Source organism: Bradyrhizobium sp. MOS001, assembly GCF_004634465.1.
GTDB lineage: Bacteria > Pseudomonadota > Alphaproteobacteria > Rhizobiales > Xanthobacteraceae > Bradyrhizobium > Bradyrhizobium barranii.
Genome location: NZ_SPVJ01000001.1, coordinates 1 through 112,125 on the forward strand (window position 1 = coordinate 1; position 112,125 = coordinate 112,125).

Consider the following 112,125-nt stretch of genomic DNA (forward strand, 5'->3'; position numbering starts at 1 on the left):
ATGGTCAGCCCTCCAAGAGCCGACCACCCATGAATCATTGAAAAATTGATTCGGGAATCCTATAAAACGCGACAAAATCAAAAATCTGCCAAAGTAGTGTTAGGCCCCATCACCGATTATGGCCGCGAGGCGACGATGTCGAGCGCGCGCGCGCCCGGGATCGCGTCACCGGCTGACAGCCTCAGGAAATCGCCGGGGTCGCCGGCGAGGGCCTTGTCGAGCAGTGCGGTGTAGCGCCGACGCGAAATCTCGACCGCGCCAAAACTCTTCAAATGATCAGTGACGTATTGCGTGTCGAGCAGCTCGAAGCCGCCATGGATCAGCCGCGCGACCAGGTGCACCAGCGCGACCTTCGAGGCATCGCGCGCGGTGTGAAACATGCTCTCGCCGAAGAAGGCGCGTCCCAGGCTGACGCCGTAGAGCCCGCCGACGAGGTCGTCGCCCTGCCAGGCCTCGACGCTGTGGCAATGGCCGAGCTCGTAGAGGCCGCCATAGAGGTCGCGGATGCGCTTGTTGATCCAGGTGTCCTCGCGCCCCGCCTGCGGCGCGGCGCAGCCGGCGATCGTTGCCTTGAACGCGGTGTTGACGGTGACGCGAAAGGCGTCCGTACGGACGGTGCGCGCGAGCCGCGAGGCCACACGAAATCCCTCGAGCGGGATCACGCCGCGCAATTCCGGCTCGACCCAGAACAGGGTCGGATCGTCGGCGCTCTCGGCCATCGGAAAGATGCCGCAGGCATAGGCACGCAACAGCACGGCCGGCGTGATTTCAGACGAAGCGGAGTCGCGCGAAGTCATGGCGCAACAATAGCAGGATCGTGGAGGTGTTGCGAAGGGGGGCGAGGGTCAGCCTGCGGCGGCGTTGTTGGTCTTGTCGGGGGCCGCGGGCGTGCGGCGGAACCTCAGCATGACGCGAGTTCCGGAATGGGCGGGGTCGCGCTCGACGGTGGCGTCGAGCTTGGTGGCCATCGCCGCGACGATGCGCTGGCCCATGCCGGTCGAGCGTGGATCCGCCTTGACCTTGTCGCCGACGCCGTCGTCGGTGATCGCCAGCAGCAGATCCTCGCCCTGCGAGGTCAGCTCGACATGGATGGGGCCGGCGCCGTCGGGATAGGCGTATTTCACCGCGTTCATCACCAGCTCGTTGACGATGATGCCGACGGCGACGGCGCGGTCCGGATCGATCTCGATCGGCTCGGCCTTCACCGTCAGGCGCGACATCCGGTTGCCTTCGGCCGAGCGGCGGAGATCCTCGAGCAGCGAATCCAGATACTGGTTCAGCACCACGCTCTTCAGGTCCTGCGAGGTGTAGAGCCGGCGGTGCACCTGCGCGACCGCGGCGACGCGGCCCATCGCGTTGGTCAGCGCCGCCTTGACCTCTTCCTGGCCTGCGGAGTTCGCCTGGAGATGCAGCAGCGAGGCGATGATCTGGAGCGAGTTGCCGACGCGGTGATTGACCTCGCGGAGCAGCAGCTCACGTTCGGCAGCGAGCGCGGCGTAGCGGTCGCGCGATGCGTGGATCTCGGCCTCGGCTTCCTCGCGCGCCTTCTGCAATTCGGCCTGGCGCAGCGCGCCGTCGGCGGCGACGTGGAGCAGAGGGATGAAGTCGCCCTTGACGTCCTTGACGAGATAATCGGCCGCGCCAGCCTTCAGCGCGGTGACCGCGATGCTGGAATCCTGCGACGCTGTGACGAACACCACCGGCGGCGCGCCTGCGATCGCCATGATCTGCTCGAGCGTCTCCAGCCCGTCGAGGCCGGGCATGTACTGGTCGAGCGCCACGACGTCGATGCAGCTGTCGGCGCTGTTTTGGGTCCCCGCGCGACGGATACGCTCCAGGCCTTCCTCGCCGCTTGCGGCATGAATGACCTTGTAGCCGCGCCGCGTCAGGCCGCGCTCGACCAGGCGGGCCAGCGCCGCGTCGTCGTCGATGTAGAGCAGTGTAGGCGGGTGCTGGTTCATGAGGCGGCGGGCGGGACCTGGATGACCGAGAAGAACAGGCCGAGCTGCCGGATGGCATTGGCGAAATTCTCGTAGTTCACGGGCTTGGTGATGTAGACGTTGCAGCCAAGCTCGTAGCAGCGCTTGATTTCCTGGCTGTCGTCGGTGGTGGTCAGCACCACCACGGGCGAGGCCTTCAGATATTTGTTCTCCTTGATCTGTTTCAGGATGTCGATCCCGGTCATGTCGGGGAGGTTGAGATCGAGCAGGATCAGGAGCGCATTGCCCTTCTGCACGAGCCCGCTGCCGTCGGCGCCGAACAGGTGCTTCACCGCGTCCGTGCCGTTGGCGAAGGGGATGATCTCGTTGTTGACGCCGGATCGGCGGATGTTGCGCTCGATCAGCCGGGCGTGGCCCTCGTCGTCCTCGATCATGATGATAGTGACGGGTTGAGTCATTGGTCGGCGTTCCGGTTGCTTGCGTTCCAGGTGATGGGCAGCGTGATGGTGAAGGTGCTGCCCGTATTCAGTTCCGATGATACCGACATGGTACCGCCGAGGCGGCGCACAAGTGCGCGCACATGCGCAAGACCAATGCCCTGACCAGGCTTGTCCTGGGTTCCCGCCCGGCGAAACAGGTCGAAAATCCGCTGGTGATCTTTCGGATCGATCCCGCGGCCATTATCGCTGATCTCGAAGATAGCGTAGCCAAGCTTGGTGCGCCCGCGGATTCTGATCTCGCCGGGGGCGCCGGCCTTGAGATATTTGATGGCGTTGTCGATCAGATTGGAGAAGATCTGCTCCAGCGCAAGGCGGTCGCTGACGAGATCCGGCAGCGGCGCGACATGGATCTCGGCCTGCGCTTCGGCGGACTGATGCGCCAGCGTCGAGACGATGGCTTCGATCAGCTCGCGGGTGTCGATCTTCTCGGGCACGAATTCGCGCCGGCCCTCGCGGGTGAGGTTGAGGATCGCCGAGATCAGGCGGTCCATCTTGGCGATCGACGACTTGATGAAGCCGAGCGCTTCGGAAAAATCCGTTGAAAGCTGCTTGTCGGGGCCTTCGAGCGTGACCTCGCCGTCAGCTAGCGGCGGGCCATCGGCCGGGACATGGGTGAGGCCGCCGATACGGCGGAAAATGTCGCCGCTGAGCTCTTCGAGTTCGCTGGTGAAGCCCATGATGTTGACGAGTGGCGAGCGAAGATCGTGGCTGACGATATAGGCAAAGCGCTGAATCTCGTTGTTGGCCTCGCGCAGGTCTGCCGTGCGTTCGTCGACGACGGTCTCGAGATTCGCGTAGGCGTCGCGCAGGCGCGTCTCGGCCTCGTCGCGGGCCAGCACCGAGCGCCGCACCAGCCAGATCGAGATCAGGGTCAGCAGCACCACGAGGCCCGAACCGATGCCGGTCATCGAGGCCGCCAGCGTCTGGCTGCGGTCGGAATTGGCCGATCGGAGCCGGAACAGACGCTCCTCCTCCTGGATCATGGAGACGGCGACTTTGCTGATCTCGGCCGTGGTGTCGGTGGAGGCGGCCTCGCGGACCTGCGCTATGGCCTTGTCCGGCCGATTCTGGCCGATGAAGTCCAACTCCTGCTTGAATTGCCCCAGCCGGATTTCGATAGCCGCGCTCAGCTTCTCGATGTTGCCGCGTTGGTCCGGATTATCGCGGGTCAGGCGCGTGAGCTTGTCGAGGGCAGGTATGATCGCTGCCACGGCTTTCTCATGGTCGGCCTTGAAATCCGCCCCTTGGGTCAGGAGATAGCCGCGGGCGGCGCTCTCGGCACGCCGGATTTCCAGCAGCAGGGCGTTGATCTGGTTCTCCGCCTCGATGGTGTGGATCACCCATTTGCTATCGTCTCTGGCCTTGTTGACCAGGTAGACGGAGCCGGCGCTGATCACGGTCAACACCAGAAGACCCGCCGAGAACAGCAGGATCTGCCACATGGAGCGCCGTCGTTGCGCTTCAGTCGTCACGACGGTCTCGCTTCGTCACGTCAACGGAACTCAAAAGGCCCCCTCGGAACTGTCCCCGTCCAGAACGCGATGGGGGCCAAAGGGTTCCACGGGAGGAGAGGGGTCACCCCGCGACCGGTTCCTTGCCCGCGAGGTACTGTTCCAGCCAGTGGATATGATAGTCGCCGTTGATGATGTCGTCCTGGCGCACCAGGTCGCGGAACAGCGGCAGCGTCGTCTCGATACCCTCGACCACCATCTCGTCCAGCGCCCGGCGCAGCCGCATCAGGCATTCGGCGCGGGTCTTGCCGTGGACGATGAGCTTGCCGACGAGGGAGTCGTAATAGGGCGGGATGGTGTAGCCCTGATAGACCGCGGAATCGATGCGCACGCCGAGCCCGCCGGGCTGGTGATATTGCGTGATGCGGCCCGGCGAGGGACGGAAGCTCTGCGGGTTCTCGGCGTTGATACGGCACTCGATCGCATGGCCGATGATCTGAATCTCGCTTTGCTTGGCCGGCAGATCGCCGCCGGCAGCGATGCGGATCTGCTCCAGCACGAGGTCGATGTCGGTGATGCTCTCGGTGACGGGATGCTCGACCTGGATGCGGGTGTTCATCTCGATGAAGTAGAACTCGCCGTCCTCGAACAGGAATTCGATTGTGCCGACGCCGAGATATTTCATCTCGCGCATCGCCTTAGCGCAGGTTTCGCCGATCTTGGCGCGTGCAGCGGCGGCAAGGACCGGCGAGGGGCCTTCCTCCCAGACCTTCTGGTGGCGGCGCTGCAGCGAGCAGTCGCGCTCGCCGAGATGGATCGCGCCGCCGCGACCGTCACCGAGGATCTGGATCTCGATGTGACGCGGCTTCTGGAGGTATTTTTCGAGATAGACGGACGCGTCACCGAAGGCGGACTTGGCCTCGTTGGCTGCCGTCGACAGCGCCACCTGGAGGTCGGCCTCGCTCTGCGCGACCTTCATGCCGCGGCCGCCGCCGCCGGCGGCTGCCTTGACCAGCACGGGGAAGCCGATCTTCCTGGCGATCGCCATCGCGTCGTCCTCGGGGCCGACCGCGCCGTCCGAGCCGGGCACCACGGGAATGCCGAGCTTCCTGGCCGTCTTCTTGGCCTCGATCTTGTCGCCCATCAGGCGGATGTGCTCGGCCTTGGGGCCGATGAAATGCAGATTGTGCTCGGAAAGGATTTCGGCGAAGCGCGCGTTCTCGGAGAGGAAGCCGTAGCCGGGATGCACGGCATCCGCGCCGGTGATCTCGCAGGCCGCGAGCAGCGCGGGCACGTTGAGATAGCTGTCCTTGGACGGCGGCGGCCCGATGCAGACGCTCTCGTCCGACAGGCGCACATGCATGGCGTCGGCGTCGGCAGTGGAGTGCACGGCGACGGTCGCGATCCCGAGCTCCTTGCAGGCGCGCAGGATGCGAAGGGCGATCTCGCCGCGATTGGCTATGAGGATCTTGTCGAACATGGTGTCCTTAAGGGACTGGCGCGCGGGAGGCGGCTAGGGCGGCTGACCGCCCACGACCATTACTCTATGATGACGAGCGGCTCGCCGTACTCGACCGGCTGGCCGTCTTCGACCAGAATCTGCGTCACCGTGCCGGCGCGCGGCGAGGGGATCTGGTTCATGGTCTTCATGGCTTCGATGATCAGCAGCGTCTGGCCGACCGAGACCTTGCTGCCGACCTCGATGAACGGCTTGGCGCCGGGCTCCGGCGCCCAATAGGCGGTGCCGACCATCGGCGAGATCACCGCGCCCGGATGCTTCGACAGGTCGGCCGCGGCTGGCGCGGCGGCAGCTGCGGCCGCCGGCAGGACGGCGGGACCGGCCGCCATCTGCATCGGCATGGTGGCGGCTACGCTGATGTTGCGGGCGACGCGCAGGCGAAGGCCGGCCCGTTCGATCTCGATCTCGGTGAGGCTGGTCTCATCGAGCAGAAGTGCGAGCTCGCGGACGAGCGCGGAATCCTCGCTGGAAAACTTTACGGCTGCTTTGTCGTCTGGCTGGCGCGCCATGTTCTGATCCGAATGTTCTGTGTGAAGAGGGAGCGTCAGGCTTTGGGCTTGATGCCGAGCTTGGCGGCAAGGCCCTGGATCGCGAGGCGGTAGCCCTCGATGCCGAAACCGCAGAGCGAGGCGAAGGCCGCGCGCGCGGTGTAGGAATGGTGACGGAAGCTCTCGCGGGCGTGGATGTTGGTCACGTGCACTTCGACGGTCGGGATCTGCACCGCGAGCAGCGCGTCGTGCAGCGCGATCGAGGTGTGCGAATAGCCGCCGGCATTGATGATGATGCCCTTCATCTTGCGGGCATGCGCCTCGTGGATGAAGTCGATCAACTCGCCTTCGCGGTTGGACTGCCGGCAGTCGGCCTTGAGGCCGTACGCCGCCGCCGCTTCGCGACACAGCGTTTCGACGTCGGCCAGCGTCGCGTGGCCATACTTCTCGGGCTCGCGCGTCCCCAACATGTTGAGGTTCGGCCCGTTGAGAACGAGGATCGTGTCGGTTGCTGGTTCGGCCATTCCAATCCCGCAAGAGGTGCTTCGGCGTGGCGGGGGTTATAGGTAACAAAGCGCCCTAGGGGAAGCCTTGAAGGACCTCCCAGGGGGCTTCAAACAGCTCATCCGGGGTGCAAAAACCTGTGCGGAAGCTACGGAAATTGCTTGTTAACCAGTTCTAATCGTGGCTGCCGGGCGGGATAGGCAGGGGAGGCCGCCCAATAGGCCAAAAGCCCCTGCCGATCTCTCGGCAAGGGCTTATCGGGCGTCAGCCAAGCGGCTTAGCCTTCGATGATGTACACGATCTCGCGCGTCTGCGGACGGACGATGATGTACTGTCCGCGGACGTAGATCACGTCATAGCCGCGCCACTCCGGATAGATTTCCACGATCCGGGGCGGCAGCGGATGGAAGCGAACGGATGCCGGGATCGCGGCGCCGACCGAGATGTTGAAGTTGACGTTCGTGGTCTCTTCGATCTTGGTCGACTTGATCGCCGTTGAGATCTCGGTCCGCTTCTCGGCAGGCGGTGCCGCAGCGGTCGCAGGCGCGGCGCCGGTCGTGGTCTGAGACTTGGTGTCGGCAGCCTTGCTGTCCGCGCCCTTGGTCTGGGCGTTCATGTTGCCGCTCTTGGTGTCAGTCTCGGTGCTCTTGGACTTGTCCATCTGGGACTTGTCCATCGTGCTCTTGGACTTGTCCTGCGCGCCCTGGGCGTGCTCACCCTTCGTCGCGCCGGCCTTCTCGTCAGCCGCGTTCTTGTTCATCGTGCCGGATTTTTCCATCCCGCCTGACTTTTCCATCGCACCGGATTTCTCCGTCGCGCCAGACGACTTCTCCTCGGCTGCTCCGCCGGGCTTCATGGCGCCGCCAGCCTGGCCGACGGTGCCCCTCTCGGGAGCGGCTTCCTTGCCCATCGCGCCACGTTCAGCTGCGCCACCGGCGGGTTGCGAATGTTGCGTCGGCTGCGCGCCGGCCCCGCCACCGCTATCGCGGTTCATGGTGCCCTGTGCGTTCGCCAGCCCGGTGCCTGCGACGAGCGCGAGCGCGGCGACCGAGATCATAAAGCGGTTAGACATCAAATTTCTCCTCACGTGTTTCTTTGCGTCATTGCCCGCGCCACCAACGAAAGGAGATTTGAGTTGTTCCGGAACATCGGCGGTTCCGGGGTATTTGTTTCTTAAACGCGAGATGAATGCGCGCGCCGGATTCGCGCCAGAATTCGCGCAAAGCTGCGGTCAACGAAAAAGGCCGGCTGTTCAGCCGGCCTCGTCGCATGCGCAGATTGTGAAATGCGGGATCAGCAGGTCGCCTTGTTAGCAAGTCGCCTTGCCGCAACGGGCAACGCCGATCTTTTCCTTCAGGCCTTCGAGGCCGACGGCGCCGATCACGATCTGCTTGCCGATCACGTAGCTCGGCGTGCCGTTCATACCCATCGCTTCGGCGAGCTTGAAATTCTCCTCGATGGTGGCGCGCACCTCGGGGCTGCCGATGTCCTTCTCGATCTTGGCGGTGTCGAGGCCGGCTTCCTTGGCCGCCTGCAGCGCGCGCGCCTTGTCGGCGGCGCCACGGCCGCCGAGCAGCTTCTGGTGGAAGTCGAGGTACTTCTTGCCGGTGGGATCCTGCATGCGCACGGCGACCGCGACCTGCGCCGCTTCGACCGAGCCCTGGCTCAGCACCGGAAACTCCTTCAGCACGACCTTCAGCTTCGGATCGGCCTTCATGAGGTCGAGCATGTCGCCCATCGCGCGCTTGCAGTAGCCGCAATTGTAATCGAAGAACTCGACGAAGGTGACGTCGCCGTCCTTGTTGCCGAGCACGACCTGGCGCGGCGAGTTGAAGATCGCATCGGAGTTCTGCGCGATGCTGGCTTCGTGCTTCTGCGTTTCGGCCGCGGCCTGGCGCTTGGTGAGCTCGGTCATCGCTTCCTCGAGCACCTCGGGATGGGTGACGAGATAATTCTTGATGATCGCCTCGATGTCGGTGCGCTGGGCATCCGAGAAGCTGTCGGCCGACGCGGGAACGGCTGCGCCGAACATGGCGAGCGCGAACAGCGCGGGAGCAAGCAGGCGCAGCGAAGGCATAGGCAAATCCTCTTATCGAAAGCTGGTTTCGGAAAACGTCCCGGCGGACTTAAGCTCGGTGTCGTGACGTCGTGGTGTCAGGCGTCGTCTTGGTCGCGTTAGTTGCGCGGCGGCTTGGCCGCCACGATGTCGTCGGCCTTGACCCATCCGGGCGTGCCGACGGCGAAACGGGTTTTCGCGCGCGTGGCGAGCTCGCGGGCGGTCTTGTTGTCGCCGCGCAGATAAGCGGCCTGCGCCGACGCCAGATCCGCCTCGGCATAGTCGCCCTTCCGGCCATAGGCCATCGCGAGCTGCATATAGCCGAGCGCAGCCTCCGGTTCCCGTGCCACCGCGGCCCGGAGAATCCGAACGGCATCATCGGTGTAGGCCTTATTATCCGATCCAACCAGAGCCTGCCCAAGTAACATCTCGATGAGGGGGGCGTTGTTGGACAGCTGCACCGCCTTGCGCAGGGCAGGGATCGCTTCGGCCGGCTTGCCGCCCTCCAGCAGGGCCTGGCCGCGCACCTCGTAGAAATACGGGTTGTTCGGCTGGACCTGGATCAGCGCGTCGATCTGGGCCAGGGCGCTGCGTAAATCGCCGTGCAGATAGGTGCTGATGGCGCGGGCATAGCGCGCCGGCATGCTGTCGTTCGTCTGGGGATAGCGGCGGTAGACCGTCTCCGGCCGCTCCATGAACGCGGAGATCTTGGCGCGCGCCATGTCGTGGCGGAGCTGGAGCGCGGGATCGTCCTTTTTGTCCCAATAGGGGCTGGAACTGGCGAATTCCTGAAGCGACGCGACGCGCTCGGCGGGCATCGGATGCGACTGGAGATAGGGATCGGCGCCGCGGGACGCGAACAGGCTCTCGCTGGTGAAGCGCTTGAAGGTCTCGTACATGCCCTTCGGCGACTGCTGGGTCGCGGTCAGGAATTTCACGCCGGCGCGGTCGGCGTTCTCCTCCTGCTGGCGCTGATAGGACAGCAGCGTGCGGCGGATCATCTCCTGCGGTCCGGCGATGGCGGCGGCACCGGCATTGGCGAGGCCGTTGTTGCCGGCGCTGTTGCTGCCTCGGGTGCTACCCACGGCAATCGCTCCGGCCCCGAGCAGCATGGCGATGATCATCTGGGTCTGTGCGTTGGCGAGCTGTTCGCGCAGCTTGGACAGATGGCCGCCGGCCAGATGCCCGGTCTCGTGCGCGAGCACGCCGATGATCTGGTTCGGCGTCTCCGACTGCATGATCGCGCCGTAATTGACGAAGATGCGGCGGCCGTCCGCGACGAACGCGTTGAACGAGCTTTCGTTGATGATCACCATCTGGATGTTCTGCTTTTCCAGACCGGCAACGCGCAGGATCGGGCGCGTGTATTCGCGCAGCAGCTGCTCGGTCTCGGTGTCGCGCAGGATCGGCGGTCCCTTGGCCTGCGCATGCGCGGCCGGCATCGGCAACAGCGCGATCGCCGCGGCAGTGACGAGGGCGGTGAGGGCGGAGGCCTTCTTGCGCAATGCGATCTGGAGCAACATCAGGCGGTCTGGGTCAAACGGTCTTGATCAAGCAGTTTCGTGATTGGTTTTTGGCGATTGGCGGCGGACCGGATACGAGATATGCCCTTATGAGCCGTACAATGCGGCCAGTCTGGGGCGCAAGCGCCCCGTTTCCGGGACCGAACCGACCGGTTCGCCAGCGAATAGCAGAATTCGATGCACGATGCGACATTGAGGAACCGGGTGGGGCAGTGGCTCGAGCCCTCCCGCCGCAGCGATGTTCCCCCGTTCATGGTGATGGACGTGATGGCCGCCGCGGCCCGAATCGAGGCGGCAGGCGGCCATGTCATCCACATGGAGGTCGGCCAGCCCGCAACCGGCGCCCCACAGACCGCGATCGCGGCCGCCCATGCGGCGCTCGAGGCGGGGCGGATCGATTACACCTCCGCGCTCGGCATCCCCTCATTGCGCGAACGCATCGCGCGCCACTATCGCGATGCCTATGGCTGTGATGTCAGCCCCGAGCGGATCGTGGTGACGACAGGCTCCTCCGGCGGTTTCATCCTGGCTTTCCTGTCGATGTTCGCGCCCGGCGACCGCGTCGCCGTGACGGTGCCGGGCTATCCGCCCTACCGCCACATCCTCACCGCGCTCGGTTGCGAGCCGGTGCTGATCGAGACCACCAATGACACGCGCCACGCGCTGACCGGCGAGGCGCTGCTGGCGGCGCATCGCAAGGCGCCGCTCAAGGGCGTGCTGGTCGGTAGCCCCGCCAATCCGACCGGGACGATGATGTCCCGCGAGGCGCTCGCCGGCCTGATCGCTGCGGCGGAAGACGCCGGCATCCGCTTCATCTCGGACGAAATCTATCACGGGCTCGACTACGCGTTTCCGGCGGCAACGGCGGCGGCGCTGTCGGAGCACGCACTCGTGATCAACTCGTTCTCGAAATATTTTTGCATGACGGGCTGGCGCGTCGGCTGGATGGTCGTGCCCGAGATCCTGGTGCGGCCGATCGAGCGGCTGCAGCAGAACCTGTCGATCTCGGTGCCGTCATTGTCGCAAATCGCGGCCGAAGCGGCCTTCGACGGCGCGGCCGAGATGGAGGAGATCAAGCACGGCTATCAGGAAAACCGGCGCATCCTGATCGAGGGATTGCCCAATGCGGGCCTCAGCAAGTTCCTGCCTGCCGACGGCGCCTTCTATCTCTATGCCGACGTCTCGGACTTCACCTCGGACAGTTTCGAGTTTGCCAAGCAGATGCTGGAGCAGGCGCACGTTGCGGCCACGCCGGGTCTCGATTTCGATCCGATCCATGGTCGTTCGTTCATACGGCTCTCCTATGCGCGTTCGGCAGCGGAGATGCGGGAGGCAGTTGACCGGATCGCTCACTGGCTTAAATAGCCGCGAGTTTTCGACAGCCGTTTCGACACCAGCCCTGCGGAGTTCAACTTTGTCTGACCGTTCCCTCGCGTCCGTCGCCACGCCGCATTCTCCTCTCGCCGCATTGATGTGGCCGACCCGTCCGGGTGAAACCGTCGGCGCACTTCGCGCCGTCGTGCTGATTGCGCTCGGCACCGCCTTGATGGCGCTATCAGCCAAGGTGAATCTGCCACTGCCTTACGTGCCCATGACCCTGCAGACGCTGGTCGTGCTGATGATCGGCGCCGCCTATGGCTGGCGCCTTGGCAGCGCAACCATGATCGCCTACCTCGCCGAAGGCGCGATGGGGCTGCCGGTGTTCGCCGGCCCGGTCGGTGGAATTGCACCGCTGGTCGGCCCGACTGCCGGCTACCTGTATGGCTTCGTGCTGGCTGCCTTCATCACCGGCTGGCTGGCCGAGCGCGGCTGGGATCGCAACGTCGTGTTCCTGTTTGGAGCAATGGCGCTCGCCCATGTCGTCATCTTCATCGCCGGCTTCGGCTGGCTGGCCTACGTCATCGGCCTTGGCGCAACCAAGGCTTGGGCGGTCGGCGTCGCGCCGTTCATTGCGGCATCGGTGGTCAAGAACGCGCTGGGCGCCGCGCTGATGCCGGCGGCCCGCCGGATCGTCGATCGACGCGGGTAAAGCGCACCATTCCGAGCAGTTCCGATTGACAGAGCCGGCCAAGTTGATCTTGGCTGGCTCTGAGTTTGAGGGGGAGTGAAACAATGACGACGACAACGATGGCGGGGGCGCCGGTCGCGCCGGCCGCCGCCAAGCCTTGGTACAAGGTTCTCTACGTCCAGGTGCTGATCGCCATCGTGCTCGGCGCCCTGGTCGGCTGGCTGTGGCCGTCGCTCGCCACCAACGAGTGGATCAAGGCGATGGGCGACGGCTTCATCAAGCTGATCAAGATGGTGATTGCGCCGATCATCTTCTGCACCGTGGTCTCCGGCATCGCGCATATCCAGGACGCAAAGAAGGTCGGCCGCATCGGCGTCAAGGCGCTGGTCTATTTCGAGGTCGTCTCGACCTTCGCGCTGGTGATCGGACTCATCATCGGCAACCTGGTGAAGCCGGGTGCGGGCTTCGGCAGCGCCGCCGCCAACGCGCAGGCCGTCGCCAACTACGCCAAGCAGGCCGAGGGCCAGAGGTCGGTCGACTTCATCCTGCACATCATCCCCGACACCGTGGTCGGCGCCTTCGCGCAAGGCGAGATCCTGCAGGTGTTGCTGTTCTCGGTGCTGTTCGGCTTCGCCATCATGGGCCTCGGCGAGCGCGGCCATACCATCCGCAGCTTCATCGATGACGCCGCGCATGCGGTGTTCGGAGTCATCTCCATCGTGATGCGCGCGGCGCCGATCGGCGCCTTCGGCGCAATGGCCTACACCATCGGCAAGTTCGGCACCGGGGCGATCCTCAACCTGGTCGGCCTGATCGCGACGTTCTACGTCACCGCGGCGCTGTTCGTATTCGTCGTGCTCGGAACCATCGCGCGCCTCGCCGGCTTCTCCATCTTCAAGTTCCTCGCCTACATCAAGGACGAGCTGCTGATCGTGCTCGGCACCTCGTCCTCGGAAAGCGCGCTGCCTTCCTTGATGGAGAAACTCGAGCGCCTCGGTTGCTCGAAGTCGGTGGTCGGCCTCGTGGTGCCCACGGGCTATTCGTTCAATCTCGACGGCACCAACATCTACATGACGCTGGCGACGCTGTTCATCGCGCAGGCGCTTGGCTTCGATCTCACCTTCGGCCAGCAGCTCACCATCCTGGTGGTGGCGATGCTGACCTCGAAGGGTGCCTCCGGCATCACCGGCGCGGGCTTCATCACGTTGGCCGCGACGCTCGCCGTGGTCGATCCGCGCCTCGTGCCGGGCATGGCGATCGTGCTCGGAATCGACAAGTTCATGAGCGAGTGCCGCGCGCTGACCAACCTCTGTGGCAACGGCGTGGCCTGCGTGATCGTCGCCTGGTGGGAAGGTGAGCTCGACCGCGACAAGCTCAACGCCAACCTCGCCAGGCAGATCGATCCGACCGACCTGGAAACGGCCGTCACGACGGACTGATCTGCCGGTGGCGGCGCCGCGCGCCGTCAGACCTTGAAGTAGTAGGGCTGGTCGAGATCCTCGATCAGCCCTTTTTCTTTCGGCGCCCAGCCGAGCAAAGCGCGCGTCCTGGCGCTTGAGGTCGGAACGTCGATGCCGGCGAACTGTGCGAACCAGCCGAAATGCGCGGCTGCTTCCTCAGGCGATTTGGACACGACGGGGACGCCGAGCCTTCGGCCGATCAACTCGGCAATCGCCTTGAACGGCACGCCTTCCTCGGCGATCGCATGATAGCGCCGCGCGGTCGCACCTTGCTCCAGCGCGAGACGATAGACGCGCGCGGCGTCGAGGCGGTGCGCGGCCGGCCAGCGGTTTTGGCCTTCACCGATATAGGCGGCGGCGCCTTTCTCCCGGGCGAGCGCGATCAGGCGCGGCACGAAGCCGTGGTCGCCCTCGCCATGGGTCGTGGGCGGCAGCCGCACGATGCCGGTGCGGACGCCGCGCTCTGCGAGGTCTTCGGCGGTGGCTTCCGAGACGCGCGGAAAGTGGCGGGCCGCCGCATCGTCTTCGGTCGCGAGCCGTCCGGGCGCCAGCAGCGCCACACCTGATGTGACGATGAGAGGGCGGTCGGAGCCTTTGAGTTCCTCGCCGAGCGCCAGGATCGCGCGACGGTCGAGCTCGCAATTGTCGGCGAATTTCGAGAAGTCGTGGTTGAAGCCGAGATGCAGGACACCGTCCGAAGCGGCGGCGCCGCTGCGTAAGGACGCATGATCCTCCAGCGACCCACGATGGATCTCGGCGCCCATCGTGGTGAGCGCTGCGACGCCGGCATCGGAGCGGGCGAGGCCGAGCACGCTATGGCCGGCGGCCATCAGGTCTCGAACGACGGCGGAGCCGACGAAGCCGGTGGCACCGGTAACGAAAACACGCATGCGAATTCTCCTGGGGTTGGTGGAGAGAACCATCTGCGTTAGAGTTATCCGGGTAAAGTAGTGACGTTATCAGGGTATAATCGCTAACAGGATGAGCGAGAGCACTGCCGCCGAGAACCTGCTTGGGGTCTATCTGAAGGACCGTCGCACCCGGCTCGATGCAGCCGCGTTCGGCTTCTCCGGCAGCCGCAGGCGCACGCCGGGTCTGCGCCGGGAGGAAGTGGCCCAGCGCGCCAATATCAGCTCGACCTGGTACACTTGGCTGGAGCAGGGCCGCGGCGGGGCGCCGTCGGCCGACGTGCTCGACCGGATCGCGCGCGCGTTGATGCTGACCGATGTCGAGCGCGAGCACCTGTTCCTGATCGGCCTCGGCCGCCAGCCCGAGGTGCGCTACCAGGCGAGCGAAGGCGTCTCACCGCGGCTGCAACGCGTGCTCGATGCGCTCTCATTCAGCCCGGCGCTGGTACGCACCGCGACCTGGGACGTCGTCGCCTGGAATCGCGCCGCAAGCGTCGTGCTGACCGACTACGGCGCGATCCCGCCGGGACAGCGCAACATCCTGCGCTTCATCTTCTGCGATCCGCGCGTGCGCGCCGCGCAATATGACTGGGACAGTGTGGCACGCTTCGTGGTGGCCGCATTCAGGGCAGACGCGGCGCGAGCAGGTGCCGTCTCGCATGTCGCCGATTTCGTCGACGAGCTCTGTCGGACAAGTCCGGAATTCGCGGCGCTCTGGCGCGACAATGACGTGCGCCATCATGGCGACGGCACCAAGCGGCTGCGGCATCCCGTTCACGGCACGATGTCGTTCGAATATTCGAGCTTCAATGTCGAGGGCCGCTCCGATCTCAGCATGATCGTCTACAATCCGGCGACGCCTGAAGACGCCGACCGCATCAGGAAGATGCTGGCCGAGCGCGCCGACAGCTAAAAGCGCTCAGGCCGGTATGGCGTCGGATCGATCGCCGGCGTCTCGCCGCTCATCATCTCGGCGAGCAGGCGGCCGGTCGCGGGCCCGAGCGTAAAGCCCTGGTGGCCGTGGCCGAAATTCATCCAGAGGCCCGGGTGACGCGGCGCTTGCCCGAGCACCGGCAGCATGTCGGGCGTGCAGGGGCGGGTGCCGAACCACGGGTCGGGCTCGACCCGCTTGCCGAGGTCGATCAGCTCTCGCGCGGAAGCTTCGGCACTGGCGAGCTGCACGGGCGTTGCGAGCGCGTCCATGCCGGTCAATTCCGCACCCGTGGTGATGCGGATGCCCTTCGCCATCGGACCCATGGCGTAGCCGCCGGCCTTGTCGACCAGCGGCAGATCGAGTGATGCGCCGCCGCTGTAATGCATGTGGTAGCCGCGCTTGCGCACCAGCGGAATGCGGTATCCGAATTTGTGCAGCAGATTGGGCGACCAGGGCCCCAGCGTCACGACGGCGGCCGCAGCGTCTATGGTTCCCTGGTCCGTATCGACCGACCAGTCGGTCGCGGTCTGCCGCAAGGTCTGGGCATCGCCGAGCACGATGGTGCCGCCGAGGCGCTCGAACAGCTCGGCATACGCCGTGACCAGTGCGCCGGGATCGGACACGGTCCAGGTGTCGAGCCAATGGATCGCGCCGGGCAGGTCGTCGCGCAGAATCGGTTCGGCCTTGGCGAGCTCGGCCCCCGAGAGCGCGCGAAACCTCACGCCGAATTCGCGCTGGTCTTGTTCCGCCGCCTTGACGGCGAGATCGAAGGAGGCTGCGTCGCGATGCAGATGCCGGTAGCCCGCGCGGCGGATCAGATTGTCGGCATGGGCTTCGCGAATGAGGATGTCGTGCTCCGCCGTCGCGTAGGCGATCAGCCGCGCCCAGGCGTCGATCGCCTCGCGATGCCGCTTCGGCGCCGAATGCCACCAGTAGCGGAGCAGGGGCTCGATATGGAGATGAAGCGACGACAGGCTGTAGCGCACGTCGTTGGTGCGGCCGGTCGCGATCTTCAGGAGCGAAGCGAGGTCGCGCGGCATCGGATAGGGGCGCACGGCTTCGGCCTGGATCATCCCGGCATTGCCATAGCTGGTCTCGCGGCCCGGCTCCCTGCGGTCGACGAGCGTGACCGACCAGCCGCGCTGCCGGAGGTGCAGCGCCGCGCTCACGCCGATCATGCCGCCGCCGAGAACAATTGCGCTTTGCATCGAAACTGACCTCGCTAAATCAAAACCGCCCGGTTTGGCCGGGCGGTTTCAACTGCTTTGTTCGCTCTACTCGCCGCCGCCGAACCGGCGAGACCACCAGCCGGCGCGACGCGGCGCGGCCGGAGTTTCGGTTGCCGCTTCCGGCGCGGGTTCAGCGGCTGGTGCGGGCGGGGCAACCGGCTCTGGCGCTGCCGCAACCGGTGTTGCCGGCTCGCTCGCGCTGCTCGACAGGAAGCTCACCTTTTCCCGGACCGTGGAGCGGCGACGCGCAGCCTTGTCGTCGGCCGGCTCTTCGTCCGCGGCGGCAGGAGCGGGCTCAGGCTGGGCCGGCGCCTCAATCTGCACCTCGGCGCGCGGCTCGGGCTGGCTGACCTCAGGCTCGGCGGTGGTGTGTTCGGCCTGCGCGATCGAGGGCGCAGCCTCGCCGCCAAAGCTGTCGAAATCGGCGACGGCATCGGTCGCTTCCGACGGCGCATTGGCTGCGAGCTCGTCGCCGATGGAGCCGGCGAGACCTTCCTCGTTGCCACCGCGACGGCGGCGTCCACCGCGACGACCACGCCGGCGACGGCGATCGCCGTTGCCCTGCTGCTCGCTGCGGGCCGCCTGGTCCTCACCTTCCTCGCCGTCCTGTTCGGACTCGGAATCCTCTTCACCTTCGCTGGCCGCCACGGCCGCTTCGGAAGACGCCGGAGCGCCATCCTCGCGCAACTCGCCGTCGCGCGGGGCACCGCGGCCGCGCCGACGCCGGCGGCGCTTGCGGCGCTGGCCATCCTGGTCGGAAGCCGCTTCGCCGCCAGCCTGCTCCTCGGCGAGGCCTTCGGTTTCTTCGGTCTCGACCTCGGATTCCAGCTCCGGATCGAATTCCTCGTCGTCATAGACTTCTTCGGCTACGGGCGGCGGGCTTGCGGCGGCCTGTGCCGCCAGCAGCGCCTTCGCCGCTTCCAGCGTATGCACCTGCTCGCCGCGGTCGATGAGATAGGCCTGCGGTCCGCTGACGCTGGGGTCGGCGATGACGGCCAGCGTGACCTTGAAGCCGTTCTCGAGGTCGCGCAGATGGCCGCGCTTGTGGTTCAGCACATAGAGCGCGACGTCGGTGCGGGTGCGGACCACGAGATTGTGGGTCGCGCCCTTCATCAGGATCTCTTCGAGGCCGCGCAAAAGCTGGAGCGCAACCGAGGAGACCGAGCGGACATGGCCGGTGCCGCCGCAATGCGGGCAGGGATCGGTCGAGGATTCCAGCACGCTGGCGCGGATGCGCTGGCGCGACATCTCGAGCAGGCCGAAATGCGAGATGCGGCCGACCTGGATGCGCGCGCGGTCCTGCCGCAGGCAATCGGACAGCTTGCGCTCGACCGCGCGGTTGTTGCGCTTCTCGTCCATGTCGATGAAGTCGATGACGATCAGGCCGGCGAGGTCGCGCAGACGGAGCTGGCGGGCGACCTCTTCGGCCGCTTCCAGATTGGTCTTGAGCGCGGTGTCCTCGATATGGTGCTCGCGGGTCGATCGTCCGGAGTTGACGTCGATCGAGACCAGCGCCTCGGTCTGGTTGATCACGATGTAGCCGCCGGAGCGCAACTGCACGGTCGGAGAGAACATCGCGTCCAGTTGGCTCTCGACGCCCATGCGCGAGAACAGCGGCTGGCCGTCGCGATATTGCTTCACCGCGCTGACATTGGCGGGCATCAGCATCTTCATGAAGTCGCGCGCTTCGCGGTAGCCGGACTCACCGGCAACCGAGATCTCGTCGATCTCCTTGTTGTAGAGGTCGCGCAGCGAGCGCTTGATCAGCGAGCCTTCCTCGTAGACCAGGGTCGGGGCCTGCGACTTCAGCGTCAGGTCGCGCACCGTCTCCCACATCCGGATCAAATATTCGAAGTCGCGCTTGATCTCGGGCTTGGTGCGGGCGGCGCCGGCGGTGCGCAGGATGATGCCCATGCCCTCGGGCACGTCGAGATCCTGCACAACTTCCTTCAGGCGGGAACGATCCTGCGCGCTGGTGATCTTGCGGCTGATGCCGCCGCCGCGCGCGGTGTTCGGCATCAACACGGCATAGCGGCCGGCGAGCGAGAGATAGGTGGTCAGCGCCGCGCCCTTGTTGCCGCGCTCTTCCTTGACGACCTGCACCAGCATCACCTGGCGGCGCTTGATGACTTCCTGGATCTTGTACTGGCGGCGCGGGCGGAAGGTGCGCTCCGGCACTTCCTCCATCACGTCGTCGCCGCCGACGGATTCGACGTGTTCCTCTTCGGCTTCCTCGCCGTCCTCGTCCTCGTCGTCTTCCTCATCGGACTCCTGATGACGAGCATCAGTGCTTTCGCCATCAGCGTAGACGGCATCGGCCGGTTCGGTGGAGGCGGTCACGGCTTCGGCGAGAGCCTCGGCATGGGCTTCGGAGGCGACAGCCTCCTGCGGTTCGGAAGCGGTCTCGGTCGCGACCACGGGCTCGGCGCCGAAGGCTGCGACAGGCGCGGGCGTTTCGTCGGCATGATCATGGTCGTGATGATCGTGCTGGCTGTCGTGGCCGTGGTCATGATCGTGATGATGGTCGTCGTGCCCATGATCGTGATGATCATGGCCTTCGTGGTCATGATCGTGGTGATCATGATCGCCATGTTCGTGGTCTTGATGCTCGTGGCCTTCGTGCTCGCCGTGATGCTCCGTCTCGGCGTGCAGGTGCTCGCCCTCGTGCGGCGCGCCCTCGGTGTGCAGGACCTCGCCCTCGACCGGCTGGGCCGCTGGATCGGCGCCGGCCTCGAGGCCCTCAACGATGTCGCTGCGGACGCGTTCGCCCTGACTGCGGCGGCGGGAATTGCGGTGGCGCGACCGGCGGCGGCCGTGGGAGCGGTTCTCGCTCTCTTCCTCGGCTTCGCGATGGGCCTGTTCCTCGGCCTCGATCAGTGCCTGCCGGTCGGCGACCGGGATCTGGTAGTAGTCGGGATGGATTTCGCTGAAGGCGAGGAAGCCGTGGCGGTTGCCGCCATATTCGACGAAGGCGGCCTGGAGCGAGGGTTCGACCCTCGTGACCTTGGCGAGGTAGATATTCCCGCGCAGTTGCTTGCGTTGCGCGGTCTCGAAATCAAACTCTTCGACGCGATTGCCGCGGACCACGACGACCCGGGTCTCCTCCGGGTGGGTAGCATCGATCAACATCTTGTTGGGCATGTCTTAACTCTTGGCGGCGGCGGGCGCGATTCACCGTGGGCGCGATTAGCGCTGCCGGGTGCCGCGACGGTCCACCTGATTCGGGGGTGAGGGGAAGGCCGAAACGCCGTCTCTCGCGCCTTGCCGAAACGGAAGCTGGAGGGCCGAAGCGGCGCGCGGGATTGTCACTCCGCAGCGTCGCGAACGGTCCTTCAGAATTCGTCGGCACAGTCTGGCGCATCAAGCGTCGGCCCGTATGAAACATTGGGCGGCGGGGCCGCCCCTCAATCAGTTGCTGCTGGCCAGGCATGGCGCGAGCGCGCTCGCCTTGGGGATTACGAACCGCTCCCTTGGGATTAAGGGACCGGGTAACGAGTCACGTCGCTGTCAAAACCGTCCCGGAAACGCGGTGGTAACCAGGGACCGTCCGCCACCGGGGCTTGACCCGCTCCACCTCGCTGCCGCGCACCGCGCTGGTCTTTGAGGGGAACGGAAAAACGCTGGAATTCCCAAACCTTGAGAGTTCCGGCGCTGCACCGGGAGGCTGAACGCGACACAACCGGAAATATCGGCCGTCAGCACTCCGTACATACGTGGAATGGACCAACCGTGCAAGGGAGCGTCGCACGGCGGTCACAGTCGGGGAGTTTCGTATATCTGTCATTAAGCGGCGATTAACCCTGTGGTTCTATTGCGTTAGAAGGGCCGCTCGGAGGCACTGAATCGGTGACGAGCCGCACAAATCAAAGGGTTTTGCTGGGATGCGCGCTTCTGTGCGCCGCAGCATTCGTATGCGCTGATTCCTGGCGCCTGAGCGCGGCGGAAAGCCAGCCGCAACCCTCTGTTGCGGTAGCGAATTTTCCGACCGCCTCCGCCGCCCGGCTGGCCGGCGATGGCAAGCAGACCCGTTTCATCCTCGACATCGATCAGGCCGTCACCTTCCGCGCCGTGACGCTCGCCGACCCGTACCGGGTGGTGGTCGATGTGCCCCAAGTCAATTTTCAACTGCCTGCGGGCACCGGGGTCGAGGGGCGGGGACTGGTCAAGGCCTTCCGCTACGGGCTGGTCATGCCCGGCGGCTCGCGAATCGTGTTCGACCTGACAGGCCCGGCCAAGATCGCCAAGTCCTACGTGCTGGAGGCCGCCAATGGCCAGCCGGCCCGGTTCGTGCTTGAGCTGGAGGAGGTCGACCGGACCGCCTTCGTGCAGTCGCTCGTCCCCGAGAAACGCCCCGAACTGCGGCCCGCAATCGCCGACGCGCCGCCGGCAACGGTTCCGGCCGCCGCCGCTCCGGAAGCCGGGCAGCAAAAGGTCGACGGGCGCCCGATCGTCGTGATCGATCCCGGCCATGGCGGCATCGACAACGGCACGCAGTCGAGCGGCGAGAGCGAGAAGAACCTGGTGCTGGCCTTCGGCCTGGCGCTGCGTGACCGGCTGGACAAGACCGGCAAATTCCGCGTGGTGATGACACGGGACGACGACACCTTCATTCCGCTCAACGACCGGGTCAAAGTCGCCCGCGGGCTCAAGGCCGCCTTGTTCGTCTCGATCCACGCCGACGCGCTGCCGAAGGCCGAGGGCGATGCGCAGGGCGCGACCATCTACACGCTGTCCGACAAGGCCTCCGACGCCGAGGCGCAGCGACTGGCGGACGCGGAAAACCGGGCGGACGCGATCGCCGGTTTCAACCTCGCGGAGGAGCCGACCGACGTCGCGGACATCCTGATCGACCTCACCCAGCGGGAAACTCGTACCTTTTCAAGCCGTTTTGCCCGCCTGTTGATGGGCGAAATGAAGTCGTCCGTGCGGATGCACAAGCATCCCCTGAAGTCGGCCGGCTTCCGGGTCCTCAAGGCGCCGGACGTGCCGTCGGTGCTGGTCGAGATCGGCTATGTCTCCAACAAGGGCGACCTCGAGCATCTGGTCTCCGAGGGCTGGCGGTCCAAGGCCGTGAGCTCGATGGCGCAGGCGATCGACGGGTTCCTGACCAAGCGGATGGCCACGGCCGGATCGTCAAATTGACGACCGGGGGATCGTCGAATTGACGACCGGGGGACGTCGAATTGAGAGGGATTTTCCGTCCCGTTGCAAAAGCCCTAGTTTGGCCACAGCGGGCGCTTTATAAAAATGCCGCAGGGGGTTCCGGAATCGGCGAGAATCCCGTTCGGCAAGCGTCTTGGGTCCGGCACTGATGTAATTGAGTAGGCCGGTGAATTCGCGACGTGGAGTTGGCGCCTGTTTTGGGTGCCTTGAGCTGATCCAGAGTTTGAACGGATAAACATATAATGCGCTTGCTGGTGCGGTTCATGGGCTTCCTGTTCGCCGCGGGAACGGTGGTGTTCCTTGTCGGTGTCGGGGCCGTGGCAGGCCTGATCTGGCATTTCTCCAAGGACTTGCCGGACTACTCTCAGCTTCAGGATTACGAGCCGCCGGTGATGACCCGCGTGCACGCGGTCGACGGCTCGCTGCTCGGCGAATACGCCAAGGAGCGCCGGCTGTACCTGCCGATCCAGGCGGTGCCGAAGCTCGTGATCAACGCCTTCCTCGCGGCCGAGGACAAGAATTTCTACGAGCATGGCGGCATCGACTACACCGGCATGGCGCGCGCCGGCGTGCTCTTCATCCAGAACTACGGCTCGAACCGGCGTCCGCAGGGCGCCTCCACGATCACCCAGCAGGTCGCCAAGAACTTCCTTCTGACCAACGAGGTCTCCTTCGCCCGCAAGATCAAGGAAGCCTTGCTGGCGATGCGCATCGAGAAGACCTACTCGAAGGACAAGATCCTCGAGCTGTACCTGAACGAGATCTATCTCGGCCTCGGCGCCTACGGCATCGCGGCCGCTTCGCTGGTGTATTTCGACAAGTCGGTGAACGAGCTGACGGTCGCTGAAGCGTCCTATCTGGCCGCGTTGCCGAAGATGCCCGCGACGCTGCATCCGGTGCGCAACCGCGACCGCGCCATCGAGCGCCGCAACTACGTCATCGACCGTCTGCTGGAGAACGGCTGGATCAAGCAGGCCGACGCCGACAAGGCGCGCAAGGAGCCGCTGGCCGTCACCAACCGTTCCAACGGTGCCCACACCTTCGCCGGCGAATATTTCGCCGAGGAAGTCCGCCGCGACATCTTCGAGCGCTACGGCGAGAAGAAGCTCTACGAAGGCGGTCTGTCCGTCCGCACCACGCTCGATCCGAAGATCCAGGTCATGGCGCGCAAGGCCATGGTCGCCGGCCTCGTGAACTATGATGAGCAGCAGGGCTATCGCGGTGCGATGAGCAAGCTCGATATTTCGGGCGATTGGGGCGTGAAGCTCGCCGAGATCAAGTCGCTTTCCGACATCTCGCCATGGCGCATGGCGGTGGTGCTGGAGACCAGCGACCAGTCGGCGCGCATCGGCTTCCAGCCGAACCGCGAGCTCGGCGGCGCCATCAGCAAGCAGCGCGAGACCGGCATCGTCACGGTCGACGGCGTGCGCTGGGCGAGGGCGGCCCAGGGCAATGCCAAGGGCAAGACCCCGACGTCGGTGGCGCAGGTGTTGCAGCCCGGCGACGTAATCTATGCCGATCCGCTCTACACCAAGGAGGGACAGCCGGTCGAAGGCCAGTACCGCCTGCGCCAGATCCCCGAAGTGTCCGGTGCGATGGTGGCGATGGATCCCTGGACCGGCCGCGTGCTCGCGATGGTCGGCGGCTTCTCGTTCGACCAGAGCCAGTTCAACCGCGCCACGCAGGCCTACCGGCAGCCGGGCTCGTCGTTCAAGCCGATCGTCTATTCGGCCGCGCTCGACAACGGTTATACGCCCTCGACCGTGGTGCTCGACGCGCCCATCGAAATCGACCAGGGCCAGGGCGCCGGCGTGTGGCGGCCCGAAAACTTCTCGTCCGGCAAATTCCAGGGACCCGTCACGCTGCGCAACGCGCTGCGGCAGTCGCTGAACACCGTGACGGTGCGCCTCGCGCAGGACATCGGCATGCCCCTGATCGGCGAATATGCGCGCCGCTTCGGCGTCTATGACGAACTGCCGAACTATCTGTCCTACGCGCTCGGCGCCGGCGAGACCACGGCGATGCGCATGGTCACGGCCTATTCGATGCTCGCCAATGGCGGTCGCCGGGTGAAGCCGACCTTGATCGACCGCATCCAGGACCGTTACGGCCGCACCATCTTCAAGCACGACCAGCGTGAATGCCGCGGCTGCGACGCGCCGGGCGGCTGGAAGAATCAGGTCGAGCCGCAGCTGATCGACCGCCGCGAGCAGGTGCTGGATTCCATGACCGCCTATCAGATCACCGAGCTGATGGAAGGCGTGGTCCAGGCCGGTACCGCAACCGTGGTCAAGGAGGTCGGCAAGCCGATCGCCGGCAAGACCGGCACCACCAACGAGGCCAAGGACGCCTGGTTCGTCGGCTTCTCGCCCGACGTCGCCGTCGCGATCTATATGGGCTACGACAAGCCGCGCGCGCTCGGTAGGGGCAACGCCGCGACCGGCGGCCATCTGGCCGCACCCATCGCGCGCGACTTCCTCAAGCTTGCGCTCGCCGACAAGCCCGCCGTTCCGTTCAAGGTGCCGGCCGGCATCAAGCTCGTGCGCGTCGTCTCCAAGACCGGCATGCGCGCCGGTCCCGGCGAGACCGGCGGAACCATTTTGGAAGCCTTCAAGCCGGGCACGGCGCCGCCGGACAACTATTCGGTGATCGGCGTTGCTGATGCCGACGGGCGCGGCGGCGTGCCGGCGTCGCAGCAGCAGCAGCCGGATTCCGGCTTCTTCATGCGGCCGGGCACCGGCGGGCTGTACTAGCGGATAAGACGGACGATCGCGGTTCCGGCGGTTGCGCTTTGCAGCCGCCGCCGCTACATCCCGATCTGAATTGCACGCGGGATTCCGCGAGATCAGAGAACAACATGCGCGCCGAAATCGAACGGTTGGTAGAAGAGATCAAGCAGTCAGTCGGGCTGCTGAGGAGGCATCTTTGACGTCGAGAAATCGACGGCGCGCCTCGCTGAGCTGAACAAGCTCGCAGAAGATCCCAACCTCTGGAACGATCCCCAGAAAGCCCAGAAGCTGATGCAGGAGCGCACCTCGCTTGAGGATTCGCTCTCGGGCATCGGCAAGGTCGAGCAGGAGCTCGAAGACGACATCGGCATGATCGAGCTCGGCGAGGCCGAGGGCGATGCGGGTGTCGTTGCTGAGGCCGAAGCCGCGCTGAAGAACCTCAAGAAGGAAGTCGCACGGCGCGAGCTCGAGGCGCTGCTGTCAGGCGAGGCCGATCGTTTCGATTCCTATCTCGAAGTCCATGCCGGCGCCGGCGGCACGGAGAGCCAGGACTGGGCGCAGATGCTGCTGCGCATGTACACGCGCTGGGCCGAGACGCACGGCTTCAAGGTCGAATTCCTCGAAGAGTCCGAGGGCGAAGAGGCCGGCATCAAGTCCGCGACGATCCAGGTCTCGGGCCACAACGCCTATGGTTGGCTGAAGACGGAGGCGGGCGTGCACCGGTTGGTGCGCATCTCGCCGTTCGATTCCAACGCGCGGCGGCACACCTCGTTTTCGAGCGTGCAGGTGTTCCCCGTCATCGACGACAGCATCAAGATCGACATCAAGGAAGCCGACGTCCGCGTCGACACCATGCGCTCGGGCGGCGCCGGCGGCCAGCACGTCAACAAGACCGAATCCGCGGTGCGCCTGACGCATATTCCGACCGGCGTTGCCGTGGTCTGCCAGGCCGGCCGCTCCCAGCACAAGAACCGGGCGCAGGCCTGGGACATGCTGCGCGCGCGGCTTTACGAGATCGAGCTGAAGAAGCGCGAGGAGAAGGCCGCCGCCGACCAGGCCGCCAAGACCGATATCGGCTGGGGCCACCAGATCCGCTCCTACGTGCTGCAGCCCTACCAGATGGTGAAGGACCTGCGCACCGGCGTGCAGACGTCCGACACATCGGGCGTGCTGAACGGCGAGCTCGACGACTTCATGGCCGCAACCCTGGCGCAGCGCGCCTTCGGCACCACCGGCGCCGACATCGAGGACGTCGACTGATGTCCCGCGTCGCCTTCATCGGGTTGGGGCGGATGGGCCACGGCATGGCCGGCCGCTATCTCGATGCCGGATTCACGGTGACGCTGTGGAATCGCAGCAAGGCAAAAGCGGACGACCTGATCGCGCGCGGTGCGCATTGGGCGACGTCGCCTGAGGATGCCGCGATCGATGCCGATGCGGTCGTGACCATGGTCGCCGATGACGACGCCTCGCGCGCGGTCTGGCTCGGGCCTGAGGGCGCGGCCAAGACGGCAAAGGCCGGCACCATTGCGATCGAGTGCTCCACCGTCTCCTATGACCACGCCCGCGAGATGGGCCGCGAACTGAACGCGCGCGGGCTGATCTACATCGACTGCCCCGTGACGGGATTGCCGGATGCGGCCGCGGCCGGAAAGCTGACGCTGCTCGCCGGCGCCGACGCAGCTGATCTCGAACGTGCGCGGCCGTTCCTCGAACCGATCGGCTCGACCGTCCGCCATTTCGGCGCGGTCGGCTCCGGCACGGTCTACAAGCTCATCAACAATCTCCTGGGTGCGATCCAGATCGCGGGCCTTGCCGAAGGCCTCGCCATCGCCGAACAGGCCGGGCTCGACATGAACCTGGTGCTGGAATCGATCCAGGCCGGCGTCGCCGCCAGCCCGCAGGTGCAGCGTCATTCCAAGCGCATGGTCGCCCGCGATTTCAGCGGCGCGACCTTTACGGCGGCGCTGCGGCACAAGGATGCCGCCTATGCGGTAAAGCTCGCCGAAAGCCTGCTCGCCGACAAGCCGCTGGTCTCGCGCGCCGCGGTCGAGTCCTACGCGCAGGCCAAGGCCGCAATGCCCGACGACGATGAAGGCAAGATGATCGAGCTGGTGTCGCGGCCGAAGAAGCCGACCTAGCTGGGCGCATCAACATGGGGCAGCCTCGTTCGGATCGCGGTCTCGGCATTGCCCTCGTCATCGCTGCCGCAGTTGCCTGGAGCACGGCGCCGTTCTTCACGCGCCTCTTGCCGTTCGATCCCTGGACCATCCTGTTCTGGCGCGGCCTGTTCGCGGGCAGCCTGATCAGCGTGTTTCTTGTCGTGATGCAGGGCCGCGCTGCGCTGTGGCAATTGGTCGTGCCGGGGAAGGGCGGCCTGCTCGTCGCGTCCTTGTCCGCGGTCGGCATGGTCTCGTTCATTCCCGCGCTTCAGATGACCAAGGTCATGAATGTGGCGGTGCTGATCGCCACCCAGCCCTTCGTTGCGGCTGCGCTGGCGTGGCTGTGGCTCGGCGAAGCCGCGACGTGGCGTACGCTGACCGCGAGCCTGATTGCCTTTGCCGGCGTGGTGATCACGGTCGGCGGCGTTCAGGCCGGCGCCGATCTCGGCGGCGTGGCGTTAAGCTGCCTGATGGTGCTCGCCATCTCCGCCATGACGGTCGTGGTCCGGCGCCATCGCGAGACGTCGATGGTGGCGGCAGCGGCGCTGTCGAACTTCTTGGGGAGCCTGGTCAGCCTTCCCTTCGCCCACGACATCGCTCATGTCGGCGGCAACGGCCTTGCCATCCTCGCGATGTTCGGCTGCCTTCAGGTCGCGCTCGGCCTGACCTTCTACATGCTCGGCTCGCGCTTGCTGCCATCAGGGCAGGCCTCGCTGATCGCGACGCTGGAAACGCCGCTGATGCCGTTCTGGATCTGGGTCGCTTTTCGCGAACTGCCCGCCGTTCACGCGCTCATTGGCGGCGCGCTGGTGATTGGAGCGGTGATCGCCGATATTGCCGGTGAAGCTCGCTCGCGGCGCCCCTCCTGAGCAAATTTGTCGGAAATCGGGTGGCGGACTGTCTCGCGCCGTCCTAGGCGGCAGGCTCGGCCGTCGAGGTGAAACACATGTCCCTGAACGACAACAGGATCGACGCGCGAGACTGGTCGCTGCTCGCGGTGCTCTCGGTTCTCTGGGGCGGATCGTTCTTCTTCAATGGCGCGGCGCTGCGGGAATTGCCGCCGCTGACGCTCGTGTTCCTGCGCGTCGCACTAGGCGCGGCCATTCTCCTGCCATTGCTCCGGATGCAGGGCATCGGGCTTCCCAAGGGAGTGACGGGCTGGAAGCCGTTCGTCGCCATCGGGCTGCTCAACAACGTCATCCCGTTCTCGCTGATCGTGCTCGGCCAGACCTTCATTCCGAGCGGACTGGCCTCGATCCTGAACGCGACCACGCCGCTCTTCACGGTGATGGTGATGGCGGCGGCCGGCGAAGAGGCCCTGCAGATCCGTCGGGTGGCCGGCGTGGCGCTCGGCCTCGCCGGCGTGATCATCCTGCGGGGATGGGGCATCGAGACCAGGCCGGGGCAGGGGTTCGGCATCCTGCTCTGCCTGGGCGGCGCGTTCAGCTATGGCTTTGCGGCGCTGGCCGCGCGGCGGCTGCTGAAGGACACGCCTCCGCTGGGAACGGCCACGTTTCAACTGATGGCGTCGACGGTGATGATGGCGGTCGTCGCCGGCGCAGTGGAGCAGCCGTGGTACCTTTCGATGCCGGGCCTGACGACCTGGCTCGCGGTGCTTGGCCTTGCCGCCCTCTCGACGGCGCTCGCCTATATCGTCTTCTTTCAGATCCTGCGGCGCTCGGGCGCGACCAATGTGATGCTCGTGACGCTGCTCATTCCCGTCACCGCCATCCTTCTGGGATGGCTGGTGCTCGGTGAGCCGATCTCCGCGCGCGAGATCGCGGGCGCCATCGTCATCGGCAGCGCACTGCTCGTGATCGACGGGCGCGCGCTGACACTGCTGCGGCGCATCGCGTAGGTTCCGGGTCCGTCGTTTCACGGCGCGGAAAATCGCGGCGCTTGCCAGCGGCGAACGGCCTTGCGACACTCTCCGCAAAACAAGACTACAAAACATAGGGGAGAGAACGATGCCGGGTCGTCGCGAAAGCCCTGCTGCCCTCGCCATTCTTGCTGCCGGCGTGCTCGTCACGGCACCGGCCTTGGCGCAGAAGAAATACGATCCCGGCGCCACCGATACCGAAGTCAAGATCGGCAACATCATGCCCTATAGCGGGCCGGCGTCGTCCTATGGCGTGATCGGCAAGACCGAGGCCGCCTATTTCAGGATGATCAACGACCAGGGCGGAATCAACGGCCGCAAGATCAACTTCATCAGCTATGACGACGCTTACTCACCGCCGAAGGCGATCGAGCAGGCGCGCAAGCTGGTCGAGAGCGACGAGGTGCTGCTGATCTTCCAGCCGCTCGGCACGCCCTCGAACTCCGCGATCATGAAATACATGAACGCCAAGAAGGTGCCGCAGCTGTTCGTCGCCTCCGGCGGCACCAAGTTCGGGGACCCCAAGAATTTCCCGTGGACCATGGGTTTCCAGCCGAACTACCAGAGCGAGGGGCGGATCTACGCAAAATACATTCGCGATCATTTCCCCAACAGCAAGGTCGCCGTGTTCTGGCAGAACGACGACGCCGGCAAGGACCAGTTCAAGGGCCTGAAGGACGGGCTCGGCGACAAGGCCGGCATGATCATCGCCGACAAGTCCTATGAGGTCAGCGATCCCTCGATCGACTCGCAGATCGTGGCGCTGCATGACTCGGGTGCCGACATTTTCTTCTCATGGGCCGCCCCGAAGGGCTCGGCGCAGGCAATCCGGAAGGTCGGCGAGCTCGGCTGGAAACCAAAGTTCTTCCTCGCCAATACCGCGACCTCGGTCGCCTCGGTGCTCAAGCCCGCCGGGCTCGACTATTCCAAAGACATCATCTCGACCGTCTATCTGAAGGATCCGACCGACCCGACCTGGGACAAGGACCCGGCGGTGGTGAAGTGGCGCGAATTCATGGACAAATATTATCCCGATGGCGACAAGGCCAACGCCAACAACATCTACGGCTATGTGCAGGCCGAGGCGATGGCGCAGGTGTTGAAGCAGTGCGGTGACAATCTCACCCGTGAGAACGTGATGAAGCAGGCCACTAGCCTGAAGAATTTCCACACCGACCTGATGCTGCCCGGGATCATGGTCAACACCTCCACCGACGACTACTTTCCGATCGAGCAGATGCAGTTGATGCGCTTCAACGGGCAGGCCTGGGAGCTGTTCGGCGACGTCATCACCGGCGAGGTCGGCCACGAGCGGAGTCCGTAGTTCGGTTGTATGTGACCAACAGCGGTCGCGGTGTCCAACTCCGCTAAAGAAATGTCCTCCCGGGTGTGTTCTACTTCACATTGCAGCCGGGTCGGCCCAGCGTAGTCTTCCCTATTGTTCGGGCACCTGTGTCGACGCGCGCTGCGTCTCCACGATGTCCCTGATCTGAATTGTGCCCTGCCTCGGCGAGGGCAGAGCCATTCATGCAAGCGTCGCCTGCTATGTGGGAGCGCGTAACATGGACATCATTGAAGCGATCGTTACGAAGAGCCAATGGATTATTGCGATCTTGGCACTCTTTGTCGTTGCCTGGGCTCGCTTCAACTCTCCGCCCACCAATCGGTCCGGTACGACCTTCGCGCTGTTCTTCTGGGGGGTGATATTCTACTACGCCCTGATGATACCGCTCTGGCTGGTCGTCATGATCGGACTCGTCCAGGGCAGCATCGGGTTCGACTTCATCGTCGGCCAGGTGAAGGCGGTAGATCCAAAGGCGCAGGCGCAACTGGCTCAATATGCTCCGATCGTGGCCGTGCTCATCATCGTCGTCGCTTCGCAATTCCGGCAGGTGGCACGGATCGACCGGGCCGCGCGCGCATTTTGTGTCAGATTGGCCGCGATTCCGCGTGAAGCCGACCGACTCGCATTTGAACTCGCGCAAACCACGGGTTTCGTCCCGCGCGACGACCTTCGAAGCAAGGTGACCAAAATCGTTTCGGAGAATATCGGTCCGCAAGCGTTGAGTTTCAGCAGGGACGGTACTCTTCCCGACCGCTTCACAAGAGCCATCGGCCTTTACAACCTGTTCGTCGGACCCCGGCAGAATGCCGCGGCACTCGACTTCACCGGAAATGGCTATGGCCGATCCGCCTACGCCATGATCATACAATTGGGCGACGCGGTGGCGGCTCGTGCGGATGCCCGTTACGAAGAGATGATGCACGCCGGTCTTGCCTTTTTCACGTCGCCGCTTCCAACCCCGGAATTGAAGGACGCTTTGAACCGCAACATTGCTGAGGTCACCAACCTCACTTGCGGTCTCGTGTCTCGCTATGTCCTGTTTTGCGAAAGGACCCATAGCGGCCGATTGCAGCGGCTAGCGAGGATGGGCTTCGCCTACAGTCCGGGGCCGACCTTTGGGCTGGATCAATGGGCGACAACGATCTTCCTCGTCACGGCCTGGAGCATTGGCATGATGGTGTTCATGCCGGGAACACTTCCGATCGACGTCGACAAGGTGCTGACGATTGCGGTCACGTTCGGCGCTTCGATCGGCTTCGCAGTCCTGGGCGCAATCGTCGTGGCGCAACGCTTCATCGGACGCAAGGAAGGCAACACACCTGGATATCCGCCTATCGCCGAGTTGGTTGTCGCCGGTCTCGTCGTCGTGGGGCTGTCGATTGCGCTCCGGATCGGCATTCCACTAGTGTCCGCCCTGATGCAGGGAGGAGGATATCAGGACGTTCTTAGGCAGTTCATCGAGCGGCTATACGGCGTCATCACGCCTTTCATCTGTACGATTTCCCTCGGGCTCATTTGTTCCTACATGGGATGTTCGCGGATGAGCTGGTACCGCGTGGCGGCCCTCGGGGCTCTCGCGAACGGCGCCGCGCTGACCTGTGCGGGGTGGCTGGTCGCGCATATGATCGGCCAGCAAGTACTGGCTCTGTTCTATGTACATCCGCAGGATGCGATCCAACTGGTGGCGTTAAGCACTGGCTTAACCGGCTTCATCGTCGGCGGCATGGTCCTCGCGGTCTTCAATGAGTCCGAGCGCATACGCAACGTCACGGCTGAGCGGATAGCCACCAGTCCGCACAAGGAGTTTCCATTGCACGATGCGCCGTCGATTGCCGGCGGACTCGAACCTCCGCCAGTGACGTCTAGGTTCGACGTCGCCGATGATCTTGGCTACCGCGATCGCGCAGGAGTCGAGACCTTCGAGGGGGATTACGTCTGCTTCAGGCCCGCGTTCTCCAACCCCGAGATCATCAGTGCCTACATCATCGGCATTCATTGGGACGAAACCGAGTCCTGTCTCATGTTCGAGGAACGCGAACGTGTTGATGCTGGGCACACGCAGAGGGGCCGTGTCTACATCCCGGATGGACGCCCGTTCCTGAACTTCGTCACCCTCGAGAAGGGAGCGATACGTCTGATCATGGTGTCACGTCCCGATAAGAGAAACGAGCCCGCACGCGGTCTGATCACGACGCTGTCCAATCCCGGTGGCGCCCAGTTTACGCCGGCGAGCGCTCCGATCGTTCTCAGGCGTGTGGTCGATCACACGCTTCAACTCGGCTTCATTCGGCCGGGAGCGCTCAGCTACGAAAGCTATCGCCGCGAACTCGAAATGGTGGTGCCCGATTTTGGCGTCTTTGCGCTGGCTTCCCCCCAGGCGGCTTGCGTGGCGGCGGAGTAAAAGGCCTAGTCGGCGCTGAGCCGCACGCCGGCGCGCAGAAATTTCTGCGGACCGACCGCTTCACCCTCGATGCTGGCCTCATAGTGCAGATGCGGTCCGGCTCTTGCCTTCAGCACCATGCCGCCGGCGACGCCGACGCCGAGCACATACATCCAGCCTTCGTGGAAATCGAACAAATGCGAGTTCAGAAGTGAGCTCGCGATGTTCTGCACCACGGCGACGAGCCCGATCCAGGCGGCAAGGCCTTCGTCCAGGAACAGGCGAAGGTGGGCGATCCACATGGCGTAGAGCAGGACGACGCCGAGTACGCCCCATTGCATCGCGACATTGAGGGTCTGGTTGTGGGGATTGCTGACGATCTCCGCATCGAGGCGGCTTCCACCGGTGGCGGCGCGCTCGAACTGGCGCTTGATCGACCCGGTGCCGTGACCGGTCAGGGGCGCCTCGGCAAAGGCGTGAAGCGCCTTGCGCCAATAGGTCAGGCGTTGGGCGGTCGAGGCTCGGCTGATGTCCTCATGGCCGTGGCGGTATTCGACGGCGATGTCCGCAATGCGGTGGCGCAGATAGGGCGAGGTCGTCCAGGCCAGCGCGCTCGCGGCTATCGTGCCCGCGAGCAGGACCAGCGCCGCGCGCCGGCTCAAATGCCTCCAGGCGAACAGTCCGAGCAGCACCGCGATGCACAGCAGCGCCGTGCGGGCGGAGGCGACGAACACCATGTTGGTGACGAACAGCAGGGTCAAGGCCAAACAGACGGCTGTCGTGACCACGTTTCCGCGGTGCCAGAAGGTCAACGCCGGCAGTGCGAGCGCAAAGGCGCACAGCGTGAATTCCTGACTCTGGTCGATGTAGTTCTTGACGGGAACGCCGGCCGACGCGGTCGCGGTGAGTTTCCAGGCGGGATCGTGCAGCACGATCCAGGAATAGACGGCAAGCAGCGCGCAGGACGCGAGAAAGCCAAGGAAAACCCAGAAACCGCGTTTGGATCGGCTGAAGTGATAGAGCAGTGCTGGAGTGAGCACGAGCTTTGCGACCGGCTTGATCGCATGCAACCGGTCGGCCCACGCGCCGTCCGACCAGAGCGTGCCGAGAAGCGCGAGCAGCAGGAAGGCAAAGGGCAGGGCGAACGCAGGCCGTGCGAGCTGGCGTCCATAGTCGCGCCAGTCGATGGTCGGCGTCACCACCAGCAGCCAGAGCCCGACGAAGATCGAAGGCGCTGTGGTCGACCAGGGCAGCGACGCCGCGATCAGCACAGCGAGCCCATCGGCGACCCCGATCAGAGCTGGCGATTTGCCCACGGCTTGCCATCGGGCGCGCAACGCTTGTCGACCGACCGGGCCGGACCATACCGCGGTTTCAGCAGTCATGTGCAACGACGCTTATTGCGCGGCGGCCAGGCTTTCCCTGGGCATCTCATGCCCGAGGAAGTCGCGCGCCTGGGTCTCGTAGCCGAAGCGCTCGGCGAGCTCGTGTCGCCTCGCGCGGATGCGGCCGCGGCATTCCTCCTGCCGCGTCAGCACGCGGGTGATTGAAGCTGCGATCGCATCGGTCGAGAACGGATCGAAATAGTCGGCGAGCTCGCCCGCGACTTCGCGGAACACCGCGATATCGGAGCAAAGCACCGGCGTGTTCGCGGCCAGTGCTTCGATGATCGGTATGCCGAAGCCTTCGGCCAGGCTCGGCATGATCAGCCCGTGCGCCTCCGCGATCATGGCGGCCTTTTCATGCTCGTCGACATAGCCGGCGAAGCGGACATTTGGCGGCAGGTTGCGCATCCGGCTGATCTGGCCCGCATGACCGATCACCACGAGATCGGCCTGGGGGACGTTGCGGAAGGCACGAATGACGGTGGCGACGTTCTTGCGCGGCTCGTTCGACACGATGATGACGAAGTTCGGCCGCCCCGGACGCCCCGACAGGGCTGGGAGGTGGAGGACATCCGGGGCGTCGAACCGGGTGCGGGGATACACGACCCGCGCCGGCAGGTGCGCAAATTGCGGCAACAGTTCCCTGAACCGCATCATGCTATAGTTTGAAACGAAGGCGAGCTCGTCAGCCTGGCGCAGGCTGGTGCCGATCCGCGCCAGGAACTGGCGCGTGGCGATGTCGCTGAGTTTGAGGTCGGTGAGCGGCAGCAAATCGTGGACGACGCAGATCACCTTGGCGTTAGGCTTGCGCCTGATCGCGACCCGCGTCGGGGTGTCAACGACGATGAGATCATAGTCGCGCGCGTCGATCCGCGGCGGCGGCAGCAGGAAGAAGGCCGAGGAGTCCTGATAGTTGAAGAATCCGGGCTCGAGCTGGAATTCGCTGAACAGTTCGAGATGGCGCATATCCGGCGGAATGTATTCGAGCGCGGCGGTCCGGTTCTCGATCAGCCGGGCCTGCAGACCAAGCAGGCCGATCGCGCGCAGGAGGCAGAGGATATTGTCCCGCGACAGCAGCATGGTGGCCTTGTGGCGGAGCCAGTCGAACCTGCGACGCGCGCCGCTGAGCATCACCGGCCCGCTCACGTTGACCTCGTCGAGGAAGCGATAAAGAGCGAGCAGCTCGATGTTGCGCGACTGCGCCGGAAACAGCTTCGTGCGTCGCTCGCGCCGACATAGCTTGCGGTAACGCTTCGAGGTTTCCACCAGCAGGGTGAGTTCGTGGCCTTCCGACGCGAGCGACCGTACCAATTCCCGGGTGAAGTGGAAGATGCCGCGCTTGTGATTGGGCTGTCCGAGCGACTCGGACACGACCAGGATGTTCTGTTTCATGCGCGTTTCTCTCGGAGCTCAAAGGCGTGCGTGGCTGATGGCTCGACCGCGATGGTCGAGGCGATGCGGCCGTGATCGAGGTTGATGATGCTGGAGCAGGTGCGGCGCAGCAGCGGCAGGTCGTGCGAGGCGATGATCACGATCGCCGCCTGCGAGACCAGGTTTTGCAGCCGCCTCTCGGCCTTCTCCGCAAAATGCTCGTCGACAACGCTGAGCCATTCGTCGAGCAGCAGGATGTCGGCCGGGAAAGCGGTGGCGGTCGCGAACAACACCCGCATCAGCATGCCCGAGGAGAACATCCGCAAGGGCAGGCGCTGCATGCGCGCTTCGAGCTCGGTGAAGGCCCAGATCTCGTCGATCACGCTGCGTGTGGGCTTGCGACCGCTGATCCGCAGCAGCAGTGCGATGTTGTCCTCCGCCACGAAGTCCAGATTGACCCCGGCGTTCAGGCCGAGCAGGGGCACGACGTTGCCCCGGACCGTGACGCGGCCACTGCTCGGCGGATAGACACCGGCGATCAGGCGCAGCAGCGTCGACTTGCCGGAGCCGTTGGGCCCGGCAAGCCCGATACGGGCGCCGGCTTCGGCCTCGATCGAGACGTTGTCGACGGCGCGGATGATCCGCATCTCGCCCGGTTCGCGGATGAGGTGGCCGAGTAGCCGTCGCTTCAGCGAGAAGTCGTAGGCGCCGTAGAGTGGATAGTCGAGACAGACGTTGTGCAGGCTGATCGAGACCATGGGTCAAATCCAGAATGCGGCTTTGCGCAGGTGGACCAGCGTCAGCACGCTCGCAAAGATCAGCAGCGCCAGCGTGATGAGGACGTAGACGATGCTGGCGGGATCGATGTGGCCGCCTGCAAGCGGCTCGCGCCACACCGCGAACAGATGCGTCAGCGGATTGAGCCGCATTACCGTCGAGCGGTGATTGATCATCTCGGCGGACCAGATCACGGGCGAGGCGAGGAAGGCGAGCATCAGCGTGGATTCGACGATCGGCTTGAGGTCGCGATAGCGCGTTGCCGTCGCGCCGAGGACGAGGCTCAAGGCGAAGGTACAGGCTATGAACAGCAGCAGGCCGGGCAGCGCCGCCAGCGCGTGAGAGAGGTCGTGGGGCGAGAGAAGCAGCCACAGCACCAGCGGCACGCAGGCGTTATGCAGCGCGAACAGCGCCTGGCGGAAGGTGCATTGCAGCAGGAAGATCACCGGCGGCAGCGCCCGGTCGCGGATCAGGCTCGCGGAATTCTGAAGCGCCGTGGTCGCATCGAGCACGACGCTGTTGAGGAAGGTCCAGGCCGTCATCGACAGCGCCAGCATCGGTAGGCGCGCCAGCATGTCGGCGTTCGACATCTGGCCGATCACCGAGCCCAATACTGCGACCACGATCGCCATCTGAAGCGACATCCAGAACGGGCCGAGCAGCGAACGCACGTAGCGGTGGCGCATGTCCGACCAGGCCAGTGCGGCCGCGATCCGGACGGTGTCCAGCCAGCCGGTCGCCTGCGGTGGCTCGGCGGTGGTTGCAGGTTCCTTGCACGACGCGGTGACGGCGTCGCGGTAGACGGCCTGCATGCCTTCCCTGAAGGCTGGGGCGGAATAGCGGGTCAGGGCGCGCGTCCGGGCTGACAGTCCCATGCGGCGGCGGCGCTCGGGATCGCTGATCAGCGTGTCGATGGCATCGCCGAGCTTTTCGGCATCGCCCGGCGGCACCGTGATCGCCTCCATGCCGTGGCGCGCGACGCGCGGCACCGCGGTGTCGAGCGCCGTGTTCACGACAGGGCGGCCGGCGGCCATGGCCTCGAGCTGGACCAGGCCAAAGGTCTCGGCATTGGTGACCGACGGCATGACGAAGACGTCGGACAGGCACATCAGCTTGATGCGCTCGCAGTCGTTCACCGAACCGAGCAGGCGGACGCGGTCACCGAGGCCGAGCTCGCGGATCAGTTGCTCGAGCCGCGGCCGCTCGGTGCCTTCTCCGATGATCCAGACCTCGAACTTGCGGTTGACGGCGGCGCGGATCAGGACGTCAAAGCCCTTGTAGGGCACGAGCCGGCCGCAGGCGAGCACGAGCCGGCCGCGATCGTTCACGTGGTGCGGCTCGATCTTCGGCCAGTCGTACCCTGAGGTGTCGATGCCGAACGGCACGACGTGGCATTTGTCGATGAATTCCCGCAGCAACGGCGTGTTCTCGATCAGCGCATGGTCCGAGACGATGATCGCTGTCGCCCGGCGCAGTGTCCGCCGCATCAACGGTTCGATGAACCAGCGCAGGCCGGCATGGGTGACGATGTCGGCATGCCAATGCACCACAAGCGGCCGATTGGCGCCGAAGCCGAAGGCGAAAACGAGGTCGGCGAGCGGGAAGGGGCCATGGAGCGCGAGCAAATCGTGCTCGGCGATCTTGCGCCAGAGCCGCCAGGGATAGGTAGGAGCGGCGGGAAGCGACAGGAGATTGCCGAAGGAGCGGACGCGCTCGACCGGCACGTCATTGACGACGATCTCGCGCCGCTCGGCCGATTGCGAGCAGACCAGCACGGCGGAGGCGAAGCTGTCCTTCAGGCTGGCGCAGATGTCGCGGATCACGGTCAGCGTGCCGCCGAACAGGTCGGGATAATAGATCTTGAAGATGTGCAGCACCGACGGGCGGCGCGGAGTTTCGCTGGTGTGATGCATGATGGTGTCAGCCTGCGAGAAGGGCCGCGACGAACGGTGCGGCCAGCACCGAGATGAAGATCACGCCGCGCAACAGCGCCGGCAGCATCGGCTCGATTGCGCCGTGCCCCCAGTCAGGAGCCGGCACAGCACGCAGTGAGTTGGAATTGCGGACCAAGCGGTCAGCCATGGGTGTGAGTCCCTTTACGTCGCGCCCTCAGTGGTGTCCCGTATATGTGGGAAAATTTACCACGTCAATCGGAAGGGAGAAAAAAGTGGGATTGTGTCCCACGTGGGGCGCGGGTACAGTTCGGACATGAATGCCAAGTCCGGGTCCAAAGCAGCGGCTCCGCAGCCGACTGCCGCGAAGCTGCACGCGCCGCTGGCGCGGCTGCTGCGCCCGCTTGTGCGGCTCTGCATTCGCAGCGGCATGACCTTTCCGGCATTGGCGAAATTGCTTCGCGAGCTGTTCGTCAACGTCGCCGAGCACGATTTTGCGCTGGAGGGGAAGGAGCAGACCGACAGCCGTGTCAGCCTGCTCACCGGGATCCATCGCAAGGAGGTGGCGCGGCTGCGCGGTGCCGGCGCGCCGGTGCACGAGGCGCCGGCCGCGGTGTCGCTGACGAGCGCCGTGATCGCGCGCTGGCTTGCTGCGCCCGAATTCACCGATGCGAAGGGTGAGCCGCTGGCGTTGCCGCGCACGGCCGAGGGCGATGCGCCGTCGTTCGAGCAGCTGGTCGCCTCGGTCACCAAGGACGTGCGGCCGCGCGCGGTGCTCGACGAATGGGTCGACCGCAAGCTCGTCACCATCAACGATTCCGACGAGATCGAGCTGGTCGAGGCGGCCTTCGTCCCGAGCGGCGAGGACGACAGCAAGTGGCACCATCTCGGCCGCAATCTGCACGACCATATCGCGGCCGCCGCACAGAACGTCTCAGGCGCGGCGCCGCGCTTCCTCGAGCGCGCGGTGCACTACAACAACATCTCGCCGAAGCTTGCCAAGCGCCTCGAGGCACGCTCGCGCGAGCTCGCGATGGACGCGCTGAAGACCGCCAACCGCGAGGCCAACCGCGCGCTCGGCAAGGACAAGGGCGGTGACGCCCGCTGGAATTTCGGCATCTACATCTACAGCGAAGATGCAGATGGCGAGGCAGAGGCCAAGGAAGGCGGCAAGGACAGCAGCAAGGAAAGCGGCAAGGAGGGTGGTTCTTCATGAGCCGGCCGCCGCTGATCTCCCGCCGTCTGCTGCTGACAGGATTTTGGCTCGCCGGTACGGCGATGGCCCACGCGCAGGTCAAGCGCGGCACCGATCAGGGCATCGGCGGCACCGGAATCAGGCGCGGTGACGACCACGGCATCGGCGGCACCGGCATCGTCGGCGTGATCCAGCGTTTTGGCAGCATCTACGTCAACGGCGAGCGCGTCACTTATGCGAGCGACGTGCCGGTCCGGATCGACGGCGAGGCCGCGAGCCCCAAGGCTCTGCGCATCGGTCAGCTCGCGCGCGTGGTCGCGACCCGTCAGGCCGACGGCACGCTCGTGACGCGCAACATCACGATCGCGAGCGAGGTCGCAGGTCCGATCGAAGCCGTGAAGGGCAACGAGCTGACGGTGCTCGGCCAGAAGATCGTCACAAGCGACAAGGAGAGCAAGCTTCGTGCGGGCACGCAGGTGGCCGTCTACGGCCTGCGCCGGACCGACGGCGTGATCGTCGCAAGCCTGATCGAGCCGCGGCGCGAGGCGACCGAGCGTGTCACCGGTCTCGTCGAGCGCGGGCCTGACGGCTTGCATATTGGCGGGCTGAGGCTGAGCGGGGTCGATCCACTGCTGGTTGGCCAGCGCGCCCAGATCGAGGGCCGTTCGAGCCAGGGCACGATGCAGGCTGCGCGCACGCGCATCGACGACTTCTCGGATCTCGTCGGCGCAAGCCGCCTCTCGATCGAGGCCTATGTGCAGCGCGTGGGATCGAACCTCCAGCTCGGCTCCGGCTTCGTGGCTCGTGACGGTTCGCGCTTCGGCCCGGCCGCCGGCGAAGCCCGCATGGTGGTCAACGGCGTGTTCGATCGCTCGCGCGGCTTCCAGGTGGAGTCGGCTCAGGCCATAGGCCAGGGGCCGGGAGCCCCTCCATCCGGTGGCGGCAATCCCAATCGGTCGCCCGGCGGCTCGATCCTGCATCCGAACCGCGGCGCCACCACTCCGAGCGGTGGCCAGCCCGGCGCGCCCGGTGGTGGACCTGCGCCGGGATCTGGCCCAGGACCTGGCCCAAGTGCGAATCCCGGCTCCGCGCCGACGGGCCCGAGCGGGCCGTCAGGCCCCGGTGGATTTGGTTCGCCCGGCGGTGGGCCCATGGGACCCGGCGGTGGAATGGGCGGTGGCGGCTTCGGAGGTCCCGGAGGCGGGATGGGCGGCGGCCGGCGGTAGGCGCGGCCACGCTGAAAGCGCGTGGCGCGGGCTTGTTAGCCCGCGCTGAGCCGCACCCCGGCGCGCAAGAACTTCTGCGGATCGACCGCTTCGCCGTCGATGCGGGTTTCGTAATGCAGGTGCGGGCCGGTGGAACGGCCGGTCGAGCCGACGAGGCCGATGACCTGGCCGAGCTTCACGATCTCGCCGACCTTGACGTTGATCTCGGAGAGATGGCCGTAGCGGGTCGACAGCCCGTTGCCGTGATCGACTTCGACCATGCGGCCGTAACCGCCGGACCAGCCAGCCGAGACCACCTTGCCGTTGGCGGTGACGCGGGCGGGATCGCCGGTCGCGGCGCGGAAATCGAGACCGGTATGCATCGCGGGCCGGCCCAGGAACGGATCGCTGCGCACGCCGAAGCCGGAGGTGAATTCGACTTCGCCGATGACGGGCTTGCGGTAGGGCACCAGCGCCAGCGTGCGATTGAGCCGATCCATCTCGGCGCGGGTGACATTGATGCGGTTGAGCTGCTTCTCGAACGGCCCGGCATTGGCCGTCAGCTTGACGGGCACGAAAGGACCGCCCATCGCAGAGCGCGGCACGGCGGCTTCGAGGCTGGCGAGATTGAGGCCGAGGTCGCTGACGACGCCGCGCATCCGGCGCATGCGTGAATCCATGCCTTCCTCGACCGCGCTGAGCGTTGCCATCTGGCGACGCTCGACCTGGTCAAGCGAGGTCGTGAGCCGGACCAGGACGTTGTCGAAACCCTGGTTCTTGGCGAATTGGCTGGTCGGCGGTGCCGCGACGGTCGGCGCGCGCGACTCAAGCCGCGCTTCACGATCGGGCGGTGCCACAAAGATCACGGTGTCGCTGATCGGCGACGGCTTCGGCGTACCCTGCGTCGCGCCCTGGCTCGAATCGCCGCGCTGCGGAGCCACGCGGGGGATTGATCCCGTCACGTCGGGCATGGCCCCGAGCGCCGTGGCCCGGGACTCCAGCGCCGTCTGGCGCTTCATGATCTGGTCGAGCTTCTGGTCGAACTGCTCCTGATCGAGCAGCTGCCGGCTGGTGGTGCGGTCGACCTTGGCGCGCAGCTCGGCGATGCGGTCCTCGTAGGCGTACTGCATCTCGGCCTGGCGCTCGATCAGCCGGGTCAGGACGTCGTCGCGGAAGGCGAAATAGGTCGCGGTCGCGGCCGACCAGAGTCCGAGCAGCACGACGGTGCCGACCACGATCCAGAACACCACAGGTCCGAGGCGGACCTGCTTGCCGTGGTGCACGATGGTGTAGGCGTCGTCGGTCGAGGGAAGAGGGATCGCGGCTGCAGCCACGGCGGCGGCAGGACGGCGATGGAGGGGCCGTCCGTGGTCGTGCGCGTGATGTTGGGGGTACTGCGAATATTGGGCAGAACTTTTCGACATCGGCACTCCCGCGCCGGTCGGATGAGTCCGTACGGCCTAATTGCCGCAGCAATCTGGGCCAGTCATGGTTAATTTTCCGGAAATGGAACCACTCGAATTTAACGGATTGGTTAAAGGCCTCTTGCCGCTTCCAGCACCTCGTCGGCGTGGCCGTCGACGCGGACATTGCGCCAGACCCTGGCTACCTTGCCGTCGGGGCCAAGCAGTATCGTGGTGCGAAGAACTCCGAGGAAGCTCTTGCCATACATGGATTTTTCGCCCCAGGCGCCGTACGCCTCCAGCATCTCGTGTTTCTCATCCGAGATGAGGGGCATGCCGAGGCTGTGCTTGTCGCGGAACTTCTCCTGGGCCCTTAACGGATCGGCGGAGATGCCGAGCAGGGCCGTGCCGGCAGCGCTGAAAGCGTCCGCCAGCCGCGTGAAATCGATCGCCTCCCGGGTGCAGCCGGGCGTGTCGGCGCGGGGGTAGAAGAACAGGACGAGCTTCCGACCGGCATAGTCGGCGAGCGAGACCACATCGCCGCCGTCGCGGGGCAGCCGGAAGGCGGGCGCCTTCTGGCCTTCGGTCAGGGCCGGCTTCGCCTTCGCGGGCGCGGAGGCCGATTTGGAGGAATTTAACTGTTTCGATGCGGCCTTATGTGATCCTGCTTTTGCTACGGTCCTGGTTGATTTGCTCGCCTGCGTCCGCTGTGTTTTTGCGGACTTTGTTTGAGTCGTTGCCCGCTTGGTCGGGGTCTTCTTTTTAGCCGTTGCGATGCCGGAGGGCGTTTTGGACGATTTCTTTCGGGATTTCTTGGACATACGCCTTCCTTTCGTCGCTTTCGGCGGGTCAACCAAAGCGGTATTGCAGCTCTCGTCCGGTGTGCCGGAATCGCCCTCGTCTGGGCAAGTCTGGCGACGCCGGGGTATGGTTACAAGGAATTCCACGCACCACCCCACTGCTCGTTGAACGCGCGCCCGGGGCGAAATGACGAACAGCAGGAACATTCGAGGTATGGCGGCAATGCCGGCGCGGGGAGCTTCGCTTCCCGCGGACGGCTGCGGTCCCGGCGGTGCTCAATCCTACGATGGGCGCCTGTATCGAGAGGCAATGGCAAGGAATACGTCGCCCCAGGATTACAATCGGGATTTCGATCGGCGCGGCGGTCAACAGCAGCCGCAGGAATGGGACGACGCCGACTGGGATCCGGATCAGGAAGCAGCGGCGGGCTATCGGGCGCGCCGGCTGTTGTCGCGTTCCAATTCAGGCTTCCATCGTTTCGGTGACGGGTTTGCGTCAATGCGCCGCTGGCTGGCGGCTGATCGCTGGCTGAAGCGGCTGGCCATCGTGGTCGGGGCCCTCGCCGTTATTTTCGTCGGCTGCTTCGGCGCGCTGTGGTGGCGGCTTGGTGCGGGTCCCATCAATCTCGACATCGCGACACCCTGGCTCGCTGCTGCCATCGAGGACAATATCGGCCACGGCAACACCGTGGAGGTCGGCGGCACCCAGATCGAGCGGGCCGGGCGGATCCGCATCGCCGTGCGCATCCGCGACATCGTCGTCCGCGACCACGACCACGCCATCGTCGCCACCGCGCCGAAGGCCGAGGTGAAGCTGTCGGGGGCAGGTCTCCTGATGGGGCACCTGCGCGCCGAGAGCCTCAATCTCGTGGACGCGGAGCTCGCGATCCGCATCGCGCCCGACGGCACCGTCACCGTGTCCGCCGGCGACACCGCAAAACCGCTGGCAACCGGCGTCGCATCCAAGAAGGAAGCGGGCCTGCCGCCGACATTCCCGCGCAACGGTGTCCCGCCGCCGCCATTCGCCACCGGACCTGCAAGCCCGGACGCATCGCAGGCCGCTCCCCAGGCCGCTGCCCCGAGCGGCATTCTTCAGGGCCTCGACTGGCTCGACAGTCTGAGTATGACCGGCCTCGACGGCCAGAACCTCAACGAGATCGGTCTGAAGAACGGCAATCTGATCGTCGACGATCAGCAGCGCGGCAGCAAATGGAGCTTTGAGAACATCACGCTCAGCCTGCGCCGGCCGAGCCATGGCGGCGTCGCGCTCAGTCTCGGCGAGGAGGGCGCGCGCCCGTGGTCGCTGCGCGCCACGATCGGCCCTGCCGAGAATGGTGTGCGTTCGGTCGACATCCGCGCCGATAAGCTTTCCACCGCCAACATCCTGCTGGCGCTCCGGGTGAAGGACTTCACCTACACCGCCGACCTGCCGCTGACCGGCGAGCTCAAGGGCGAGCTCGGCCGCGACGGCGTGCCGACCTTCTTCCGCGGCAAGATCGCGGTCGGTGCGGGCAACATCATCGACACCGACACGCCAGATTATCCGATGGCGATCGACTCGGCCGAGATCAACGTCGAGTGGGATTCGAACCGGCGGGTATTGGTCGCTCCGTTCAAGATTCTCTCGGGCGCGAACCGCCTGACGCTTCTGGCCCATCTCGAGCCGCCCAACGGCACCATCAACGACTGGCAGCTTGGCTTCAGCGGCGGCTCGATCCTGCTGGGCGGCATCGACAACGAGCCCCCGCTGGTCTTCAACCGCATCGCGATCGGCTTCCGCTTCGATACCGACCACAAGCGCATGCTGCTGACGCAAGCCGATATCAGCAATGGCGAGATCGGCGTCGCCGGCACCGGTGCCATCGACTATTCGGGCGAGCCGCGGTTGACGCTGGGCTTTGCGGGAACGCCGATGTCGGCCTCCGCGCTCAAGCGGATGTGGCCGACGCTCGTCGTTCCCGAGTTGCGCGAATGGGTGATCGAGCGGATCGAGCGCGGCACGCTCCAGCGCATCGAGATCGGCGTCAATTCGCCGACGAAGAACCTCCCGCGCAAGGGCCCGCCCATTCCCGACGATGGCCTGTCGGTCAACATCGTCGCGAGTGGCGTCGCGGTCCGCCCCGTGGATGGCATGCCGGTGGTGCACGATGCCGATTTGAAGGCGCGTGTGACCGGGCGCACCGCGACCGTGAATATCGGGCAGGGCATTGCCGATACGCCGGCGGGCCGCAAGGTCACGATCTCCGACTTCGTCTTCGAGGTGCCGGATATGGCGCCCAAGCCGTCGCCATCGCGGACCAGGTTCCGCGCCGACGGCCCCGTGGCGGCAGCCGCCGAAATCCTTTCCAATGATCGGCTCAGCGATCTGTCGGCGACGTTCGTCGATCCCAACACCAGCAAGGGAACGTTCTCGGCGAACATCCAGCTCGGCTTGCCGGTCAAGGGCGCGCTGACCAAGGGCGACACCAGCTACGCCGTCAGCGCCGACCTCAGCGGCTTTGCCGCCGACAAGCTGGTGATGAATCAGAAGCTGGAGGCCAACAACCTCAAGATATCAGCCAACAACCAGGGCTATCAGGTCAAGGGCGACGTCAAGATCAACGGGCAGGCGGCTTCGCTGGACTACCGCAAGCCGACCGAGGGCGACGCTGACGTCAAATTGCAGGCCACGCTCGACGATGCGAGCCGCGCGCGTCTCGGATTCGACCTCAGCCCTGCCGTGAGCGGATCGCTGCCGATCAAGCTGTCGGGCAAGATCGCCGGAGGTCCCGACCAGACGACGAAGCTCGGTGTCGAGGCGGACCTGACCTCGGTCAAGCTCGACAACATCCTGCCCGGCTGGGTCAAGCTGCCGGGCAAATCGGCCAAGGCCAGCTTCAAGGTGGTGCCGACGGCGCAATCAACGCGTCTGGAGGACATCGTCGTCGAAGGCGGCGGCGCCTCGATCAAGGGCTCGCTTGAAGTCGATCCGAACGGCGACCTCATGAACGCGAACTTCCCGACCTACGCTCCGTCCGACGGCGACAAGGCCTCGTTGAAGGTGGAGCGTGGCCAGGACGGGGTGGTGCGGGGCACGATGCGCGGGGATGTGTTCGACGGCCGCGGTTTCCTGAAGTCGGCGATCTCGGGCAATTCCAAGGACGACGCCAAGAACAAGATGAAGAACGTCGATTTCGACATCGACGTGAAGCTCGGTGCCGTCGCGGGCTTCAACGGCGAGGCGATGCGCAGCGTCGACGGCAAGATGTCGCGGCGCAACGGCACCGTCAAAGCCTTCACGCTGAACGGCAAGATCGGCCGCGACACGCCGGTGGCAGCCGATTTGCGCGGCGGCCGCGCCCAGGGCAATCGCGAGGTGATCTACCTCCAGACCAACGATGCCGGCGCGTTGCTGCGCTTCACCGACACCTACACCAAGGCGAGCGGCGGCCAGATGGTGGTGGCGATGGAGCCGCCGACGTCGGAGCCGAACACCATGCGCGAGGGCCTCATCAACGTCCGCGACTTCACGGTGAAGGGCGAGGCGCAGCTCGAACGCGTTGCCGCCGGCGCGCCCAACGGCACCGGGAACGGCGTCTCCTTCAGCGCGCTGCGCGCCGAGTTCACGCGCCAGAACGGCGCGCTGACGATCCGCGATGGCGTCGTCAAGGGCCCGATGATCGGCGCCACCATCGAGGGCTCGATCGACTATCCCGGCAACCAGGTCTGCATGAGCGGCACCTTCGTGCCGATGTACGGCTTGAACAACATGTTCGGACAGATTCCGGTGCTCGGGTTGTTCCTGGGCGGTGGCGACAAGGAAGGCCTGATCGGCGTGACCTACGAGGTCGTCGGTACGCCGGCCGCGCCGGTGATGCGCGTCAATCCGGTTTCGGCCATGGTGCCGGGTGTGTTCCGCAAGATCTTCGAATTCAACACCGGCAAGCAGAACACGCCGTTCGAGGAATTCCCGTCGCAGTCGAACGACGGCTCGACCGGATCGACGCGCCAGCTCTCGAGCGGCTGCACCCTCGCGCGGCGATAACCCACTAAAATTCGCAGGTGCTCGTCCCGGCTGCGCGGCCGAAGCCGCTTCGGCGCGACGAAGGCCTGGGCATCCACGTTCTTCGTGCAGAGCGGCTATAAAAACGTGGATGGCCGGGACAAGCCCGGCCATGACGCATGTGGAGGGATTGGCGTCGGGAAGCTTACGCCGCGCGCACGCCGGCCAGGAAGGTGCCGACTTCGCCGGAGAGCTGTTCGGCCTGCTTGGAGAGATTGCTGGCGGCCGCGAGCACCATGCCGGCGGCATTGCCGGTCTCGTTCGCCGCCGTGCTGACGCCGCCGATATTGGTGGTGACTTCCTTGGTCGCTTCAGCGGTCTGCGAGACGCTGCGGGCGATCTCGGCGGTGGCGGCACCTTGCTCCTCGATGGCCGCGCCGATCGAGGTGGCGATACGGCTGACTTCCTCGATGGTGGCGGTGATGCCGCCGATGGCGTCCACGGCCTCCTTGGTCGCACCCTGGATCTGGGCGATCTTGTCGCCGATCTCGCGGGTGGCTTCCGCGGTCTGGCTCGCCAGCGATTTCACCTCGGAGGCGACGACGGCAAAGCCGCGGCCGGCTTCACCGGCGCGCGCGGCCTCGATGGTGGCGTTGAGCGCGAGCAGATTGGTCTGTGCCGCGATGCTGGAGATCAGCTCGGCCACATGCTCGATCTGCTGGGCGCCGTCCGAGAGCGCGCGGACGATGGTGTCGGTGCGGCGCGCGCTGTCCACGGCGCGGCCGGTCACTTCGGCGGATTGCGCGACCTGGCGGCTGATCTCGGTGATGGAGGAGGAGAGCTCTTCGGCGGCAGCCGCGACCGTCTGGACGCGCTGGCTGGCTTCGGTGGCGGCCGAGCCGACCACGGCGGCGCGGCGGTTGGTGCCCTCGGCCGTGGACGACATCGACTTGGCGGTGGTCTCGAGCTCGCCGGAGCCCGAGGCCATCAGGCCGACGAGCTGGCCGACGGACGCATCGAAGCGGTCGGCGAGCGAGATCAGCGCGTCACGCTTCTCCTGCTCGCTGCGGCTCTTGGCGGCGACCTGTTCGGACTCCAGCGTGCGCGCCGTCAAAGCGGTCTGCCTGAGCATTTCGAGGGTCTCGGCCATGCGGCCGATCTCGTCACCGCGGCCGGTCTCCTCGACCGGCTTGTCGATGGCACCGTCGGCAATCTCCTGCATGCGGGTCTTCTGGCGATCGAGCGCGCCGAGCACATCGCGGGCGATCAGCCACGACAACGTCGCCATCAGCAGCATCAGGCCGAAGCCGACCGCGGCAAGCTCGAGCGTCAGCGCGCGCACATCGGCGTCGATGTCGTCGACATAGAGGCCATAGCTGATCGTCGCGTTCCAGGGAGCGAACTTGCGCGCGAACACGGTCTTGCGCACCGCTTCGGTCTGGCCGGGGCGGGGATAGAGATAGGAGGCCACGCCGCCGCCATTCTGTTCGCCGGCCTTGAGGATCGCGTCGGCAATGAGGACGCCGTTGGCGTCAATCGCGCCGGTGATCTTGCCTTCGAGCTGCTGGTTGGCGCCGTTGACGAGGAGGGACGTGTCGGCGTTGTAGACGACCGGATAGCCCTGGTTGCCGTTGAAGGTCATGCGCCGTCCGCGCATGTGGAACTGGGCCTTGGCCTCGGCCTGCGTCAGCTTGCCGGCGGTGACGTCGTCCTGGACCGACTGGGCGAGATTGTAGAGCATGTCGACCGCGGTCTTCATCTGCTGGACCCGGTCCTCCATCATGCGGCTCTTGCTGAGGAAGGCCGATACCGCGATGATGGCTGTGACTGTGAGAGCCGCAAGACAGACCATGCTGGTAAGCTTGGTGCGGATCTTCAGATGGCTCAGCAGCTTCATCGCAGCCTCTACGAAATGGTTGTTATTGCTCGCATCGGTAGCATGAAGTTCTTACCAATCATGAACATAGGCATGCGGCCGCCGGCCGCGCGCGTGACCGTTCGCAGCCTGATGCGCAACCGTGCAGGCAAAGCGACATGCGTCGGCGCACGTCAGCGCGTATGCTGGAGAAGATCGATCCTGGACTTCGGTGGTCATCGAGCCTGGCGGGAGCGGCAATGAACCGATTCGTTCACCGCATCATCATGTCCGCGCTGCTCGTCGCGGCCCTCGTCCTGATCTGGAACGTGCTGGGCTCGCGGTAGATGACACCGGCAAAGCTGCCGGTGTCATCCGTGACTTGCGCGTCAATTGCGCGCGTCAGCGTCGCGCAAATGCGCCGCCGGTCGAGGCGCGTTCGTTGCCCAGCGCCGCATCGACGCTGATCGGGCCACCGCCGGCCGCCGAGAGATAGAGGCAGGCGAAGCAGAACAGGATGGCAAGCGTGCCGTTGTTGAGCAGCGGCAGGAGCACCGGCGTCTCGCCCTTGAGCATATGCCCCATGAAGTAGGCGAAGGCCATTTCACCGGAGAGGATGAAAGCGGCGAGGCGGGTGAACAGGCCGAGGATCAACAGCGCGCCAAGCACCAGTTCAAGCGTGCCGGCCGCGCCGTAAAGCGACATCAGTTCGACTTTCGCGAACATCGGCAAAGGCGGAAACTTGAAAAGCTTGGCCACGCCGAATTGAAACAGCAGCAGGCCGGTGATGAAGCGGAACAGGCTCAGGAGAACCGGTTCAAAGCGAGTGAGATAGGGAAAGTTCATTGGTTTGTGCCCTCCATCCAATGGGCGACTTGGACCGTATTCAGTTCGGCCTCGCAAGCCACCCGGGGTCAATTCGGCGCTGACATTTTTGTCATGTGGACAAAATATCGCAGGTCGTCCCTTAACTCCGGTTGCGCCCGACGGTTTCGCACGCGGCGGAGCGTGTGTCGCCCGTAATTTCCCGGTGACGCGGAGGGATGCAGGTTACGTCGGGGAGACCTACTCCCGCAAGGCGGGGACAATCAGAAATGGAATCATTCCGAGGATCACGCTCGCAAGTGCGAAGACGAGCAGGAGATTGTAGCCGTGCGTGAAGTCGTGGATGAGGCCGCCGCTCCATGAGCCGAACGCCGAGCCCAATCCGCTGCCGATCGAGATGGTGCCGAAGATCGTGCCGACGCGCTTGCCGCGAAAAATCTTCATGGCGGTCGCTGTGATCAGCGGGCCGCGCGAGCCCATCATGCTGCCGAAGCAGACGACGAAGCCGGTGAGCAGGATGACGTTCGGATAATACTGCAAGAGCCAGAGCAGGACGATGCCGATGATCGAGATCGCGTAGCTGAGCAGCACCGAGGGCCGGCGCCCGATCAGCCCGTCGAGCGCGGATACGCCGAGCATGCCGAACACCAGCACCACGCCCGAAAAACCCCAGGCGGTCGCGGCCTGGAGCGGCGGAAAGCCGGCGTCGATGAGATAGGCCACGATCTGCGCGGCGATCGAATACATGCCGACCGCGGTGAAGAAGAAGGTCGAGAACAGCGCCCAGAAGGCGTGGTGGCGCATCGCGCTCGCAAGCGTCCAGCCGTTGTCGATGAAATCAGGATCGGTCTTCTTGCTGACACGCGGCGAGCCGAGCGCGAACATGCGCCAGGGCAGAAGCAGCAGCGGCACGAGCAAACCGAGCGCGGCGAAGCCGTAGACCTGATAGGCTTCACGCCAGCCGAGATGATCGATCAAAAGCTGCGAGGTCGGGAGCAGCGCCAGCACGCCGCCGCCCATCGCCGAATAGACCACCGACATCGCGGTCGGCAGCCGTGGCCCGAACCAGCGGCCGAGCAGGATCGAGTTCGGCACAATGCCGATGAAGGCGACGCCAATGCCGACGCAGAGGCCGATCGAGAGCTGAAATTGCCAGAGCGCCTGCGCGTGCGCAGCGATCAGGAAGGCCGAGCCGAGCAGGAAAAGTCCGAGTGCGTAGACGATGCGCGGTCCGGAATGGTCGAACAGGCGCCCGACCAGTGGCGCGGTCAGCCCGCTGATCAACCACGTCAGTGAGTAGATCGAGACGACCTGCGCACGGTCCCAGCCGAAGTTTTCGGAGATCGGCTTGAGAAAGACAGTGAAGCTCTCGCTGAGGCCGCGGCCGAGGACGGCGAGCGTGAAGCACAGCGCGAGCACGACGAGTGCGGTGCGCACCGCATCTCGCTGCGTGCGTTCGTCTTGTTCCCTCGAAGCTTCCCTGGGCGTGTTCTGATCCATTGCCGGTCAGGGAGCGCGCTTCGGCGCGCCCTGACAAGCATCAAAAGCTCATACGCCTATGCAGGCCGGATCAGGACGTGCTTCTTCTTGCCGAAGGACAGCTTGATCACGCCCTCGGGCGTCAGATTGGCCGCAGACAGCGCCATCTTCTCGTCGCTGACGGACTCGTCGTTGACGCGCAGGCCGCCGCCCTTGATCTGGCGCCGTGCCTCGCCATTGGAGGCAACCAGGCCTGCCTTGACGAAGGCGTTGAGCACGCCGAGGCCGGCGTCCAGCTCGCCGCGCGGAATTTCCACCGTCGGCAGGCTTTCGGCCAGCGCGCCTTCCTCGAAGGTGCGGCGCGCGGTTTCAGCCGCTTGGTTTGCCGCGTCGCGGCCGTGCAAGAGCGCGGTCGCCTCGGTCGCAAGCACCTTCTTGGCCTCGTTGATCTCCGAGCCGCCGAGCGCCTCGAGCTTCCTGATCTCGCTCATCGGCAGCGTCGTGAACAGCTTCAGGAATTTGCCGACGTCGGCGTCCTCGGTGTTGCGCCAGTATTGCCAGAAATCATACGGCGAGAACTGGTCGGCGTTCAGCCAGACCGCGCCCTGCGCGGTCTTGCCCATCTTGGCGCCGGATGCGGTCGTCAGCAGCGGCGTCGTCAGCGCGAACAGCTGGTGGGTGCCCATGCGGCGGCCGAGATCGACGCCCATGATGATGTTGCCCCACTGGTCCGAGCCGCCCATCTGCAATTTGCAACCGGTGCGCTTGGCGAGCTCGACGAAGTCGTAGGCCTGGCAGACCATGTAGTTGAACTCGATGAAACTCATCTCCTGCTCGCGCTCGAGGCGCAGCCGCACGGAGTCCATGGTCAGCATGCGGTTGACCGAGAAATGCCGGCCGACGTCGCGCAGCATCTCGATCCAGTTGAGTTTTGTCAGCCACTCCGCATTGTCGAGCATGATTGCGTCGCTCTTGCCGTCGCCGTAGCGCAGCACCTTTGCGAACACGCCGCGGATCGACTCTTTGTTGGCCTCGATCTCGGCGACGGTGCGCATCGCGCGGGTCTCGTCCTTGCCGGAGGGATCGCCGACCATGGTGGTGCCGCCGCCCATCAGCGTAATCGGCTTGTTGCCGGACTGCTGGAGCCAGTGCAGCATCATCATGGTCAGGTAGTTGCCGATGTGCAGCGAGCGGGCGGTGCAATCGTAGCCGACATAGGTGGTCGCTTCGCCCTTGGCGGCGAGCGCGTCCAGCCCCTCGAAATCGGAGCACTGGTGGATGAAACCACGTTCCTGCAGGGTATTGAGGAAATCCGATTTAAATGCAGTCATCTGTCGGCGAGCCTGACAATTCTTGGTTTACTGTTTCGGGTGCAATTTAAGGGTCTCCCGTGGGAACTCGATTGCCACCCGCCACTTTGCCTGTGGCATTATAAGATGTGTCCCTCTGGCACAAGATCGGCATGCCGGAGGGGGCTCTTGAGGACGCTGATCCATGATGTTGACGGCACTCGGTTTGATGAGCGGCACCTCGCTGGACGGGGTGGACGTCGCGCTGATCGAAACCGACGGAAAGCAAGTGAAGGCGTTCGGGCCGTCCGGCTACCGGGCCTACAGCCCGGCGGAGCGCAATCTGCTGCGCCAGGCGCTGAGCGGGGCCGTACACCTGCCGCGACGCGACGCCCGCCCGGGCGTTCTGGCCGAGGCCGAGCGCGCGGTGACGCTGGCCCATGCCGAGGCTGTGGCAGCCTTCATCGCCCAAAACCGGATGAAGCCGGAGGACATCGACATCGTCGGCTTCCACGGCCAGACGGTGCTGCATCGCCCCGAGAAGCGGCTGACGGTCCAGATCGGCGATGCGCCGGCGCTGGCCAGGGCGATCCATATCCCCGTGATGCACGACTTCCGCGCCGCCGACGTCGAGGCCGGCGGGCAGGGCGCGCCGTTCGTGCCGGTCTACCACCGGGCGCTCGTCCATTCGCTGGAGCGCGAAGGGCCGATCGTCGTCGTCAATATCGGCGGTGTCTCCAACATCACCTATATCGACGGCAACGACACGCTGATCGCCTGCGACACCGGACCGGGCAACGCGCTGCTTGACGATTTCATGTACCGCACCATGAACCAGGCCTTCGATGCGGAAGGAAAGTTCGCAGCGCTCGGCAAGGCGGACGAAGCCTGGATCGCGCGGGCGCTGGAACTGCCGTTCTTCGCGGCTCCGCCACCGAAATCGCTCGACCGCAACGACTTTGCCGCGCTGAAGCTTGGCGACGTCCCGCCGGCCGACGGCGCCGCGACCCTGACCGCCTTCACTTCGGCGGCGATCGCCCGGATCATCTCGCTCCTGCCGCGCCGGCCGCGGAGCTGGATCGTCTGCGGCGGCGGCGCCCGCAACCTCACCATGCTGCGTATGCTGCGGGAGCGGGTAGGGTCGGCCACCGTCGAGGCCGCCGAGACGCTCGGCTGGGCCTCCGACGCCATCGAGGCGCAGGCCTTCGGCTTCCTGGCCGCCCGCGGCCTCAAGGGCCTGCCGCTGTCCTACCCGGCCACCACCGGCGTGCCGATGCCGATGACGGGCGGCGTGATGGCGCGGCCCTGAGGTCCGGGCCTTAGGATCCAAGGACGGTTGATGCAAATGCATCGATCTTGACGTGTGAATGCAATTGCATCTATATTTGATGCAGTTGCATCAAACCGCCGGGATCATTGCCATGACCGCTTCACTGAAACTCATCAGCCACAAGCTCTGCCCCTATGTGCAGCGTGCCGTGATCGCGCTCAACGAGAAAGGCGTGCCGTTCGAACGGATCGACATCGATCTCGCCAACAAGCCCGACTGGTTTTTGAAACTCTCGCCGCTCGGCAAGGTGCCGGTCCTGGTGGTGACGACGGAGAAGGGCGAGGTCGCGTTGTTCGAGAGCAACGTGATCTGCGAATACATCGAGGAGACGCAGGCAGGCCTCAAGCTGCATCCGGCGGATCCATTGAAGCGCGCCGAACATCGCGCCTGGATGGAGTTCGGCTCGGCGATCCTCGGTGACCTCTGGGGTCTGGAGACCACGACCGATCCGGCGACGTTCGAAAGCAAGCGCCAGGCGGTTGCGGCGAAATTCGCGCGCGTGGAGGCAGCGCTCGGCGCAGGGCCTTACTTCGCAGGCGATGCGTTCAGCCTCGTGGACGCGGTCTTCGCCCCGATCTTCCGCTATTTCGACCTGTTCGACGAACTGACCGAGCACGGCATCTTCAGCGATCTGCCGAAGGTCCGCGCGTGGCGCGTGGAGCTTGCGAGACGTCCGAGCGTGCGCGCCGCGGTCGGCGCGGACTATCCGCAATTGCTGCGTGCCTTCCTGGTGCGCCACGACGCGCATCTGCTGAAGCTTGCGGCCTGAGCGCACGCCAATGTCGCAATCCATGGCCTGGCTGATGCTGGTGATCGCCGGTGCGCTCGATGTCGGCTGGGCGATCTCGATGAAATATGCGGAAGGCTACACGCGCGCAGGCTGGAGCATCGTCTCGCTCGTGCTGCTCGCCGCCTTCGTCTTCCTGCTCGGACGCGCTTTGCAGGTGCTGGAGGTCGGCGTCGCCTATTCGGTGTGGACCGGCATCGGCGCGGCCGGCACCTTCCTGCTGGGCGTCGTGCTGTTCGGCGAGACCTTGAGCGCGATGAAGCTTGCCGGCATCGCGCTCGTGCTGATGGGGATCGCCGCGCTCAAGCTGGCCTAGATCTCCGCGGCCATCTTCGCGAGCGTTGCGACGGTATTCATGTTGCGCGCGGTGCCGGTCTTGGCGGCGGGGATGACGAGCTTCGACGTCCCCATGCCGTCGCCATAATGCACGTAAATCTCGCGGCGGCCGAGGCGGAGCTCTTCGCTGTTCCGGCCGCGGATGTTGGCAAGCGCGTCTTCAGGTGGCGCCCTGTCGAGGAAGATCGCGACGGTGCGATTGGGCGTAGCCTTTGGAAAAGGATTGTCGGCCGAGACTTGCGCCATCTCGGCGGCGCTACGCACGAGCACCCCGACCGGCGCGCCGGCGTAGGCGTGCAGGCGCTTTTCGAGGGCGGTCTTGATTGCAGCTTCCGACTTGCGGCTCGTGAAGACGACGTTGCCGCTCGCAATATAGGTGCGCACGGCGGCGAAGCCGAGCTCTTCGCACATGGCCTTGAGCTCGCTCATCGGCAGCTTGCCGGTGCCGCCGACATTGACGGCACGCAGCAAGGCGACGAAGGAGCCCATTTGAGGCCTTAGCGCACGTTGGCGAGGCGCATGTCGAGATAGGCCGTGATGGTTTCCATCAGCGGCTCGAGCTTGGCGTCGAAGAAGTGGTTGGCGCCGGGGATGACCTGTTGGTCGATCACGATGCCCTTCTGCGTCTTCAGCTTCTCGACCAGCGTGTTGACGTCCTTGGGCGGCACCACCGCATCCTTCTCGCCATGCACGATCAGCCCCGACGAGGGGCAGGGCGCCAGGAACGAGAAGTCGTAGAGGTTGGCGGGCGGCGCGATCGAGATGAAACCCTCAACCTCGGGACGGCGCATCAACAGCTGCATGCCGATCCAGGCACCGAACGAGAAGCCCGCGACCCAGCATGCGCGTGCTTCGGGATTGATGGTCTGCGCCCAGTCGAGGGCTGCGGCAGCATCCGACAGTTCGCCGGTGCCGTGGTCGAACGAGCCCTGGCTGCGGCCGACGCCGCGGAAGTTGAAGCGCAGCACCGAGAAGCCGCGATGCGCGAAGGCGTAGTAGCACTGGTACACGATCTGATGGTTCATCGTGCCGTGAAACTGCGGATGCGGATGCAGGATCATCGCGATCGGCGCGTTCTTCTGCTTGGCCGGGTGATAGCGGCCTTCGAGACGGCCAGCAGGGCCGGTGAAAATGACTTCAGGCATGATGATCTCTTGATTGATCCCTTGAAGACGCTCTTCAGCAATCAACCGATTGTGCGGACTTCATCGACTGCTGTGCCGATCAAACCGCGAATGGAAGAGTGGAGCGGCGCCCTCGGATGGTGCGCGAGCGGCGCGCGGTGAACTGACGCGGGCGTTCTAACATGAGGCGAGGGTCAAAAAGCAAGCATCTTGAACATCCCGCAATGGGCTCAAGATGTTAGCGCGTCATGGCGGCGTCATTGAACGGTGGGGATTCGGAATCGAGTTGCCAAGCGCTCCACGGGGGCCCATGTCGGGCTCCAGGACGGGCACACCAGCTTGATCCATGGAGTAACATAATACCTCATGCAGAGTCGTGTCTATCTCGACTGGAATGCGACCTCGCCGCTCCGCGCCGAAGTGCGGACCGCGATGCTTGCAGCCTGGGAGCTGATCGGCAATCCGTCCTCGGTTCATGCCGAGGGTCGCGAGGCTCGCCGGCTGGTCGAGGAAGCCCGCGCCACGCTCGCGGCAGCCGTCGGTGCATTGCCGAGGAACGTCGTCTTCACCTCAGCCGGAACCGAGGCCAATGCGTTGGCGCTGTCGCCCGGTCTGCGGGGGGCGTCCGGCGGCCCCGTCGAGCGCCTGTTGGTCTCGGCCGTCGAGCATGCCTCGGTGCTGTCGGGCGGCCGATTCCCACCGGAGAAGGTCAGCCAGATCCCGGTCACACGCGCCGGCGTGATCGACCTCGACCGTCTGCAGGCTTTGCTCGGTGACGGCCCACCGGCGCTGGTCTCCATCATGGCTGCGAACAACGAGACCGGCGCAATTCAGCCGATCGCAGAGGCTGCTGGTATCGTCCACGAGGCGGGGGGGCTCCTGCACGTCGATGCGATCCAGGCGCTGGGGAAAATCCCGTTCGATATCAAGACTGTGGACGCAGACCTTGCGACCTTTTCCGCGCACAAGATCGGCGGCCCCAAGGGCGTCGGCGCGCTGGTCCTGGCGGAGGGGATCGCCGGACTGGAACCCGTGCTGCGGGGCGGCGGGCAGGAGCTGAGCCGGCGCGCGGGAACCGAGAATGTCGCCGGCATCGCCGGCTTCGGGGCGGCGGTGAGAGCGGCCCTTCAGGCTCTGCCGGAGGATGCGGAGCGGATGGCAACCCTCAGAGATTCCTTGGAAAATGGTATCCGCGGGATTGCCGGGGCGATGGTCTTCGCGGATGACATCAAGCGGTTGCCAAATACCACCCTTTTCACTGCCCCCGGCCTGAAGGCCGAAACCGCCGTGATCGGCTTCGATCTCGAAGGCGTGGCTGTGTCCTCGGGCTCGGCCTGTTCATCAGGCAAGGTGCAGCCGTCTCACGTGCTGTCGGCGATGGGGTATGATGCCACCCTTGCCCAGGGAGCGGTGCGTCTCAGTCTGGGCTGGTCCACGGAACCAGATGACATCAACAGGACGTTAGAGGCTTGGCGAAAGCTTGGTAATACCCTACTTAGAGCCTAAGCGACGAAACACGGCTTGAACGGTTCTAAGCGCGTGCTTTCTGCCGAAAAACATCGTAATACTCGTCCAAGTTTGTGATCCACCGCGGTCCTTGAAACCGCGAGCGGAGGATAGAATGCCAGCCGTGCAAGAGACGGTCGAGCGCGTGAAGCGCATCGACGTCGATCAGTATCGTTATGGGTTTGAGACCCTGATCGAGTCCGACAAGGCCCCCAAGGGACTGTCGGAAGAGACCGTCAAGTTCATCTCCGAGAAGAAGAACGAACCCGCCTGGATGCTCCAGTGGCGGCTCGAGGCCTATCGGCGCTGGCTGACCATGACCGAGCCTACCTGGGCGCGCGTCGACTATCCCAAGATCGACTTCCAGGACCTCTATTACTACGCGGCGCCGAAGCCGAAGAAGACGGTCACCTCGCTCGACGAGATCGATCCGGAGATTCTGAAGACCTACGAGAAGCTCGGCATTCCCCTGCGGGAAGTCGCGATGCTCGAAGGCGTCGAGCCGAAGCCCGGCGAGGAAGATCCGGCCCGGCGCAAGATCGCGGTCGACGCGGTCTTCGATTCGGTCTCGGTTGCGACCACGTTCAAGGCCGAGCTGAAGAAGGCCGGCGTGATCTTCATGCCGATCTCGGAGGCGATCCGCGAGCATCCCGAGCTGGTGCAGAAATATCTGGGCTCGGTGGTTCCGACCTCGGACAATTTCTACGCGACGCTGAACTCGGCGGTGTTCTCCGACGGCTCGTTCGTCTACGTGCCGCCGGGCGTGCGCTGCCCGATGGAGCTGTCGACCTATTTCCGCATCAACGAGCGCAACACCGGCCAGTTCGAGCGCACGCTGATCATCGCCGACAAGGGTTCTTACGTCAGCTATCTCGAAGGCTGCACCGCGCCGCAGCGCGATGAGAACCAGCTGCACGCCGCCGTGGTCGAGCTCGTTGCGCACGATGATGCCGAGATCAAATACTCGACGGTGCAGAACTGGTATCCCGGCAATTCGGAAGGCAAGGGCGGCATCTACAATTTCGTCACCAAGCGTGGCGACTGCCGTGGCGACCGGTCCAAGATTTCCTGGACCCAGGTCGAGACCGGCTCCGCCATCACCTGGAAGTACCCGAGCTGCATCCTGCGTGGCGACAATTCCAGCGGTGAGTTCTACTCGATCGCGATCTCGAACGGTTTCCAGCAGGTCGATTCGGGCACCAAGATGATCCACCTCGGCAAGAACACGTCGAGCCGGATCATCTCGAAGGGCATCGCCGCCGGCAAGTCGCAGAACACCTATCGCGGGCTCGTCACCGCGCACCGGAAAGCGACCGGCGCGCGCAACTTCACGGCGTGCGATTCCCTGTTGATCGGTGACAAATGCGGCGCGCACACCGTGCCGTATATCGAGGCCAAAAACTCCTCGGCGACGTTCGAGCACGAGGCGACGACCTCGAAGATCTCCGAGGACGTGCTGTTCTATTGCATCCAGCGCGGCCTCACCCAGGAAGAAGCCGTCGGCCTCGTCGTCAACGGTTTCGTCAAGGACGTGCTTCAGCAGCTGCCGATGGAATTCGCGGTGGAAGCGCAGAAGCTGATCTCGATCTCGCTTGAAGGGTCGGTCGGCTAATCGCCGACCCTCGCGGTGCGCTACGGCGCTCCATGCATCATTTGAATAGACTGGACACCAAGATGGCTTTGCTTGAAGTGAAGGATTTGAAGGTTCGTGTCGAAGAGCGTGAGATCCTCCACGGGCTGACGCTGACCGTGAACGAGGGCGAGGTTCACGCGATCATGGGGCCGAACGGCTCCGGCAAATCGACGCTCTCCCACGTCATCGCCGGCAAGCCCGGCTACGAGGTTACCGACGGCCAGATCCTGTTCAAGGGCGAGGACCTGCTGGAGATGGATCCCAACGAGCGCGCCGCGAAGGGCGTGTTCCTGGCGTTCCAGTATCCGGTCGAGATTCCCGGCGTCGCCACCATGACCTTCCTGCGCACCGCACTGAACGCGCAGCGCAAGGCGCGCGGCGAAAGCGAATATTCGACCCCGGACTTCCTGAGGAAGGTCCGCGAGGTCTCGAAGTCGCTGAACATCCCGCAGGACATGCTCAAGCGCGGCGTCAATGTCGGCTTCTCCGGCGGTGAGAAGAAGCGCAACGAGGTGCTGCAGATGGCGCTGTTCGAGCCGAGCCTGTGCATCCTCGACGAGATGGATTCCGGCCTCGACATCGACGCGCTGCGCATTGCGGCCGACGGCGTCAACGCGCTGCGCTCGCCCAAGCGCGCGATGGTCGTCATCACCCATTATCAGCGGCTGCTGAACTACATCGTGCCCGACGTCGTGCACGTGATGTCGAAGGGCCGTGTCGTGAAGAGCGGCGGCAAGGACTTGGCGCTGGAGCTGGAAGCGTCCGGCTACGCCCAGTTCGAGGATGCCGCGTAAGGAATTTTAGGATGAACGTTGCTGTGGCAAAGACCGGAAACGGCCGTGCGGTGAGCGATCTCTTCGCCAGCGCCGAAGGCCGCCTGCCGGGTTCGCCTTCTGTGATCGCGGTACGCCGCGAGGCGTTCGAGACCTATGAGCGTCTCGGCCTGCCGCATCGCCGGATCGAGGAATGGAAATACACCGACCTGCGTGCACTGGTCGGCGAGGTGCTGCCGCTTGCAGCCAGCCCCGATGCGGCCGCGCTGAAGCGTGCCGCGGATGCCGTCAAGGCGCATGCGATCGAAGGCGCCCGCAAGCTGGTGCTGGTCGACGGCGTGTTCGCGGCCGATCTCTCCGACGTCAAGGCGCTTGCCTCTGAGGCGGGCCTCAAGATGCTGCGGGAAGCGCTGGAGAAGGACGCAGGTCTCCTGAAGACCGCGGCCACCGATGCCGTGATCGCGCTGAATGCGGCGCTGGCAACCGACGGCGTCGTGTTGTCGATCGCCGACGGTTCGCAGCTGTCCGCGCCGATCCAGATCATCCACATCGCGACCGCTTCGTCCGCGTCGGCTTTCAGCCGTTCACAGATCGCGGTCGGGAACGGCGCTCGCGCCACCATCATCGAGAGCTTTGTTGCGGCCGGTGCCAAGGCCTACCAGGTCAACGACGCCGTCATCCTCTCGGTCGGCGACAATGCCGACGTCGGGCATATCCGCCTGTTGGACGATGCACCCGACGCAGTGAATGTGACTTCGCAGTTCGTCACGGTCGGCGCGAACACGAAGCTCAATTTCTTCAACATGACGACTGGCGCTGCCGTCAGCCGCCTCCAGGGCTTCATCACGATGGCGGGCGAGGGCAGCGACCTCTCCGTCAACGGCGTGAACCTGCTCCAGAAGACCGAGCACGGCGACACCACGCTGGTGGTCGATCATGCCGTGCCGAACTGCGTCAGCCGCGAGGTCTTCCGCGCGGTGATCGACGATCGCGCCCATTCGGTGTTCCAGGGCCGCATCATCGTCCGTCCCGACGCGCAGAAGACCGACGGCAAGATGATGACCCGCGCGCTGCTGCTTTCGGACGAAGCCGAGGCCGACAACAAGCCGGAGCTCGAGATCTTCGCCGATGACGTCTCCTGCGGCCACGGCGCCACTGCCGGCGCGCTCGACGACAGCCTGCTGTTCTACCTGAAGGCGCGCGGCCTCCCGGAGAAGCAGGCCCAGGCGCTGCTGATCCAGGCTTTCGTGGGTGAGGCGATCGAGCAGATCGCCGATGACGGTTTGCGCGAGCACGTGATCGGTATCGCCGAGCGCTGGCTGGAGCGGCGCCAATGAGCACGCATCCCGCAGTCAAGAACGGTGCCTACGACGTCGCACGCGTGCGCCAGGATTTTCCGGCGCTCGCCATGCAGGTCTACGGCAAGCCGCTGGTCTATCTCGACAACGCCGCCTCGGCGCAGAAGCCGAGCGCCGTGCTCGACCGCATGACGCAGGCCTATACGTCCGAATACGCCAACGTGCATCGCGGCCTGCATTACCTCGCCAATGCCGCCACCGAGGCCTATGAGGGCGGTCGCAGCAAGGTTGCGCAGTTCATCAACGCGCCGCGGACCGAAGAGGTCATCTTCACCCGCAACGCGACGGAGGCGATCAACCTCGTCGCGTCGTCCTGGGGCGAACCGAACATCAAAGAGGGCGACGAGATCGTCATCTCGATCATGGAGCACCACTCCAACATCGTGCCGTGGCATTTCCTCAGGGAACGCCATGGCGCCGTGATCAAGTGGGCGCCGGTCGACGACGAGGGTAACTTCCTCATCGACGAGTTCGAGAAGCTGCTGACGTCGAAGACCAAGCTGGTCGCGATCACGCAGATGTCGAACGCGCTCGGCACCATTGTGCCGATCAAGGACGTCGTGAAAATCGCCCACGCCCGCGGCATTCCCGTGCTCGTCGACGGCAGCCAGGGTGCAGTGCATCTGCCTGTCGACGTCCAGGATCTCGGCTGCGATTTCTATGTCTTTACCGGCCACAAGGTCTACGGGCCGACCGGCATCGGCATCCTCTGGGCCAAGTACGACCACCTCGTCGCGATGCGTCCCTATAACGGCGGCGGCGAGATGATCCGCGAGGTCTCGCGCGACATCGTCACCTATGGCGATCCCCCGCACAAGTTCGAGGCCGGCACGCCCGCGATCGTCGAGGCCGTGGGCCTTGGCGCGGCCATCGACTACGTCAGTTCGATCGGCAAGGAGCGCATCGCCGCCCACGAGCACGATCTCACCACCTACGCCCAGGACCGGCTGCGCGAGATCAATTCGCTGCGGCTGATCGGCACCGCCCGGGGCAAGGGCCCGGTGATCTCCTTCGAGCTCAAGGGCGCCCACGCCCACGACGTCGCCACCGTGATCGACCGCCAGGGCATCGCCGTGCGCGCCGGCACCCATTGCGTGATGCCGCTTTTAGAGCGGTTCAACGTGACTGCCACCTGCCGGGCGTCGTTCGGCATGTATAATACGCGGGAAGAAGTCGATCATCTGGCACAGGCGCTGTTGAAGGCGCGGGATTTGTTCGCATGAGTGACACGGCCGAAGTCAAAGCCAATCCGATGGAGACCCAGTCGGCGCTGCCGCCTGAGGAGACCGAGCGTCTCACCACCGAGATCATCGCGGGCCTCAAGACCGTGTTCGATCCGGAGATCCCGGCTGACATCTACGAACTCGGCCTGATCTACAAGGTCGAGATCAAGGACGACCGCTCGGTTGACGTCCAGATGACGCTGACGACGCCGAACTGCCCGGCTGCCGGCGAGCTCCCGACCATGGTCGAGAACGCGGTCGCCAGCGTCCCCGGCGTCGGCGTGGTCGACGTCAAGGTCGTCTGGGAGCCGCCGTGGTCGCCGGAACGCATGAGCGACGAGGCCCGCCTCGTGCTCAACATGTGGTGACGCGTAACTCTGGCATTGAATTCGCTCAGCAACGGACCACATCACTGACATGACACAGATATCGTCCGGCCCAACACCAGCATCCACTCCGAAACCGCGGCGCCCGCGTCCGCAGGTGATGCGGCTGACCGATGCCGCCGCCCAGCGCATCAGCGAGCTGACGAGCCGCGCCGATTCCGAGATCGTGGGCCTGCGCGTCGGCGTGAAGAACGGCGGCTGTGCCGGCCAGTCCTACACGGTCGAATACGCCCATGATGTCCGCCCGACCGACGAGGTCGTCGAGGACAAGGGCGTCAAGATCCTGGTCGATCCCAAGGCCGTGCTGTTCCTGCTCGGCACCGAGATGGACTACAAGGCCGACAAGATGCAGGCCCAGTTCGTCTTCAACAACCCCAACCAGGTCTCCGCCTGCGGCTGCGGCGAGTCGGTCGAGCTGCGGCCCGCGAAGATCGACGGGTAAGTCGCTGTCGTCCCCGCGAACGCGGGGACCCATACCGCGTGATCTGGCGATGACGCTCGGTATCAGTACCAAGCTTTCCTGGCTGGTAGTCTTCGCTAAACTCCTCCCTGTGGTTATGGGTCCCCGCGTTCGCGGGGACGACCGTGGGGAGACAGCTTGGCCATGGACCGCGAATTCCTGATCGACCTGTTCGCCGATTTCGGCCCCGTCACCATCCGAAAAATGTTCTCCGGCTACGGCATCTCCGCCGACGGCATCAACTTCGCGCTCGCCTTGCGCGCGGGCCTGTTCTTCCGCGCCGACGAGGTCACCATCCCGGACTTTGAAGCGGAAGGCTCGAAGCCGTTCCAGTATTCGACCCGCGCCAAAACCGTGCTGGTGAATTCCTATTGGGAATTGCCGGCGCGCCTGTTCGACGATTCCGAGGAGCTTGCGCAATGGGCGAGGGCAGCGCTCGCCACCGCCCAGCGCGCCAAGGTGAAGAAGCGGCCGAAGGGGAAGAAGGCGGTGGCGAAGAAAACGCCGGCGAAGAAGACTGTGAAGAAGCGAGCAGCCAAGAAAGCGGTTCGTAGGGTGGGCAAAGCGACTCGTCCGCCGTAGCTCGTAGAGCGAAGGCGGAAGCGTGCCCACCGTTCAGGATAAAGGTGCTGGAGAGATGGTGGGCACGGCGCCTGCGCGCCTTTGCCCACCCTACGAGACCTCAGTCCACCGCCTTGGTCAGTCCGACCCTCATGTCCTTGGCCATGAAGACGCAGACTCCATCGGCAAGCACACGACCGCCGGCAATTCCGAGCACCAGCTTGCCGCGCCGGACCATACGCATGGCGACCTCGTAGCGCACGCAGCCCGTGTCGGGTGTGATGGATCCCGTGACGTCGACCTCGCCGACGCCGATGGCGCGGCCCTTGCCCGGTGAACCCGACCAGCCGAGCCAGTAGCCGATCATCTGCCACATCGCATCCAGGCAGAGACTTCCCGGCATCATCGCGTCACCGCGATAGTGGGAATCGAAGAACCAGTGGCCGGGCACAATGTCGAGCTCGCCGACTATGTGGCCCTTGCCGAACTCGCCGCCGTCCAGGCTGATCTCGGTGATGCGATCCATCATGAGCATCGGCGGGGCCGGCAATTGCGCGTTGCCCGGGCCGAAATAGCCGCCGTCGCTCGATCTCAGCAGTTCATCCCTGGTGTACGACGGCTGCGGTGTGTGAAAGTCATGGGGATTGGGCAAGACGACAAGTCCTCTCGACGCTCGTAGTCGGGCGGCGGGGAAGATGTCGTTCGGCGGGTTGGAATGTCAAGCGCCGGCCGTTTCTTCGGCGCGCTGCTTCGGCGTCAGGCCACCCGGCTGTGCGACTCGATCGCGAACTCCGGATCGGCCTCGCAGATCACGCGGTTGCGCCCGTTGCGCTTGGCGGCATAGAGGCAGGCATCGGCACGCTCGATCAGTGCGTCGGGATCGTCGCCCTGCTTGAGCATGGAGACGCCGACGGAGATGGTGACGCGGCCGAGGATCTCGCCGGTCGATTTCTTCTTCAATTCCTTCGCCATCACGGCGCGGCGGATGTGATCTGCAACGGTGAGGGCCTGGCGCAGCGCCGTGTTGGGCAGCAGGACCGCGAATTCCTCGCCGCCATAGCGCGCGGTGATGTCCTGTCCCTTGATGGTCTGCTTCATGGACAGGCCGACCAGCCGCAACACCTGGTCGCCGGTGAGATGGCCGTAGGAATCGTTGAACGATTTGAAATGATCGATGTCGAACAGCAGCAGCGACAGTGGCTCGCCCGAGGCGAGCGCGCTCTGCACGGCCATGCCGATCATGCGATCGAAATATTTGCGATTGCCCAATCCCGTAAGCGGATCGGTCAGGCTCTCGGCGCGGATCGCCTCCAGGCTCTGCTGGAGATTGCTGATCTCGTTCTTGGACAGGGTCAGCCGGTCTTCCAGCGCCTTGTTGGTCTCGCGCATCTCGCTGGTCGAACGCAGCAGCGTCTCGACGATCGACTTGATCTGGTCGCGGTTCTTGGCCGACGACAGTTGCTCGGTCGCGCCCGACAGGCTGGCATCGTAGGAGCCGGTCATCCCGAGCGCTTCGCTCAGCACCGTCATCACGTCGTCGATCTCGCCGATGACGCGTGCGCCGACCTTGTCGATGCGGTCGGTGGTCTTGATGTGGGAAAGATAGGTCTCGTAGATCTGCTCGAGATCGCCTTCGGTCAGCTTGCCGTGGCGCGCCAGCGTCTCGTTGATGATCTTGTTGAGCGGCGCGTTATAGCCGGTGGCGTAGACGTACCAGATCTCGTAATTGCGGGGAATTGCAGTCTGTCGAAGCGAGCGGATCTGACCGAGAGCCACTTCGGCGAACGCCATCGTGCGTTCGTGTTCGTCGAGCACCTTGACCACTGAACATACCCCACAGCGGTCGGTGCGCCATCGACCGCAGCAATACTTAAATTATGTTCGCAGGCTAACGGACGATCGTGAACGCTCTGTAAACAGACGTTCGCGAATGCATCAGAATAAGTGTGAAGCGGCTCTGCTCAACCGAACCTGAGTCGCGCCGGCGCGTCAGGCGCCGGCGGGAGAACGCACTGGCCGGAGCAGAAACGCCGGAAGGTGCGAGTGATCGCCGGGCTCGGTATCGGCCTCGCGCTGGCGGCGCGGCTCGGGGCGGCCGATCGACGGCACATGCGATGGATTGGCTTGCTGGCGCGATCCACCGCGCGGCTCCGATGATTGCTTCGCTTCACGCGGAGGCCTCGCCTCCCGTGCGGGCCTCGGCTCACGTGCAGGTCTCGCTTCAGGAGCGGGCTGTGTCTCTGCGGAAGGCCTCGCCTCGCCGCGCGGTTCGCGGGGCTCGTGGCTGCGCTCACGATCGCGGCCACGCTGCGGCTTGCCGCGTCCGCCGCGGGAACGTTCACGGTCGCGCCCGCGCGGTTCGCGCGAACGTGCGCTCTGCTCGCCTGCGTCCGCGGGCACTTCGAAATCGCCCTCGGCGCGCGGAATGCTCTGGCCGATCAGCTTCTCGATCGCCACCATCGACTTCTGGTCGAGCGGCGTCACGAGCGAGATCGCCATACCGGACCGGCCGGCGCGGCCGGTGCGGCCGACGCGGTGAACATAGTCGTCGGGGTGGTGGGGGACGTCGAAATTGAAGACGTGGCTGACCTCAGGGATGTCGAGGCCGCGGGCGGCAACATCGGAGGCGACCAGCAGCGGCAGTTCGCCCTTGCGGAACTGTTCGAGCGCCGCCGTGCGGGCCGACTGGTCCATGTCGCCATGCAGGGCGCCGACGCTGAAACCATGCTTTTGCAGTGATTTGTGAACGACGGCGACCTCGCGCTTGCGATTGCAGAAGATGATCGCGTTCTGGAGATCCTTGGCCTCGCGCAGCAGGCGTCGCAGCAATTCACGCTTCTCATGCGCCTCGCGCCCGGCCGGGACCTGACACTGCGTGACGGTCACGGCGGTGGTGGCGGGCTTGGAGACCTCGACCTTCTGCGGATTATGCAGGAAGGTCTCGGTGATGCGCCGGATTTCCGGCGGCATGGTCGCGGTGAAGAACAGGGTCTGCCGCGTGAACGGGACGAGCTTGCAGACGCGCTCGATGTCGGGAATGAAGCCCATGTCCAGCATGCGGTCGGCTTCGTCGATGACGAGCAGCTCGACGCCGGTGAGCAGCAGGCCGCCGCGCTCGGTGTGGTCGAGCAGGCGGCCGGGGGTGGCGATCAGCACGTCGACGCCGCGCGTCAGCTTGGCATCCTGGTCGCCGAAGGATACGCCGCCGATCAGCAGGGCGACGTTGAGCTTCTGGCCGGCGCCGTAGCGGTCGAAGTTTTCCTTCACCTGCGCCGCGAGCTCGCGGGTCGGCTCCAGGATCAGCGTGCGCGGCATGCGCGCGCGGGCGCGACCCTTTTCGAGGATGGTGAGCATCGGCAGCACGAAGGCCGCGGTCTTGCCGGTGCCGGTCTGGGCGATGCCGAGCACATCCTTGCGTGCGAGGACGTGGGGGATCGCCTGTTCCTGAATGGGGGTGGGGGTGGTGTAACCGGTGGCCGCCACTGCGGCGAGGACTTTTTCAGACAGTCCGAGATTTGAAAAGGACATTGAGCCTCTGGTCGAAACCGCCGTTCGGAATCGAGAGTAATTAAGGCTGTCGCGTTCCACCCCGAAACGGCGCGCTCTCAAAGAAGCTGGGGGTGCTGACTCACGCGAACAAAGCGCAAGGCTCAAGAATCGGTCTTCGATCTGAGCCGCGTCGCCCTGGAACATAGGCGGGAATCGGCCAAAGTCAATGGAGCGGGCGCGGGAAGACCCTAAAAAACCTGAGGTTTTTGCTCAAATAGCGGGCCCGGCTGGGCTTTTCCGCCTCCACCGTCAACCGGGCGATAGCTGCCGGAGGGACGGCTAACGCCCCTCCGGGCCCCGGGCCCGGAAATCGCCGGGGGCCATTCCGTAGGCGGCGTTGAAGACCCGGTAATAGGTCGCCAGGCTCTCGAAGCCGCAGGAGGTCGCGATATCAGCGATCAGCCGGTCCGGCGCCTCGCGCATCAGGCGGCGGCTCTGTTTCAGGCGTTCGTCCGTCACGGTCTGCGAAAAGCTCTTCGCCGCGGCTTCGAACAGCATGTGCAGGTGACGCACGGACACACCGAGCTGGTCAGCCACCATCGTCGGCGCCAGATCGGGGTCTTGCAGATAGCGCGCGATCAGGCGACGCGCCTGTGAGAGCCGGGCGGTCCGCAGCGCGGCCTGCCCACGGCGGCTGCCGGGCCGCACGATGCCGCGCTCGATCAGCGCCAGATGGGCCAAGGCCTGGACGAGCGAGGCTTGATCCAAGGCCTGATCCAAGGAGGTCTGGGCGACTGAGGTCGCATCAGTGGCGCCGTTATCGCCTGCGGCGGCCTCATCGAGGTCGGCGAAGCAGGCGCCGAGCAGGGGCGCCAGGCCGGGATCGTTGAACGTCCGGGGCGCAAGCTCGCGCATGCGCCTGTCCTGCGTGGAGAGGCTGCTCACGGGGATCTTCAGGATGCGCAGGTGGAAGCCGCCTGCGCCGAGCGGCGCGGTGCGATAGGGCTGGTCGGTATGGCTGGTGGCGAAGCTGCCGTTGGCGATCGCAAAGTCGCCGGTGCGCATGCCGCCGAACCAGCCGCCGCTGCCGAGCTGCTGGTAGACGCAGATGCTGTCGCCGGGCGCGTAGGCGATGTCGGAGTTGCTGCGCTCGACCGTGTAGTGCGACGCCTTCAGCTCGACGAGCCCACCGCCGCCGAGCTGGCGCAGCGAGAATTCGCCGTAGAAGTCCGCGCGGCGCTCGCGCTCGAGTTCGGCGGTGACGCCGAACAGGCCCTTGGACCGGACCTCGCGCCAATAGTCGAACCGGTCATGCGGCTCGACCTCGTTAGTACACCATCGATACACGGCAGCCCCCGCTTGCAGCGCAGCTTCCTAGAAAAAGCAGATTCCGGAGGAATCTGCCATAGTCCAGATGACGGAACCCGTGGGCTCTGCGCGTTGAACCGTCGATATGGCTGGACCGACTATCATCAACGGCAGAGGGTTCCAATGAATCGCTGTTCGAGGGGGCCGGCGGAGCGCCGTTCTGCAACGGGAATTTTACGATGACGCGTCGGCTTTTCAGAATTCTGGCGGCCCTTGGCCTTGCGGTGAGCCTGAGCGGCTTCGCGCTGCCCGCACAAGCCGAGAAGCGCGTTGCGCTCGTCGTCGGCAACAACGACTACAGGAACGTCCCCAAGCTCCTCAAGGCGGTCAACGACGCCCGCACCATGGGCGATACACTGAAGCAGCTCGGTTTCTCGGTGATGGTCGCCGAGAACCAGAGCCGGCAGCAATTCTCCGAGACGCTGCTCGCGTTCGACAGGACGATCGAGCCCGGCGACACCGCATTCTTCTTCTACGCCGGCCACGGCTTCGAGATCGCGGGCCAGAACTACCTGTTGCCGACTGACGTACCGGCGGCGACCGAAGGGCAGGAAGAGCCGGTGCGCGACGCTTCCATCCTGGCCGACCGCATCGTCGAGCGCCTTCAGAACAAGAAGGCGCGCACGTCGATTCTGGTGTTCGACGCCTGCCGCAACAACCCGTTCGAGCGCAAAGGCACCCGCGCGGTCGCCGGCGGCGGCGGCCTCGCGCCGATGGTGCAGCTGCCCGAAGGCGTGTTCTCGGTGTTCTCCGCAGGTCCCCGCCAGACCGCACTCGATCGTCTCTCCAACGACGACGCCAATCCCAATTCGGTGTTCACGCGCACCTTCGCCAAGGAGCTGCTCCAGCCCGGCGAGAACCTGGTGCAGGTGGCGCAGCGCACCCGCCGTCTCGTCAGCGAGATGGCCGACACCGTCAAGCACAGGCAGGTGCCGGTCTATTTCGACCAGATGGTCGACGACGTCTTCCTCAGCGGCGTTGCCAAGGACGCGACGGCCGCTGCGCGCCCGGCCGATCCGCCGCCGCAGAAGCTCGCGGCTCTCCCGCCGGTGTCGGTACCGCGCGTGCCGAAGGAAGAAACCACCAACGCGCCGATCGCCAGCTTCTCGCGCCACAATGGCGGCTGGAGCGTGGTGTTCTCCTTCGCCGACCCGACGCTCGGTATTTCCTGGCGCATGGCCGGCAATGGCGATTTCCGCGAGACCGGCTTCATCGACACGCTCGATCCGCGTACGCGCAAGCGGATGCCGAACCCGTCGATCGAATTGCCGCCGGATGCGCAGGCCGGCACCATCGAGGTCCGCTATGTCGATCAGTCCGGCGACATGCAGGGGCCATTCCCGATCAAGTTCGATCCCGAGGCCGCGCTGATCCGCGACCAGCGCAAGATTCTCGACATGACCGCGACGAGCTGGCTGTCGTTCCGCGAGTTCAACGGGCTGCTCGTCTATTACACGCATCTCGTGTCCTACCGGTGCGCCATCCGCGAGGTGCGCATCGGCATCGACACCGCCGTTCCGAACCAGGTGTTGAAGATGCCGGGCTGCGACATGCGCGATCCCAGCGCGATCAGCGCCGGCATGCCGCTCTACATGAAGCTTGCCCCGGCGACGCAGTTCGTCTCGGTGGAACTGACCTACCGCGATGGCAGCGTGTCGGAAATCAAGAGTTTTCGGGCCGCGAACCGCAGCAACAACTGAGCGGTCTGCCATTGTTGGGCGGCGAGCGCAGTTGGCGCGGGAAACTAGCCGCGACGCTTCCCGATGTAGCGCTTGATGGCGTCGATCGCTTCCATCAAGGGCGGCGCAAGCGAGAAGAACGTCCCCATGGCGATCGAGATGACCACATGGCGAAGCAGGACCTTCTCCTGTTCCTCGAACGGATAGCCGTTCTGGTCGATCCGTGCCGGCGCGAGCGTTCCCGCCTCCTGAGGATCCGGCTTCCGCGGCTTGCGCGGCGGCAGCATGATCACGACGAAAAGCACGTTGATCAGCAGCCAGATGCCAAGCACTATCAGTATGGTGCGCAACGCGGGATCATCCTGAAATCAATCGAAATTATCAGCAACGCTACCGGCCATTCGGCATTGCGGCAAACCAATTCCGGCTTGTTGCACCGCACAGAGTACTAAAGTTGTAAGCGAGGAGTTGATGACGGAATCTGATACCCCAGAGCAGACCGTGCGTCACTCCGTGAGAGCCCGATGTTGCATCGTCGGCGGCGGGCCGGCCGGCATGATGCTCGGCTATCTCCTGGGACGCGCCGGCATCGACGTCGTGGTGCTGGAGAAGCATGCGGATTTCTTCCGCGACTTTCGCGGCGATACCGTGCATCCCTCGACGCTCCAGGTGATGGATGAGCTCGGCCTGATCGATGGGTTCCTGAAGCTGCCGCACCAGCGCCTGCAGATGATGGACGGCCTGTTTGGCGGCACGCCCGTGCGGATCGCCGATCTCCGCCGGCTCCGCACCAAGTACCCGTTCATTGCCTTCATGCCGCAATGGGACTTCCTGAATTTCCTGCGTGAGGCCGGCCAGCGCTTCGCCTCGCTCAAGGTGATGATGAATACGGAAGCCGTCGATCTGATCCGTCGCGGCGAGACCATCGCCGGCGTGCGCGCGATGACGCCGGATGGGCCGATCGACATCGAAGCCGATCTCACCATTGCCTGCGATGGCCGGCATTCGACGGTGCGCGAGCGTGCGGGGCTCCGCGTCGAGGAGATCGGCGCGCCGATGGACGTGCTGTGGTTCCGCGTCGGCCGCAAGGCGGACGAGACCGAGAACCTGTTCGCGCGCGTCGAGCCCGGAAAGATGATGGTCACGTTCGACCGCGGCGACTATTGGCAGTGCGCCTATGTCATCGCGAAGGGACAATACGAGGCAGTGAAGGCGAGGGGATTGCAGGCGCTGCTCGACGACGTCGTGCGCATGGCGCCGATCCTTCGATCCGGCATTGCCGATGTGAAGAGCTTTGACGACGTCAAGCTGCTCACCGTCGCGATCAACCGCCTGGCGCGCTGGACGCGGCCGGGCCTGCTTCTCATCGGCGATGCCGCGCACGCGATGTCGCCGGTCGGCGGCGTCGGCGTCAATCTCGCCGTGCAGGACGCAGTTGCGACCGCCAATTTGCTGGCCGACAAGCTTCGGCAGGGCTGCCCAACCGAGAATGAACTCGATGCCGTGCGCCGACGCCGCGAATTCCCGGTGAGGATGACGCAGCGCATGCAGATGATCGTGCAGAACAACATCATCAGCGGCGCCCTGCAGGGCGCCGATCGGCCGCTGAAGGTGCCGCTGGTCGTGCGCCTGATCACTGCGCTGCCATGGCTTCAGGGTATTCCGGCGCGCCTGATTGCGCTCGGCGTGCGGCCCGAGCATGTGCAGTCCAAGGCCGCGCCGGCATCGTAGTGCAGGAGGTCGGTAGGGATAACGCGGCGTTAAATCGCGCGCCGCGCGTTGCGTGCGTGCAACAGCGCAAACGGATTCACGTCGCGCCGCTTGCCAATCCGGCGTCTTAACTTTCTTGATTCAAATTTGAGTAAGACCTGCGTGTGACCGTGCACCCATCAAAGGACACGGGGTGTACCATGCGTAATAAATTGATTGCCGCCTTCGCCTGCACGACCGCTCTGGTTTCGACCGGCGCTGCTTCAGCCGCCGATCTCGGTGCGCGTTACACGAAGGCGCCCGCCTATGCGGAGCCGCTGTTCAACTGGACCGGTTTCTATGTCGGCGGCCACATCGGTGGCGCATGGACCAACGAGCAGTTCATCAACAACGGGACCGGCGCGCCGTTCGGTGATCTCGTTCCGGGCCAGGGCTATCGCCAGCGTGGCGCTGGCATCATGGGCGGCGCCCAGATCGGCTACAACTGGCAGGCCAACAACTACGTGTTCGGCATGGAAGGCACGATCTCCGGCCTCGACAACAAGGGTACGGTCGTCAACACCGCCTTCGGCGCCGCTGACGACATCTTCACCTGGCGCGCCAACGTGCTCGCGACCGTCGTCGGCCGCGCCGGCTTCGCCGTGCAGAACAATTTGTTCTACATCAAGGGCGGCTATGCCGGCGTGAACAACCGTCTCAACGTCAGCGACACCGTTGCGCCCTCGACCGGCTCGGGCGGTCAGACCCACTGGGCCAACGGCTGGACCGTCGGCGCCGGCTGGGAATACGGCATCACCCGCAACTGGATCGTCGGCCTCGAGTACAATTACGCGGCCTTCGGCAGCCAGACCTATCAGCTCGGCGGCACCTCGGGTAACTACACCTTCGATGCCAAGCCGCGCGACATCCAGTGGGCCGTCGTGCGCGCAAGCTACAAGTTCGACGCACCGGTCATCGCGCGCTACTGAGCACGTCAACAAACGACCGAAGCTAAAAAAGTACTGCCAACAACTGAAAGCCCCGGCTCCGTCCGGGGCTTTTTTCTGCCGATTCGCGCGTCGTTGTCGCCACAGGCGGGACGGCGCAGCGGATGGTCATCTCCGGAAACTGACCGTGACGGTGCATAAGGGTGCAGTAGGTAAATAGCACTTGCCTATTTCTGCCCTCACGGACTCCGCGACGTATCGTTTCAGCCATGTCGTTGATGCGGTGCGCGTCGGCGTGAACTACCGCTTCGGTCCCTCGGCCGTCGTCGCAAGGTACTGATCTCTCCGAACGTGAGAGCTTTCAAAGCCCCGGCATCTGCCGGGGCTTTTTCGTCGGCCGCGGCCAAGCTTACGCCATCACGGAGAATCCACCGTCGACGGGGATCGCAGTGCCCGTGACGAAGTTCGAGGCGGACGAGGCGAGGAACACGGCGATGCCGGCGAAGTCGTCGATATCGCCCCAGCGTCCCGCGGGCGTGCGCGCCAGCACGCGCTCATGCAGTCCCGAGACCTGCTGCCGCGCGCCGCGCGTCAGGTCGGTGTCGATCCAGCCCGGCAGGATGGCGTTGACCTGGATGTTGTCGGGCGCCCACGCATTGGCGCACGCGCGCGTGTACTGCACGATGCCGCCCTTGCTTGCCGCATAGGCGGTGGCGAAGCTCGCGCCGAAGATCGACATCATCGAGCCGATATTGATCACCTTGCCGTTGCCCGACGCCTTCAGCGCCGGATAGGCCAGCTTCGAGCACACGAAAGCGCTGGTGAGGTTGGTGTCGATCACCTTGTTCCACTCGTCGAGCTCGAGCTCGTGCGGCGGCTTGCGGATGCTCATGCCGGCATTGTTGATGAGGATGTCGATCCGGCCAAGCTCCTTGACGACGCGGTCGATCATGGCCGCGACCGCCGCCTTGTCGGTGACGTCGGTGGTGACGGCAATCGCCTTCACGCCGCGCTCTCTGAGATCGGCAACGGCAACAGCCGACTTGGTTTCGTTACGTGCGACCACGGCGATATCGGCGCCGGCATCGGCGAGTCCGTGGGCGAGGCCAAGACCGATGCCGCCATTGCCCCCTGTGACGATCGCGACTTTGCCGCGGAGATCGAACCGGTTGGATGTCATATTTGTATTCCCTGGTTTCTTCTATTGGTTGCTCTGCCAGATCAGGACCAGTCCGAAGCCGGCCATGGCTGCGCCATAGCCGGCCCATTGCAACTGGTTGACCATGAAGCTCGACCGCGGCCAGGCGACGGTGCCCGTTCCCTGTCCGATCCAGAGCAGCCCGACGGCGAGGGCAAAAAGGCCTGCGATCAGCAGAAATCTGCGCATGCATTCCTCCCCGTTGGTTTGCTTCTGTCGTGGCCCACGGCATCAACGATCGCCGCGGATCACGAAAACTTCCCGCCAGACTAGCCGTAGCTTCGGTTTGGATACAATGGCTGCGGATGCAGGGCCGCTGGGAGGATCCATGTCCGTGCGGAAGATGATCCTGGGTAGCGCCCTTGGCATCGCGGCTGCGGTCGCACTGGTGGCGGCCTATGCCGTCATTCCGCGTCGTGCGGATCTGCGGGCGTTCGATCCGGCCGGGATGGCGCGGCTCGAGACAGCGATGTGGCGCGACTATTACGACAAGCGCTATGCCGCGCTGTTCCACCATCTCTACGAAGCGACCCGGACGCAGTTCGGCTTTTCACCGCTAGGAAGCTTGCAGATCGCGCTCGGCGCCGCCGGGGCCGCCAGGAAGTTCCAGCCGACGCGATCACGCCGGGAGGCCGATGCGGCCCTGCCAGCGCTCGTTGGATACTACCGGGATTTTGCATCGGCCGCGCCAGTGTCGTTCGACGCGCACGAGGCCGCCCGTCTCGAGCTTGACTGGTGGCAGGCGCGGCGCGAGGCGGTGGATCCGCGCGACTATGGCCTCACCATCGCACGCGTGGCGGCGCTGACCTACGGCAAGAGCGCGGACGATTCCGGCATCAGGCAGTTCGGCATCGCGCGGGGAGAGGCCATGGCGTTTCGCGATGCGCGGGGCGAGGCGATCACTGAGGCCGACTGGGCGGGGATCGAGAACCGGCTTGGAGAGGCGTACCGACCTCTGAAGGCGAGCGTCGGCCGCTGACAATCCGGCAACGAAAAAGCCCCGGACGATGCCGGGGCTTTGACGTCTAACTAGACTGGATCAGGACCTGTCTCAGGAGTTGGGGCGCTTCAGTTGAAGCGGTAGACCAGCGACGTGCTGATGGTCTGGACCCAGGGCTTGAAGGTAATTGCGGTGCCCGTCAGACCCACCGCCGGCGCGCCGAAATTATTGCCCGGAGCAAACGTCGTGGGCCGGGAAATGCGGTCATAGTACGCCGAACGGTATTCGGTTTTCATGAACCAGCCGGGCGCAGCAATTCCGAAAATGTCGAGGTTGTTCTCGACGCCACCGCCAACGAAAAAGCCATCGCGGTGGAAGGAGCCAGTGGTCGTCTGCGTCGCGGTACTGGCGCCCGGTCCCACACCCAGAAACGTCTGAGACGTGCCTGACCATTCCGAACCCGAGTAACCGGCGTTGACGTAAGACAGGACATTGGGCGCAACGAGATAGCCTAACCGCGCGCCGGCCGTGTAGCTGGTGCGAAGCTTTTGGCGGCCTTCCGTTTGCCAGAAGGCGGGGTCGGTCAGCGAGCCACTGATGTCACCGAACTGTCCGTCAGCAAAGACGCCGGCCACCCAGCGGCCGTTGAATTGCCAATCGTAACCGGCGCCGACGGTTCCAAACCAGCCGCTGCCGCCCAGGCGCGTATCGCGGGTTATAGCGGTGCCCGCCGGTCCGAAGGCACCGAACCCTCCAGCAACACCAGTGCTCTGGATGTTGCTGTCAGCGGACCACAGACCGCCGCCGCCGCCGCCGAAGATGTAGAAGCCGGTCCAGCTTTGGACGGGCGCGGGCGCCAGAGCCTTCACATAGGGGCGGGCCCCAAGGTCAGCCGCCGCGGCCGAACCGGTCATCGCCGCCAATGCCGTCAGAGCGAGCAAAAACTTCTTCATGATTAAATCCCAACCTTGGTCTGTTCCGCGCGCGCGCTGAACTTCGAGTCATCGGATGACCAAGCTATAGGCGGTTCCAGCCAAAAAGCTGTTGCCGGTCAGGTACATATGAATTGGGAACGCAGAGCTTGAGGCGACGCCTCCGGACTGGCACGACCCGCTGGGGCACCGCGCACCGGAGCTCTCGATGTATCGAGCCTTGAACTCCGCAAAACAGAAGCCGCAACGAAAAAGCCCCGGACAATGCCGGGGCTTTGACGTCTGAATTTCAGATCAGATCAGTACTTCGCGACGACCGGACCGGTCCAGTTGAAGCGGTAGACCAGCGAGGTCGAGATCGTCTGGTTCCAGCTGTTGGCGCGGATGCTGTTGCCGGTCGGGAGGTTGGTGCCGTCGATCAGTTCGTCCTGGGTCTTGGCGTTGTAGAAGGCCGAACGATATTCGGTCTTCATGAACCAGCCGGGCGAAGAGATGCCGAAGATGTTCAGGCTGTTCTCGACGCCGCCGCCAACGAACCAACCATTGCGGTTGTAGCTGTTGAGGTGGGCACCAGCGGGAACGCCGGCCAGCGTCAGGAAGTTGGTCTGGCCGAAGTGAGCGCCGGAATAACCGCCGTTGACGTAGGAGAGAACGTTCGGAGCAACCAGATAGCCGAGGCGCACACCAGCGGCCCAGGAGTCTTCCAGCTTCTGCGAGCCGGTGATGCCGAAGAAGGGATCCTGAACCGTGCCACGGATGCTGCCGAACTGACCGTCAGCGAACACGCCGGCGACCCAGGTGCTGCTGACCTGCCAGTCATAGCCGAGACCGACGGTGCCGAACCAGCCCGAGCCACCCTGGCGCTGGCCGATCGTCAGCGGAACCGCGCCGACCGTGGTCTGGACGGACTGATCGGAGTTCGAGAGGCCACCACCACCACCGCCGAAGATGTAGAAGCCGGTCCAGTTGGCGACGGGCGCCGGAAGCGGGGCCTTCACGTAGGGACGGGCAGCCAGATCGGCCGCCGACGCCGAGCCGGTCATCGCGGCAACCGCGGTGAGTGCGAGCAAAATCTTCTTCATTTCAAAATCCCCAAGCTTTGGTCTGTCCGGCAGGCGCGAGCGCACTGAAGTCCGATTGATCTGATGCCCGGACTATAGCTGCTTTCCGCCGAAATGCTGTTGCCGGACAGGCACAGTCGCCGGGAAACGCCGCCTGGCAGCGATTTCGGGCGCGATCTCCGAAATCAGAAATAGCTATATGATTCCAATGTGTTGCGTCATTTTCCGAAGATCGAATTCCGGTAACTTCTCGTTAGCAAATCCGGCTCTGTCCGAAATGGTAGCAATCCTGCCTCAGCCTTGATGCCGGTGAGTCGTTGACCGAGTCGTTCCGCCCCAAGATGAGTCGGGCAGCGGAGGCGGTCTGGTCGGCGCCTCCGCGAGCAGCCGCAAACAAAAAAGCCCCGGTGTCGGCCGGGGCTTTTTGCGTGACGGCGGAAGACTGCCTCAGACGTCCAGCAGCTCCTCGCTCGCGAACTCCGCCTTGTCCGAGATGAACGCGAAGCGCGCCTCGGCCTTGGTGCCCATCAGGCGCTCCACCGAATCCGCCGTGGTGTCGCGGTCGTCGGCGAGCAGCACCACCTTGAGCAGCGTCCGCTTGCGCGGATCCATGGTGGTTTCCTTGAGCTGCGCCGGCATCATCTCACCGAGACCTTTGAAGCGGTTCACCTCGACCTTGGCGTTGGCGTTGAACTCGCTCTTGAGCAGCGTCTCCTTGTGCTTGTCGTCGCGTGCGTAGACGGACTTCGAGCCATGGGTCAGCTTGTAGAGCGGCGGCACCGCGAGGAAGAGGTGGCCCTCGTCGATCAGCCGCGGCATCTGCCGGTAGAAGAAGGTGATCAGGAGCGAGGCGATGTGGGCGCCGTCGACGTCGGCGTCGGTCATGATGATGATGCGCTGATAGCGCAGATCCTCTTCGCGATATTGCAAAAGCTGGCCGCAGCCGATCGCCTGCACGAGGTCGGAGAGCTGCGCGTTCGCGGTCAGCTTGTCCTTGCCGGCCGAGGCGACGTTGAGGATCTTGCCGCGCAGCGGCAGCACCGCTTGCGTCTTGCGATCACGGGCCTGCTTGGCGCTGCCGCCTGCCGAGTCACCCTCGACGATGAAGAGCTCGGAGCCCTCGGTGCCGGCATCGGTGCAGTCGGCGAGCTTGCCGGGCAGGCGCAGCTTCTTGCCGGCGGTCTTGCGTGCCGTTTCCTTTTCCTGGCGACGGCGCAGCCGCTCCTCAGCGCGGTCGATCACGAAGTCGAGCAGCCGGTTGGCCATGTTCGGATTGCCCGACAGCCAGTGGTCGAACGGATCCTTCATCGCCTGTTCGACGATGCGCTGCGCTTCGGCGGTGGCGAGACGATCCTTGGTCTGGCCCTGGAATTCAGGCTCGCGCACGAACACCGACAGCATCACCGCCGCGCCCACCATCACGTCTTCCGACGTAATGGATGACGCGCGCTTGCCCTGGCCGACGCGCTCGGCGTGATCCTTCAGGCCGCGCAGCAGCGCGCTGCGCAGGCCGGATTCGTGCGTGCCGCCATCGGGCGTCGGAACCGTGTTGGTGTAGGAGGACAGGAAGCCGTCGGCATCCGCAGTCCAGGCGACAGCCCATTCGCAGGCGCCATGCGCGCCGTTGCGGCCCGATTTGCCCGAGAAGATGTCGGGATGCACCAGGGTGTCGGCGTGGATCGCAGCGGCGAGGTAATCCTTGAGGCCGCCGGGGAAGTGGAAGGTCGCTTCCGCCGGCACATCCTCGACGCCCTTCAGGAGCTCTGGTGCGCAATTCCAGCGGATCTCGACGCCGCCGAACAGATAGGCCTTCGAGCGCGTCATCTTGAACAGGCGCTGCGGCTTGAACGCGGCCTTGGCGCCGAAGATGTCGGTGTCGGGCTTGAAGCGCACGCGGGTGCCGCGGCGGTTGTTGATCTTGCCGAGATCCTCGAGCTTGCCCTTCGGGTGCCCGCGCTCGAACGTCATCCGGTAGAGTTTCTGGCTGCGCGCGACCTCGACCTCGAGCAGCGAGGAGAGGGCGTTCACCACGGAGATGCCGACGCCGTGCAGACCGCCGGAAGTCTCGTAGACCTTGGAGTCGAATTTGCCACCCGAATGCAGCGTGCACATGATGACTTCGAGCGCCGACTTCTTCGGGAACTTCGGATGCGGATCGATCGGGATGCCGCGGCCGTTGTCGGTGACGGTCAGGAACCCGTCGGCGCTGAGCTCGACTCCGATGAAGGTCGCGTGCCCGGCCAGCGCCTCGTCCATCGAGTTGTCGATGACTTCGGCGAAGAGGTGATGCAGCGCCTTCTCGTCGGTGCCGCCGATATACATGCCGGGCCGGCGGCGCACCGGTTCCAGGCCTTCGAGCACCTCGATATCGGCCGCAGTGTAGTCGGCTTCGCCGCCGGTCCCGCGCGAGGCCGCCTTGGCGGGCGCGCGCGACTTCGGCTCATCGCCGCCGAAAAAATCGTCTTTTGCTTTTGGCTTCAACTGCTTGGACATATATTTTGATGCACTTTGATGGCCGCGATGGCGGCGAATCGGTTGGGCCGACTATGCCACGGCTGGCCTGCAAAGGTCACCGCAGGTCCGCTCGGCGGGTGTGGGTGGGAGCCAATCCCGGCGATTTTACGCCGCAGGCCCCACCAATTCCCGGCAATTTGACACCTGGGCCCGGCTCAGGCCCGGCTTTGTGACTTGATGTCACACAAGTCCTTGGCTTACCAGTCCTTTTATCTGACAGGACCGTGACGGGGCGGGAAGGCAATCTGGAATGGAGCAGTACGCGCACGCGCTGGCCGATTTCGTGCGCGCTCACCAGGCCTGGGCGGCCCCGATCGTGTTCCTGCTCGCCTTCGGGGAGTCGCTGGCCTTCATCTCGCTGCTGATCCCGGCCTGGGGGGCGCTGGTTGCGATCGGCGCGCTGATCGGGGCCAGCGGCATCAGCTTCTATCCGGTCTGGATCGCCGGCGGCATCGGTGCTGCGCTCGGCGACTGGGTCTCCTACTGGTTCGGCTATCGCTACAAGGAGCAGGTCGCGCAGATGTGGCCGCTCTCGCGCTATCCGGAGCTGCTGCCCAGGGGCGAAGCCTTCGTGCGGAGCTGGGGCGTGCCCAGCATCTTCATCGGCCGCTTCTTCGGCCCCTTGCGCGCCTCGGTGCCGCTCGCAGCTGGCATTTTCGAGATGCCCTATTGGAGTTTTCAGGCCGCCAATTTCATCTCGGCGCTGGTCTGGTCCGCGGCGCTGTTGCTGTTCGGCGACGTGATCGCGAAGATCATGGAATGGATCTGGCGCGTGATCTGACCGGGCAGCTCGGCCGCCCGGTCAGCGCATACGGCAGAGCTTAAAGCGAGGCGTTCCAGATCGACGGAATCCAGCGATAGCCCGAACCATCCTTCTCCTTCTCGACGCGGACGAGACCTGGGAAGGCGGCATGGAAGGCCTGGATCGGCATCTTCTCGGCAATCGCCATGTCGTAGAGCTTGCGCCGCGTCTCTTGCGCCAGCGGCTTGTCGACGTCGGAGGCGATGTTCCATTCGGGGTGCTTCACGAACAGGAACGCTGCGCCTGCGGTGATGTCGACCTGCACAAGTACCTTTTCCGCGCCGGACGCGACGATGAAGGAGTTGTGTCCCGGCGTGTGGCCCGGGCTCGCCACCGAAGTGATGCCGGGCGCGACTTCCTTGCCGGACTCGTATTGCGTGACCTTGCGGCCGAGCGCATCGAACACGCGGCGGATGTTCTTGAAGTTGCTTTCGAGGATCGGATTGCCGGTCCCCTTGCTCATCTCGCCGTCGTCCATCCAGAACTTCCATTCCACTGCCGGAACCATGATCTCGGCGTTGGGGAAGGCCGGCTTGTTCTCGGCCGCGAGCAGGCCGTTGATGTGGTCACCGTGGAAGTGCGAGATAATGACGGTGTCGACTGCCGCGCGGTCGATGCTGGCCGCCGCAAGGTTGTTGTGGAACTGGCCGACCTTGCCCTTGGTCTGCGTGAACTGGTCGGGCCCGAGACCGGTATCGATCACGACGAGCTTCGGCCCGGTGTTGACGACGACCGGATTGAAGGTGTGGGTGACCTTGTCGGTCGGCAGATGGTTCTCGGCGAAGATCTTGTTGATGTCGTCCTTGCTGGCGCCGGCCGCGTAATTGTCCGTCAGGTTGACGGTCGCGACGCCGTCGCAGACCACGGTGATCTGGTGAGTGCCGACATTGTAGCGGTAGAAGCTCGCATTCTGGGTTGCGGCCGGGGGCGCGGCGGCGCTCGCGGGCGAGGTCTTCACGAAGGGCAGGAGCGCCGAGGCGGCGGCGCCGGCTAGCGTTGCGCGACGGGTGATCTCGGTCATGGCGATGTCCTGGGGCTGGGTTGCGAACGAAAGGCACGAACCGGCGGGGTTGTGGCGCGCCGGTCCTCTCTCGGGAACCCCCATGTTTAAGGGAAATTCCGCTGCGACCCGATGACATCCGTGCGGCATCCTGCCGTCACGAGGTGCGGCAGCCGTCACGCCCCATCGATTTGGACTTGACCCTGGAACCCGCCGGCCTTATAGCCGCGCGCCATGATCAACGCCGCGACCATCCTGTTCGCCCGTCGCCGCCGCCGCTCTTTAGCGGTTTGGGCGGTCGATCGCGTTTGAGATCATCGTCTTTGCCGCTGGATCCGATCCGCGGCATTCTCTCTCCTGTCAGCGCGATCTGATCCGGCGGCCCCCCCGAGGAGGCCCAGCAGGAGACCACGATGTACACGCCACCCTTTTTCAAGCAGGACCGCGCCGCGAGCCTGAAATTCGCCGAGGAGCGCGGCTTCGGCACGATGTGCGCCTTTGACGGCCACAAGCCGGTCGCCTCGCCGCTGCCGTTCTACCTGACTTACGCCGCTGACGGCACGCCGCAGGCCGCCTTTCATGTCGCCCGTCACAATCCGCTGCTAAAGCTGGCGGATGGGACGACCTCCTGGCTGCTCGCGGTCAACGGCCCTGATGCCTATGTATCGCCCGACTGGTACGTCTCGCCGGATCAGGTGCCGACCTGGCTCTACCAGTCGGTGCATCTGAGCGGGCCGGTGCGCCCCTTGTCGGACGATCAGCTGGCGGTGCAGATCGACACGCTGAGCGACAAGTTCGAGAGCTGGCTGTTGCCGAAAGCGCCGTGGACATCGGCGAAGATGACGGCAGGCCGACTGGAAGCGTTGAAGAAGGGAATCGTGGGCCTGGTCATGACGGTTGAAGAGGTCGAAGGCAGCTTCAAGCTCAACCAGCACAAATCGGACGCCGACTATACCGCGATCGCCAACGCGCTCGGTGCGCAACCCGCAGCCGACGCCAGAGAGATTTCACAGCTGATGCAGGACGTGAGGCCGGAGGCCTTCGCGAACGAAACCAACATGCTCGAAAGGAGCGCGCCATGAGCCTCACCGAAACCACCAAGGCCCCGACCACCGGCGCGGCCAAGAAGCCCGCCACCGTCTTCGTCGACGGCGGGTCCGGCACCACCGGGCTCGGCATCAACGAGCGGCTGAAGCTCCAGAGCGACGTCAACGTGAAGACGATCTCCGACGACAAGCGCAAGGATCCCGCGGCCAAGAAGGCGCTGATGGAGGAGGTCGATCTCGTGATCCTCTGCCTGCCTGACGATGCCGCGAAGGAAACAGTCGCGCTGGTCGACAGCATGGGCGCTTCGGCGCCGAAGGTGCTGGACGCTTCCACCGCCTACCGGGTCGCGCCCGACTGGGCCTACGGCTTTCCGGAGCTGACGCCGGACCAGGCGGGCAAGATCAAGGCCGCGAAGAAGGTCTCCAATCCCGGCTGCTATCCGACCGGTGCGATCGCGCTGCTGCGGCCAATCGTCGATGCCGGTCTGTTGCCGCCCGATTATCCCGTCACCGTCAACGCGGTGAGCGGCTATTCCGGCGGCGGCAAGTCGATGATCGCGAGCTTCGAAGACGGCAGCGCGCCGTCCTTCGAGCTCTACGGCCTCGGCTTCGAGCACAAGCATCTGCCGGAGATGCAGCTCTATTCGAAACTGACGCGGCGGCCGATCTTCATTCCCTCGGTCGCCAACTACCGGCAGGGCATGCTGGTCTCGGTGCCGCTCCAGCTCGACGCGCTGCCAGGCAAGCCCAGCGGTGCGGACCTTCAGGCCGCGCTGGCCAAGCGTTACGCCGGCTCAAAGTATGTCGCGGTGATGCCGCTCCAGAACGAGGCGACCAAGGGCGGCAAGCTCGAGCCGGAGGCGCTCAACGAGACCAACACGCTTGAGCTCCACGTCTTCGCCAGCGACAAATATCACCAGGCGGTACTGGTCGCCCGGCTCGACAATCTCGGCAAGGGCGCCTCGGGTGCGGCCGTGCAGAACATGCGGCTGATGCTGGGCCTTGCCGACAATAGCTGATCGAACGTTGCTCGGGAGGCCAGCCCGGTGGACGAAGCGACGCTGCGACTTTCGACCCCGGCAAGACGATCAAATGACGCCTGAAAGGTACGCGTGATGAGCTCGAAGAAGATCGGCATTCTCGGCGCCTCCGGTTACACCGGGGCCGATGCGGTGCGCCTGTTGGCCCGGCATCCGAATGCCGAGATCGTCGCGCTCACCGCCAACACCCATGCCGGCAAGTCGATGGGCGACGTGTTTCCGCATTTTTTCATGCTGGACCTGCCGAAACTCGTGGAATGGGAAAAGGTCGACTGGAGCAAGCTCGATGCGGTGTTCTGCGGACTGCCGCACGGCACCACGCAGGAAATCATCGCCGCGGTCCTCAAGGCAAATCCCAAAATCAAGGTCCTCGACATGTCCGCCGATTTCAGGCTGCGGGACAAGAGCACCTATGCGCAATGGTACGGCCATGAGCACCGGGCGCTCGAACTGCAGGGCGAAGCGGTCTACGGTCTCACCGAATTCTATCGCGAGAAGATCACGTCGGCGCGGCTGGTCGCCTGTCCCGGCTGCTATCCCACGGCGGCGCTGCTCGCGCTGGTGCCGCTTGCGAAAGCCAAGCTGATCGACGTCGACGACATCGTCATCGACGCGAAATCGGGCGTCACCGGCGCCGGCCGCGGGCTGAAACAGAACACGTTGTTCAGCGAGGCGGGCGAGGGGCTGTCGCCCTATTCGGTCGGCACCCACCGGCACGCGCCCGAGATCGAGCAGGAGATCGGCGTCGCCGCCGGTTCCGCAGTGACGATCAACTTCACGCCGCATCTTATTCCGATGGCGCGCGGCGAACTCTGCACCTCCTACGTCAAGCTCAACGGCGCGACGCCGGACGATCTGCGAAGCGCGCTGGAGCAGGCTTATGCCAACGAGCCCTTCGTGCATGTCGCCAGGAAGGGCGTGCTGCCGCAGACCCAGAATGTGCGCGGCTCCAACTATGTGCAGATCGGCGTCGTCGCCGACCGCATCAAGAACCGGGCGATCGTGATTTCCACGCTCGACAATCTGGTGAAGGGGTCGGCCGGGCAGGCGATCCAGAACATGAACCTGATGTTCGGGCTGCCCGAGACGGCGGGGTTGGAGCAGATCGCGCTGTTTCCATGACACGAGGTACTGCGGTGGACGAAGCGACCTTGCAATTCTACCGGCAGAACGCCGAGGCCTATGCCGGCTGGGCGAAGGCCGCATCGACGCGGTTGCGGGGCTTTCTCGCCCTGCTGCCGCCGGGAGGCGCGATCCTCGAGCTCGGTTGCGGTGCCGGCAATCATTCCGCAGTGATGCTCGCCGAAGGTTTTTCAGTGCGTGCGACCGATGGCTCGCCCGAAATGGCCGGGATCGCCTCGCGCCGGCTTGGTCATCCCGTCGAGGCGATGCGGTTCGACCAGCTGGATGGGCACGAGGCCTATGACGGCGTCTGGGCGAGCGCCTGTCTGCTGCATGTGCCACGCGACGAGCTCGCCGGCATCCTTGGAAAGATCCACCGTGCACTCAAGCCATCAGGCGTGTTCTACGCCAGCTACAAGATGGGCGAGGGCGACGCGCGAGACAGCCTCGGGCGGTACTACAGCTACGTCTCGCGGGAGTGGCTCGAGATGACTTACGCCAGCGCAGGTTCGTGGATCACGCTGTCGTCGGACACCAACGTGATCCAGAGTTTCGACGAGACGCCAGCCAACATGCTGAACCTCGTCGTACGCAGGGCCTGATCCCTAAGAGACCCGATTTCTAGAGCACCTTGAAGATTGCCAGCGCAAGCACGGCCTGGGCGAGGAAGCCGACGGTGAAGGCGAGAGTCCGGAACACCGGGATTCCGAGCGCATAGACGATCAGATGCGCGACACGCGACCAGAAATAGACCGCACAGGCGAGCACGGTCCATTTCGAGGAATAGTCGATCGCGTTCAGGATCAGCACCAGCGGCGCGAAGAGCACGAGGTTTTCGACGGCGTTGTCATGCGCGAACATCAGGCGGTTCGCCCACTCCGCCTGCGGCTTGTCGGCGCGCGAGGGATTGGCCAAGGCGCCACTGAGCCCCCGAACCTGGCAGCGGTTGATGGTGTAGGGAATCCAGAGGATCCCGGTCAGGATCACCGTCAGTGTCAGCCAGAACAATTCGCGCGTCATGGTCCGTCCCCTGTGTCTTCGCTGCGTTGAGAGCGAGTCTATACGAAAGCGCGGGCGAGTCCGCTATGCGCGAACCCTGACATAGCTGCCGGGCGCGTCCTCGATCGGGGGCAGGGCCTCGCTGCCGACCACGCGCGCCGGGACTTCCTCCGGATCGAGCTCGCCCAGCCATTGCCGCCAGTCCGGCCACCACGAGCCCTTGTGCTCCACCGCGCCCTTCATCCATTCGGCGACGTTGACATCCTTGACGTTGTCGTTGGTCCAGTACTGGTACTTGTTCGAGGCGGGCGGGTTGACCACGCCGGCGATGTGGCCCGAGCCGGACAGGACGTATTTCACCGGGCCGCCGAAGAACTGCGAGCCGTACAGCACCGATTCGGCCGGCGCGATGTGGTCCTCGCGGGTGGCGAGGTTGTAGACGGGCACCTTGACCTTGGAGAGGTCGAGCAGCGTGTTGTCGAGCACCATGGTGCCGGTGGAGAGCCGGTTCTCCAGGTAGCAATTGCGCAGGTAATAGGAGTGGTTCGATGCGGTCATGCGCGTCGCATCCGAATTCCAGTGCAGGAGGTCGAACGCGCTCGGCTGCTGGCCCTTCAGATAGTTGCTGACGACATAGGACCAGATCAGATCGTTGGAGCGCAGCATGTTGAAGGCCATCGCCATCTTCGAGCCTTCGAGCACGCCGGCCGCCTTCATGTCCTGCTCGAGGGCCGCGATCTGGTCCTCGTCGACGAACACGAGGAGATCGCCGGCATGGGTGAAGTCGACCTGCGCGGCGAAGAACGTCGCCGACGCGACGCGCTGGCGGCGCTTCTCGGCGAGCCAGGCCAGCGTGGTCGCGAGCATGGTGCCGCCGACGCAATAGCCGGCGGTGTGCACCTTCAACTCGCCGGTGACCTTCTCGATCACGTCCATCGCTGTGAGCGGGCCTTCCTTCATGTAGTCTTCCCAGCTCTTGTTGCCGAGCCGCTTGTCGGGATTGACCCATGAGATCACAAACACGGTGATGCCCTGGTCGACGCACCACTTGATGTAGGATTTCTCCGGCTTGAGATCGAGGATGTAGAACTTGTTGATCCAGGGCGGCACGATCAGGAGCGGCGTGCGCAGCACGTTCTCCGTGGTCGGCGAATACTGGATCAGCTGCATCATCTCGTTCTGGTAGATCACCTTGCCCGGCGTCGTCGCCATATTGACCCCGACGACGAGATTGTCCGGATTGGACTGGCGGATCTTCAGCATGCCCTTGCCGGCCGCGATGTCCTCGGCCAGCATCTTCAGGCCGCGCGCGAGGTTCTCGCCGCTGCTGGCGACCGTCTCGCGCAGCACTTCCGGATTGGTCAGCACGAAGTTGGACGGCGAGATCGCGTTGGTGATCTGCTGGATGTAGAACTCCGCCTTGCGGCGGGTCTGCGGGTCGAGCCTGTCGGCGTCGCGCACCAGCTCCTGCGCCCATTTGGTCGTGAGCAGATAGAGCTGCATCATGAAATCGAAGAACTGGTTCGACTTCCATTCCGGATCGGCAAAGCGCTTGTCACGCGGCGAGGGCGCGATCGCGGGCGGGGCGTCCTGGCCGGCCATGCGGCGCGCCGCCGAGCCCCAGAGGTCGAGATAATCCTTGGCGAGCTTGGTCTGCAGATCCGACGCGCGGGATGTGTCCGACAGCCAGTATTCGGCGACCGACGTGAAGGCCTTGACCACTTCCGTCAGCTCGGCCGGCGGGCGATCCTGCACCTCGCCGCTCTCGCGTGGCTTGAGATACGCGGCGAGCGCCTTGCCGCCGCTCTCCATCGCCTGCGCGACATTCATCGCGAAGGCTTCCGCATCGAACTTCGTTTCGGATTTGGGTGTGTCGGTCGTGGCGCTACTCATGAGCAGAACAGTAACGATTCATTCCGTATTCGTCACCGCGAAGCTCGCATGTTTGGCGTTAAACAAGCTCCAACATGTGCTGCACTGCGACAAAGCCCCTTGGTTTTGTCACAATCAGCGTGCACCTCTTCCGCAGTGGGCCTTGGAAGTATTCTCGCTCGTACCATTTGTGGGCAGCAATGGTTTGAGCTTGGGCAGGTTGTCGGGTTAAGTTCCGGCAGCCTCGCATTGGGACGAGTAGGGGATTTCCCAAGTGTTAGCGTTGAGGGACCTGCAAAAGTCGCTGCCGATCTGTGGCGCGCTGCTGATGGCGGCGCTTGCCTTGGGCGGCTGCTCGAGTCAGCTGGCTGACTATACGCCCACCGACGCGCAGGCCCATCCCAGGGAGCCCGGCTCCTACCTTCCGGTGCACGATCTGCCGCCGGATCGTGATCAGGCGATCATCCCGCCGGACCAGCGCGCCAAGATTGAAGCCGAGCTGGCCGCCGCGCGCGAACGCCAATCGGTTGCCGCAAAAGACGCCAAGTAACGCGGCGTAATCGCTGGCGCCCCCGCCATGCCGTGCTAAAAGACCTCAGTTCAGCCGAGAGTCAGGGCGAACGACTTCAGCTCCTGCCGTCGAATATTACTCTAAGCGTTTGATTTTGAGTGATTTTCGCGAGGGGGCGAGAGCTTTCCCGAGCGGCTGTCATGGCCGGTCGATTCTGTCCTGACCGGTTGCCCGGAGCCCAGAGAGCCATGGAAGAGTTTTACCGCATCCGCCGCCTTCCGCCTTACGTGTTCGAGCAGGTCAACCGGGCCAAGGCGGCCGCGCGGAATGCCGGCGCCGACATCATCGACCTCGGCATGGGCAATCCGGACCTGCCGGCGCCGGCGCATGTGCTGGAGAAGCTGAAGGAGACGCTGGGCAAGCCGCGCACCGACCGCTACTCGGCCTCCCGCGGCATCCCCGGGCTGCGCCGGGCTCAGGCCGCTTATTACGCCCGCCGCTTCGGCGTGAAGCTCAACCCCGACACCCAGGTCGTGGCGACACTCGGTTCGAAGGAGGGCTTTGCCAATGTGGCGCAGGCGATCACCGCGCCCGGCGACGTCATCCTCTGCCCGAATCCGAGCTACCCGATTCATGCCTTCGGCTTCCTGATGGCGGGCGGCGTGATCCGTTCGGTGCCCTCGGAGCCGACGCCGCAATTCTTCGAGGCGGTGGAACGGGCGATCGTGCATTCGATCCCGAAGCCGCTCGCGCTCGTCGTCTGCTACCCCTCGAACCCAACCGCCTATGTCGCGAGCCTCGACTTCTACAAGGACCTCGTCGCGTTCGCGAAGAAGCACGAGATCCTGATCCTGTCCGATCTCGCCTATGCCGAAGTCTATTTCGACGAGAACAACCCGCCGCCCTCGGTGCTCCAGGTGCCCGGCGCGATCGACGTCACCGTCGAGTTCACCTCGATGTCGAAGACCTATTCGATGGCCGGCTGGCGCATGGGCTTTGCGGTCGGCAACGACCGCGTGATCGCCGCGCTCGCCCGCGTCAAATCCTACCTCGACTACGGCGCCTTCACGCCGGTGCAGGTCGCCGCGACTGCCGCGCTGAACGGCCCCGACGATTGCATCAAGGAGATGCGCGACACCTACCGCAAGCGCCGCGACGCGCTGGTGGAGTCATTCGGCCGCGCCGGCTGGGAGATCCCGCCGCCGGAAGCCTCGATGTTCGCCTGGGTGCCGCTGCCGGAGGCCTTCCGCAGCGTCGGCAGCATGCAGTTCGCAACCCTGATGGTGGAGAAATCCGGCGTCGCGGTCTCGCCCGGCGTCGGCTTCGGCGAGCACGGTGAAGGATATGTCCGCATCGCCATGGTGGAAAACGAGCAGCGGATCAGGCAGGCCGCGCGCGGCGTGCGGCGCTTCCTTGAAAGCGGCATCGAAACGTTGCACAACGTCGTTCCGCTCGCCAATCGGCGTTAAGTTTCTCTTCGGCAGGTTTTCTAAGGCATCATGGTTGCACCCCTGAAAGTGGGCATAGCGGGGCTCGGCACCGTGGGCGCCGAAGTTGTCCGTTTGATCGAGACCCAGGCCCGCGTGCTCGCGGGCCGCAGCGGCCGCGGCATTCGCGTCGTCGCCGTCACCGCGCGCTCGAAGGCGAAGAAGCGCGGCGTCGATCTGCGTGGCGTCGAATGGGTCAGGGACCCCATGGCACTGGCCACGCATCCCGGCATCGACTGCTTCGTCGAGCTGATGGGCGGCGCCGGTGATCCCGCTCTCTCTGCGGTCGAAGCGGCACTGAATGCGGGCAAGTCGGTCGTCACCGCCAACAAGGCGCTGCTCGCTAAGCACGGCCTGAAGCTTGCCAAGGCCGCCGAAAAGCACGGCGGCGCGCTGAATTTCGAGGCAGCGGTCGGCGCCGCGATCCCTGTCATCAAAACGTTACGCGAAGGGCTTGCCGGAACCGGCGTCACCCGCGTCTACGGCATCCTCAACGGCACCTGCAATTACATCCTGACGCGGATGGAGCAGGAGGGCCTGTCCTTCGCCGAATGTCTCAAGGATGCGCAGCGGCTCGGCTACGCCGAGGCCAATCCGTCCTTCGACGTCGATGGCCACGACACGGCGCAAAAACTTGCCATTCTCGCCAGCCTCGCTTTCGGCACGAAAGTTGCTCAAAGCGCGGTGTATGTCGAAGGTATCTCATCCATCGCGCCGGAAGATCTGCGCGCGGCCGACGATCTCGGTTACCGGCTCAAGCTGCTCGGTGTTGCCGTTCGCACCGCCAAGGGCATCGAGCAGCGCGTACATCCGACCATGGTTCCAAAATCCTCCTCGATCGCGCAGGTGATGGGTGTCACCAATGCGGTCACGATCGATGGCGAGGGCATCCCTCCGATCACGCTGGTCGGCCCCGGCGCCGGCGGTGCTGCGACCGCATCCGCCGTCGTCGCCGACATCGCCGACGTTGCGCGCGGCATCCGCGCCAATCCGTTCGGCCGGCCGATCTCGCATCTGCGCGACACCAAGAAAGCGCCGATGGAGCGGCACGAGGGCGGCTACTATATCCGCCTGCTGGCGCGCGACTTCCCGGGCACTGCGGCCGCGATCGCGACCCGGCTCGCGGAGCAGAAGATTTCGATCGAGTCGATCGTGCAGCGTCATCCCAATGGCGGCGCTGCGCCGGCGAACGGCAAGGCGGTGCCCGTGCCCGTCATCCTGATCACCTATGCGACGCATGAGGACGCCGTGCGACGCGCGCTCGCGGCCGTGCAGAAGGACAAGGTGATCAGCGGACGGCCACAGGTGATCCGGATCGAGAAGAACTGAGCATGACCCGGAAAAGTGTGAAGAGGTTTTCCGGAAAGGTCATGCTCAAACAATAGGACACGGTTCGAACGAACTGTGGGTGTTACGAGTTGATGCGGGCGGAGATTTCCGTCCAAAACTGTTCCGAAGGAGTTAGCCGATGTCGACCCATATTTCAGTCCCGCCGCACGCGTTGCTCGAGCGCATCCTCACGCTGGAGATCGTGCGGGTGACGGAGCGGGCGGCGGTGTCTTCGGCGCGGCTGCGCGGGCACGGCAATGAGAAGGCGGCCGACCAGGCCGCGGTGGACGCCATGCGGCGCGAGCTCAACAAGCTGCCGATCGAGGGCACCATCGTGATCGGCGAGGGCGAGCGCGACGAGGCGCCGATGCTGTTCATCGGCGAGAAGGTTGGCATGAACGCCGGCCCGCAGGTCGACATCGCGGTCGACCCGCTCGAAGGCACCACGCTGTGCGCCAAGAACATGCCGGGCTCGATTGCCACCATGGCGATGGCCGACGGCGGCACGCTGCTGCACGCTCCTGACGTCTACATGGAGAAGCTCGCGATCGGTCCCGGCTACGACAAGGGTGTTGTCGAAATTGATGCCTCGCCCGCCGACAACGTCCGCCGCCTCGCCAAGGCCAAGGGTGTCCAGCCGGAAGGCATCACCGTTCTCGTGCTCGACCGCCCGCGCCATGCCAGCATCATCGAGAGCGTGCGCTCGACCGGTGCCGCCGTCCGCCTCATCACCGACGGCGACGTGGCCGGCGTAATCCACTGCGCCGACCCCGATAACACCGGCGTCGACATGTATCTCGGCACCGGCGGCGCGCCGGAAGGCGTGCTCGCGGCCGTGGCGCTGCGCTGCATCGGTGGCCAGATGCAGTGCCGCCTGATCCTGGATTCCGACGAGAAGCGCGAGCGCGCCGCCAAGATGGGCGTCAACGATCCCAAGATGATCTACGGCATCGAGGACATGGCGCGCGGCGACTGCCTGTTCGCTGCCACCGGCGTCACCACGGGCTCGTTGCTGTCGGGCGTCAAGTTCCGCAAGGACGGCGTGATCGAGACCGAGACGGTCGTGATGCGCTCCGTCACCGGCACCGTGCGTTACATCAAGGCCGAGCACCGGCAGTTGGAGAAGTTTTACCTGGGCTGACGCGCTTCGTCATTCCGGCGCGACGGGACCGCGCAAAGCGCGCGGCCCGGAGAAACCGGAATCTCGCGCCATAACTTCTGGATTCCGGGTTGGTGCTGACGCGCCCCCCGGAATGACAAGAACAACAAAAGAGGAAGCGCACATGTCCGATCTCTCCTCCGTCAAAGCCCTGGTCTTCGACGTGTTCGGCACCGTCGTGGACTGGCGCACCAGCCTGATCACCGACCTCACGTGGTGGGGCAAGGGCCGCGGCATCTCCGCCGACTGGACCGCTTTGGTCGACGGCTGGCGCGGCATGTACACGGCCGCCATGGATGACGTGCGCAAGCACCCCGAACGTGGCTATGTCATCCTCGACGTCCTGCACCGCCGCTCGCTGGACAAGCTGGTCGAGAAGTTCGCGATCAAGGGTTTGACCGAGGCCGACCTCGACTACATCACCAAGGGCTGGCACCGTCTGCATCCCTGGCCCGACAGTGTCGCGGGCCTCACACGGCTGAAGTCGAAATTCGTGATCTCGCCGCTGTCGAACGGCAATGTCGCGCTGCTCACCAACATGGCGAAGTTCGCAGGCCTGCCGTGGGACCTCATCATGTCGGCCGAGCTGTTCGAGCACTACAAGCCCGATCCCGAGACCTATCTCGGCGCCGCGCGCCTGCTCGGCCTCAAGCCGGAGCAGGTGATGATGGTCGCCGCCCACAACGGCGATCTCGCCGCCGCGCAGAAGAACGGGCTGAAGACCGCGTTCGTGGCGCGGCCGACCGAATACGGTCCGCTTCAGAAGGTCGACTTCGAGGCGACCGGCAATTGGGACATCGTCGCCAAGGATTTTGGCGGGGTCGCCGACAAGCTCGGCTGCTGAGCGGCATCGCTTCTGTTTGACATCCTTCAAGACAGCGCCTTTCATATCGACAATGTCGATGTGTGAGGTGCGCCCCTGGATACCGAGCTCGCGCGTACATTCCTGACGGTGGTTGCCACCGGCAATTTCATCACCGCCGCCGACCGGCTTCACGTCAGCCAGTCCACCGTCAGCACGCGGATCCACTCGCTCGAGGAGCTGCTCGGCTGCACGCTGTTCGTGCGCAACAAGGCAGGCGCGACGCTTACGGTGGCGGGGCGGCAATTTCAGCGCCATGCCTCGACGCTTGTTCGCACTGTCGAGCAGGCCCGCCATGACGTCGGCCTCCCCAAGGGCTTTAGCGGGGTGCTGGTGCTCGGCGGCCGCATCGGCCTGTGGGAGGAGTTCCTGCTGCTTTGGGTGCCGCGCATGCAGGAGGCCAATCCGCAGATCTCGATCCGGGCCGAGAGTGCCCTTGAGCCCGAACTGATGCAGGGGCTGGTCGAGGGACGCATCGACATCGGCGTGATGTACACCCCGCAAAGCCGCCCCGGCCTCAAGGTCGAGTTGCTGATCGAGGAGCAGCTCGTGCTGGTGTCGACCAATCCCAGGAGCGATCCGGAGCCGCAGGAGGGCTACGTCTATGTCGACTGGGGGCCCGAATTCTACGCCCGGCACAGTGCCGTCTTTCCCAATTTCGCGGGGCCTGCGCTGACCGCCAACATCGGCTGGCTCGGGCTGCAGCACGTCCTCGCCAACGGCGGCTCCGGCTATTTTGCGCACCGGATCGTCGAGCCGCTGCTGAAGGCGCGGCGGCTGCACCTGGTGGTGGGAGCGCCGAAATTCTCGATGCCGGCCTATGTCGTCTATTCGGTCGACCAGCCCGACGACCATGTGCAGAGCGCGATAGCGATCATGCGCGACCTCGCCGCCGAGCAGACCCGGCGCGTGACGGAAACGCCGGCGCGTGGCGCGCGCAGGCGCCGCTGACGGCTCGTTTGACTGGATCTATCCGCGCCGGTGCAGGCGGGTCTCGGCGAGCGCCGTCACCGCGCCAAGTGCGAGCGTCGCGACGACGATGTCCGCAGTCGCGTCGAAGCCGATGGTGAGAATTGCAGCGGCGATCACCGCGGCCAGCACGGTGATCGTGAAGCCTTCGTCGGTTATCAACTGTCGCGCACCTCTGAGAAGCGGCGCACGCTTGCTCGTGGGACGCATTCGCCGCCTACTGAAACAGCTTCATGACGTTGAGCAGGGTCTGGATCACGCCCGCGAGCAGGGGGATGCCCGCAAAGCTCCAGGCCAGCGCCAATTGCAGCGGGGTGGTCTTTGCCGTCTGAGCGGTCTGCATGATGTCAGGCCCCCGAGGGATTGTTGCTCGCCGCGGCTGCAGCCGCGATCTCGGTGGCACGATGCACCGGCCGCATCGCCGCCATCGTCCGGGATGCCCTCCAGGCGATCCAGCTCAGCAGCGATTGGGAGAATGACGCTTCGGTCCGTAATGTCGTGGTCATGGTCGCCTCCTTGTGTTCGTCCGAACGTCAGGCAGCACGCGCCGCCTCGAGACCTGAACTGTCCTCGCCTTTCATGTGATGACGCTTGTCGACGGCACGGACGCAGAGATTGGCGAGGAAGCCGACCACGAGCAGTCCGGCCATGATGTACATGGTCGTGTTGTAGGCCTGCGCCTTCGGCACGCCGTGCGTGACGTTGTATTCGCGGATGTAGTTGATCAGCACAGGCCCGGCGATTCCGGCCATCGACCAGGCCGTCAACAGGATGCCGTGGATGGCGCCGACATAGCGCGTGCCGAACATGTCGCGCAGATAGGCCGGCACGGTGGAAAAGGCGCCGCCATACATGCTGACGATGATCAGGAAGCACAGCACGAACAGCACGACATTGCCGCTCGCGCCGGCATAGGGCACGGTCACGTAGAGGGCGATTCCGAGCACCATGTAGACGAAATAGGTGTTCTTGCGTCCGATGAAGTCGGATAGCGAGGCCCAGCTGAAACGCCCGCCCATGTTGAACAGGCTCATCAGGCCGACGAGACCTGCGGCCGCCACCGCGGTGATGTGGCCGGGGAACATCTCCTGGCTCATCGCTGAGGCTTGGCCGAGCACGCCGATGCCGGCCGTGGTGTTGCAGAACAGCACGATCCAGATCAGCCAGAACTGCGGCGTCTTGATCGCCTGGTAGACGAACACGTCGTTCCTGGTCATCAGCCTGGTGGCGGCCGCAGGCGGCACATAACCCTCCGGCTTCCAGCCCTGCGCCGGCACGCGCACGATGGCGGAGCCGACCATCATGAAGACGAAGTAGACACAGCCGAGCGTGATGAAGGCACCGAGCACGCCGACGTCGCTCGTGGTCGCAAACTTGCTCATCAGCCATACGGAGAGGGGGGAAGCGATCAGCGCGCCGCCGCCAAAGCCCATGATCGCCATGCCGGTGGCCATGCCCGGTCGGTCGGGAAACCACTTCATGAGCGTCGAAACCGGGGAGATGTAGCCGATGCCGAGCGCGCAGCCGCCGATCACGCCGTAGCCGAGATAGATGATCCAGAGATTGTGGAGATAGACGCCGAGGGCCGAGATCAGGAATGCGCTCGCCCAGGCAACGCCGGCAGTGAACATCGCCTTGCGCGGGCCGCCTTCCTCGACCCAGCGTCCGAACACTGCGGCCGACAGTCCGAGGAACACCATCGCGATGGAGAAAATCCAGCCGAGCTCGGTGAGCTTCCAGTCGCCGGGTGCCGATTGGGTGACGCCGATCAGCTTGGTCATCGGCAGGTTGAAGACGCTGAAGGCGTAGGCCTGCCCGATGCACAAATGCACGCAAAGCGCCGCGGGCGACACCATCCATCGGCTGTAGCCCGGCCTTGCGATCGTGTGCTCGCGATCGAGGAAGGGCAGCAGCGAACGTGCAGGCATTCCCGATGCGTCGAGCGTCGTCGTCATCCAATCCTCCGGTGCCTCGCTGTTCTCGGGGGCGGCCTTTACGGGCAGCCGGGCGATGGCGCGGGATCAGGCTACGCAGAAGGAGGATTTTGGCAAACGAATAATATGCGCTGTTACAATCGGATTAATCGATATTAGAAAAAGCAGAAATCGTCATGGCGTTTTCGCGATGGACAAAAGGTCCGGGCGGTCTCGCGCCGCCCGGACCTGATCTGAAGAATGACAACGTCATCTGCATTGGTTCGGTATGGTATGTCAGCTGATGCTACTTCGCTGTGACCGCATTCGCAGCCTTTCGGATCACATCCAGCACCACATCCGGCTTCGACAGCATGGGGACGTGGGACGAAGGCACTTCGGTCACGGTGGCGTTCATGCGCTTCGAGACGAAGTGTTGCAGATCGGGGTGAACCGTCTGGTCCTTGCTGGCGAGGATGTACCAGCTCGGCTTCGAGGTCCACGCTGTGCCATCGACCTTTTGGGTCAGGAGATCCGCAACCGGCGCCCCTTGCGTTGCGTAGACCAGCTTTTGCTCGGCTTCGGGCAGGTCGCCGGCAAAGTGCGTCAGGCCGCTTGGCTTGAGCCAGACACGGCCCGCCGGCGCGTCGATGTGGCCGAACACCTGCGTCGTCGGAAATTTTGCAATCTGGCTCTGCGAAGTTTCGTCGGCAGCGGGCGCGAGCGCCGCGATGTAGACCAGCGCGGTGACCCGCGGATCGGTTCCGGCATGCGTGATCAGTGTGCCGCCATAGGAGTGGCCGACGAGGACCACGGGTCCGGGAACACGGCCAAAGCACGCCGTCACGCAGGCGACGTCGGTTGCGAGTGAATCGAGCCCGTGCTGGCTCGCCAGGACCTCGTGGCCTTCGGCTTGCAGCGCCGGGATCAGCTTGCCGAAGCACGATCCGTCAGCCCAGAGGCCGTGCGCGAAAACGATGCTTGGTTTGGTCATGAGATGGTCTCCGTTGGCTGCGCAACGGCGAGCCGAGGTGCTCGCGGAGCGTGAAGCGGGGGAGCTTCACGTCTAACGCGCGACCACGTCAGCTGACAGAGGGTCGCAAGGATAATCGGGCGAATGCGAAATTGAGCAAGTTCGGCTCGTGAGCCGAATGCAGCGTTTACCCCACACGACAGAGAGCGTGCATCAGTTCAATGGTCCGGGCAGCGTGCACCGTCGCGATAGTGTCTCCTGATTGCGCGATGCGGCAGGACTGGACGAATCTTTGCGTCAGGATGGCGTGCGCATGCCCAGGCGTTCGACGAAGCGCACGAGGTAACCGTCCGGATCCTGGACGAGGAATTCGCGCTGGCCGAATTCCTGGTCGCCGACCCGATACCAGGCTTCGTTCGGCTGCTCGTAGAGCGGCCATTTGGCATCGCCGAGAGCCCTCAGCATGGGATCAATGCGATCGACGACCATCTGGAAATTGACGCCGCGTCCGAATGGCCGCTGCATCTCGGCCGTCTCCCAGCGTCCATTCAATTCGCAGAGCATCACCTGCAAACGCCCCCTGACGAGATACGCAAATCGCGCATCGGGGCGATCATAGGCGAGCTCGAAGCCGAGCAAGTCGCGCCAGAACGGCAGGCTGGCTTGAATGCTGGAAACGCCGAGTTCGGGAACGAGATCGGCAAAGCCGCCTTGCGGTGCGCTTCCCGTGCTGTTGGAGGTCGCACGCGCGACGGGGTCAGAGGGCAGCAGTGGTTTGTTCATTGCGGCGTCGCCTGATCTTATGACCGATCTTCGAGGCGGTTATCGCAGCGAAGCGGCGCGAAGGCCAGACGCGGAATGGGGCGAACGAGTGCTCGCCGGGCACGGCCGCCTCATGCGATCCGCAGCGCGAGGTCGTTTCCTTCCGTCTCGGCAAAGCCCGCCTGCAAAACCTCTTCGCGCTTGTGGCGCAGATGCGCACGCAGGATGTGGGAGAGGCCGGCGCCATCGCGCCGCTGCAGCGCGTTCAGGATCGCCTCGTGCTCCTTCACGGCGAACGCCCAGCGCTGCGGTGTCATCGGCGTGACATAACGCGCGCGGCGAATGCGCGCGGTCACGGAAGCATAGAGCCCGGTCAGCGCGGGATTTTCGGCTGCGGCGACGATGGCCTCGTGAATGGCGCGGTTGCCACGATAATACTGGATCAGATCGCCCTCGCGATAATGCCGGACCATGTCGTCATGTGCGGCGGCGATTTCGCCGATCCCGGCGTCGCTGATGCGCTCGCAGGCGAGCTCGCCGGCGAGCGCCTCGAGACCCTGGCAGACCTTCGGTGGCTTCCCATTCCCGATCTGCACGCCCGCGCACGGCACGGCCTACGACATCGCGGGGCAAGGCATCGCGTCGATCGGCGCCAGCCGCGCCGCGTTGCTGCTCGCCGCGGAGATGGCCGCGCGCCGCGCTGCGTGACGAGCCGGCGCTACTTCGTGATCGGCGTGACCAGCTCCTTGTCTGCTGAATCCACGACGAAGACGGCCAGCAGCTTCGCAGGTTCGGTATCGCTGGCATTCGCGCTTATGGCGTGACGGTCGCCGGGCTTTTCGAAGAAATTCTCTCCTTTGCGATAGACCTTGGCGGGCTCGTCATTGACCTGACTGCGGATCGCTCCTTCCAGGATGGTCGCATAGATGAATGCGGAGCGCGGATGCATGTGGGCCGGCGAGGAGCCTCCGGGACCATACTCGACCAGCACGCCCTTCATGCTCTTGCCCGGGACGTTCGGCAGCGCCTGGTCGAACACGACCGTCACTTTGGCCAGAGGTGCCGGTTCGGCCGCATGGCCCGTCAAGACTGATGCGGCATAAACCGCCGTTGCGATCAGCAATCTGCGCATGGGATTTCCTTCATTGCAGTGGTTGTCGTGATGGAAGGTCTGGCGGATCCTCAGAGCCTTGCGAGCCACGTTGCGAGCGGCGTTTTTCCGAGCCGCGCCTCGCCGAGCGGGTTCAGCGATGTGTCGTCGATGGGGGCGCCGTAGTACGGTGCCTTCGGGTCTCCCACCACCGGTCGGGCGTCGCCGGACGCCTTCAGGCGCCGCGCAATGAATTCATTGAAGGGGGCCTTCTCGGGTCCTGCGATATCGATGGTGCCGTTGAGCGGCCGGCCCATGGCAACCTCTGCGAGGCGATCAGCGACGTCTTCGGCGGCGATCGGCTGAAACAGTGCGGACGGGACGACGATCTTTCCTTCGACCACAGCCGTTTCAGCAATGGCGCCGAGGAATTCGAAGAACTGGGTGGCACGAACGATGGAGTAGGGGACCGACGAGGATTTGATGATGGTCTCCTGGGCGAGCTTGGCCCGAAAATAGGAATTGTCGGGCGACCGTTCGGTCCCCACGATCGACAGCGCCACGTGATGCTTCACGCCCGCGGCCGCCTCTGCCGCGACGAGGTTAGTGCTCGAGCGCTGGAAGAAATCGAGCACGGCGGCGGGCTCCCAGGACGGCGCGTTGGCAACGTCGACGACGACATCCGCGCCAGCCAGCGCTGCTGCGAGGCCTTCCCCGGTCACGGCGTTCACGCCTGATTTCGGCGAGGCTGCAACGGCCTCGTGGCCGTGTTGTTTCAACTTCGTCACGAGCTTGGATCCGATCAATCCGGTCCCGCCGATCACGACGATCTTCATGGCATATCTCCTCGGCATGGGGCGAGCGTGAGTGATCCAGGTCCGTGGGCCGATCACGTCACGTCCGCCCAACGTGATGCGAAGCGCAGCGTAGCCGAGCAATGCGGCAAGCTCTTGCCTGTAACCGGCCTGCCTTGCCGGAAAATGCTCAGAAGTCTCATTGCGACGGGGTGGGCGCCGCGCCCGCCGTAGTCGGATCGAAGTCCAACGCAAAGGGTTTGCTGCGTCTGCTCTGCTCGTGCGGAGGCGACGAAATTGCACCGAGAGCAATGTTCTTATTGTACTGATATTTGTACCGGTTCATATTGCAGCACATCGACCCTCAAATGCACCGAGAGGTGGTCGCGCCCGACAAAGCGGAGCAACAGAATGAGCGTGAGTTATCTTGATGTGTTTCTGGCATTCCTCGGAATGACCTTTGGCCTGCCTTCAGTGCTGCCCGGTCTCTTTTTCCAGCGGAAGGCCGAGCCGCCTCGGACCTCGCAAGCGACGTCGACCGATGCCGGCCCAACAGCAACCGATGACGAAGTCACGGCGACCTGAGCCGAGTCTCGCCCGCGATGTTTCGGCGTGACGTGCGCCGAGGCGCGAGCGTGCCGGTCATGGAGATGCGCAGATGGATTTGACGGCCGCCACGGTGATCATCGCCTTTTCCGGCGTCTTCCTGATCTGCTTCATGAAGGGCGCATTCGGCGGCGGCTTCTCCATCGTAGGCATTCCGTTGCTGTCGTGCGTGATGGATCCTGTCACGGCGGGCGGCCTGCTCGCGCCGCTCTTCCTCGCCATGGACCTGTTCGCGCTGCGCTACTGGAAGCCCTCGACATGGTCGAAGCCAGACCTGGTGGTGCTGTTGCCCGGGCTCGTGATCGGCATTGCCCTCGGCTATCTCTTGTTCCGTGTATTGGACCATCGCGCCGTGGCGATCGTGATGGCGGTCGTGACGTTGAGCTTCGTGGGCATATGGCTCGTGAGTGATCCGAAGGTGGTCATTCGTCCGCGCTCCTCGCCGAAGGCGGTTGCTGCTGGTCTTGCCTCGGGTGTCACGACCATGGTCGCGCATTCCGGCGGACCGCCGTTGGCGATGTACCTCCTGCCGCTTGGCCTCAGCAAGGAGGTCTACACGGGAACGACGAGCCTGTTCTTCACCGTCGGCAACGCGATCAAGGCGGTGCCTTGGCTGTTGCTGGTGCGGCCGGCGGGCAACGTCTGGATCGTGATGGCGGCGTGCCTCTTTGCCATTCCCAGCGGCGTCTGGCTCGGCTGGCGGCTGCACGGAAAGCTGGACCAGCGGCACATCTACCGGGCGTGCCATGGCTTGCTGGCCGTGACGGCGTTGAAGCTGTTGTGGGACGGAGTGTCTGGCTATCTCGGATAGGCTGCAAGTCACTCCGCATCACGGCGCGACCATCGTTCGACGGTCACGCTGCCGCGCTCACAGATCACGCGATGATGTCGTCACGCCCCGCAGACGATCACGCCGTACCAGCCGAGGCCGCGATAGGTCTCGTAGCCCGGGGTCGCATGGAACGCGACCAGCGCGCCCGTGCGGTCGTGATAGAAGCCGGACCGCTGGCCGTTCAGCGAGATCGCGATGCGCTCGCTCAAAATACCCTGGCCGTCGGAAGCTGCGATGACACGCAGATTGGAGTCGACCAGCAGCACGCGCGCCTTGTCGCCGTCGCCGACGCGCACGCCCTGCACGATGGCGCGGGCCTGCGCCTCCCAGTCGAAATGGATGGCGAGCACGCCGATCGGCGCGCCGTTGGCCTGGCCGCCGGCGCGGACGCTGGCACAATAGGTCGCGACCTGGGCATTGCCGAGCAGCGGCTGGTTCTCGACGTCACCGGCGACATAGTCGTCGCCGGAGCGCAAGGTTCGCGCCTCGCGAAACCACTTTGTGTGGGCGACGTTCTGGCCGACGACGCGAAAGCGGTCGGCGCGGCCGTTGGCGATGACATTGCCGTCGAGGTCGCAGAGCCAGAGGTCGAGATAGACGGTGTAGGCGCCGAGGATCACGCCGAGGCGCTGCGAGGCATGGGAGACGGCAGCAGCGTTGGGCGAGGCCGCGCAATCGACCACGGCGGAATCGGTCGCCCACCAGCGCACGTCGCAGGTGCGTTCATAGAGATTGCGATCGATCAGCTCGATGGCGTTGAGCGACAGGTCGACCATGCGCTCGCCGCGCGAGCGCTGGCTCATGCGGTCGATCGAGGCAACGAGATCGCCGGTGCGCTTCGTCAGCTGGGTTTCGAGCTCGCGCGCGATGGTTTCGACCTGCTGGCCGACGCCGCGCACCTCCTGCGCCACCACCGCGAAGCCGGCGCCCTGCGCGCCGGCGCGCGAGCTCTCGATCAGCGCGTTCAGCGCCAGCATCTTCATCTGGTTGGTGATCTGCTGAATCGCCTTGGTCTTGTCGACTGCGATCTGGTTGACCTCCGCGGTCAGGCGATTGATCAGTGCGGAGATATCGGAATCGTCATCAGCGGGTTCGGTGGCGATCGGCTTGGCTTTCAGACCCAGCGCAGCAGACATCGGGGAGCTTCCCTTGGCAATGAGGCCTGATCTGCAACGAACCCGGAACAACTAATTACAGATCGAATACGAGTCTTTTTCGAAGATTCCGCCTAACGCCTGCTTAATTTGCTGTTCCACGGAATGCCCAAATGATAGTCAGTCCGCGCAGCAAAGCGGCAATCCACCGCTTTGTGCGGCGTGGACATTGCAAATCCCGGGGGATTCCAGGTCAATCGTCATTGTCGGCCGATCGCCGCAACGCCCGGTTCGATTCCCGGGTTCCTCAAGCCAGTCTCGACTCATGACGCCGCCCGCAACCGCCTTGCCCGTCGAAGTGCCCCAGGCGTTTCTGGGCGTCGCGCGCTCGCTCACCGACAAGCTCTGGCTCGACCGGCTGGATGCGCGCGGGGCTGCCAAGGCGCTCGCCATCGTGCAGCGGCACCAGCTGCCGGAGTTGCTGGCACGGGTGCTGGCGGGCCGCGGCATCGACATCGATGGCGTCAGCGACTTCCTGGATCCGACCATCCGCAAGCTGTTGCCGGACCCGTACACTGTGACCGAGATGGAGGCCGCCGCGAAGCGGATCGCGGACGCAGCGATGCGCGGCGAGAAGGTCGCGATCTTCGGCGACTACGACGTCGACGGCGCGACCTCGGCGGCGCTGCTCGCCTGGCATCTGCGCCATTGCGGGCTCGATCCGCTGATCCATATTCCCGACCGGATTTTCGAAGGCTACGGCCCGAACACTGAAGCGATCCGCGCGCTGGCCGCGAAGGGCGCCACGCTGCTCGTCACCGTCGATTGCGGCACCACCAGCATCGAGCCGCTCGCTGAAGCCAAGCGCCTCGGCATGTCCGTGGTCGTGATCGATCATCACCAGGCCGGCACGGAGCTGCCGGAGGTCGATGCGCTGGTCAATCCGAACCGGCTCGACGATCTCTCGGGCCTTGGCCATCTCGCCGCCGTCGGCCTCGTGCTGGTGACGCTGGTCGCGGTCAACCGCGAGCTGCGCCAGCGCGGCTTCTGGACGAGCGAGATGCCCGAGCCCGATCTCCTCGGCATGCTGCATCACGTCGCGCTCGGCACTGTTGCGGATGTCGCGCCGCTGATCGGGCTCAATCGTGCTTTCGTCGCAAAAGGCCTGATCGCGATGCGGCGGCGCGACCATGTCGGCCACACCGCGCTGATGGACGTGGCGCGGCTCAACGGCCCGCCGGAGGCCTGGCATCTCGGCTTCATGCTGGGGCCGCGCGTCAATGCCGGCGGCCGCATCGGCCGCGCCGACCTTGGCGTGCGGCTCTTGCTCGAAGGCGACAGCGTCGAGGCGGCTCGGATTGCGGCCGAGCTCGATCGCCTCAACAGCGAGCGCCGCGTCATCGAGCAGGCGGCCGAAGCGCAGGCCGAAGCCGAGGCGCTGGCCTCGATCGGGCTAGAGGACAAGATTGGCGTCATCGTCACGGCCTCCGAAGGCTGGCATCCCGGCGTGGTCGGCCTAGTCGCGTCCCGCCTGAAGGAGAAGTTTTCACGGCCGGCCTTTGCGATTGCGCTGGAGCCCGGCGGCATCGGCACCGGCTCGGGCCGCTCCATCGCCGGCGTCGATCTCGGCAAGGCGGTGCGGCAGGCGGTGACCGACGGCATCTTGCTGAAGGGCGGCGGCCACGCGATGGCCGCGGGCGTAACGTTGCGGAAGGAGAAGCTCGCCGAATTCCGCGCCTATCTCGAAAATGCGCTGGCGCGGGACGTTGCCGAGGCGCGCCATGTCAACGAGCTCTATGTCGACGGCGCGGTGTCCGCGCGCGCCGTGACGACGGAGCTTGCGACCACGCTCAACCGCGCCGGTCCCTTCGGCAGCGGCAATCCGGAGGTCGTGCTGGCGCTGCCATCGCATCAGCTCGTCTATGCCGATGAGGTCGGACAGGCGCATTTGAGGCTACGCTTCAAGTCTGGCGACGGCTCGATCGTCAACGGCATTGCGTTCCGTTCGGTCGGCCAGAAGCTCGGCAATGCACTTCTCGCCAATCGCGGTCAGCAATTGCATGTCGCGGGATCGTTGTCGGTCGACCGGTACCAGGGCGCCGAGCGCGTGCAATTCCGCGTCGTCGACGTCGCGCTACCGGATCAGGGGCCATCCGTGATTAGATAACGCAAGATCCCTCGCGACAAACGCGGTACGCGTTTGCGCGGAGATCATGCGTCAAAAATGAGCCGCTCAAACAACAAAAAATGGGAGTGAACATGGCAGGGCAGGTTGAGGGCAAGGTCGCGCTGGTGACGGGCGGTGCGTCGGGTATTGGCGAGGCGATCGTCGAGCTGTTCGCCCGCGAAGGCGCCACTGTCGTCGTCACCGATATCGACGAGCTGCGCGGCCCCGAGCTCGCCAAGCGCGTGACCAAAGCCGGCGGCAAGGCGATCTTCCTGGAGCAGGACGTCACCAGCGAGGAGCCCTGGATCGAGATCGTCGCCGAGATCGCCAAGCGCTATGGCCGGCTCGACATCATGGTCTCCAATGCCGGCATCGGCATTGCGGTACCCTCGATCGTCGATATGACGCTCGCTGACTGGCACAAGCAGAACGCGATCAACCTCGACGGCGTGTTTCTGTCCGTGAAGCATTGCCTGCCGCTGATGCGCAAGACCGGCGGCGGCTCCATCGTCATGATGTCCTCGCTCGCGGGCTTGCGCGGTGCGCCGGGCCTGTCGGCCTATTCGCTGACCAAAGGCGGTGTGCGGCTGTTTGCCAAATCGATCGCGATGGAGTGTGCGGCGGCCGGCGACGGCATTCGTGTCAACTCCGTGCACCCCGGCATCATCGACACCCCGATCTGGGGCAAGATCCCGACGGGGGCGACGGGGGCCGGCCAGAACGCCCCGATCGACCCCGAGGAGCGGGCCAAGGTCGCGACGCCGCTCGGTCGCGCCGGGCAGGCCGCGGAGATCGCCTCCGGCGTGCTGTATCTGGCCTCCGATGCGTCGCGCTACGTCACCGGCAGCGAGCTCGTCATCGATGGCGGCATGAACGCCGGCGGCGTGCCGCGGCGGCAATAAGCCGCCGCGCAAGACGCGAAGGGCAGGGTGGCGCCGGCGGGGGCTGACGCAGAGGCGTCGGCCCTGTACAACGCGGGCCTCTTCCGACCGAAAGAGGTTTCCTTCGCCATGGCGCACAGCCTTCAATCCTCCTCATCCGCACCTGCGCCGTTCCGCTCGAACCGGCCTGATCTCGCCACCGACGCGATCCGCACCGCGCGCGAGGACCTCGCGGCCTGCTTCCGCATGGCCGCGCGCAATGGTTTTGAGGAGGGCATCTGCAACCATTTCTCGGCCGTGGTGCCCGGCCATGACGATCTCTTCCTGGTCAATCCATACGGCTACGCCTTCCGCGAGCTGACGGCGTCAAAGCTCCTGATCTGCGATTTCCACGGCAACGTGCTCGACGGCGAGGGCGCGCCCGAGGCAACCGCGTTCTACATCCACGCCGAGATGCACAAGCGCCTGCCGCGCGCGAAGGTCGCCTTCCACACCCACATGCCCTACGCCACGGCGTTGTCGATGACCGAGGGTGATCCCCTGATCTGGGCCGGCCAGACCGCGCTGAAATTCTACGGCCGCACCGCGGTGGACCGCGACTACAACGGCCTCGCACTCGACAACCGCGAGGGCGCGAGGATCGCATCCGCTGTCGGCGATGCCGACATCGTCTTCATGAAGCATCATGGCGTGATGGTGCTGGCGCCGACCATCGCGGAGGCCTGGGACGATCTCTACTATCTCGAGCGCGCCGCCGAGGTGCAGGTGCTGGCGATGTCGACGGGACGAAAGGTGCTGCCGGTCGATCCCGCGATCGCGGCGGAAACCTACAGGCAGATGCGCGAAGGCGATTCCGAATCCGCGCGATTGCATCTCGCCGCGATCCGCCGCCAGCTGGACGCGGAAGAGCCGCAGTACCGGCACTGACCCCAACCGCCGTCATTACGGGCTCGCGCCAAGTGGCGCGCCCCGGAACGACAAAGTGAGAGAGCGGGCCCTACGATCCCTGCCGCAACTTCGCCAGCACCTTCAGCCCACCATAACCATCGGCGGGCGTGATCCCCGCGCGCTGCTGAAAATCCTTGATCGCCTTCATGGTGTCGTTGCCGACGCGGCCGTCGGTGCCGCCGGTGTCGAAACCGGCCTTGGTCAGGCGCGTCTGCATCTCCTGCACCTCGGCGAGCGTCAGCGCGCGCTCTGAGCCGGGGAAGGGCTGGATAAAGGGCGGCGCGCCGAGGCAGCGGTCGCCCAGATGGCAGATTGCGAGCGCATAGTTCATCGAGGGATTGTAGCTCTTCACCGAATAGAAATTCGGTCCCAGCAGGAATGTCGGCCCGCCCGCAACCGGCGTCCACATCTGCGCGGATGCATTCGGTTGCGGAAACGGCTGGCCATCGGCGCGGGTGACGCCGGCCGCCTGCCACGCCGCGTAGGTCCGGTTGCCGCTCGCCTCGCCGGATGCGCGCACCTCGTAGCCCCAGTGCTCGCCACGGCGCCACTTGCCGCGATTGACCAGATACTTTGCCGTTGAGCCCAGCGCGTCGTCGGGCTTGCCGAACGGCGAGACCTTGCCGTCGCCGTCATAGTCGATGCCGACATTGAGCCAGACCTCCGGCATCCATTGCGAGTGCCCCATCGCGCCGGCCCAGGATCCCTGCATCTGCTCCGGCGTGCTCCAGCCCTTGTCGACGATGCGCAGCGCGTTGATCAGCTCGGTCTCCCAATAGGCTTTTCGCCGCGGCTCGTTCCAGGCGAGCGCGGCGAGCGAGGGGAATACCGGCGTCATGTGGTTTTGTTGCACCAGCGGATCGCCATAGGCGGACTCCACGCCCCACAGCGCCAGCAGCGTGCCGCGCTCGACGCCGAAATCGCGCTCGATGCGCGCGAGCAGCGCCTCGTTGTTTTTCAGTGCGATCTTGCCGTTGATGATGCGCCAGTCCGAGACGCGGCGGTTGATGTATTGCCAGACCTGCTCGTGGAATTCGGGCTGGTTGCGCATCTGCTTGAACACGCTCATGTCGGGCTCGACCCGCGCCATCGCGCGTTGCCAGGTCGCGGCCGAAATGCCCTTCGCCATGGCGCGCGCACGAAAACCCTCGCGCCATTCGTCGAAGCCCGGAGGCGCGGCGAGAAGCTGCGTGGGGAATGTGATGAGTGCGGCTGCGCCGAGCGTGGATCGAAGCAGGGCGCGGCGGCTGTGATTGGCCGAGGAATCAGCTTGTTTCATGGACCCATTCTAGCGGGAAACACGGCTGCTGTGGGCCGGTTCCTGGAACACCGGGAACAGGCCGTCGCGCCGCGTTCCGCCGGAACAAAGTGTCGCAGTCCCGCATTCCCTCCGCATACACTGGAGGACGAAGATGAAGAGATATCTGTTTGCCGCCGCCATGGTCACGGCCATCGCCGCCCCTGCATTCGCTGACGAAGTCGGCGTTCACGTCGGCCCGGTCGGTGCGGGCGTGACGGTCGGACAGTCCCACGAATATCGTGAGCGGGACCGCGATCGCAACCGCACTACGGTCATCAGGGAGCGCGAGCCTGCCAACCGCACCACGGTGATCAAGAAGGAAGATGAATTCGGCAATCGCAGCAAGACCGTGCTTCATCACGACAACGACTGACGGAGCAGGGCCCCGGCCGAGCGCCGGGGCTCGCCTTCTACACGCAGTCTGCTCATCAAGAATTCGGGGTGGAATGAAGATACGGGCACATGCGGAAAGCCACGTCGTCGAGCTCGACGACGGATCGCAATGGCGGATCTATCCCGGCGATCTCGCGACCACGTTGAGCTGGAAGCCCGAAACCGATCTGCGTCTCGAGCCGAGCGGTGATCGGACGAGTTCGCATGTGCTGGTGAATGCCGCCGATCAGAGCCGCGTGCGCGTGAGCGCGGCGGGCGATGCCTGGCCCGACGGCGAGGTTAAGAAAGCGTTGAAGGGCGGCTGAGCGTCCTTAGGCTTGCCCGGATATCCCCAATTTCAAGCCTGTCGCTTTACGGTCGGTTTGCTTCCGTCTGCCCAGAATGCGCGCATGCGGGAGCTGTTCGACATCATCCGTACCAATCCCTGGCCGTTCGGCGCCGGGCTGTTTGTCGTGATCCTGATGATCATCGCCGAGAACTTTGGTCGTGGCATCCAGGGCGACGGCGCCGTCAGCGATTTCTCGGATGCCGATGGAGGCGACGGCGGCTGCGGTGGTGACGGAGGCGGCGGCGACTAGAGCCGGTTAGTCCTCCTGCAAATCGGCGGCAATGCCGGCGAGCCAGCGCCGGATCGCGGTCTCTGCCTTGGCGTCCAGACTTGCGGCAAGGCGCTTCTCCAGCGCGATCACGCGCTCCCTGCAAGCCTTCAACAGCGTCGTTCCCCGCTGCGTCAGCGTCCATTGCTGGATCCGGCCGTGGACCGGATGAGGCGTCATCACGATCGCACCGTCGCGATCGAGGTTGCGAATGATCACGCCGACCGTCTGCGGGGTCAGGAACGTGAGCCGGGCGACGTCGGCGCCGGAGAGGCCGGGATAGGCGTTCAGCATGGTCAGCACGGCAAATTGCGGCGACGTCACGCCGAGGTCGGCGAGCGTCCGTTCCATCGTCAGGCGGACCGCGGCGTGGGCTTGTCGCAGCAGATAGCCGAGATAACCTTGCTCACCGCGCTTGCCTTCGCCGGGCGCAGGCACGCGAACGGCAGCGATTTCGGCAGGCGCGGCCGGCTTCCGCGAAGCCTTCGATTTCGTGATGGCAGCGGTCTTGCGTGTCATATAAGAGCTCTTATAAGATGTAAGTAGTCTTACAATACACGAGGTGAACGGCAATGTCACACGCCCGCAGCGAGTACGAGGATTTCAAGAAGATCGCACCCGATGCGTATGAGCTGGTGCTGGCGCTCGGCCAGGTGGCGGCCAAGGCGGGCCTCGACAAGCAGCTGCTCGAGCTGGTCAAGCTGCGCGCCTCGCAGATCAACGGCTGCGCCTTCTGCGTGCAGCACCACGTCCTGTTGTCGGAGCGGATCGGGGTGCCCGTGGACAAGCTTAATCTGGTTGCGGTCTGGCGCGAGGCGCCGGTCTTTTCCGCGCGCGAGCGGGCCGGGCTGGCCTGGGCGGAGGCGCTGACCTTCCTGCCCGATGGCGTCAGTGAAGAGGTCTATGCGGACGCTTCCGGCGAATTCTCCGAGGCCGAGCTGATGTACCTGACCTCGGCGGTCGCCTCGATCAACGTCTGGAACCGCTTTGGCGCCGCGTATCGCTGGACACCGGCGAAGCGGCCGGTCGCAGCGAGCGCCGCGGCATCTTGATTGCAACAACGAGAAAACAAGGGGAGGTTATCATGACTGCAATGAGTTTGACCCATGCGCAGCGTCCGGTGCCATCGCGCTCGATGGCGCTGGCCGTCGTCGGCGGGCTCGCCTGCGCGCTTGCGATCGGCAACGCGTTGCCGGTGACGATGGACGCCGTATCCGGCGCGTTGGCGCCGCTCTGCGCGACCGCAGCGGAGAGCTCACCGCTCGACAAGGTCGAGCCGATCGGCTCCTACGCGCTACCGAACGTCCCGGGCAAGCGCGTCACCATCGTGCGTGTGTTCTACGGTCCCGGCGGATTCTCGCGGCCGCATCGTCACGCGGGTTCGGTGACCGCCTACATCACCAAGGGTGAAATCCGTTCCCAGCTTGGCGGCGGTCCTGTCGAGACATTTGGTGTCGGCCAGTCCTTCTTCGAGCCGCCGGGATCGACGCATCTGGTCTCGGCCAATGCCAGCACGACCGAGCCGGCGGAATTGATCGCGGTATTCGTGGCGGACGAGGGCGCGCAGCTGACGACGCTGTTGGAGTAGTCCGTAGCGGCCGCATGAGCGAACTCGCCCCTTAATTCTCCTCGCCGCTCGATCCCTCGCGCAGGTCCGGCTTGATCACGTCCTCCGGCAACGCATGCGCCACCGGCTGCGGCGTGCCGGCGATCTCGGGGCCGACTTCGCGGCCGCGGGCGTGGATCAGGCGTTCATAGGCCGAGACCAGCGTGACGTAAGGACTGACCCAGATCCAGCCGTCGCGGGTAAACACCTGCACGTCGAAATGCAAATGCATCGATGTGCCGGCGGGATGGTCGAGATAGTTGGAGACCACGCCGATCTTCTCGCCTTCGGTGACGATGCGGCCGTTGAGCATGCCGTCGGCGGTCAGCGCCTGCGGGTTCATGTGCATATAGCGGAAGCGGATATGCTCGGTGCGGCTGTTGACCTCGAGCGTCGCGGCCTGATCCTTGGCGCCGCGGATCACGATGGCGTCGCGCACCGCGACGACGCCGCGCTGCTTGCGATCGCAGGGTTCGTGGCCTTCGCCGGGCGGTGGGCATTCGGCGGCGCGGATGTCCTCGCCCTGGTGGCCATAACCGCCGCCGCACTGCCAGACCTCGAAACTGCGGGACTCGCAGAAATTGTCGCGCCAGGGATAGGCCGTCGGGCCGTCGCTCTTGTCGCGCTTGCCGTAGGATTGCGAACGCACGAAGGCGGGCGCCTTTTCGAGCGGAAAACGGATCTGCGCATAGGCCATCACATCCGGATGGCCGGCCTTGTTGCGATAGCCGGTGTTCGGGATGATATCGCCGCTCGGTCGGTAGGTGAAATCCGGCGACCGCGCTGAAGGACGATCGATGATGCCGGAGGCCATGTCCGTCAGCGGCCGCATGCGCTGGCCGCCGGCGATGCGGAGCCCTTTCAGGAAGCGCTCGGCAACCGGATAGGCTTCCTTGCAGGCGAGCCTCCGCGGCTTTGCGATGCTGTCCAGGCACTGGATGGAGACGACATAGGCAACGCCGAAGCGGGTGAAGGCGTAGCGCACATAGCCTTCCCGGATGAACCTGCGCAGGTCCGGATAGGTTGCCGCAAGCGGCTTGACCTGCTCGCCCTTGCCGCCGGCGGGATCGGCGACGTCGTAAACGAGTGCCGAGCCCGTGATCTGCACCTCGACCGGCCTTGTGTAGACGCGGCTCGGCAGGCCGTCGCCGGCACCGGGTTCGAGCGAGAAGCTGGCACTGTAACCTGAGGGGCCGGCATCAAACATGTCGACGGGATTGAAATCGGCCTGATAGTGCGAGAGCGCGAGTGTCCCCGGCGCGCGATTGCGCTGCGCCTCGAGATAGGCGGCAGCATCGAACGGCAGCAGCACGGGCACGGAGCTGCGGGCGATACCGGTGAAGAATTGCGATGAGACCGCGTTGAGCTGCACCAGCGCAGGCATCGCGCGCGGATCGTAGCGTGGCACCGAACGGCGGGGCGCGAAGATGAAGTCGCCCGCGATCGGGGGACGGCTGTTGACCTCGGTGCGGAGCTGGTCGAGCGCTGCGCGCCAATCGACGCGCAGCGCCGTGAGCGAAGGGCTGCGGATTTCGTCCGCAGCGAGCGGCGTGGCGGTGAGAAGCGAAAGCGCCGCCAGAAACAGCGAGACGAAGCGGAAACTTTTCCCAACCACTGTCTCGGCCCCCGGCGGCACCTGCTCCGATTCCTCGCTTAGTCCTTGGCGCGCTCGGAGTAGGAGCCGTCTTCGGTCATCACCACGATACGGGTGCCGACGGCGATGTGCGGCGGCACAGTGGTGCGCAGGCCGTTGGAGAGCACCGCGGGCTTGTAGGAGGAGGAGGCGGTCTGGCCCTTGGTCACGGGCTCGGTCTCGACCACTTCCAGCGTCACGCGCTGCGGCAACGCGATCGACACCACGTTGACGTCATGCGTCGACAGCTTGACCGTCATACTCTCCTGGAGATAAGCGGCCGCATCGCCGATGACGTCCTTGGACACCTGGACCTGGTCATAGGTTTCCGGGTTCATGAAATGGAAGCCGTCGCCATCTTCATAGAGGAAGGTGAAGTTGCGCTCTTCAATCGTGGCCTTCTCGACCTGGTCGGTGGTCTTGTAGCGCTCGGAGATCTTTACCCCGTCCGAGATTCGGCGCATTTCGATCTGGCTGACCGGAGTGCCCTTGCCGGGATGGATGTTCTCGGCGGTCACAACGACATAAAGCTTGCCGTCTTGCTCGATCACGTTGCCCTTGCGAATAGAACTGGCGATGACTCTCAAAGCTATATTTCCTGCTTGCTTGGCCCGGCTCCGGCCAGGACGTGGTCAAATTGATGGGGGACCTGGGGCCTCAAATCAGACCGCGGCACCCGTTTCGGGCCGCAACATACGCATTTTGTCGTTGAATGCCAGCATTTTGCTGGCCTGCGGGGCGGCCGGTTGATGGTTGGGGACAAGCCGATTTCGCCGTTCTGGTCGCCCTCGCGGCACCTCGACCGGCGGCCGTTCCTCCAGGCCAGGGGGGCCATTACCGGGTCTCTCAGGGGCTTTTTCGCCGAGCAGGGGTTCCTTGAGGTCGAAACCTCGGTCCTCCAGGTCTCCCCGGGTAACGAAACCCATCTGCACGCCCCCCGGACCGAGATCATGTGGCCCGATGGCAGCCGTGCCAGCCGGTACTTGCGGACCTCGCCGGAATTCGCCTGCAAGAAGCTGCTGGCGGCGGGCGAGGAGCGGATTTTCGAATTCGCACGGGTGTTCCGTGATCGCGAGCGCGGCGACCTGCATCTGCCCGAATTCACCATGCTGGAATGGTATCGGGCTCGCGCCCCCTATGACGCCATCATGGCGGACACCGTCGTGGTCATCGCCCGCGCGGCGCAGGCGACCGGGATCGGGAATTTCTCGTTCCGCGGCCGGGCCGCGGACCCCTTCGCGGAGCCGGAGCTGGTGACGGTCGCCGGCGCCTTCGAGCGGTTCGCAGGGATCGACCTGCTGTCGACAATTTCGGGCGGTGAGGGTAACCGTGCCGCGCTCGCGCAGGCGGCCGGCGGCAAGGTCCGGGTGGCGGAGGACGACACCTGGTCCGACATCTTCAGCAAGGTC

General features: G+C 64.8%; 107 protein-coding genes and 1 pseudogene (1 of these 108 only partly in view). 55 read left to right on the plus strand and 53 right to left on the minus strand.

Annotated features, from left to right (window positions below):
- Positions 1-116 precede the first annotated feature (116 nt).
- From aat to CT676_RS00050, 10 genes are all read right to left on the minus strand, one after another.
- Positions 117-797: a leucyl/phenylalanyl-tRNA--protein transferase gene (gene aat, locus CT676_RS00005; RefSeq protein ID WP_135213473.1), complete on the minus strand. Its 681-nt coding sequence runs from the start codon at positions 795-797 to the stop codon at positions 117-119.
- A 48-nt stretch (positions 798-845) separates the two neighbouring features.
- On the minus strand, positions 846-1,961 hold the full coding sequence (locus CT676_RS00010) for a histidine kinase dimerization/phosphoacceptor domain -containing protein (RefSeq protein ID WP_135213474.1): 1,116 nt from the start codon (positions 1,959-1,961) through the stop codon (positions 846-848).
- Positions 1,958-2,398, minus strand: coding sequence for a response regulator (locus CT676_RS00015; RefSeq protein WP_135213475.1), 441 nt, complete (start codon positions 2,396-2,398; stop codon positions 1,958-1,960). Before CT676_RS00015 ends, CT676_RS00010 begins: the two co-directional genes overlap by 4 nt.
- Positions 2,395-3,912, minus strand: coding sequence for an ATP-binding protein (locus tag CT676_RS00020; RefSeq protein ID WP_094184055.1), 1,518 nt, complete (start codon positions 3,910-3,912; stop codon positions 2,395-2,397). The genes CT676_RS00015 and CT676_RS00020 overlap by 4 nt, the downstream gene beginning before the upstream one ends.
- Positions 3,913-4,015: 103 nt before the next feature.
- A complete protein-coding gene (gene accC, locus CT676_RS00025; protein WP_135213476.1) occupies positions 4,016-5,371 on the minus strand; it encodes an acetyl-CoA carboxylase biotin carboxylase subunit in 1,356 nt (451 codons plus the stop codon).
- Between the two features lie 59 nt (positions 5,372-5,430).
- Positions 5,431-5,919 carry an acetyl-CoA carboxylase biotin carboxyl carrier protein gene (accB, locus tag CT676_RS00030; RefSeq protein WP_063983552.1) on the minus strand — a complete coding sequence of 163 codons (489 nt, stop codon included), beginning with the start codon at positions 5,917-5,919 and terminating at the stop codon, positions 5,431-5,433.
- 35 nt (positions 5,920-5,954) lie between these two features.
- Positions 5,955-6,422: a type II 3-dehydroquinate dehydratase gene (gene aroQ, locus CT676_RS00035; RefSeq protein ID WP_135213477.1), complete on the minus strand. Its 468-nt coding sequence runs from the start codon at positions 6,420-6,422 to the stop codon at positions 5,955-5,957.
- Between the two features lie 257 nt (positions 6,423-6,679).
- Complete coding sequence (locus tag CT676_RS00040; protein WP_063983551.1) at positions 6,680-7,474, minus strand: DUF1236 domain-containing protein; 795 nt, start codon at positions 7,472-7,474, stop codon at positions 6,680-6,682.
- A gap of 237 nt (positions 7,475-7,711) precedes the next feature.
- Positions 7,712-8,479, minus strand: a complete 768-nt coding sequence (locus CT676_RS00045) for a DsbA family protein (protein ID WP_135213478.1) — start codon at positions 8,477-8,479, stop codon at positions 7,712-7,714.
- A gap of 98 nt (positions 8,480-8,577) precedes the next feature.
- On the minus strand, positions 8,578-9,981 hold the full coding sequence (locus CT676_RS00050; protein WP_135213479.1) for a M48 family metalloprotease: 1,404 nt from the start codon (positions 9,979-9,981) through the stop codon (positions 8,578-8,580).
- A gap of 177 nt (positions 9,982-10,158) precedes the next feature.
- Here CT676_RS00050 and CT676_RS00055 point away from each other — a divergent pair, with 177 nt between their 5' ends.
- The 3 genes from CT676_RS00055 (at position 10,159) to CT676_RS00065 (ending at position 13,428) form a co-directional block, all read left to right on the plus strand.
- The gene (locus CT676_RS00055; RefSeq protein WP_135213480.1) at positions 10,159-11,346 is read left to right on the plus strand and encodes an aminotransferase class I/II-fold pyridoxal phosphate-dependent enzyme; all 1,188 of its coding nucleotides are present in this window, start codon (positions 10,159-10,161) and stop codon (positions 11,344-11,346) included.
- 106 nt (positions 11,347-11,452) lie between these two features.
- The gene (locus CT676_RS00060) at positions 11,453-12,010 is read left to right on the plus strand and encodes a biotin transporter BioY (protein WP_063983547.1); all 558 of its coding nucleotides are present in this window, start codon (positions 11,453-11,455) and stop codon (positions 12,008-12,010) included.
- 83 nt (positions 12,011-12,093) lie between these two features.
- Positions 12,094-13,428 (plus strand): dicarboxylate/amino acid:cation symporter, encoded by a 1,335-nt coding sequence (locus CT676_RS00065; RefSeq protein ID WP_135213481.1) that lies wholly within the window; start codon positions 12,094-12,096, stop codon positions 13,426-13,428.
- A gap of 26 nt (positions 13,429-13,454) precedes the next feature.
- Here CT676_RS00065 and CT676_RS00070 read toward each other — a convergent pair whose 3' ends face one another.
- The gene (locus CT676_RS00070) at positions 13,455-14,339 is read right to left on the minus strand and encodes an SDR family oxidoreductase (RefSeq protein WP_135213482.1); all 885 of its coding nucleotides are present in this window, start codon (positions 14,337-14,339) and stop codon (positions 13,455-13,457) included.
- 91 nt (positions 14,340-14,430) lie between these two features.
- Between CT676_RS00070 and CT676_RS00075 the strand changes: the two genes are divergently transcribed.
- Positions 14,431-15,270, plus strand: coding sequence for a helix-turn-helix transcriptional regulator (locus tag CT676_RS00075; protein WP_135213483.1), 840 nt, complete (start codon positions 14,431-14,433; stop codon positions 15,268-15,270).
- On the opposite strand, the gene CT676_RS00080 is transcribed toward CT676_RS00075, so the two are convergent.
- Positions 15,267-16,499, minus strand: coding sequence for an FAD-binding oxidoreductase (locus CT676_RS00080; protein WP_135213484.1), 1,233 nt, complete (start codon positions 16,497-16,499; stop codon positions 15,267-15,269). The genes CT676_RS00075 and CT676_RS00080 overlap by 4 nt on opposite strands.
- A gap of 66 nt (positions 16,500-16,565) precedes the next feature.
- Positions 16,566-18,860, minus strand: coding sequence for a ribonuclease E/G (locus CT676_RS00085; protein WP_275552069.1), 2,295 nt, complete (start codon positions 18,858-18,860; stop codon positions 16,566-16,568).
- Here CT676_RS00085 and CT676_RS46000 point away from each other — a divergent pair.
- The 9 genes from CT676_RS46000 (at position 18,795) to CT676_RS00125 (ending at position 32,199) form a co-directional block, all read left to right on the plus strand.
- On the plus strand, positions 18,795-19,751 hold the full coding sequence (locus tag CT676_RS46000) for a hypothetical protein (protein ID WP_275552070.1): 957 nt from the start codon (positions 18,795-18,797) through the stop codon (positions 19,749-19,751). The genes CT676_RS00085 and CT676_RS46000 overlap by 66 nt on opposite strands.
- Before the next feature lie 615 nt (positions 19,752-20,366).
- Positions 20,367-21,662, plus strand: a complete 1,296-nt coding sequence (locus tag CT676_RS00090) for an N-acetylmuramoyl-L-alanine amidase (RefSeq protein WP_135213486.1) — start codon at positions 20,367-20,369, stop codon at positions 21,660-21,662.
- Positions 21,663-21,925: 263 nt separating this feature from the next.
- Complete coding sequence (locus tag CT676_RS00095) at positions 21,926-24,436, plus strand: penicillin-binding protein 1A (protein ID WP_071914354.1); 2,511 nt, start codon at positions 21,926-21,928, stop codon at positions 24,434-24,436.
- Between the two features lie 104 nt (positions 24,437-24,540).
- Positions 24,541-25,672 (plus strand): peptide chain release factor 2 gene (prfB, locus tag CT676_RS00100; protein ID WP_135213487.1). Its coding sequence is split into 2 segments (ribosomal slippage): positions 24,541-24,609 and positions 24,611-25,672, totalling 1,131 coding nucleotides; the frame shifts between segments, so codons are not numbered across the junction.
- Positions 25,672-26,553 carry an NAD(P)-dependent oxidoreductase gene (locus CT676_RS00105; RefSeq protein WP_135213488.1) on the plus strand — a complete coding sequence of 294 codons (882 nt, stop codon included), beginning with the start codon at positions 25,672-25,674 and terminating at the stop codon, positions 26,551-26,553. The genes prfB and CT676_RS00105 overlap by 1 nt, the downstream gene beginning before the upstream one ends.
- Before the next feature lie 14 nt (positions 26,554-26,567).
- Positions 26,568-27,443, plus strand: a complete 876-nt coding sequence (locus CT676_RS00110; RefSeq protein ID WP_135213489.1) for a DMT family transporter — start codon at positions 26,568-26,570, stop codon at positions 27,441-27,443.
- Positions 27,444-27,520: 77 nt separating this feature from the next.
- On the plus strand, positions 27,521-28,432 hold the full coding sequence (locus CT676_RS00115) for a DMT family transporter (RefSeq protein ID WP_135213490.1): 912 nt from the start codon (positions 27,521-27,523) through the stop codon (positions 28,430-28,432).
- Between the two features lie 109 nt (positions 28,433-28,541).
- Positions 28,542-29,777, plus strand: coding sequence for an ABC transporter substrate-binding protein (locus tag CT676_RS00120; protein WP_135213491.1), 1,236 nt, complete (start codon positions 28,542-28,544; stop codon positions 29,775-29,777).
- 238 nt (positions 29,778-30,015) lie between these two features.
- Complete coding sequence (locus tag CT676_RS00125; protein ID WP_085401081.1) at positions 30,016-32,199, plus strand: hypothetical protein; 2,184 nt, start codon at positions 30,016-30,018, stop codon at positions 32,197-32,199.
- Between the two features lie 5 nt (positions 32,200-32,204).
- Here CT676_RS00125 and CT676_RS00130 read toward each other — a convergent pair whose 3' ends face one another.
- From CT676_RS00130 to CT676_RS43765, 5 genes are read right to left on the minus strand one after another with little or no spacing between them, the layout of a single operon-like run.
- A complete protein-coding gene (locus CT676_RS00130) occupies positions 32,205-33,563 on the minus strand; it encodes an O-antigen ligase family protein (protein WP_135213492.1) in 1,359 nt (452 codons plus the stop codon).
- Between the two features lie 12 nt (positions 33,564-33,575).
- Entirely contained in the window at positions 33,576-34,955 is a 1,380-nt protein-coding gene (locus CT676_RS00135; RefSeq protein WP_167767880.1) for a glycosyltransferase family 1 protein, read from the minus strand.
- A complete protein-coding gene (locus tag CT676_RS00140) occupies positions 34,952-35,692 on the minus strand; it encodes an ABC transporter ATP-binding protein (protein WP_135213493.1) in 741 nt (246 codons plus the stop codon). The genes CT676_RS00135 and CT676_RS00140 overlap by 4 nt, the downstream gene beginning before the upstream one ends.
- 3 nt (positions 35,693-35,695) lie before the next feature.
- On the minus strand, positions 35,696-37,624 hold the full coding sequence (locus CT676_RS00145) for a glycosyltransferase (protein WP_135213494.1): 1,929 nt from the start codon (positions 37,622-37,624) through the stop codon (positions 35,696-35,698).
- 7 nt (positions 37,625-37,631) lie between these two features.
- Complete coding sequence (locus CT676_RS43765; protein ID WP_014495568.1) at positions 37,632-37,793, minus strand: hypothetical protein; 162 nt, start codon at positions 37,791-37,793, stop codon at positions 37,632-37,634.
- Between the two features lie 126 nt (positions 37,794-37,919).
- Here CT676_RS43765 and CT676_RS00150 point away from each other — a divergent pair, with 126 nt between their 5' ends.
- Both CT676_RS00150 and CT676_RS00155 read left to right on the plus strand, forming a co-directional pair.
- The gene (locus tag CT676_RS00150; protein ID WP_167767881.1) at positions 37,920-38,819 is read left to right on the plus strand and encodes a DUF6502 family protein; all 900 of its coding nucleotides are present in this window, start codon (positions 37,920-37,922) and stop codon (positions 38,817-38,819) included.
- A complete protein-coding gene (locus CT676_RS00155; protein WP_135213496.1) occupies positions 38,816-40,024 on the plus strand; it encodes a DUF5666 domain-containing protein in 1,209 nt (402 codons plus the stop codon). Before CT676_RS00150 ends, CT676_RS00155 begins: the two co-directional genes overlap by 4 nt.
- Before the next feature lie 35 nt (positions 40,025-40,059).
- On the opposite strand, the gene CT676_RS00160 is transcribed toward CT676_RS00155, so the two are convergent.
- Positions 40,060-41,427 carry a M23 family metallopeptidase gene (locus CT676_RS00160; RefSeq protein WP_193560858.1) on the minus strand — a complete coding sequence of 456 codons (1,368 nt, stop codon included), beginning with the start codon at positions 41,425-41,427 and terminating at the stop codon, positions 40,060-40,062.
- A gap of 110 nt (positions 41,428-41,537) precedes the next feature.
- Positions 41,538-42,227, minus strand: a complete 690-nt coding sequence (locus CT676_RS00165; RefSeq protein WP_135213498.1) for a peroxiredoxin — start codon at positions 42,225-42,227, stop codon at positions 41,538-41,540.
- Between the two features lie 202 nt (positions 42,228-42,429).
- Here CT676_RS00165 and CT676_RS00170 point away from each other — a divergent pair, with 202 nt between their 5' ends.
- Positions 42,430-46,230, plus strand: coding sequence for a DUF3971 domain-containing protein (locus CT676_RS00170; protein ID WP_167767921.1), 3,801 nt, complete (start codon positions 42,430-42,432; stop codon positions 46,228-46,230).
- 163 nt (positions 46,231-46,393) lie between these two features.
- On the opposite strand, the gene CT676_RS00175 is transcribed toward CT676_RS00170, so the two are convergent.
- Entirely contained in the window at positions 46,394-48,085 is a 1,692-nt protein-coding gene (locus CT676_RS00175) for a methyl-accepting chemotaxis protein (protein ID WP_085401071.1), read from the minus strand.
- A gap of 161 nt (positions 48,086-48,246) precedes the next feature.
- On the opposite strand from CT676_RS00175, the gene CT676_RS43770 reads away from it, so the two are divergent.
- Entirely contained in the window at positions 48,247-48,390 is a 144-nt protein-coding gene (locus CT676_RS43770; RefSeq protein WP_166096413.1) for a hypothetical protein, read from the plus strand.
- A 55-nt stretch (positions 48,391-48,445) separates the two neighbouring features.
- Here CT676_RS43770 and CT676_RS00180 read toward each other — a convergent pair whose 3' ends face one another.
- The 3 genes from CT676_RS00180 to tyrS form a co-directional block, all read right to left on the minus strand.
- Positions 48,446-48,889 carry a DoxX family protein gene (locus CT676_RS00180; RefSeq protein WP_135213500.1) on the minus strand — a complete coding sequence of 148 codons (444 nt, stop codon included), beginning with the start codon at positions 48,887-48,889 and terminating at the stop codon, positions 48,446-48,448.
- Positions 48,890-49,108: 219 nt separating this feature from the next.
- Complete coding sequence (locus CT676_RS00185; protein WP_135213501.1) at positions 49,109-50,368, minus strand: MFS transporter; 1,260 nt, start codon at positions 50,366-50,368, stop codon at positions 49,109-49,111.
- A 56-nt stretch (positions 50,369-50,424) separates the two neighbouring features.
- Entirely contained in the window at positions 50,425-51,678 is a 1,254-nt protein-coding gene (tyrS, locus tag CT676_RS00190) for a tyrosine--tRNA ligase (protein WP_135213502.1), read from the minus strand.
- A 163-nt stretch (positions 51,679-51,841) separates the two neighbouring features.
- On the opposite strand from tyrS, the gene CT676_RS00195 reads away from it, so the two are divergent.
- The 3 genes from CT676_RS00195 (at position 51,842) to CT676_RS00205 (ending at position 54,069) form a co-directional block, all read left to right on the plus strand.
- Positions 51,842-52,945, plus strand: a complete 1,104-nt coding sequence (locus CT676_RS00195) for an anhydro-N-acetylmuramic acid kinase (RefSeq protein ID WP_135213503.1) — start codon at positions 51,842-51,844, stop codon at positions 52,943-52,945.
- Between the two features lie 112 nt (positions 52,946-53,057).
- Positions 53,058-53,735, plus strand: a complete 678-nt coding sequence (locus tag CT676_RS00200; RefSeq protein ID WP_135213504.1) for a glutathione S-transferase family protein — start codon at positions 53,058-53,060, stop codon at positions 53,733-53,735.
- Between the two features lie 10 nt (positions 53,736-53,745).
- Complete coding sequence (locus tag CT676_RS00205) at positions 53,746-54,069, plus strand: multidrug efflux SMR transporter (protein WP_135213505.1); 324 nt, start codon at positions 53,746-53,748, stop codon at positions 54,067-54,069.
- Here CT676_RS00205 and CT676_RS00210 read toward each other — a convergent pair.
- Both CT676_RS00210 and CT676_RS00215 read right to left on the minus strand, forming a co-directional pair.
- Positions 54,066-54,578 carry a DUF1697 domain-containing protein gene (locus tag CT676_RS00210; protein ID WP_135213506.1) on the minus strand — a complete coding sequence of 171 codons (513 nt, stop codon included), beginning with the start codon at positions 54,576-54,578 and terminating at the stop codon, positions 54,066-54,068. The genes CT676_RS00205 and CT676_RS00210 overlap by 4 nt on opposite strands.
- A gap of 8 nt (positions 54,579-54,586) precedes the next feature.
- Positions 54,587-55,234: an alpha/beta hydrolase gene (locus CT676_RS00215; RefSeq protein ID WP_014495555.1), complete on the minus strand. Its 648-nt coding sequence runs from the start codon at positions 55,232-55,234 to the stop codon at positions 54,587-54,589.
- Positions 55,235-55,579: 345 nt separating this feature from the next.
- Between CT676_RS00215 and CT676_RS00220 the strand changes: the two genes are divergently transcribed.
- The 8 genes from CT676_RS00220 (at position 55,580) to CT676_RS00255 (ending at position 63,134) form a co-directional block, all read left to right on the plus strand.
- Complete coding sequence (locus tag CT676_RS00220; protein ID WP_135213507.1) at positions 55,580-56,719, plus strand: cysteine desulfurase family protein; 1,140 nt, start codon at positions 55,580-55,582, stop codon at positions 56,717-56,719.
- Positions 56,720-56,834: 115 nt separating this feature from the next.
- Positions 56,835-58,331, plus strand: coding sequence for a Fe-S cluster assembly protein SufB (gene sufB, locus CT676_RS00225; RefSeq protein ID WP_135213508.1), 1,497 nt, complete (start codon positions 56,835-56,837; stop codon positions 58,329-58,331).
- A gap of 62 nt (positions 58,332-58,393) precedes the next feature.
- The gene (gene sufC, locus CT676_RS00230; protein ID WP_028161255.1) at positions 58,394-59,146 is read left to right on the plus strand and encodes a Fe-S cluster assembly ATPase SufC; all 753 of its coding nucleotides are present in this window, start codon (positions 58,394-58,396) and stop codon (positions 59,144-59,146) included.
- Between the two features lie 11 nt (positions 59,147-59,157).
- Positions 59,158-60,462 carry a Fe-S cluster assembly protein SufD gene (sufD, locus tag CT676_RS00235; RefSeq protein WP_135213509.1) on the plus strand — a complete coding sequence of 435 codons (1,305 nt, stop codon included), beginning with the start codon at positions 59,158-59,160 and terminating at the stop codon, positions 60,460-60,462.
- The gene (locus tag CT676_RS00240; RefSeq protein WP_135213510.1) at positions 60,459-61,706 is read left to right on the plus strand and encodes a cysteine desulfurase; all 1,248 of its coding nucleotides are present in this window, start codon (positions 60,459-60,461) and stop codon (positions 61,704-61,706) included. Before sufD ends, CT676_RS00240 begins: the two co-directional genes overlap by 4 nt.
- Positions 61,703-62,074, plus strand: a complete 372-nt coding sequence (locus tag CT676_RS00245) for an SUF system Fe-S cluster assembly protein (RefSeq protein ID WP_014495549.1) — start codon at positions 61,703-61,705, stop codon at positions 62,072-62,074. The genes CT676_RS00240 and CT676_RS00245 overlap by 4 nt, the downstream gene beginning before the upstream one ends.
- Before the next feature lie 49 nt (positions 62,075-62,123).
- Entirely contained in the window at positions 62,124-62,534 is a 411-nt protein-coding gene (locus tag CT676_RS00250; protein WP_071914312.1) for an iron-sulfur cluster assembly accessory protein, read from the plus strand.
- A gap of 162 nt (positions 62,535-62,696) precedes the next feature.
- Complete coding sequence (locus tag CT676_RS00255) at positions 62,697-63,134, plus strand: TfoX/Sxy family protein (RefSeq protein WP_135213511.1); 438 nt, start codon at positions 62,697-62,699, stop codon at positions 63,132-63,134.
- 100 nt (positions 63,135-63,234) lie between these two features.
- Here the strand turns inward: CT676_RS00255 and fabA are convergent, their stop codons facing one another.
- The 4 genes from fabA to CT676_RS00275 form a co-directional block, all read right to left on the minus strand.
- Positions 63,235-63,765, minus strand: a complete 531-nt coding sequence (gene fabA / locus CT676_RS00260; RefSeq protein ID WP_135213512.1) for a bifunctional 3-hydroxydecanoyl-ACP dehydratase/trans-2-decenoyl-ACP isomerase — start codon at positions 63,763-63,765, stop codon at positions 63,235-63,237.
- A gap of 104 nt (positions 63,766-63,869) precedes the next feature.
- Positions 63,870-64,937, minus strand: coding sequence for a GGDEF domain-containing protein (locus CT676_RS00265; protein WP_039149102.1), 1,068 nt, complete (start codon positions 64,935-64,937; stop codon positions 63,870-63,872).
- A 165-nt stretch (positions 64,938-65,102) separates the two neighbouring features.
- Positions 65,103-66,641, minus strand: coding sequence for a DEAD/DEAH box helicase (locus CT676_RS00270; RefSeq protein ID WP_063983517.1), 1,539 nt, complete (start codon positions 66,639-66,641; stop codon positions 65,103-65,105).
- Between the two features lie 300 nt (positions 66,642-66,941).
- Positions 66,942-67,949: a helix-turn-helix transcriptional regulator gene (locus CT676_RS00275; protein ID WP_135213513.1), complete on the minus strand. Its 1,008-nt coding sequence runs from the start codon at positions 67,947-67,949 to the stop codon at positions 66,942-66,944.
- Between the two features lie 200 nt (positions 67,950-68,149).
- Between CT676_RS00275 and CT676_RS00280 the strand changes: the two genes are divergently transcribed.
- Positions 68,150-69,670 (plus strand): caspase family protein, encoded by a 1,521-nt coding sequence (locus tag CT676_RS00280; protein WP_135213514.1) that lies wholly within the window; start codon positions 68,150-68,152, stop codon positions 69,668-69,670.
- Positions 69,671-69,714: 44 nt separating this feature from the next.
- Here the strand turns inward: CT676_RS00280 and CT676_RS00285 are convergent, their stop codons facing one another.
- The gene (locus tag CT676_RS00285) at positions 69,715-69,999 is read right to left on the minus strand and encodes a hypothetical protein (protein WP_063983514.1); all 285 of its coding nucleotides are present in this window, start codon (positions 69,997-69,999) and stop codon (positions 69,715-69,717) included.
- 121 nt (positions 70,000-70,120) lie between these two features.
- Between CT676_RS00285 and CT676_RS00290 the strand changes: the two genes are divergently transcribed.
- Both CT676_RS00290 and CT676_RS00295 read left to right on the plus strand, forming a co-directional pair.
- Positions 70,121-71,380 carry an FAD-dependent oxidoreductase gene (locus CT676_RS00290; RefSeq protein ID WP_135213515.1) on the plus strand — a complete coding sequence of 420 codons (1,260 nt, stop codon included), beginning with the start codon at positions 70,121-70,123 and terminating at the stop codon, positions 71,378-71,380.
- A gap of 179 nt (positions 71,381-71,559) precedes the next feature.
- Entirely contained in the window at positions 71,560-72,327 is a 768-nt protein-coding gene (locus CT676_RS00295) for an outer membrane beta-barrel protein (RefSeq protein ID WP_135213516.1), read from the plus strand.
- Between the two features lie 367 nt (positions 72,328-72,694).
- Here the strand turns inward: CT676_RS00295 and CT676_RS00300 are convergent, their stop codons facing one another.
- Entirely contained in the window at positions 72,695-73,465 is a 771-nt protein-coding gene (locus CT676_RS00300) for a glucose 1-dehydrogenase (RefSeq protein WP_135213517.1), read from the minus strand.
- Between the two features lie 21 nt (positions 73,466-73,486).
- Positions 73,487-73,672 carry a hypothetical protein gene (locus tag CT676_RS00305; RefSeq protein ID WP_007609848.1) on the minus strand — a complete coding sequence of 62 codons (186 nt, stop codon included), beginning with the start codon at positions 73,670-73,672 and terminating at the stop codon, positions 73,487-73,489.
- Positions 73,673-73,811: 139 nt separating this feature from the next.
- On the opposite strand from CT676_RS00305, the gene CT676_RS00310 reads away from it, so the two are divergent.
- Positions 73,812-74,462 carry a hypothetical protein gene (locus CT676_RS00310; RefSeq protein ID WP_135213518.1) on the plus strand — a complete coding sequence of 217 codons (651 nt, stop codon included), beginning with the start codon at positions 73,812-73,814 and terminating at the stop codon, positions 74,460-74,462.
- Between the two features lie 89 nt (positions 74,463-74,551).
- Here the strand turns inward: CT676_RS00310 and CT676_RS00315 are convergent, their stop codons facing one another.
- From CT676_RS00315 to parE, 3 genes are all read right to left on the minus strand, one after another.
- Positions 74,552-75,376, minus strand: a complete 825-nt coding sequence (locus tag CT676_RS00315) for a hypothetical protein (protein WP_063983510.1) — start codon at positions 75,374-75,376, stop codon at positions 74,552-74,554.
- Positions 75,377-75,654: 278 nt separating this feature from the next.
- Positions 75,655-76,437 carry a porin family protein gene (locus CT676_RS00320; protein ID WP_167767882.1) on the minus strand — a complete coding sequence of 261 codons (783 nt, stop codon included), beginning with the start codon at positions 76,435-76,437 and terminating at the stop codon, positions 75,655-75,657.
- Between the two features lie 426 nt (positions 76,438-76,863).
- Positions 76,864-78,909 carry a DNA topoisomerase IV subunit B gene (parE, locus tag CT676_RS00325; RefSeq protein ID WP_071914292.1) on the minus strand — a complete coding sequence of 682 codons (2,046 nt, stop codon included), beginning with the start codon at positions 78,907-78,909 and terminating at the stop codon, positions 76,864-76,866.
- A gap of 271 nt (positions 78,910-79,180) precedes the next feature.
- Between parE and CT676_RS00335 the strand changes: the two genes are divergently transcribed.
- Positions 79,181-79,711: a DedA family protein gene (locus CT676_RS00335; RefSeq protein WP_063983507.1), complete on the plus strand. Its 531-nt coding sequence runs from the start codon at positions 79,181-79,183 to the stop codon at positions 79,709-79,711.
- Positions 79,712-79,751: 40 nt separating this feature from the next.
- Here CT676_RS00335 and CT676_RS00340 read toward each other — a convergent pair whose 3' ends face one another.
- On the minus strand, positions 79,752-80,753 hold the full coding sequence (locus CT676_RS00340; RefSeq protein WP_028153053.1) for an MBL fold metallo-hydrolase: 1,002 nt from the start codon (positions 80,751-80,753) through the stop codon (positions 79,752-79,754).
- 392 nt (positions 80,754-81,145) lie between these two features.
- On the opposite strand from CT676_RS00340, the gene CT676_RS00345 reads away from it, so the two are divergent.
- From CT676_RS00345 to CT676_RS00360, 4 genes are all read left to right on the plus strand, one after another.
- Entirely contained in the window at positions 81,146-81,814 is a 669-nt protein-coding gene (locus tag CT676_RS00345; protein WP_135213520.1) for an FMN-binding negative transcriptional regulator, read from the plus strand.
- The gene (gene argC / locus CT676_RS00350; RefSeq protein WP_135213521.1) at positions 81,811-82,797 is read left to right on the plus strand and encodes an N-acetyl-gamma-glutamyl-phosphate reductase; all 987 of its coding nucleotides are present in this window, start codon (positions 81,811-81,813) and stop codon (positions 82,795-82,797) included. The genes CT676_RS00345 and argC (CT676_RS00350) overlap by 4 nt, the downstream gene beginning before the upstream one ends.
- 96 nt (positions 82,798-82,893) lie before the next feature.
- The gene (gene argC / locus CT676_RS00355) at positions 82,894-83,940 is read left to right on the plus strand and encodes an N-acetyl-gamma-glutamyl-phosphate reductase (protein WP_063983503.1); all 1,047 of its coding nucleotides are present in this window, start codon (positions 82,894-82,896) and stop codon (positions 83,938-83,940) included.
- A 14-nt stretch (positions 83,941-83,954) separates the two neighbouring features.
- Positions 83,955-84,542 carry a class I SAM-dependent methyltransferase gene (locus CT676_RS00360; protein ID WP_085401209.1) on the plus strand — a complete coding sequence of 196 codons (588 nt, stop codon included), beginning with the start codon at positions 83,955-83,957 and terminating at the stop codon, positions 84,540-84,542.
- A 19-nt stretch (positions 84,543-84,561) separates the two neighbouring features.
- Here CT676_RS00360 and CT676_RS00365 read toward each other — a convergent pair whose 3' ends face one another.
- Together CT676_RS00365 and phaC are read right to left on the minus strand one after the other, a co-directional pair.
- Positions 84,562-84,960 (minus strand): MAPEG family protein, encoded by a 399-nt coding sequence (locus CT676_RS00365; protein WP_063983501.1) that lies wholly within the window; start codon positions 84,958-84,960, stop codon positions 84,562-84,564.
- A 63-nt stretch (positions 84,961-85,023) separates the two neighbouring features.
- Complete coding sequence (gene phaC, locus CT676_RS00370; RefSeq protein WP_135213522.1) at positions 85,024-86,832, minus strand: class I poly(R)-hydroxyalkanoic acid synthase; 1,809 nt, start codon at positions 86,830-86,832, stop codon at positions 85,024-85,026.
- A 253-nt stretch (positions 86,833-87,085) separates the two neighbouring features.
- Between phaC and CT676_RS00375 the strand changes: the two genes are divergently transcribed.
- From CT676_RS00375 to CT676_RS00400, 6 genes are all read left to right on the plus strand, one after another.
- Complete coding sequence (locus tag CT676_RS00375; RefSeq protein WP_135213523.1) at positions 87,086-87,361, plus strand: hypothetical protein; 276 nt, start codon at positions 87,086-87,088, stop codon at positions 87,359-87,361.
- Between the two features lie 209 nt (positions 87,362-87,570).
- Complete coding sequence (locus CT676_RS00380; RefSeq protein WP_014495524.1) at positions 87,571-88,791, plus strand: LL-diaminopimelate aminotransferase; 1,221 nt, start codon at positions 87,571-87,573, stop codon at positions 88,789-88,791.
- A gap of 30 nt (positions 88,792-88,821) precedes the next feature.
- Positions 88,822-90,138, plus strand: a complete 1,317-nt coding sequence (locus tag CT676_RS00385; RefSeq protein ID WP_135213524.1) for a homoserine dehydrogenase — start codon at positions 88,822-88,824, stop codon at positions 90,136-90,138.
- A gap of 139 nt (positions 90,139-90,277) precedes the next feature.
- On the plus strand, positions 90,278-91,279 hold the full coding sequence (gene glpX / locus CT676_RS00390; RefSeq protein WP_063983497.1) for a class II fructose-bisphosphatase: 1,002 nt from the start codon (positions 90,278-90,280) through the stop codon (positions 91,277-91,279).
- A gap of 142 nt (positions 91,280-91,421) precedes the next feature.
- On the plus strand, positions 91,422-92,141 hold the full coding sequence (locus CT676_RS00395) for a haloacid dehalogenase type II (RefSeq protein ID WP_135213525.1): 720 nt from the start codon (positions 91,422-91,424) through the stop codon (positions 92,139-92,141).
- Positions 92,142-92,216: 75 nt separating this feature from the next.
- Positions 92,217-93,110 carry a LysR family transcriptional regulator gene (locus CT676_RS00400; protein WP_135213526.1) on the plus strand — a complete coding sequence of 298 codons (894 nt, stop codon included), beginning with the start codon at positions 92,217-92,219 and terminating at the stop codon, positions 93,108-93,110.
- Positions 93,111-93,128: 18 nt separating this feature from the next.
- Here CT676_RS00400 and CT676_RS00405 read toward each other — a convergent pair whose 3' ends face one another.
- The 7 genes from CT676_RS00405 to CT676_RS00425 all read right to left on the minus strand — a co-directional run bounded on the left by CT676_RS00405 (position 93,129) and on the right by CT676_RS00425 (position 97,387).
- Entirely contained in the window at positions 93,129-93,290 is a 162-nt protein-coding gene (locus CT676_RS00405; RefSeq protein WP_244623017.1) for a hypothetical protein, read from the minus strand.
- Between the two features lie 55 nt (positions 93,291-93,345).
- The gene (locus CT676_RS46005) at positions 93,346-93,471 is read right to left on the minus strand and encodes a hypothetical protein (RefSeq protein ID WP_275552071.1); all 126 of its coding nucleotides are present in this window, start codon (positions 93,469-93,471) and stop codon (positions 93,346-93,348) included.
- Positions 93,472-93,475: 4 nt separating this feature from the next.
- Positions 93,476-93,634 (minus strand): hypothetical protein, encoded by a 159-nt coding sequence (locus CT676_RS43775; RefSeq protein WP_167767883.1) that lies wholly within the window; start codon positions 93,632-93,634, stop codon positions 93,476-93,478.
- 27 nt (positions 93,635-93,661) lie between these two features.
- Positions 93,662-95,083, minus strand: a complete 1,422-nt coding sequence (locus tag CT676_RS00410) for an OFA family MFS transporter (RefSeq protein WP_135213528.1) — start codon at positions 95,081-95,083, stop codon at positions 93,662-93,664.
- A gap of 265 nt (positions 95,084-95,348) precedes the next feature.
- On the minus strand, positions 95,349-96,035 hold the full coding sequence (locus tag CT676_RS00415) for an alpha/beta hydrolase (RefSeq protein ID WP_135213529.1): 687 nt from the start codon (positions 96,033-96,035) through the stop codon (positions 95,349-95,351).
- Positions 96,036-96,311: 276 nt separating this feature from the next.
- Positions 96,312-96,797 carry a VOC family protein gene (locus CT676_RS00420; protein ID WP_135213530.1) on the minus strand — a complete coding sequence of 162 codons (486 nt, stop codon included), beginning with the start codon at positions 96,795-96,797 and terminating at the stop codon, positions 96,312-96,314.
- A gap of 110 nt (positions 96,798-96,907) precedes the next feature.
- Positions 96,908-97,387, minus strand: coding sequence for an FCD domain-containing protein (locus CT676_RS00425; protein ID WP_343287523.1), 480 nt, complete (start codon positions 97,385-97,387; stop codon positions 96,908-96,910).
- Between CT676_RS00425 and CT676_RS00430 the strand changes: the two are divergent.
- A pseudogene (locus CT676_RS00430) lies at positions 97,347-97,484 on the plus strand (4-hydroxythreonine-4-phosphate dehydrogenase PdxA); the annotation flags it as partial. The gene CT676_RS00425 and the pseudogene CT676_RS00430 overlap by 41 nt on opposite strands.
- A 10-nt stretch (positions 97,485-97,494) precedes the next feature.
- Here the strand turns inward: CT676_RS00430 and CT676_RS00435 are convergent.
- Both CT676_RS00435 and CT676_RS00440 read right to left on the minus strand, forming a co-directional pair.
- Entirely contained in the window at positions 97,495-97,908 is a 414-nt protein-coding gene (locus CT676_RS00435) for a cupin domain-containing protein (RefSeq protein ID WP_071914269.1), read from the minus strand.
- Between the two features lie 50 nt (positions 97,909-97,958).
- Complete coding sequence (locus CT676_RS00440; RefSeq protein ID WP_028161286.1) at positions 97,959-98,702, minus strand: SDR family oxidoreductase; 744 nt, start codon at positions 98,700-98,702, stop codon at positions 97,959-97,961.
- Positions 98,703-99,071: 369 nt separating this feature from the next.
- Between CT676_RS00440 and CT676_RS43780 the strand changes: the two genes are divergently transcribed.
- Together CT676_RS43780 and CT676_RS00445 are read left to right on the plus strand one after the other, a co-directional pair.
- A complete protein-coding gene (locus CT676_RS43780; RefSeq protein WP_167767884.1) occupies positions 99,072-99,245 on the plus strand; it encodes a hypothetical protein in 174 nt (57 codons plus the stop codon).
- A gap of 73 nt (positions 99,246-99,318) precedes the next feature.
- The gene (locus CT676_RS00445; RefSeq protein WP_135213531.1) at positions 99,319-100,077 is read left to right on the plus strand and encodes a sulfite exporter TauE/SafE family protein; all 759 of its coding nucleotides are present in this window, start codon (positions 99,319-99,321) and stop codon (positions 100,075-100,077) included.
- Between the two features lie 80 nt (positions 100,078-100,157).
- On the opposite strand, the gene CT676_RS00450 is transcribed toward CT676_RS00445, so the two are convergent.
- A complete protein-coding gene (locus CT676_RS00450; RefSeq protein ID WP_135213532.1) occupies positions 100,158-101,234 on the minus strand; it encodes a methyl-accepting chemotaxis protein in 1,077 nt (358 codons plus the stop codon).
- Positions 101,235-101,517: 283 nt separating this feature from the next.
- Between CT676_RS00450 and recJ the strand changes: the two genes are divergently transcribed.
- The 3 genes from recJ (at position 101,518) to CT676_RS00465 (ending at position 105,167) form a co-directional block, all read left to right on the plus strand.
- Positions 101,518-103,359, plus strand: a complete 1,842-nt coding sequence (recJ, locus tag CT676_RS00455) for a single-stranded-DNA-specific exonuclease RecJ (protein WP_071914265.1) — start codon at positions 101,518-101,520, stop codon at positions 103,357-103,359.
- A 92-nt stretch (positions 103,360-103,451) separates the two neighbouring features.
- Positions 103,452-104,261 (plus strand): glucose 1-dehydrogenase, encoded by an 810-nt coding sequence (locus CT676_RS00460; protein WP_071917473.1) that lies wholly within the window; start codon positions 103,452-103,454, stop codon positions 104,259-104,261.
- 108 nt (positions 104,262-104,369) lie between these two features.
- A complete protein-coding gene (locus CT676_RS00465; RefSeq protein ID WP_071914263.1) occupies positions 104,370-105,167 on the plus strand; it encodes an aldolase in 798 nt (265 codons plus the stop codon).
- Positions 105,168-105,237: 70 nt separating this feature from the next.
- Here the strand turns inward: CT676_RS00465 and CT676_RS00470 are convergent, their stop codons facing one another.
- On the minus strand, positions 105,238-106,467 hold the full coding sequence (locus CT676_RS00470; protein ID WP_135213534.1) for a lytic murein transglycosylase: 1,230 nt from the start codon (positions 106,465-106,467) through the stop codon (positions 105,238-105,240).
- A 133-nt stretch (positions 106,468-106,600) separates the two neighbouring features.
- On the opposite strand from CT676_RS00470, the gene CT676_RS00475 reads away from it, so the two are divergent.
- From CT676_RS00475 to CT676_RS00485, 3 genes are all read left to right on the plus strand, one after another.
- Positions 106,601-106,861, plus strand: coding sequence for a hypothetical protein (locus CT676_RS00475; RefSeq protein ID WP_135213535.1), 261 nt, complete (start codon positions 106,601-106,603; stop codon positions 106,859-106,861).
- 73 nt (positions 106,862-106,934) lie between these two features.
- Positions 106,935-107,186, plus strand: coding sequence for a hypothetical protein (locus tag CT676_RS00480; RefSeq protein ID WP_028161293.1), 252 nt, complete (start codon positions 106,935-106,937; stop codon positions 107,184-107,186).
- Positions 107,187-107,270: 84 nt separating this feature from the next.
- On the plus strand, positions 107,271-107,459 hold the full coding sequence (locus tag CT676_RS00485; protein ID WP_135213536.1) for a hypothetical protein: 189 nt from the start codon (positions 107,271-107,273) through the stop codon (positions 107,457-107,459).
- A gap of 6 nt (positions 107,460-107,465) precedes the next feature.
- Here CT676_RS00485 and CT676_RS00490 read toward each other — a convergent pair whose 3' ends face one another.
- Positions 107,466-107,996 carry a MarR family transcriptional regulator gene (locus CT676_RS00490; RefSeq protein ID WP_135213537.1) on the minus strand — a complete coding sequence of 177 codons (531 nt, stop codon included), beginning with the start codon at positions 107,994-107,996 and terminating at the stop codon, positions 107,466-107,468.
- A 53-nt stretch (positions 107,997-108,049) separates the two neighbouring features.
- On the opposite strand from CT676_RS00490, the gene CT676_RS00495 reads away from it, so the two are divergent.
- Positions 108,050-108,529, plus strand: coding sequence for a carboxymuconolactone decarboxylase family protein (locus CT676_RS00495; RefSeq protein ID WP_135213538.1), 480 nt, complete (start codon positions 108,050-108,052; stop codon positions 108,527-108,529).
- A 32-nt stretch (positions 108,530-108,561) separates the two neighbouring features.
- Positions 108,562-109,065, plus strand: coding sequence for a cupin domain-containing protein (locus CT676_RS00500; RefSeq protein WP_135213539.1), 504 nt, complete (start codon positions 108,562-108,564; stop codon positions 109,063-109,065).
- Between the two features lie 31 nt (positions 109,066-109,096).
- On the opposite strand, the gene CT676_RS00505 is transcribed toward CT676_RS00500, so the two are convergent.
- Positions 109,097-110,719, minus strand: a complete 1,623-nt coding sequence (locus tag CT676_RS00505) for a M23 family peptidase (protein WP_135213540.1) — start codon at positions 110,717-110,719, stop codon at positions 109,097-109,099.
- Positions 110,720-110,736: 17 nt separating this feature from the next.
- Positions 110,737-111,303, minus strand: a complete 567-nt coding sequence (gene efp / locus CT676_RS00510; RefSeq protein WP_063983478.1) for an elongation factor P — start codon at positions 111,301-111,303, stop codon at positions 110,737-110,739.
- Positions 111,304-111,465: 162 nt separating this feature from the next.
- On the opposite strand from efp, the gene epmA reads away from it, so the two are divergent.
- Positions 111,466-112,125, plus strand: the 5' portion of a protein-coding gene (gene epmA, locus CT676_RS00515) for an EF-P lysine aminoacylase EpmA (protein ID WP_135213541.1). It continues 405 nt past the right edge of the window; 660 of the gene's 1,065 nt are visible here — the first part of the coding sequence; the start codon lies at positions 111,466-111,468; its stop codon lies beyond the right edge, outside the window.

Bases quoted from the DNA above. Each gene is read 5' to 3' on its own strand.
- aat (WP_135213473.1), bottom strand. From the start codon at position 797: ATGACTTCGCGCGACTCCGCTTCGTCTGAAATCACGCCGGCCGTGCTG.
- CT676_RS00010 (WP_135213474.1), bottom strand. From the start codon at position 1,961: ATGAACCAGCACCCGCCTACACTGCTCTACATCGACGACGACGCGGCG.
- CT676_RS00015 (WP_135213475.1), bottom strand. From the start codon at position 2,398: ATGACTCAACCCGTCACTATCATCATGATCGAGGACGACGAGGGCCAC.
- accC (WP_135213476.1), bottom strand. From the start codon at position 5,371: ATGTTCGACAAGATCCTCATAGCCAATCGCGGCGAGATCGCCCTTCGC.
- accB (WP_063983552.1), bottom strand. From the start codon at position 5,919: ATGGCGCGCCAGCCAGACGACAAAGCAGCCGTAAAGTTTTCCAGCGAG.
- aroQ (WP_135213477.1), bottom strand. From the start codon at position 6,422: ATGGCCGAACCAGCAACCGACACGATCCTCGTTCTCAACGGGCCGAAC.
- CT676_RS00040 (WP_063983551.1), bottom strand. From the start codon at position 7,474: ATGTCTAACCGCTTTATGATCTCGGTCGCCGCGCTCGCGCTCGTCGCA.
- CT676_RS00045 (WP_135213478.1), bottom strand. From the start codon at position 8,479: ATGCCTTCGCTGCGCCTGCTTGCTCCCGCGCTGTTCGCGCTCGCCATG.
- CT676_RS00050 (WP_135213479.1), bottom strand. From the start codon at position 9,981: ATGTTGCTCCAGATCGCATTGCGCAAGAAGGCCTCCGCCCTCACCGCC.
- CT676_RS00055 (WP_135213480.1), top strand. From the start codon at position 10,159: ATGCACGATGCGACATTGAGGAACCGGGTGGGGCAGTGGCTCGAGCCC.
- CT676_RS00060 (WP_063983547.1), top strand. From the start codon at position 11,453: ATGTGGCCGACCCGTCCGGGTGAAACCGTCGGCGCACTTCGCGCCGTC.
- CT676_RS00065 (WP_135213481.1), top strand. From the start codon at position 12,094: ATGACGACGACAACGATGGCGGGGGCGCCGGTCGCGCCGGCCGCCGCC.
- CT676_RS00070 (WP_135213482.1), bottom strand. From the start codon at position 14,339: ATGCGTGTTTTCGTTACCGGTGCCACCGGCTTCGTCGGCTCCGCCGTC.
- CT676_RS00075 (WP_135213483.1), top strand. From the start codon at position 14,431: ATGAGCGAGAGCACTGCCGCCGAGAACCTGCTTGGGGTCTATCTGAAG.
- CT676_RS00080 (WP_135213484.1), bottom strand. From the start codon at position 16,499: ATGCAAAGCGCAATTGTTCTCGGCGGCGGCATGATCGGCGTGAGCGCG.
- CT676_RS46000 (WP_275552070.1), top strand. From the start codon at position 18,795: ATGACGAGCATCAGTGCTTTCGCCATCAGCGTAGACGGCATCGGCCGG.
- CT676_RS00095 (WP_071914354.1), top strand. From the start codon at position 21,926: ATGCGCTTGCTGGTGCGGTTCATGGGCTTCCTGTTCGCCGCGGGAACG.
- CT676_RS00105 (WP_135213488.1), top strand. From the start codon at position 25,672: ATGTCCCGCGTCGCCTTCATCGGGTTGGGGCGGATGGGCCACGGCATG.
- CT676_RS00110 (WP_135213489.1), top strand. From the start codon at position 26,568: ATGGGGCAGCCTCGTTCGGATCGCGGTCTCGGCATTGCCCTCGTCATC.
- CT676_RS00115 (WP_135213490.1), top strand. From the start codon at position 27,521: ATGTCCCTGAACGACAACAGGATCGACGCGCGAGACTGGTCGCTGCTC.
- CT676_RS00120 (WP_135213491.1), top strand. From the start codon at position 28,542: ATGCCGGGTCGTCGCGAAAGCCCTGCTGCCCTCGCCATTCTTGCTGCC.
- CT676_RS00125 (WP_085401081.1), top strand. From the start codon at position 30,016: ATGGACATCATTGAAGCGATCGTTACGAAGAGCCAATGGATTATTGCG.
- CT676_RS00130 (WP_135213492.1), bottom strand. From the start codon at position 33,563: ATGACTGCTGAAACCGCGGTATGGTCCGGCCCGGTCGGTCGACAAGCG.
- CT676_RS00135 (WP_167767880.1), bottom strand. From the start codon at position 34,955: ATGAAACAGAACATCCTGGTCGTGTCCGAGTCGCTCGGACAGCCCAAT.
- CT676_RS00140 (WP_135213493.1), bottom strand. From the start codon at position 35,692: ATGGTCTCGATCAGCCTGCACAACGTCTGTCTCGACTATCCACTCTAC.
- CT676_RS00145 (WP_135213494.1), bottom strand. From the start codon at position 37,624: ATGCATCACACCAGCGAAACTCCGCGCCGCCCGTCGGTGCTGCACATC.
- CT676_RS43765 (WP_014495568.1), bottom strand. From the start codon at position 37,793: ATGGCTGACCGCTTGGTCCGCAATTCCAACTCACTGCGTGCTGTGCCG.
- CT676_RS00150 (WP_167767881.1), top strand. From the start codon at position 37,920: ATGAATGCCAAGTCCGGGTCCAAAGCAGCGGCTCCGCAGCCGACTGCC.
- CT676_RS00155 (WP_135213496.1), top strand. From the start codon at position 38,816: ATGAGCCGGCCGCCGCTGATCTCCCGCCGTCTGCTGCTGACAGGATTT.
- CT676_RS00160 (WP_193560858.1), bottom strand. From the start codon at position 41,427: ATGTCGAAAAGTTCTGCCCAATATTCGCAGTACCCCCAACATCACGCG.
- CT676_RS00165 (WP_135213498.1), bottom strand. From the start codon at position 42,227: ATGTCCAAGAAATCCCGAAAGAAATCGTCCAAAACGCCCTCCGGCATC.
- CT676_RS00170 (WP_167767921.1), top strand. From the start codon at position 42,430: ATGCCGGCGCGGGGAGCTTCGCTTCCCGCGGACGGCTGCGGTCCCGGC.
- CT676_RS00175 (WP_085401071.1), bottom strand. From the start codon at position 48,085: ATGAAGCTGCTGAGCCATCTGAAGATCCGCACCAAGCTTACCAGCATG.
- CT676_RS43770 (WP_166096413.1), top strand. From the start codon at position 48,247: ATGCTGGAGAAGATCGATCCTGGACTTCGGTGGTCATCGAGCCTGGCG.
- CT676_RS00180 (WP_135213500.1), bottom strand. From the start codon at position 48,889: ATGAACTTTCCCTATCTCACTCGCTTTGAACCGGTTCTCCTGAGCCTG.
- CT676_RS00185 (WP_135213501.1), bottom strand. From the start codon at position 50,368: ATGGATCAGAACACGCCCAGGGAAGCTTCGAGGGAACAAGACGAACGC.
- tyrS (WP_135213502.1), bottom strand. From the start codon at position 51,678: ATGACTGCATTTAAATCGGATTTCCTCAATACCCTGCAGGAACGTGGT.
- CT676_RS00195 (WP_135213503.1), top strand. From the start codon at position 51,842: ATGATGTTGACGGCACTCGGTTTGATGAGCGGCACCTCGCTGGACGGG.
- CT676_RS00200 (WP_135213504.1), top strand. From the start codon at position 53,058: ATGACCGCTTCACTGAAACTCATCAGCCACAAGCTCTGCCCCTATGTG.
- CT676_RS00205 (WP_135213505.1), top strand. From the start codon at position 53,746: ATGTCGCAATCCATGGCCTGGCTGATGCTGGTGATCGCCGGTGCGCTC.
- CT676_RS00210 (WP_135213506.1), bottom strand. From the start codon at position 54,578: ATGGGCTCCTTCGTCGCCTTGCTGCGTGCCGTCAATGTCGGCGGCACC.
- CT676_RS00215 (WP_014495555.1), bottom strand. From the start codon at position 55,234: ATGCCTGAAGTCATTTTCACCGGCCCTGCTGGCCGTCTCGAAGGCCGC.
- CT676_RS00220 (WP_135213507.1), top strand. From the start codon at position 55,580: ATGCAGAGTCGTGTCTATCTCGACTGGAATGCGACCTCGCCGCTCCGC.
- sufB (WP_135213508.1), top strand. From the start codon at position 56,835: ATGCCAGCCGTGCAAGAGACGGTCGAGCGCGTGAAGCGCATCGACGTC.
- sufC (WP_028161255.1), top strand. From the start codon at position 58,394: ATGGCTTTGCTTGAAGTGAAGGATTTGAAGGTTCGTGTCGAAGAGCGT.
- sufD (WP_135213509.1), top strand. From the start codon at position 59,158: ATGAACGTTGCTGTGGCAAAGACCGGAAACGGCCGTGCGGTGAGCGAT.
- CT676_RS00240 (WP_135213510.1), top strand. From the start codon at position 60,459: ATGAGCACGCATCCCGCAGTCAAGAACGGTGCCTACGACGTCGCACGC.
- CT676_RS00245 (WP_014495549.1), top strand. From the start codon at position 61,703: ATGAGTGACACGGCCGAAGTCAAAGCCAATCCGATGGAGACCCAGTCG.
- CT676_RS00250 (WP_071914312.1), top strand. From the start codon at position 62,124: ATGACACAGATATCGTCCGGCCCAACACCAGCATCCACTCCGAAACCG.
- CT676_RS00255 (WP_135213511.1), top strand. From the start codon at position 62,697: ATGGACCGCGAATTCCTGATCGACCTGTTCGCCGATTTCGGCCCCGTC.
- CT676_RS00270 (WP_063983517.1), bottom strand. From the start codon at position 66,641: ATGTCCTTTTCAAATCTCGGACTGTCTGAAAAAGTCCTCGCCGCAGTG.
- CT676_RS00280 (WP_135213514.1), top strand. From the start codon at position 68,150: ATGACGCGTCGGCTTTTCAGAATTCTGGCGGCCCTTGGCCTTGCGGTG.
- CT676_RS00290 (WP_135213515.1), top strand. From the start codon at position 70,121: ATGACGGAATCTGATACCCCAGAGCAGACCGTGCGTCACTCCGTGAGA.
- CT676_RS00295 (WP_135213516.1), top strand. From the start codon at position 71,560: ATGCGTAATAAATTGATTGCCGCCTTCGCCTGCACGACCGCTCTGGTT.
- CT676_RS00300 (WP_135213517.1), bottom strand. From the start codon at position 73,465: ATGACATCCAACCGGTTCGATCTCCGCGGCAAAGTCGCGATCGTCACA.
- CT676_RS00305 (WP_007609848.1), bottom strand. From the start codon at position 73,672: ATGCGCAGATTTCTGCTGATCGCAGGCCTTTTTGCCCTCGCCGTCGGG.
- CT676_RS00310 (WP_135213518.1), top strand. From the start codon at position 73,812: ATGTCCGTGCGGAAGATGATCCTGGGTAGCGCCCTTGGCATCGCGGCT.
- CT676_RS00315 (WP_063983510.1), bottom strand. From the start codon at position 75,376: ATGAAGAAGTTTTTGCTCGCTCTGACGGCATTGGCGGCGATGACCGGT.
- CT676_RS00320 (WP_167767882.1), bottom strand. From the start codon at position 76,437: ATGAAGAAGATTTTGCTCGCACTCACCGCGGTTGCCGCGATGACCGGC.
- parE (WP_071914292.1), bottom strand. From the start codon at position 78,909: ATGTCCAAGCAGTTGAAGCCAAAAGCAAAAGACGATTTTTTCGGCGGC.
- CT676_RS00335 (WP_063983507.1), top strand. From the start codon at position 79,181: ATGGAGCAGTACGCGCACGCGCTGGCCGATTTCGTGCGCGCTCACCAG.
- CT676_RS00340 (WP_028153053.1), bottom strand. From the start codon at position 80,753: ATGACCGAGATCACCCGTCGCGCAACGCTAGCCGGCGCCGCCGCCTCG.
- CT676_RS00345 (WP_135213520.1), top strand. From the start codon at position 81,146: ATGTACACGCCACCCTTTTTCAAGCAGGACCGCGCCGCGAGCCTGAAA.
- argC (WP_135213521.1), top strand. From the start codon at position 81,811: ATGAGCCTCACCGAAACCACCAAGGCCCCGACCACCGGCGCGGCCAAG.
- argC (WP_063983503.1), top strand. From the start codon at position 82,894: ATGAGCTCGAAGAAGATCGGCATTCTCGGCGCCTCCGGTTACACCGGG.
- CT676_RS00365 (WP_063983501.1), bottom strand. From the start codon at position 84,960: ATGACGCGCGAATTGTTCTGGCTGACACTGACGGTGATCCTGACCGGG.
- phaC (WP_135213522.1), bottom strand. From the start codon at position 86,832: ATGAGTAGCGCCACGACCGACACACCCAAATCCGAAACGAAGTTCGAT.
- CT676_RS00380 (WP_014495524.1), top strand. From the start codon at position 87,571: ATGGAAGAGTTTTACCGCATCCGCCGCCTTCCGCCTTACGTGTTCGAG.
- CT676_RS00385 (WP_135213524.1), top strand. From the start codon at position 88,822: ATGGTTGCACCCCTGAAAGTGGGCATAGCGGGGCTCGGCACCGTGGGC.
- glpX (WP_063983497.1), top strand. From the start codon at position 90,278: ATGTCGACCCATATTTCAGTCCCGCCGCACGCGTTGCTCGAGCGCATC.
- CT676_RS00395 (WP_135213525.1), top strand. From the start codon at position 91,422: ATGTCCGATCTCTCCTCCGTCAAAGCCCTGGTCTTCGACGTGTTCGGC.
- CT676_RS46005 (WP_275552071.1), bottom strand. From the start codon at position 93,471: ATGCAGACCGCTCAGACGGCAAAGACCACCCCGCTGCAATTGGCGCTG.
- CT676_RS43775 (WP_167767883.1), bottom strand. From the start codon at position 93,634: ATGACCACGACATTACGGACCGAAGCGTCATTCTCCCAATCGCTGCTG.
- CT676_RS00410 (WP_135213528.1), bottom strand. From the start codon at position 95,083: ATGACGACGACGCTCGACGCATCGGGAATGCCTGCACGTTCGCTGCTG.
- CT676_RS00415 (WP_135213529.1), bottom strand. From the start codon at position 96,035: ATGACCAAACCAAGCATCGTTTTCGCGCACGGCCTCTGGGCTGACGGA.
- CT676_RS00420 (WP_135213530.1), bottom strand. From the start codon at position 96,797: ATGAACAAACCACTGCTGCCCTCTGACCCCGTCGCGCGTGCGACCTCC.
- CT676_RS00435 (WP_071914269.1), bottom strand. From the start codon at position 97,908: ATGCGCAGATTGCTGATCGCAACGGCGGTTTATGCCGCATCAGTCTTG.
- CT676_RS00440 (WP_028161286.1), bottom strand. From the start codon at position 98,702: ATGAAGATCGTCGTGATCGGCGGGACCGGATTGATCGGATCCAAGCTC.
- CT676_RS43780 (WP_167767884.1), top strand. From the start codon at position 99,072: ATGAGCGTGAGTTATCTTGATGTGTTTCTGGCATTCCTCGGAATGACC.
- CT676_RS00445 (WP_135213531.1), top strand. From the start codon at position 99,319: ATGGATTTGACGGCCGCCACGGTGATCATCGCCTTTTCCGGCGTCTTC.
- CT676_RS00450 (WP_135213532.1), bottom strand. From the start codon at position 101,234: ATGTCTGCTGCGCTGGGTCTGAAAGCCAAGCCGATCGCCACCGAACCC.
- recJ (WP_071914265.1), top strand. From the start codon at position 101,518: ATGACGCCGCCCGCAACCGCCTTGCCCGTCGAAGTGCCCCAGGCGTTT.
- CT676_RS00460 (WP_071917473.1), top strand. From the start codon at position 103,452: ATGGCAGGGCAGGTTGAGGGCAAGGTCGCGCTGGTGACGGGCGGTGCG.
- CT676_RS00465 (WP_071914263.1), top strand. From the start codon at position 104,370: ATGGCGCACAGCCTTCAATCCTCCTCATCCGCACCTGCGCCGTTCCGC.
- CT676_RS00470 (WP_135213534.1), bottom strand. From the start codon at position 106,467: ATGAAACAAGCTGATTCCTCGGCCAATCACAGCCGCCGCGCCCTGCTT.
- CT676_RS00475 (WP_135213535.1), top strand. From the start codon at position 106,601: ATGAAGAGATATCTGTTTGCCGCCGCCATGGTCACGGCCATCGCCGCC.
- CT676_RS00480 (WP_028161293.1), top strand. From the start codon at position 106,935: ATGAAGATACGGGCACATGCGGAAAGCCACGTCGTCGAGCTCGACGAC.
- CT676_RS00485 (WP_135213536.1), top strand. From the start codon at position 107,271: ATGCGGGAGCTGTTCGACATCATCCGTACCAATCCCTGGCCGTTCGGC.
- CT676_RS00490 (WP_135213537.1), bottom strand. From the start codon at position 107,996: ATGACACGCAAGACCGCTGCCATCACGAAATCGAAGGCTTCGCGGAAG.
- CT676_RS00495 (WP_135213538.1), top strand. From the start codon at position 108,050: ATGTCACACGCCCGCAGCGAGTACGAGGATTTCAAGAAGATCGCACCC.
- CT676_RS00500 (WP_135213539.1), top strand. From the start codon at position 108,562: ATGACTGCAATGAGTTTGACCCATGCGCAGCGTCCGGTGCCATCGCGC.